The organism is Bradyrhizobium sp. F1.4.3 (assembly GCF_040548375.1).
Taxonomy (GTDB): domain Bacteria; phylum Pseudomonadota; class Alphaproteobacteria; order Rhizobiales; family Xanthobacteraceae; genus Bradyrhizobium.
Genome location: NZ_JBEPRN010000002.1, coordinates 1 through 111,089 on the forward strand (window position 1 = coordinate 1; position 111,089 = coordinate 111,089).

Below are 111,089 nucleotides of genomic sequence, written 5' to 3' on the forward strand. Positions count from 1 at the left end.
AGAGGGCGCATAGCGCCGGGTGAGGGGCTCTTGCGGCTTGCACCTCGCTTGTGGCGGGGGGGGCCCCCCCCCCCCCCCCCCCCCCCCCCCCCGGCGGGGGGGGGGGGGGGGGGGGGGGCCCCCCCCCCCCCGCTCCGGGCGCCAGCGCTTGTGGCTTACCCCCCTCCCGGATCGCCTGCGGCGATCCGACCTCCCCCGCAAGGGGGGAGGTAACGAAGAGCGCGGTGCGCGATCATGATCGGCAAGCTCAAGGGCCTGATCGATTCCTACGGCGAGGACTACGTGCTCCTCGACGTCGGCGGAGTCGGCTATCAGGTGCATTGCTCGGCGCGCACGCTGCAGCATCTGCCCTCGCCGGGCGAAGCCGCCGTGCTGTCGATCGAGACCTATGTCCGCGAGGATCAGATCAAGCTGTTCGGCTTTCGCACCGACCAGGAGCGCGAATGGTTTCGCCTGCTCCAGACCGTGCAGGGCGTCGGCGCCAAGGTCGCGCTGGCCGTGCTTGGCACGCTGGCGCCGGCCGATCTTGCGAATGCCATTGCGCTGCGTGACAAGGCCGCGGTGGCGCGCACGCCGGGTGTCGGCCCCAAGGTGGCCGAGCGCATCGTCACCGAGCTGAAGGACAAGGCGCCGGCCTTTGCCAATGTCGATCCCGCTGTCGTGCATCTCGCCGGCGCCGTCGACGACCAGCGCGCGCCGCGCCCGGTGGCGGATGCGATCTCCGCGCTCGTCAATCTCGGCTACGGCCAGCCGCAGGCGGCCGCCGCCATTGCGTCGGCATCGCGTAGCGCCGGTGAAAATGCCGAGACGGCGCAGCTCATTCGCCTCGGGCTGAAGGAGCTCGCGAAGTGAGCGACCCGAAGGCCAATCGCATGGTTTCGCCCGAACGCCGCAGCGATGACGTCGGCGACACCGCGCTGCGGCCGCAGTCGCTGTCCGACTTCGTCGGTCAGCAGCAGGCGCGCAAGAATCTCTCGATCTTCATCGAGGCGGCGCGCAAGCGCGGCGAGGCGCTGGATCACGTGCTGTTCGTCGGTCCCCCCGGCCTCGGCAAGACCACGCTGGCGCAGATCGTGGCCAAGGAGCTGGGCGTCGGTTTTCGCGCCACATCGGGCCCGGTGATCGCCAAGGCCGGCGATCTTGCTGCGCTGCTGACCAATCTCGAAGAGCGCGACGTGCTCTTCATCGACGAGATCCATCGCCTCAGCCCGGCCGTGGAAGAGGTGCTCTATCCTGCGATGGAGGATTTTCAGCTCGACCTCATCATCGGCGAGGGGCCGGCGGCGCGCTCGGTCAAGATCGAGCTGTCGAAATTCACCCTCGTCGGCGCCACCACGCGCGCCGGACTTCTCACCAATCCCTTGCGTGACCGTTTCGGCATTCCGGTCCGGCTGAACTTTTATACCATCGAAGAGCTGGAAAGCATCGTCACCCGCGGCGCCCGCGTGCTCAATGTCGGCATGAGCGCGGACGGCGCCAACGAGATTGCACGCCGCGCCCGCGGCACGCCGCGCATCGCCGGCCGTCTCCTGCGCCGCGTGCGCGATTTCGCCTCCGCCGCCGATGCCGACAAGATTGACCGCAAGATTGCCGACCACGCGCTGAGCGCGCTCGAGGTCGATGCCGCCGGCCTCGACGCCATGGACCGCCGCTACCTCACGACCATCGCAATGAACTATGGCGGCGGCCCTGTCGGCGTCGAGACGATGGCGGCGGCGCTGTCCGAGCCGCGCGATGCGATCGAGGATATCATCGAGCCTTATCTGATCCAGTGCGGCTATCTCCAGCGCACCCCGCGCGGACGTCTGCTCACCTCGCACGCCTTCCGTCATCTGGGCATCAGCGAACCCTCGCGCGATGCGGCGCAGTTCGGCCTGTTCGGGACGGACGAGAGCGACGACTGATCCCGGCTGTCATGAACTTCCGGTAATCTTGTGCAGACTATCTGCACAAGCGCACCCCAATTCCGCTCCAATCGGGCCGCATCACGAAAGCGCATCACCATTGGGCTTGCATGATCTCTCGTCGTCATCTCATCCGTTCCATCGGCGGTCTGTCCGCCCTCGGCGTCTCGACCGCGGCCTACGGCGTCGGCGTCGAGCCGGTGCTGCGGCTCCGCATCACCCGCTATCATCCGACGCCGCGGCAATGGCCGGCGGATTTTCCGCTGAAGATCGCTGTGATCGCCGACATCCACGCCTGCGATCCCTGGATGTCGCTGGACCGGATCGAGGCCATCGTCGATCGTACCAATGCGCTGAATGCCGACCTCATCGTGCTGCTCGGCGATTACGTGGCCGGTCTTCACCAGGTCACCAGGATCATTCCCGCCAACGAATGGGCCAAGGTGCTGACCGGCCTCAAGGCGCCGCTCGGCGTCCATGCCGTTATGGGCAATCACGACTATTGGGATGACAAGGTCGTGCAGCGGATCGGGCACGGGCCGACGGTCGCCCATCGCGCGCTGGAGGCGGCCGGCATTCCCGTCTACGAGAACGACGTCGTGCGTCTCACCAAGGATGGCCGCCCGTTCTGGCTCGCAGGTCTCGGCGATCAGCTCGCTTATGCTCTGGCGCCGCGCTACGGTCGCGTGCAACGCTTCGGCGCCGATGATCTCAATGCGACGCTGGCAAAGGTCTCCGACGACGCGCCGGTCATCCTGCTCGCGCATGAACCCAACATCGCGCCGCGCGTTCCCGCGCGCGTCGCGCTGCAATTGTCCGGCCACACCCATGGCGGCCAGGTCCGTCTGCTCGGCTGGTCGCCGGCCGTTTCGCCGCAGCACGGCCTCCGGCTCGCCTATGGCCACTTTCGGCTGAAATGCGACGTCATCATCTCCGGCGGCCTCGGTTGCAGCATCATCCCGGTCCGCGTTGGCGTGCCGCCCGAGATTGTCGAGGTGAAGCTGGGTCGGGGACCGGTGATCGCGTAGCCCCGCTTGCACGTTCGGCCGTTTTTGCGCAAAACGGGCCGGTAGCGAAAAGCGAAGAGGTTCGCGACGTGACAGCTCATCTCGACGGCGAGATCCGCGACGGCCGCCATCACATGCAGGTCCGCGTCTATTACGAGGACACGGATTTTTCCGGCATCGTCTATCACGCCAATTATCTGCGCTTCATGGAGCGCGGACGGACCAATCATCTGCGACTGATGGGCGCCGAGCAGCAGGCGTTGTTCGAGCAGCCTGCGACGGAAGACACCGGCTTCGCCTTCGTGGTGCGCTCGATGCGCCTCGATTTCATGAGGCCCGCGCGCATGGATGACGTGCTCGACATCGTGACCTGGCCGGTCGCGGTGAAGGGCGCATCCATCATGCTGGCCCAGGAGGTACGGCGCGGCGAGGATGTGCTGGTGAAAGCCGAGGTGCGCGTCGCCTTCATCAGCGGCGGCCGCGCCCAGCCGATCCCGAAGTCGATCCGCACGCTGATGAAGGCTGATCTGATTTCGTGATCGGGCGATAGCGGACGGTCTATCGACTCCGCGGCGTGCGACGATAGATTGCGCTCTCAGTCAACCGATGAGGCCATCATGTCGCGCCCGCCACTTCCGCCGTTCACGAGAGAGACTGCCGCGCAAAAAGCCCGCATGGCCGAGGACGCCTGGAATTCACGCGACCCGGTGCGTGTCTCGCTCGCCTATACCGAGGATAGCCGCTGGCGCAATCGCTCGGAAGTCTTCCAGGGGCGCGAAGCCATCGTCGCGTTTCTCACCCGCAAATGGGAGAAGGAGCAGGACTATCGCCTGATCAAGGACCTCTGGGCCTTCGACGGCAACCGCATCGCGGTGCGCTTCCAGTACGAATGGCATGATGCCAGCGGCCAGTGGCATCGCTCCTACGGCAACGAGCAGTGGGAGTTCGACGAGCACGGGTTGATGCGGCGGCGCGAGGCCTCGATCAACGATATCGCGATTGCGGAGAAAGATCGCCGGTTTCACTGGCCGGCGCCGGGGCCGAGGCCGCAGGATGTGACGGGGCTGGGAAGCGATCCGTTCTGAGATGCTTCCTCTCCCTCTCGCCGTTCTTACGGGGAGAGGGTTGGGGTGAGGGGCTGCTTCCACGATCACGGTCAGAGACAGACTCGCGGAGAGTCTCCCTCACCCGGATTGCATCTTCGATGCAATCCGACCTCTCCCCGCAAGCGGGGCGAGGTGAAGGCTCATCGCCGCGTCAAAAATCTTGTGATCGCCCCGCCAAGTTTCCCGCTGTCCAGCGGCTGCGCCAGCGACGCCTTCGCTGTGGCGACGACATCATCCGGCGCTTTACCGTCGCGCAGCTCGCAGCATACCTGCGCAAAATCGACGTCGAATTCCGGATGCGGCTGCACCGACAGCGTCGTGCCGTTGGCATAGAGCAGTCCGGCATGTGGCGTGAAATCGGATGAGAGGATCGTGTGCGCATCGCGCGGGGCTTCGATCACCTGGTCCTGATGTGAGGCGGCGATGGCGACCTCCTCGCCATCGACGACGCCGTTGTCCGGCTGCACGCGATAAACGTGCCGTCCGATGCCCCAGCCGTTCTCCGATTTGCGCACGGTGCCGCCCAGGGCCTGCGCGATCAGCTGATGGCCGAAGCAGACGCCGACCATCGGCGTCTTGTTCGCGTAAGCCCTGCGCACGAAATCTTCCAGCGGCGCGATCCAGTCGAGCCCGTCATAGACACCGGCGGCCGCGCCCGTGATGAGGACGGCCTCCACCTTGTCCGGATCGGGAAGCGCATCGCCGTTCGGGATGCTGACGACCTCGACCATGGCTGACGGATCCTCGGCGCGGACCATGCGTTGGAACATGTCCGGGAACGAGCCGTGGCGCTCGCGATATTTTGTGGGGACCTGTCCCGTCTCGATGATGGTGATGCGTGCCATGTGCCCTCAGGTAAAAGCTTGCGCGTGCGGGCGCAAGCTCAGTCGCTTCCTGCCTTGTGTTCGTGTGGCGTTGTGCGGTCCAGCAGCGCGCTCTCCTTGCGCACCTCGCCGAGAAAGGCTTTTGCCAGGCGCGACAGCGGTTCGGCTTCCGACCATAACATGTAGGCGACGGCGCGCGTCGTCGGCGTGAACGGCCGGACGACCAGGCCGTGGCCGCCATTCTGGCGCGGTGAGAAGGGATCGACGACCGCGGCGCCGACGCCGGCGGACGCGAGTACGCAAGCCGTGTTGCAGTAGCGCACCTCGACGGTCGGCTGGAACGGTGCGCCGGCGCGGGCAAAGCTGTCGCGCACGGCTTCGCCCAGCCGCGTGCCGCGCTCGAGCCCGATGAAGGGCAGGCCCGAGAGATCGGAGGCCGAGATCACGGGTCTGTCGGCGAGCGGGTGCTGCGGCGGCAGCACGCAAACCATCTCGCCGGAGTGCACCACCTCATGCGCGATGCCGGGATGATGCGTCAGCCCGAGTGCGAAGCCGAGCTCGGCGACATGGCTGAGCACGCCTTCGATGATGCCTTCGTAACGGCGCACGTCGAAGAACACCCGCGTCTCCGGGCGGCGGCGCAGGAAGCCGGACAGCGCTGAGGGAATGATGCTGTAGGCGAGCGGCGGTGTTGCCACGATGGCGAGATGGCCGGAGCGGTTCTCGCGCAGATCGCGCACGCGGTTCTCGAGCTTTGCATGCAACGCGAAGATCGCCTCGCTCTCCTTGTAGAGCGCCATCGCCTCCGCGGTCGGAAACAGCCGGTTGTTGACGCGCTCGAACAGCGCAAAGCCTGCCTGCGCCTCCATCGTCTTCAGCGCGTTGCTGACCGCGGGCTGCGACAGCGCCAGCTCGTCCGCCGCCGCCACCGTGGTGCGGTGGCGGATGACGGCACGCAGGATCTCGAGCTGGCGCAGGTTCATATCACTGCCAATTATACTCTGGGCCAAAAGATCATAGCACGATGAATTGCTTTTGCAGCCCGGCTTGCGCCTAATGGCCGCGGATTTGCACGCTGGATCAAAGGGTTCATCCGCCCATTGAGGCAGCATTGCGCACAGATTGGAGGCAATCTTGGTTCGTGTCCTTCGCGCCGCCGCCGCCCAGATGGGGCCGACGCAAAAAGCCGATACGCGCGCGCATACGCTGAAACGGATGCTCGACATGCTGGAGGAAGCCGCCAGCCGCGGCGCGAGCCTTGTGGTGTTTCCTGAGCTCGCCTTCACCACCTTCTTTCCGCGCTGGCTGCTCGAAGGCGAGGCGCTTGACGAACACTTTGAGCGCGGCATGCCGAACCCGGCCGTGGCCAAACTGTTCGATCGTGCCCGGGCGCTGCGTGTCGGCTTCTATGTCGGCTTTGCCGAGCTAACGCCTGATGGTCGCCGCTACAATTGCGCCATCCTGGTCGATCGCGACGGCGAAATTCTCGGCCGCTATCGCAAGGTGCATCTGCCGGGCTCGGTCGAGCCGCGCGCAGGCGCCCGCTACCAGCAGCTCGAGAAGCGCTACTTCGAATATGGCGACCTCGGCTTTCCAGCCTTCCGGGCCGGCTCGGCCTGGGCGCACGCGATCATGGGCATGATGATCTGCAACGACCGCCGCTGGCCGGAATCCTGGCGCGTGCTCGGCCTGCAAGGCGTCGAGCTCGTCTGCATCGGCTACAATTCGGCGGCCTATGATCCCAATGGCGGCGTCACGGAAGACGCGTCCTTGCGCACCTTCCATTCGACGCTGGTGACGCAGGCCAACGCCTACATGAACGCGACCTGGGCGATCTCGGTCGCCAAGGCCGGCGACGAGGACGGCTCGGGATTGATCGGCGGCTCCTGCATCGTCGATCCCAATGGCTGCATCGTCGCGCAGGCCGTAACGCTCACCGACGAGGTGATCGTTGCCGACATCGATCTCGATCTCTGCCGCCAGGGCAAGGACAAGATGTTCAACTTCGCCGCCCACCGGCGGCCCGAGCAATACCGGGTGATCACCGAGCGCGCCGGCGTCATCGAGCCGGCCGTTCTCGACGCGGACTGACCAAATGGCACGGCGCTGGCAAAGGATCGGCAAAGGAAGAAGATTGGCAAAGGAGCTGACATGACACGCCTCTCACTTTCTCTTGGTCTTGCAGCGCTGGCTGCCATTGGCTCCGCGGGAGCCGCCGAGCTTCCTGCGGAGATCAAGCAGGCGGGGACCTTGCGGCTCACAGTCAACGCGACCTACGCGCCGATGGAGTATCGCGATCCCGCCACCAGCGAGCTGGTCGGGCTCGATATCGATCTGGCCAACGAGCTCGCCAAGCGGCTCGGCGGTCTCAAGATCGTCTGGAGCGAGACGCCGTTCGCCGAGCTGATCCCCTCGCTCCAGACCAAGCGCGCCGATTTCATCATCTCCGGCATCTCCGATCGCGCCTCGCGGCGCGAGACCGCCGATTTCGTCGACTATCTGACGACCGGGCCGCAGTTCTTCGTGATGGCGGAGAGCGAGGCGAAGGCCGCGGCCGATCTCTGCGGCAAGAAGGTCGGCACCACGCGCAGCACCAGCTTCCCGGTCGAGATCGAGAAGTGGAGCAAGCCGAATTGCGAGGCGGCCGGCAAGCCGGCGATCCAGTACGTGCCGGGTGAGAACTCGATCGACGTCCGCAACCAACTCAAGCAGGGCCGTATCGATGCCGCCGTGCAGGGCAGCGAGACGCTGCCTTATGCGCAAACGCAGGAGCCCGGTAAATATCGTGTCGTTGGCGAGGCCTTCGCGAAAGGCTATCAGGGCGTCATGTTCCGCAAGGACGATACGGCGCTTCGTGAGGTCGTGACGGAAAAGCTCACCGCCATGATCGCGGACGGCTCCTACAAGGCCGTGCTCGACAAATGGGGCCTGGGTGCGAACGCGGTCGCCCAGCCCATGCTGAACGCGGCGCCGCAATGAAGCCTGCGCCGGCACTCGCGGAAGGTTTTCCCGATCTGTCGGGGATGCGGATCGCGCGCGAGCCGCACTGGTTTCGCTGGCTCAGCGCAGCTCTGATCGTTCTCGGACTGGCGGTGATCGCGCGCGCCTTTGCCGGCGGCCAGATCGAATGGTCCTATGTCAGCCGCTTCCTGATGGCAAAAGTCATTCTCGAAGGCATCGTCAACACCATGGTGATGGCGGTGCTGGCGATGGCGCTCGGCATTTTCCTCGGCGTGGTCGTCGCGATCATGCGGCTGTCGCCCAATCCGGTGTTGAAGACGGTCGCGGCCGGTTACACCTGGCTGTTCCGCGGCACCCCGCTGATCCTGCAATTGCTGCTGTGGTTCAACCTCGCGCTGGTGTTTCCGACCATCGGCATTCCCGGCCTGTGGAGCGCGCGTGCCGTGGATGTCATGACGCCGTTCCTTGCAGCCCTGCTCGGGCTCGGCATCAACCAGGGCGCCTACACCTCAGAGGTGATGCGCGCCGGCATGCTGTCGGTCGACATCGGACAATATGAGGCGGCGCAGGCGATCGGCATGGGGCGGCTGCGCGCGCTGCGCCGGATCATCCTGCCGCAGGCGATGCGGGTGGTGATCCCGCCGCTCGGCAACGAGTTCATCGGCATGGTGAAGGCAACCTCGCTCGCGAGCGTCATTCAGTATCCCGAAGTGCTGCACAACGCCGAAAACATCTACTACGCCAATTCCCGCGTGATCGAGCTGCTGATCGTCGCCGGGCTTTGGTACCTGCTCGTCGTCTCGATCCTGACGCCGCTCCAGATGCTGCTCGAACGCCGTTTTGCCCGCGGCACATTGCAGTTCGCCCGATGACAAAACCCCTCGTCGCGATCCGCACTGTCAGCAAGAATTTTGGCGAGTTCCAGGCTCTCAAAAGCGTCTCGCTCGACATCTGGCCCGGCGAGGTGATGTGTCTGATCGGAGCGTCCGGTTCGGGCAAGACTACGCTGCTCCGCTGCATCAACCAGCTCACGGCGATCGACAGTGGCGGCATCTGGCTCGACGGCGAGCTGTTGGGCGTGCGCGAGCAGGGCGGGCGGCTCTATCGCCTGAGCGAGCGCGAGATCGGGCGGCAGCGGCTGAAGACCGGCATGGTGTTCCAGCGCTTCAATTTGTTTCCGCACAAGACCGCGCTGGAGAACATCACCGAGGGTCCGCTCCAGGTGCAGGGCCGGAAATCCGACGAAGTGCGCGCCGAGGCCATCGAGTTGCTCCGTCGCGTCGGGCTCGCGGCCAAGGCGGACTCCTATCCCGCGCAGCTCTCCGGCGGGCAGCAGCAGCGCGTGGCGATTGCCCGCGCGCTCGCGATGAAGCCGATGCTGATGCTGTTCGACGAGCCGACCAGCGCGCTCGATCCAGAGCTCGTCGGCGAGGTGCTCGCGGTCATGAAGGAGCTGGCGCGGAGCGGCATGACCATGATGGTGGTGACGCATGAGCTCGGCTTCGCGCGCGAGGTCGCCGACCGCGTCGTTTACATGGATCAGGGCGCGATCGTCGAGCAGGGGCGCGCCTCCGAAGTACTGGCTGCGCCGCGCGAGGAGCGTACCAAGGCATTTCTTTCGGCAGTGATCTGAATGGGGGCGTGTTGATGAAGAGAGTTTTGGTTGCGGCGGCGTTTATTGGCGCCATGAGCGTTTCCGTTCTAAGTGTTCAGGCTTGGGCGATCGAGCTGCCGGCGGAGATCGCCAAACGCGGCAGCATCAAGGTCGCGCTGGTGCCGAACTATCCGCCGATGGAGTTCCGCGATCCCGCCACCAACACGCTGTCCGGCTTCGACATCGATCTCGGCGAGGCGATCGGCCGTAAGCTCGGCGTGAAGATCGAATGGCAGGAGACCAGCTTCGACCAATTCATGCCGTCGATCTCGACCGGCCGTGTCGATGCGATCCTCTCGGGCTTCACGGACTATGCCAGCCGGCACGAGACTGCGACCTTCGTCGACTATCTGAAGAGCGGTCCGAACTTCTTCGTGCAGCAGTCGCGCGCGGCAGAGTTCAAGGACATGGCCGCGCTCTGTGGCAAGAAGGTCGGCGCCAGCCGCCGCACCATGTTCCCGACCATGATCACGGCCTGGAGCGAGAAGAGCTGCGGCAGCAATCCGGTTGTCTTCGTCGGCACCGACGGCTCGGCCGATGCCCGCACCCAGCTCAAGCAAGGCCGCATCGATGCCGCCGTGCAGGGCAACGAGACACTGCCCTACGTCATGGACCTCGAGCCCGGCGCCTATGCGCCGGTCGGCGCGCCCATCGCGCAGCAATTCACCGGCATTGCCATTCCGGTCAAGGAAAAGGCGCTTCAGCAGGCGATGCTTGAGGCGGTCGACGCGCTGATCGCCGACGGCAGCTATCGTACCCTGCTTGCCAAATGGAAACTGACTGACAACGCACTCGAAAAGGCGACCATCAATGCTGGACAGTAAGGCACTCCAGAGCATCCCGCTTGTTCCGGCCAACACCGCGGACCCCGCGCCTGAATACCCGTGGCCGAAGCCGTATACGTCCGCAATGTTTCTCTCCTTCGACGTGGACGCGGAGAGCGCATGGACCAGCAAGGACGCGGTGCACGCGCAGCGGCTGATCACCATGAGCTATGGTGGCTACGAAGCGCGTGTCGGCACGCCAAAGCTTCTGGAGCTGCTCGACCAGCTCGATCTCAAGGCGACGTTCTTCGTCACGGGCTGGTCGGTCGACGCGCATCCGGCGATGGCCGAGTCCATCCTCAAGGCGGGTCACGAGATCGGTCATCACGGCTATCATCATCTGCTGCCCGATCCCGGCGATCCCTGGATCGAGGAGGAGCTGGAGCGCGGTTTCGAGGCGCTGAAGCGCCGACTCGGCGTCAGGCCGACCGGCTATCGCGCGCCTTACGGCGAGTTCACCGAGGAGCTACGCGTCGCGTTGGTGCGTCACGGCATCGTCTATACGTCCTCGTTCCGCGACGACGTGCGGCCCTATCGCCATCGTCTCGCCGACGGCAAGCCCGGCACGATCGAACTGCCGGTGACTGCGAGCTACGACGACTGGATGCACGGCCTCTCGGCGCGCTTCAGCCCGCGCTCGATCTTCCCCAAGGAGCACGTACTGTCGATCTGGAAGGACGAGCTCGACGAAACCCGAGACTGGGGCGCGATGGTGACGACCGTGCTGCATCCGCAATGCAGCGGCCGTCCGATGCGGCTGCGCCTGCTGCGGGAGTTCCTGACCTACGCAAAATCGTGCCCGGATGTCTGGATCACGACCGGTGAGAAGATCGCGGAGAATTTCCTGCGCCACGAGGCCGGCAACCGTTGAGCAGCACCATGACCCGTCGCCGCATCCTCGTCATCAACCCAAACTCCTCCGCGTCGGTGACGGCGGCGATCGATGACGCAGTCGCGCCGCTGCGGATCGCCGGCGGACCTGATATCGAGGTGGTCGGGCTTGCCGAGGGGCCGCCGGGCATCAGCTCGCAGCGCGATGCCGACAGCGTGATCATGCCGCTGGTCAATCGGGTCACGCGCGACGATGCGGATGCCTTCGTGCTCGCCTGTTTCAGCGATCCCGGCCTGCATGCGGTGCGCGAGGCGGCCGATGGCCGCCCGGTGCTGGGCATCGCCGAGTGCGGTATTTTTCGCGCGCTGATGCTCGGCGAGCGTTTTGGAATCATCGCGCTGTCGCCGTCGAGCATCCGCCGCCAGCAGCGCATGGCGCGGGTGATGGGCGTCGACAGCCGCTATGCCGGAAGCTGGTCGGTCGGCGCCAGCGCGGCGGAGACGGCAGGCGCAGACATCCGCGGCCGGTTGATCGAAGCCGGCCGCGCGCTGGTCACGCAATGCCGCGCCGATGTCGTGGTGATGGGTTGCGCCGGCATGGCCTCGCATCGCGCGGCGATCGCGGATGCGATCGGTGTGCCCGTGATCGAACCGGCGCAGCAGGCGGTCGCGGCTGCGATCGGCGCGGTCTTGCTCAACACGTGACACGCGAATGATGCATTCTGATCGTTTGATATCACTCTGGCCACGCACTCGCTGCACCTCTCCCGCTTGCGGGAGAGGGAGCACACCGCCGCTGCGGCTGGATCTCACTACACCTAGGAGCCCTTTGTAATGCCCGTCTCCCGCCGCTCCCTGCTGAAAGCCGCAGCCGCTGTGCCGGCGCTGTCGTTCCCGGGGATTTTGCGCGCCGAAGCGCAGACCACGTTGCGCTTCATCCCCGTCATCGATCTCGCCTTCGTCGATCCGATCTATTCGACCGCGCAGGTGTCGCGAAACCATGGCTTCATGGTCTACGACACGCTCTACGGCATGAGCTCGTCGCTCCAGGTCTCGCCGCAGATGCTGTCCGGCCACATCATCTCCGGTGACGGGCTTCAGTGGGATCTCACGCTGCGTGATGGCCTGTTCTGGCATGATGGCGAACGCGTGCTGTCGCGCGACTGCGTCGCCAGCATCCGCCGCTGGGCCGCGCGCGACGGATTTGGCGGCGAGTTGATGGAGGCGACCGACGAGCTCTCGGCGGCTGACGACCGCACCATCCGCTTTCGGCTCAAGCGTCCGTTCCCGCTGCTGCCGCAGGCGCTCGGCAAGGCCGCGATCAACGCCTGCTTCATGATGCCGGAGCGGTTGGCGAGTCAGGACCCGTTCAAGCCGCTCACCGAAGTGATTGGCAGCGGTCCTTTCCGCTATCTCGCCGACGAGCGCGTGCAGGGCGCGCGTAACGCCTATGCCAAGTTCGAACGCTACCAGCCGCGCACCGACGGCAAGCCGGATTGGACCGCGGGTCCGAAGGTCGTGCATTACGATCGCGTGGTCTGGACCACCACGCCCGATGCCGGCACCGGCGTCGCGGCGCTCCAGACCGGTGAGCAGGATTGGCAGGAAACCACGCCGCATGATCTGTTGCCGGTGATCAAGGCTGCCGGCGACATCGAGACGCGCATTCTCGACCCCAGAGGCTACGCCTGCATGCTGCGCCTCAATCACCTCCAACCGCCGTTCGACAATCCGGCCGTCCGTCGCGCGCTGTTGGGTGCGATCGACCAGTCGGCGTTCATGACGGCCGTGGCCGGCACCGACCCGGCCTTCCAGGTGTCGCCGATCGGCTACTTCGCGCCGGGTACGCCGATGGCGAGCGAGGTTGGTCTCGACGTGTTCCGCGGGCCGCGCGACTACGCCAAGGTCAAGGCCGATTTGAAGGCCGCCGGCTACAATGGCGAGAAGATCGTGGTGCTCGTCCCGACCAACTCGCTGGCGCAGAAGCCGCTCGGCGAGATCGCGGTCGACTCATTGCGCAAGGCCGGCATGAACGTCGAATATGCCGGGCTCGATTTCGCCGTGGTGTTGCAGCGCCAGCTCAAGAAAGACCCGCTTCCGCAGGGCGGCTGGAGTGCGGCGGTCGGCAACTGGCAGGGCATCGACTGGCTCAACCCGGCCGGCAACACCAACATCCGTGGCGAAGGCAAGGTCGCCGGCTGGTATACGAGCGAGAAGATGGGGGTCTTGCGCAGCCAGTGGCTGGCGGCCTCCGAGCTCGCCGAGCAGCAGCGCATCTGCCGCGAGATCCAAGCGGTCGCGTTCGAGGAAATCCCCTATATTCCGATCGGCCTGTACAAGCAGCCGACCGCCTATCGCAAAGCCATTACCGGCATTCTCGACGGCACCGCCGTCTTCTGGAACGTACGCCCCGCATGAGCACGATCGCAATTTTTGGCAGCTATGTGCTGTCACGCAAGGACGGCGCGCAGGATGTGTTGCGCGACCACTGGGTCCTGGTCGAAGGCAAGAAAATCGCGGCAATCACGCGCGACAAGCCCAGGGCGGATCTGGTCTACGACCGCCCCGGCCGCTTCGTGCTGCCGGGCCTGCTGAACCTGCACAATCACTGCTTCAGCGAGGCCGTGGCACGCAGCCACAGCGAGGACGGCAATGGCCGCCGCAACAACCAGAGCATCGTCTACACGGTGCTGTTGCCGCTGACCAAGCGCGGCGCCGATATTTTGTCGGCGGAAGAGCGCCTCGCGGTGGCGCGGCTCGGCATCCTTCAGCTCCTCAAGGGCGGGGCGACCACTGTGATGGAGCCGTTCCGCAATTCGATCCCGGAGATGTTCGACGCCGCCGAGGAGATGGGCATCCGCTTCTACGGTGCGCCCTATCTGTTCTCGACGTCGGACGCCAAGGCCGGCCCCGACGGCGTGGTGCGCTATTCCGGCGATGACGGCACTGCCGACATGGCGACATGGGACGCGCTCTACCAGCGCTGGAACAATCGCGGCGACGGCCGCATCGGCCTCGCGATGAGTCCGCACGCGACTGACACCTGCGGCCCCGATTTGCTCAAGGCCTGCGCTACGCGGGCGCGCGAGCTTGGCGTGCCCATCACCACGCATATGGCGCAGAGCCGCGCCGAGGTCGAGACCATCGGCAAGCGCTATGGCGGCCGCACGCCGGCGCAATATCTCGACTGGCTCGGCCTGCTTGCGCCTGATCTCATGGCTGCGCACTGCATGTTCAGTACCGACGATGACCTCAAGCTGATGGCGGCGCGCGGCATGACCGTGCTGAATTGCCCGCGCGTGTTCGCGCGCGCCGGCGTCACCGCAGCGTTCAGCCGCTTCGCCGAGCATGGCGTGCGCACCGTGGTCGGCACCGACGGCTACAACATGGACCTGCTCGGCGAGCTCAATGCCGCCTCGCTCATCTCCAAGATCACCTCAGCCCGCGCCGACGTCGCCAACTCGCCCGAATTGATCGAGGCGAACACGGCGATTGCCGCGGACGTCGTCAAGCGGCCTGATCTAGGCCGTATCGAGCCAGGGGCGACTGCCGATCTCACCATCGTCGATCTCACCCATCCGCATCTTCAGCCGTTGTTCGACCCGCGCCGCGCGCTGATCGCGCTCGCCAACCGCGCCAACATCGATCAGGTCATGGTCGATGGCCGCATGTTGGTCGATGCCGGCCACTATCTCGGCGCTGACGAGGCGGCGATTACGGCGGCAGGCACGGCCGCAATTGGCAAGATCTGGGATCTGCCGGAAGCGCAGGTGGCGTTCAACGGCTGAGAGCTGGCTCGTCGAATTCCGCGAGCGACTTGCGCATGGTCTCGACGAGATCCAGCGCCACCGGCGACGGGCTGCGCTGCGCGGGAAAGACGGCGGAGAATTCGAAGTCGATGCGCGGCAGGAAGCGGCGCACGACGACGCCGCGGGTGGAAAATTCCTGCGCGGTGAAGGGATCGCAGATCGCGACCCCAAGCCCTGACGACACCATGCCGCACATGATCTCCGACAGCGTGGTCTCCACCCGCAGCACGCGGCGGACATCGTGGCGATGGAAGACCTGGTCGACGAGGTGCCGGCTCGACGATGCCGCCGACAGCGAGATGAAGGTCTCGCCCTCGAAATCGCGCGGCTCCAGGACTTCCTTTGCCGCGAGGTGATGACCTGTCGGCAGCACGGCCACCCGCGCCGGTGCCGGCAGCTTCTGGCTGGGCAGGCCGGAATGCGCGATTGGCACCTCGGCAAAGCCGACGTCACACTGATTGTTCAGCACCCAATCGACCACGATCGGCGAGATCACGCCGAAGAAGGCGAGGTTGAGGTTCGGTCGCTCTTTCAGGAAATGTCCGGTGAGCCGCGGCAGATAGCCGTTCGACAGCGCTGGAAGTGCTGCGATGCGCAGCGAGCCGGTGCGGCGGCTGCGGATTTCTTCCGCGGCCGCGGTGATGCGTTCGAGGCCAACGAAGGAGCGCTCCACTTCAGTATAGAGCGCCATTGCCGCCGCGGTCGGCACCAGCCCGGTGCCGCGCCGCTCGAACAGCTCCATCTTCAACAGCGCCTGCAGGTCGCGCAGCAACCGACTCACTGCCGGCTGCGTTACCGTCATCAGCGCCGCCGCCTCGGTCACGCTGCCGGTCAGCATTGTCGCGCGGAAGGCCTCCACCTGCCGCGAATTGATTCGCGCCATTCCGAATTCCATTCATAACATTTTGCTATGCAGAGGGTGCCATTATTCATTGGACGATGGAAGCCGGGGTTTGCGATCTTTTTCATCAGAGCTGGAGACAGCCCGCTTTTTCGGCAGATTGGAGGGGTTCAAACCTTCCGGATCGCGCCAAAACCCGCCGAGCAGGGGCCGGAGCCCTGGTCGGTGAGGGATTTGCGCGGAAGGAAATGCGGAAGTCGCTTCGGCCACGAGACCCGTTCGGCACGTCACCTCATCCCGGTATTGGAGATCGGTCCATATGAAGACTCTCAGCCTTCTGACAGCGGTCAGTATCGCGACGCTCATTGCCGCTCCGTCGGCCGTCTCGGCCCAGCAGAAAACGCTCTATGTCGCCGGCTATGGCGGCTCGTTCGAGAAGACGATCCGCGACGAGGTGATCCCGGCCTTCGAAAAGGAGAACGGCGTCAAGGTCGAGTACGTCGCCGGCAACTCCACCGACACGCTGGCCAAGCTGCAGGCGCAGAAAGGCAACCAGCAGATCGACGTCGCCATCGTCGACGACGGCCCGATGTACCAGGCGATCCAGCTCGGCTTCTGCGGCAAGCTGGACAGCCTGCCGGCCGATCTCTACGTCACCGCGCGCTTCAAAGACGATCGCGCGGTCGCGATCGGCATCGTCGCCACCGGCCTGATGTACAACACCAAGGTGTTTGCGGAAAAAGGCTGGGCGCCGCCGACCTCCTGGAATGACCTGAAGGATCCGAAATACGCCAAGCAGCTCGTCATCCCGCCGATCAACAACACCTACGGCCTCGAGGCACTGGTAATGCTGTCGAAGATGAACGGTGGCGGCGAGGCAAACGTCGATTCCGGCTTCAATATCTTCAAGGAGCAGATCAATCCGAACGTGCTGGCCTACGAGCCGTCGCCGGGCAAGATGACCGAGCTGTTCCAGTCCGGCCAGGCTGTCATCGCGGTGTGGGGCACCGGCCGCGTGCAGAGCTTTGCCAATACCGGCTTCCCCGTCGACTTCGTCTATCCGAAGGAAGGCGCCGCGACGCTGCTGACGACGGCCTGCCCCATTACCAAGCCCAACGCTTCGCCGCTCGCCGGCAACTTCATCAAGATGCTGCTCGATCCAAAAATCCAGCTCGTGATGTTGAAGGACTACGGCTACGGCCCGGTGCTGAAATCGATGGTGGTGCCGCCGGAGCTCGGCAAGATGGCGCCGATCGGCGAGCGCGCGGCGAAGCTCTATAATCCGGACTGGACGGTCATCAACGACAGGCGCGAGGAGTGGACCAAGCGCTGGAACCGCGAGGTTGAGCGCTGATCTGATCGTTCGTAGCGGAGACAGCGCATGGCCTATCTCGAGCTCGATCGGGTCGCCAAGCAATTCGGCGCGCAGACCGTGGTCGACGACTTCAGTCTCGCGGTGGGCAAGGGGGAGTTCATCTCCTTCCTCGGCCCTTCCGGCTGCGGCAAGACCACGACCCTCCAGATGATCGCGGGCTTCCTCGATCCCACCCGCGGCGCGATCCGCCTGGAAGGCAAGGACCTCACGGCGATCCATCCGGCCAAGCGCGGGCTCGGCATCGTGTTCCAGAGCTACGCGCTGTTTCCGCACATGACCACGGCGGAGAATGTCGCGTTCGGCCTCGAGATGCGCAAGGTACCGCGCAGCGAGCGGGCCGAGCGCGTCCGCGCCGCGCTCGCGATGGTCGGACTCGCCGGCTATGAAGATCGCCATCCGCGCCGCATGTCCGGTGGCCAGCAGCAGCGCGTGGCGCTGGCGCGTGCGCTGGTGATCAAGCCGAGCGTGCTGCTGCTCGACGAGCCGCTGTCCAATCTCGACGCCAAGCTGCGTGAGGAGATGCAGATCGAGCTGCGCCAGATCCAGCGCACCATCGGCACCACCACGATCCTGGTCACCCATGACCAGAACGAGGCAATGTCCTTGTCCGACCGCATCGTGGTGATGAGCCAGGGCCGCATCGAGCAGATCGGCACGCCGCAGGAAACCTATGAGCGGCCGGCCTCGGCCTTCGTCTCGCAATTCCTCGGCAAGACCAACGATTTTGCCGGGACGATTGATCGGACCGCGACACCGGCGCGGCTGGTCACGGGCTCCTGGAGCGCGCCGGCACCGGCTGGGCTCAGCGGTCCCGTGACCGTCAGCATTCGCCCCGAGCGGATCGGCTTCGGCGACGCCGGCCTCAATGCAAAAATCGTCACCCGCATCTTCCAGGGTAATCACTGGCTGTTTCAGTGCGAGAGCGAGTGCGGCCCGGCGATCGTGATTCGCCAGAATGACGGCAAGGCGCAGCCAACCGAAGGCGAGGCCGTACACCTCACCTGGCGGCCAGAGGACATGAGTGTGCGCGGCGGAGTCTCCGCATGAGCGCGGTCGCCGAGGAACGAAACGCACGCGCGCCTTGGGCACTCACGGCGCCAGCTCTGATGCTGTTTGTCGGCGTGCTCCTGATTCCGCTCGCGATGACGGTGATGCTGTCGTTCCACGATTGGGGCCAGTACAAGGGCATCGAGCCGGTCTTCATCCTCAAGAACTGGCGGGAGATCGCGACCGATCCCTACTACGCAGAAATGTTCTGGCGGACCTTTCGGATCGCGATCCTGACCACGCTGCTCACCGCCGTGTTAGGTGCGCCCGAAGCCTACATCCTCAACCGCATGAGCGGCCGCTGGAAGAGCATTTTCCTGCTCGTCATCCTCGGACCGCTGCTGATCTCGGTGGTGGCGCGCACGCTCGGCTGGGCGCTCTTGTTCGGCGGCAACAACGGCCTCGTCAACAAGCTGTTGATGTCGGCCGGGCTGATCCGCTTCCCCATTCCCTTCATGTTCACCGAGACCGGCATGGTGGTCGCGCTCGCACATGTGATGATGCCGTTCATGGTGCTGTCGGTCTGGGCAGCGCTGCAGCGGCTCGATCCGCAGATCGAGAATGCTGCGCTGTCGCTCGGCGCGGGCCCCGTCACCATCATCCGCCGCATCATCATGCCGCAGATCATGCCGGGCGTGCTATCTGGCGCGATCATCGTGTTCTCGCTCTCGGCAAGCGCCTTTGCGACGCCCGCGATCATCGGGGGACGCCGGCTCAAGGTCGCGGCGACGCTTGCCTATGACGAGTTCCTCAACACGCTGAACTGGCCGCTGGGTGCGGCCGTCGCCACACTGCTTCTGGTCGCGCTGGTGCTCATCGTCGTCGGCAGCAACGCGCTGATCGAGCGGCGTTATGCGGAGGTGTTCCGATGAGACGGAACGGCCCGCTGGCGCTGATCTTCCACACCATCTTTGTCATCGTCATGGTGGCGCCGATCCTGGTGGTCTGCCTCGTCGCCTTCACGCCCGAAGGCTTTCTCTCACTGCCGACCAACGGCTTCTCGCTGCGCTGGTTCAGGGCGATCGCGAACTATCCCGAATTCATCCACGCCTTCTGGGTCAGCCTTGGGCTCGGTGCACTCTCCTCTTTTGTGGCGCTGTTGTTCGCAGTGCCGGCGGCGCTGGCAATCGCGCGCTATCGCTTCTGCGGCCGCGATGCGCTCGCGGCGCTGTTCCTGTCGCCGCTGATGATTCCGCATGTCGTGCTTGGCATCGCCTTCCTGCGCTTCTTCACCTCGGCCGGAATGGGCGGCAGTTTTGCGGCGCTGATCATCGCCCATGTCATCATCGTGTTTCCGTTCGCGCTGCGGTTGACGCTGGCGGCGGCGACCGGCATGGACCTTTCGGTCGAGATGGCGGCGGTCTCGCTCGGTGCCGGCGGCTGGACGCTGTTCCGCCGCGTCACGCTGCCGCTGATCCTGCCGGGCGTCATCAGCGGCTGGGCGCTCGCCTTCATCCAGTCCTTTGACGATCTCACCATGACCGTCTTTCTCGCCGCACCCGGCACCGAGACATTGCCGGTACGCATGTTCCTTTACATCCAGGACAACATCGATCCGCTGGTGACGTCGGTCTCGGCCTGCGTGATCGCGATCACCATGACCGCCCTCATTCTGCTCGACCGCTTCTACGGGCTCGACCGCGTGCTCGCCGGCAAGGGCGATACGGGACGATAGGAGAACTCATGTCAGGAGAATACGACGTCGCCGTTGTCGGCGGCGGATTGCTCGGCTCCGCCATCGCCTGGGGCCTGGGCCGGCTCGGCAGACGCGTCGCTGTGCTCGACGAGGGCGACATCACCAAGCGCGCTTCGCGCGCGAATTTTGCGCTGGTCTGGGTTCAGAGCAAAGGGCTCGGCATGCCGGCCTATACCGTTTGGACCGTGCAGGCATCACAAGCGTGGGGTCGGCTCGCCGCGGAGCTGAAGCAGCAGACTGGTCTCGACGTCTCTCTTCAGCAGAACGGTGGCTTCCACCTGACGCTCGGCGAGGACGAATTCGGCCAGCGCACCGAGCTGGTCAAGCGCATGCACAACCAGACCGGCGCGGCCGACTACAAGATGGAGATGCTCTCCGCACCCGAGGTGAAGAAGGCGCTGCCGCTGATCGGGCCGGAAGTCTCCGGGGGCAGTTTTTGTCCGCTTGACGGCCACGTCAATTCGCTGCGGACGTTCCGCGCGTTCCACACCGGCTTCAAGGCGTTCGGCATCGACTATCTTCCGGAGCGTCCAGTCTCGGCGATCACGAAGAGCGGCGGCGAATTCAGCCTGACCACGCCGAAGGGCGAGCTTCGCGCCGCCAAAATTGTGCTCGCCGCCGGTAATGCCAACCAGACGCTGGCGCCGATGGTCGGCCTCTACGCGCCGATGGGCCCGACCCGCGGCCAGATCGTAGTGACCGAGCGCACCATGCCGTTCCTGCCACATCCGCTGACCACGATCCGCCAGACCGACGAGGGCACGGTGATGATCGGCGACAGCAAGGAGGATGAGCTCGACGATCGCGCACTGAAGCATTCGATCAGCGCCGTCATGGCCGATCGCGCGCAGCGGATGTTCCCGCATCTGGCGCGGCTCAACGTGGTCAGGAGCTGGGCCGGCATCCGCGTCATGCCGCAGGACGGCTTTCCGATCTACGACCAATCGGAGACGCATCCCGGCGCGTTCGTCGCCTGCTGCCATTCCGGCGTGACACTCGCCTCCAACCACGCCTTCGAGATCGCGCGCATGGTTGCGCAAGGCGCGCTCGAGCCGGAGCTGGTCGGCGCGTTCTCGGCCAGCCGTTTTGGCGACGCAGGCGCGGCGAACGACAGCGGCTATTAGAGATTTTTGAGAAGGAGCCAAGAGGCATCCCATGTTTAGACGATCCGAACAGGACAAGCGGTCACCGGTGCAGATCTTTGTGGACGGCGTGGCCGTCACGGCGCGCCAGGGCGATACCGTCTCCGCCGCGCTGTTGGCCTCCAGCCGCGACGTACGCCGGTCGACCGCGGTCAGCGGCGCGCCGCGGCTGCCCTATTGCATGATGGGGGTGTGCTTTGATTGCCTCGTAACCATCGACGGCGTCGGCAACCGCCAGGGTTGCCTCGTCCCGGTCGTCGAAGGCATGCAGGTCGAGATCCAGAAGGGCAAGCGGGAGATCGGAAAATGACCATGGCTCCCAAGCGCGAAGCATACGACGTCGTGATGATCGGTGCCGGGCCCGCCGGCCTCGCCGCCGCTGCGACATCTGCCGAAGCCGGCCTGTCGACGCTGTTGCTCGACGAGAACATCGGTCCTGGCGGACAGGTCTATCGCGCCATCGCCTCGACACCGGTGACCGAGCGCAATCAGCTCGGCGCCGATTACTGGTTGGGCGCCGACCTCGTGCAGTCACTGCGCGCGAGCAAGGCTGAGATCATCCAGCGTGCGACGGTCTGGAGCCTCGATCGCAATCTCGACATCGCCGTCTCCATCGGTGGCGCTTCGGCCTTCGTCAAGGCAAGGCGCGTCATCCTCGCGACCGGTGCGCTGGAGCGGCCGTTTCCGATTCCCGGCTGGACGCTGCCCGGCGTGATGACCGCGGGCGCCGCGCAGACCATGCTGAAATCGTCGGCGCTGGTGCCGGATGGCCGCACGGTGATCGCGGGGCAGGGGCCACTGCTCTGGCTGCTCGCCGCGCAGCTCCTGCGTCTTGGCGGCCGCATCGACCGCATCCTCGACACCACCGAGCGCGGAAATTATTTCGCCGCGCTGCCGCACGCCTTCGCGTTCCTGACGTCGCCCTATTTCGCCAAGGGCCTGTCGATGATGCGCGAGGTGAAGGCAAAGGTGCAGGTCGTGTCCGGCGTCACCGAGCTTGCCGCCTCCGGCGACGGCCAGCTCGCAAGCGTGTCCTATGTTGCAGGTGGGAAGCGCGAGACCATCCCCGCTGACCTCTTGCTGCTGCATCAGGGCGTCGTGCCCAACGTCAATCTGGCGATGGCGGCCGGAATCGAGCATCGCTGGGACGAGCTGCAATTGTGCTGGTCACCAGTGTTGGACGCGAGCGGCAATTCGTCGATCGCCGGCATCGCGATCGCCGGCGATGGCGCCGGCATCGGTGGCGCAAATGCGGCGGTGGTTCGCGGCCGCATCGCGGCGCGCGCGGCTGTTGACGCGCTGGCGCCGGCTGCCGTCGCGAAGCTTCCGTCAATGGCGACGCTCCGTGCCGATCTCGCCAAGGCCGAGCGCGGCCGAATCTTCCTCGACACGCTGTTCCGTCCTGCGCAGCAGTTTCGCATTCCCTCAGGCGACACCATCGTCTGCCGCTGCGAGGAGGTCACCGCAAAGGACGTTCTCGATTCCGTTGCGATCGGCGCGACCGGGCCGAACCAGCTCAAGGCCTATCGCCGCACCGGCATGGGACCGTGCCAGGGGCGCCTCTGCGGCCTCACCGTGACCGAGCTGATGGCGCAGGCACGTAGCAAGACCCCGCAGGAGATCGGCTATTACCGGCTGCGCGCGCCGGTGAAGCCGATCACGCTGGCCGAGCTCGCGGCCGTTCCGAAGAGCGAGGACGACGTCAACGCGGTGGTGCGCGGATGACCCAAAACGTGGATGCGATCGTCGTCGGCGGCGGCATCCACGGATGCTCGACCGCGCTGCATCTCTGCCTCGCCGGCCTGAAGCCGGTGCTGATCGAGAAGGACTATGCCGGCCGCCACGCCTCGGGCGTGAATGCGGGTGGCGTGCGCCAGCTTGCGCGGCACATTCCCGAGATCCCGCTCTCGATTCGCTCGATGGGGATCTGGGAGAAGATTTCGGAACTCCTCGATGACGATTGCAGCTTTGAAAGCTACGGCCAGGTCCTGGTCGCCGAGAACGAGGACGAGCTCGCGGTCTGCCGTGCCCGCGTTGCCGAGCTGAACGCGCTCGGCTTCACCCATGAGGAGCTGATCGACGCCGCTGAGCTGCGGCGGCTCGTGCCTGCGGTGGCCGAGACCTGTCCCGGCGGCATGGTCTCGCGCCGCGACGGCGCGGCCAATCCGGCGCAGACGACGACCGCGTTCCGACGCAAGGCCGAGCAGCTCGGCGCCACCGTGCGGGAGGGCGTGGCGGCCACCAACATCCGGTACAGCAACGGCCTCTGGCACGTCGATGTCGGCACCGAGAGCTTTGCCGCGCCGGTGCTCGTCAACGCCGCCGGCGCCTGGGCCGGCAAGATCGCGGCCGCGCTCGGCGAGCCGGTGCCGGTCGAGATCGTGGCGCCGATGCTGATGATCACCTCACGCGTGCCGCACTTCATCGATCCCGTCGTGATCCTGCGCGGCCGAAAATTATCCTTCAAGCAATTCAAGAATGGCACCGTGCTAATCGGCGGCGGCCATCTCGCAACGCCTTATCAGGACCGCAACGAGACGGTGCTGGACTGGAAGAGCCTCGCGACCAGCGCGCGCACCGTGTTCGAGCTGTTCCCGGTGATGCGCGATGCGACGATCATGCGCGCCTGGGCCGGTATCGAGGCGAAGATGAAGGACGACATTCCCGTGTTCGGGCCGAGCGTGCGCCACAAGGGTCTCTATCATCAGTTCGGCTTCTCGCTACACGGTTTTCAGCTCGGCCCCGGCGCCGGTGCCGTGATGGCGGAGCTGATCGTCAATGGCGGCACCCAGACCCGGATCGGCGATCTTGGCATCGACCGTTTCCATCCTTCCACGCTCTAACAACAAGAGGACATCATGAGCATCACCCGCAGCATCCGAACGCCCATCATGCACCGCGCCGTCGAGGCCAACGGCTTCGTCTTCGTCGGCGGCACCATCGCCAACGACACCAGCGTTTCCATGGGCGATCAGACCCGCAACATCCTCGGCAAGATCGCCGGCTATCTGAAGGAAGCCGGCACCGACAAGTCGCACGTCGTCAGCGCCTCGATCTTCGTCACTGATCTTTCCAAGAAGAAGGAGATGGACGCGGCCTGGACCGAGTTCTTTGGCGACAATCTGCCGACCCGCGCCACCGTCGGCGTTGCCGATCTCGGCGGCGGTGCGCTGATCGAAGTGGTGGTCACCGCGCTGAAGGGCTGACTTGTTTGCGCTCTCCCGTCGCGCTTGCACCGATGCGGTGGGAAGGTTTCCGATCCGAACATGACGAAGATGTAATGGTCCGGACCTGCTGCGACGCTTTGACGCGCGGCGGTTTCCGTTTATCAGTAGAGGACACGGCTGGAATGCCCAATGTCTTCGCAGACCAATAACAACAAGCTGGCGATCAAATTTCGCTGCCCCAAAGAGCTGGAAGGACTGCTGCCGCAGCCGGTTCCGGCTAATCTTGGCGTTCCCGACTGGCTCAAGTCGATGCCGACGACGGCCTTCAGCGCCCTCAATCAGCAGGACAACGAGACCATCAAGCGCTGCCCGCCCTTCATCGACGCGATGACTTGCGGCTTTCTGATTCCGCTGATCTGCGATCTCCGGGTCGAGGATGGTGAGATCATCTGGGACAACGACATCCCGCCGGGGGGCGAGATCGATTTTCCGCGCTCGCCGATCAGCTTCCACGATCAGGGCCAGCTTACCGGCTCGCCGCTATTCGAAGCCGATCGCTTCGTCATCAAGTTTCACAATCTCTGGACCATCGAAGCGCCAGAAGGCTATGCCCTGTTCTTCACGCATCCGGTCAACCGCTTCGATCTACCCTTCACGACGCTGAGTGGCCTCGTCGACTGCGATCGCTATCGCGACAGCTGGATCCACTTTCCGGCACACTGGCACAACACCAGCTTTCGCGGCGTGCTGCCCAAGGGCACGCCGATCGCGCAATGCATTCCGGTCAAGCGTGAGGACTGGACCAGGCAAACCTCCGCCTTCACCGAGGACGAAGCGCAGAAGGTCCATGCTTTGCGCGCCGCGCTGAAGCGCGAGCCGGGTCTGTATCGGAGGAAATTCAGGGTGTAGCCGCCCGTTCGGATTCGCGTTCGAGAAATTTCGCCGCCGCGCTTGGACGGAAGAAGAAGCGGCCATGCGACGAGGTGGCCATCGCGAGGGCGGTGCGGCCGAGCATATGCGGCCGTCCCCGCAACACCGAACGCAGCGCGGCCTCGCCACCCTTGCGCTCGCCCATCTCCATCAGGCAGATCGCGAGATTGGCGCGGGACAGCGTGTCGTCCGGGCGAAGCCCAAGCGCGTGGCGGTAGGTGTCGGCGGCCTCCGTATAGGCCCCGTCGAGAAGCTCGGCCCAGGCAAGCTCGGTCAGGATGTCGGTGCGCCCTGGCGCGGTGGCGCGCGCAGCGGCCAGGACGCGGCGCGCTTCGCCGCGATTGTTGTTGCGCACATGCATGCGTCCGAGGTCGAGGTGCAGATCGATGCTGGCGGGCGCGAGCGCGAGGGCCTTCTCCATGATCTCGACCGCCTCGCCGACCGCGCCGGTATTCGCGATCTGGCCGGCCAGCTCTTGAAACGCCGGCAGGTAGGGTGGGCGGCGGGCAGCGGTCCGGCGCAATTGCGCGATCCCGTCACTTGTCCGCTGCGCGCCGCAGAGTGCGTGGCCGAGCAGCGTTTCGATCTCCGGATCGTCATTGCGCCGCACGGCACGTTCAAGCGGTGTGATTGCCTCATCCTTGCGCCCCTGGCCAATCAGCGCATGCGCGAGCATCATCACCGCATTCCGGTCGGTGCGGTTGGATTTGAGGGCTTCGCTGGCAAGTTGCCTTGCGACATCGAACTGCTTGGCCCGGAGCGCCAGGAAGGCTTGTTGCAGCAATTGGGCGAGGGCATTATTCAGCCTGCCGTTCACGAATTGGCCTCTTCATTGAAAAATGTCATTGAGACTTGGGCTTTATCCGCCTCTATCGCGCGCAACGCGAAGCGTCCATCAACGAGTTCGTGAGACCTGAGGGCCTCGTCGAAGACGCAGCTGGATCTTGCCGCTCGGCGGGATTATGAGCGGGCTCTCAATCAGGAATTCGCAGCCATGGATCTCACCCCGACCGCAAAGCCGACCTGCCTTGCTCACGGGGAATTCCATGCCTGCTTCAATCATCCTGTCGAACCTGTCGCTGTCCACGCCTGACGGCCGTTCCCTTCTCTCCAACATCGATCTGACATTCGGCGCCGAGCGAGCCGGCCTCGTCGGCCGCAATGGCGTTGGAAAAACAACGCTGCTCGCCTCGATCACGGGCGAGCACGTTCCTCAGTCGGGGCGCGTTACCGCCAACGGAACCGTCGGGCTGCTGCGGCAGGACGCTCAACTGCCCGCGGGCGCGACGGTGGCAGATCTGTTCGGTGCGCGCCACGCCCTGAGCCTGCTTCGTCGGGCGGAGCGCGGCGATGCCTTGGCCGAGGAAGTCGCCGACGTCGACTGGACCCTCGAAACGCGCCTCGCATCCGCCCTTGCGCGTGTTGGGTTCGATATCGCACCCGACACGGAATTGGACCGCTTGTCGGGCGGACAGATCACGCGGGTTCGTCTCGCCGCGCTGGCGTTCGCCGAGCCGGACTTCCTGCTCCTGGACGAGCCCACCAACAATCTCGATCGGGACGGGCGCAATGCCGTGATCGATCTCCTGGCGGCTTGGCGCGGCGGCGCAATCGTCGTCAGCCATGACCGGGCACTGCTCGAGACCATGGACGCCATCGTCGAGCTGACCTCGCTCGGAGCAACGCGATATGGCGGCAACTGGAGCACTTACCGGGACCAGAAAGCCATCGAGCTCGCTGCTGTCAGGCGCGACCTCGCGCACGCCGAGAAGCATCTGTTCGAGATTGACGGAAGGGTGCAGGAGGCAACCGAACGGAAAGCGCGCAAGGACAGTGGCGGGAGGAAGAAGCGCGCAAAAGGCGACATGCCGCGTATCCTGGCCGGTGTGCGCAAGGATCGCAGCGAAGACAGCGGCGGAAAGAATGCGCAGGTCGCCGAGCGGCGGCGTGCGGAGGCACTCGAGGCCGTCGACACGGCGCGCCGGCGCATCGAGATTCTCCAGCCGCTGTCCGTAAAACTGTCCTCGACGCATCTGCCGGCGGGCAGGGAAGTGCTTTCGCTCGATCGGGTCTGTGCAGGCTATCAGCCGGAGCGGCCGGTCTTGCGCGATCTATCGCTCACCATCGTCGGTCCGGAGCGCGTTGCGCTTGTCGGGCCGAACGGCTCCGGCAAGACAACCTTGCTGAAGCTCATCGCGGGCAAGATGCGTCCTCTTTCAGGCATCGTGCGCGTGAGGCCCGACTTCGCGCTGTTCGACCAGAAGGTTAGCATGCTCGATCCCTCAATTTCCATCCTGGACAATTTTGGGCGTCTCAATCCAAAGGCGGGTGCGAACGAGTGCCACGCCGCCCTGGCGCGTTTCATGTTTCGCGCCGACACGGCATTGCAGATCGTCGGAAGCCTGAGTGGCGGGCAATTGTTTCGTGCCGCTCTCGCCTGTGTGCTCGGCGGGTCGACGCCGCCGTCCCTGCTGATCCTGGACGAGCCGACCAATCATCTGGACTTCGAGTCCATCGAAGCCGTCGAAGCAGGCTTGAGGGCCTATGACGGCGCGCTGCTCGTCGTCAGTCATGATGAGGCGTTCTTGCAAGCGATCGGGGTCACGCGCCGGTTCGATCTCGCCGCCCCAGGCGGATTGTTCGGCCCCGTAGAACAATGATACCGGCCAGCGACTGATTATCTTTCGCCCCAAAAGGGGCAAATCCTCCCGTGTCAGCCGCTGGAGGCGGCGCGGAACCACGGAGAAGGCAAATGTCCAACGCAAGCAAAAACGTCGCGATCGTCACCGGTGGCTCGCGCGGGATCGGCGCTGCGATCGCCGAACGGCTCGCCGGCGATGGCTTTGCGGTCGTCATCAACTACGCGGGCAGCGCGGCCGAGGCGGAAGCGTTGGCCGGCAAGATCTCGCAATCCGGCGGCAGGGCCATCACCGCGCAGGCCGACGTCAGCGATCCAGCCGCGGTGGCGCGGATGTTCGACGCGGCGGAGGCGGCGTTCGGCGGCGTCGACGTGCTCGTCAACAATGCCGGCGTGATGCGGCTCGCAGCGATCACCGAAGCCGACGATGCCATCTTCGACAGCCAGATCGCGATCAACCTGAAGGGCACCTTCAACACGCTGCGCGAGGCGGCGCGCCGGCTGCGCAATGGCGGCCGCATCGTCAATCTGTCGTCGAGCCAGGCTGGCCTGCTGTCTCCGACCTATGGTGTCTATGCCGCCACCAAGGCGGCGGTCGAAGCCTTGACGCATGTGCTCGCCAAGGAGTTGCGCGGCCGCAACATCACCGTGAACGCTGTCGCGCCCGGACCGACCGCAACGAAGCTGTTTCTGGACGGCAAGACGCCGCAGGTGATCGACCACCTCGCCAAGCTGGCGCCGCTGGAGCGGCTCGGCGAGCCCACGGACGTCGCTGCTGCAGTCTCATTCCTCGCCGGTCCCGACGGCGGCTGGATCAACGGCCAGGTGCTGCGCGCCAATGGCGGGATCATCTGATCCCGCCCGCCAGAGCCGACGTCAGTTTCGAAATCGAAGGAGATACAACATGAGCAAGGTTGTCCTGATCACCGGCGCGTCCAGCGGGTTCGGACGCCTCATGGCCGAGGCGCTCGCGAAGGCCGGCCACAAAGTCTACGGCTCGATGCGCCAGACAAGCACGCGCAACGCAGCCGTCGCAGAGCAGATGGTGGCCTTCTCGCGCGAGAACCGCGCCGATCTGCGCGCGCTGGAGCTCGACGTGCAATCGCAGGACTCGGTCAATGCCGCGGTCGCGCAGGTGATCGCTGAAGCGGGGCGGATCGACGTCCTCATCCACAATGCCGGCCACATGGTCTTCGGCCCGGCGGAAGCCTTTACCCCAGAGCAATATGCCGAGCTCTATGACGTCAATGTGCTGAGCACGCAGCGGGTCAATCGCGCGGTGCTGCCGCATATGCGCCGCCAGAAGCAGGGGCTGCTGGTGTGGATCTCCAGCTCTAGCTCCGCCGGCGGTACGCCGCCTTATCTTGCGCCCTATTTCGCGGCCAAGGCGGCGATGGATTCGATCGCCGTGCAATATGCCCGCGAGCTATCGCGCTGGGGCATCGAGACATCGATCATCGTGCCCGGCGCCTTCACCTCCGGCACCAACCACTTTGCCCATTCGGGCCGTCCTGCTGATGCCGCGCGCGCCGCCGAGTACGAGGCCGGCCCGTATCATGGCTTCGGTGATCAGGTGCAGAAGGCGTTCGCGGCGATCGTGCCGCCGGATGCGGACGCCGGCCTTGTCGCCGAGGCGGTGGTGAACGTCGTCGATGCGCCCTTTGGGAAGCGGCCGTTCCGCGTCCATATCGATCCGACACAGGATGGTGCCGATGTCGGCTTCACCGTGCTCGATCGCGTCCGCGCCGAAATGCTGCACCGGGTGGGCCTCAGCGATCTCCTGAAGCCCAAGGTGCTGGTGTGACTAGTAGCTCTCGTGGCGATTTTTCAAAAGCCCGACGCCCTGCCCCCAGCGCGTCGGGCGGAAAGATTGAATATCAATCGGTGATCCCAACGCCTCTGTTCTGACCCGTGCCCGACCAATTTTCCACTCCGGGAAACTACCGCAATGGAACGGTCTCCACCTGCCTTCGATCGGCGCGGCCTTACGCGCTGCCGCCCGGTTCGAGCGCCTCGCCCATCTCCAGCGGATGCGCCATGGTCTCGTGCAGCGCCTCGCGGTCGAGCTCGCCCTCGGAGATGCTGATGACCACGCAGGCGACGCCGTTGCCGATCAGATTGGTCAGCGCGCGGCACTCGCTCATGAACTTGTCGATGCCGACCAGGATCGCGATCGACTGGATCGGGATATCAGGCACGATCGAGAGCGTGGCGGCGAGCGTGATGAAGCCGGCCCCGGTCACGCCCGAGGCGCCCTTCGAGGTGATCATGGCGATGCCCAGAATGCCGAGCTCCTGCCAGATCGTCAGATGCGTGTTGGTCGCCTGCGCCAGAAACAGCGTCGCCAGCGTCATGTAGATGTTGGTGCCGTCGAGGTTGAAGCTGTAGCCGGTCGGAATCACGAGGCCGACCACTGACCGGGAGGCGCCGAGATGCTCCATCTTCTGGATCATCTGCGGCAGCACCGTCTCCGACGACGAGGTGCCGAGCACGATCAAGAGCTCGTCCTTGATGTAGGCGATGAAGCGCAGGATCGAGAAGCCGGCGAGCCGCGCGATCGAACCGAGCACAATCAGCACGAACAGGATGCTGGTGAGATAGAACGTGCCGATCAACGCGGCGAGATTGAGCAGCGAGCCGAGGCCGTAGGCGCCGACAGTAAAGGCCATCGCGCCGAACGCGCCGATCGGCGCGACGCGCACGATGATGCGGATGATGCCGAAGAACATCTTTGCAGCCTTGTCGATCGCCTCCGCGATCGGCTCGCCGGCCTTGCCGAGGAAAGCTATGGCGAAGCCCGACAGGATCGAGACCAGCAGCACCTGCAGCAGGTCGCCGCGCGCGATCGCACCCACATAGCTGTCGGGAATGATCGCCATCAGATGGGCGACGATGCCTTCCTCCTTGGCCTTGGTGACGTAGGTCGCGACCGACTTCGGATCGATGGTAGCCGGATCGATGTTGAAGCCGTGTCCGGGCTGGAGAATTTCGCCGACCAGCAGACCGATGGCGAGCGCAACGGTCGAGACCGTCTCGAAATAAATCAGCGACTTCAGCCCGACCCGGCCGACGCGCTTGAGGTCGCCCATCGAGGAGATGCCGTGCACCACGGTGCAGAAGATCACCGGTGCGATCATCATCTTGATCAGCGCGATGAAGCCGTCGCCGAGCGGTTTCAGCGCCTTGCCGAGATCGGGATAGAAGTAACCAATGAGCACGCCAAGTGCGATCGCGATCAGGACCTGGATGTAGAGGATCTTGTACCAGGGTTGATGCCTGCGATGGACGGCTGGCTGGATCGCGACTTGTGCCATAATGTGTGCCCCGGAACGCATTGATTTTGCAGGATTGGGATTTTGCAGGATTTGGATCTTGCATGATTTACATCATGTGATGGCCGCCGCAGAAGCGACAATCACATTTTTGTCTGTTCGCACGAAGATCGATCGCTGCACTGCAATGGGGGGAACATGTCGACAGCAACGGGCTCCGAAGAGCAAGCGCAAGGATATTTTCCGCGTTGGAAACTCAAGACCTCGGGCGTGATCATGCCGGAGGAGCGGCTGCCATGGGGGCAGACCGTCGTCTCCGGTCTCCAGCATTGCGTCGCAATGTCGGGTTCAACGATTATCGCGCCGCTGCTGATGGGGTTCGACCCCAATGTTGCGGTCCTGTTCTCCGGCATCGGCACGCTGATCTTCTTCGTCATCGTCGCGGGGCGGGTGCCGAGCTATCTCGGTTCGAGCTTCGCGTTCATCGCCGTCGTCATCGCTGCCACCGGCTATGCCGGGCATGGGTCGAACCCGAACCTGTCGGTTGCGCTCGGCGGCATCGTCGGAGCCGGGGTGGTGTACGGCCTGATTGCGCTGATTGTCATGTGGTCGGGGATCGGCTGGGTCGAGCGCTTGATGCCGCCGGCTGTCACTGGCGCTGTGGTCGCCGCAATCGGCCTCAACCTCGCGCCCGTGGCGGTCAAGGCGGTGAGCGCCGGCGCGTTCGACACCTGGATCGGGCTCGCGACCGTTCTGATCATCGGCGTGGTAGCCGTTGCCGCTCCGGGCCTCTGGCGCCGCCTGCCAATCATCCTCGGCGCGATCGGCGGATATCTTTTGTACCTGCTGTTCGCGAACGGCCTCGGCTTCGGCAAGCCGATCGATTTCGCGCAACTCTCGGCCGCGCCGTGGCTCGGCCTGCCGAGTTTCACGGCGCCGAGCTTCCATGCCGATGCAATTGTCCTGATCGCGCCGGTTGCGGTCATTCTCGTCGCCGAGAACCTCGGTCACATCAAGGCCGTCGGCGCGATGACTGGCCGGAGCCTCGATGGCTATCTCGGCCGCGCCCTGCTCGCCGACAGCCTCGCGACGATCGTGGCCGCCTGCGGCGGCGGCACCGGCGTCACCACCTATGCCGAGAACATCGGCGTCATGGCGGCAACGAAGGTCTATTCGACATTGCTGTTTGCCTTCGCGGCGTCGGTATCGATCCTGCTCGGCTTCTCGCCGAAATTCGGCGCGCTGATCCTGTCGATCCCGGGCCCTGTCATCGGCGGCCTCTCGATCGTGCTGTTCGGATTGATCGCGGCGATGGCCGGCCGGATCTGGGTCGAGAATAAGGTCGACTTCGCAAGCCCTGCCAACCTGATCACCGTCGCCGTGGCGCTGACCGCGGGCGCTGGCGACCTCACGCTCAAATTCGGCGCGTTCACGATCGGCGGGATTGGCACCGCAACCTTTGGAGCCATCATCCTGTACCAGATCCTGACCTCGCCGCTCGCGCGCCGCGCAGAGTGAATCCCAGGGATGCGCTAAGGGATGGAACAAAACGCGCCTTCCGCCGATGATGAGGCATTCCGGAGAGAACCCATGCCGCAAACCGATCGCTCGACCCCATTCCCCTCGCGCCTCGTCGGCCAATACGCGCTGGTGACCGGCGCCTCCCAAGGCATCGGACGCGCCGTCGCCATTCGGCTCGCCCAGGAAGGTGCTACGGTCGCCATCAACTATTTCGGTCATCCCGGGAAGGCGGAAGAGACGCTCGCGCTTGCGCGCACGGCATCGGGCGACCGAGGCCACGGCAAGCTTGATCATGTCATCGTCAAGGCCGACATCGGCAATGAGCCGGAGATCGCCGCGATGTTCGATACGATCCTGGCGCGCTGGAAGCGTCTCGACTGCCTCGTCAACAATGCCGGATTTCAAAGAGAGTCGCCAAGCGAGGCGCTCGACGTCGAAACCTATCGCCGCATCATCGACGTCAATCTCAATGGCGCCGTGCTCTGCGCGCAGAAGGCGCTGGCGCATTTCGTCGGGCGCGGCGGAGGCGGCAGTATCATCAACTGCTCGAGCGTCCACCAGACCATTCCAAAGCCCGGCTACCTCGCCTACTCGATCAGCAAGGGCGGCATGGCCAATCTGACGCGCACGCTGGCGCTGGAATTCGCCGGCCGCGGCATTCGCGTCAACGCGGTCGGGCCGGGCGCCATCGACACGCCGATCAACGCGGCCTGGACCGGCGATCCCGCAAAGCGCGGCGTCGTCACCAGCCATATTCCGCTGGGTCGCGTCGGAACACCGGAAGAGATCGCCGCCGTCTTCGCCTTCCTCGCCTCGGATGATTCGAGCTACATCACCGGGCAGACCATCTATGCCTGCGGAGGGCTGACGCTGTTCCCCGAATTCCGGGACAACTGGGCGAGCTAAATCGTGGACTCAACGGGGGACTGCCAACTCAAGCTACGCCCGAGCGGATTGCTCAAAAATCTTCCGCGACCAAATTGTAAGAGCCCCTGCTGCCGCGGACATACGCCTTGGCAGCGGCGGCACATATCAGGTCGCGATGGGAATCAAACGCGTTCAGAAAGCCCAATTCGTTGGAATCACCATTCGGCTGGAGTCGCTTCAATGCGCCTTCCTCTATGAAAAATGAGGCCTCGATGGCGCTGTCGTGTCCCCAAAACCGCACGGCACGCCGTGTTCGGTCATAGGAGCGGCTGTGATTTGGAAAATCAATCATGGTTCGGGCCGATCAATTTTCAGGTGCCGCGCGCCGGCTTTTGCGCCGTTTGAACCAGGGCACGTTGGGTGGCGAAACTCGGCTTGCGTAGGTCAAGAACTCGGACGCTTCGTCGAGGCGCCGACAAGATCTGGCGTCGGAAAGCCCTTCGGCGAAGGATAGAGACGGTGGAACGAAGCGTTTGCGCTTCTTTCAGATGATGATTTGGCAACCGGGTTACAACCCGGGTCGATGCTTATCGTGACTAATAGTTTTGCCGGGCCTCGCTATTCGGCGGAAGGTCACTATATCCAGGCTATCACCGCGCGCCCCTCGGCCGTTATCGGTGACTGAGAGCAATGGCTCCCGCCGCGACCAAGAGGCGGCCTATATGTCGGATTCCCCTGGATTCAGCTTTCGCGCGTGGCTCGTCCCTCCGGTATTGCTGCCGATCTTCTTTGTGCTGTTGATCGCCGTTTCGATGCTCATTCAATGGTAGTCGGCTTCGGCGCGCCTTCGCCGTCGGATCAGGCAAGCAGCTCATTGGATTCAATTCAGCCGTCGTTGGCTTGCGAGCTAAACTCCAGGGCGATCGACGCCCTCCGTCGAGCTCGCGAGATGCCGTCGGGAGACAAGCGCACGGCGGCAATGCGCGGCGCCGCGATCCTCGGAAACGCCGCCGAAATCCTCGCATATTTCTCGGCAACGAAGGAACGCAAGCAAGATGACGATGCCGCTGAAATCCCGCTTTCGTGACGGAACGTTCTACTGAAATCAGGTCCGGCAGAAACCCCCGTGATACAGTCGCCAAAGCTCGATATCGATCTCCGCACGGGCCAGCACCCCGGCAGCGCAGAATCGCATGAGGATGCTCTGGCCGCAGAGAATGTCAGCCTGCGGCTTCTCCTCGCCCAGGCCGAGATCAACGCGAGGGGTCTGCTTGCCAGAGCGGGCATCGACGCCAAAGAGCGAGAGACGTCCGACAAGCTGCAAAAGCTGATTTTTGAAGAGCTTCACCACCGCATCAAGAACACGCTCGCGACCGTCGCCGCCATCGTCTCTCAAAGCCTGCGCAACGAGCAAGGCGTGGCGCACGCACAGCAGGCCATCGAGGGCCGGCTACTCGCGCTCGGCCGGGCGCACGATCTCCTTGTGCGGGCGAGCTGGTCGAGCGCCGACCTCGGGGCTGTCGTCCGCGGCGCCATCGAAGCTTTCGATGATCCCGATGAGTCGAAGTTCTCGATTTCGGGGCCCGATATCCGGATCAATTCGGGCGCCGTGATCGCCGTCGCGATGACGCTCAATGAACTCTGCACAAACGCCTCGAAATATGGTGCCTTTTCGGTCCCAAACGGGTGCGTCGATCTCCACTGGACGATCGACCCGCAGGCGCAACGCTTGCGCCTGACCTGGATCGAGAAGAATGGTCCGTTGATCCAGTCACCCGAAAAGCGCAGCTTCGGCACGCGATTGATCGAGACGCTTGGTCGCGAACTCCAGGGCAAGGTGCGATTGACCTATGCGCAGCGGGGCTTCGCGTACACGTTCGACGCTCCACTGGCTTCTCTGAGCGTCCCGACGCCGGCTTAGCGGGCAGGTTGAAATACGCGGAGACTTTCGACGAAAGGAGCCCGCATGTTTAAATTCCCACAGTATCGCGCAAAAGCGGCCGCGTACGGCGATCTGGCCAGGAATTCGTCCGGCAAGGATGATACCCGCAAATTTGAGAAACTGCAGGACAGCCTTGCATCGCGTGCGGATAACGAACAGGTCCTCGCGGATAATTTCGTGGATGCAGTCAACGCCGGGGAGGCGGAGCGATCGTGCGGCGCGGCCCTCGCGGCGGAGGAGGAGCATGTCTTGCGGTGTCTCGGCGCGGCCATCATCATGCAATGGAATTCCTTGCCGACGACGCTTCAACGCGAGATTTTCGACACCGCCGGATCGGTGGAAACATTGTTGGAGACAGCGGCGCTCCGCGGGCAGCTCGCTCGGTTTCTTCACAAGCACAAGCATGACGTCGGTCCCAACAAGGTCTGATGGGTGACGTGCTCGTCTTCCGCAAGACCGGGACCGCGCGGCAGAGCGAGCTTGTGAAGCTGATTGCCGGTTTCAAGCTGTCTGAGCGCAGCTGATCTGGAAAAAGCCCGCGGCGTGGACTACATCTGCGTCCATGGCAAATGCTCCGCTGGCAAACCACCCGCTTGAAGATTTCGTCGACCGGCACGAACGCCTCTTCGTGCTGACCGGCGCCGGCTGCAGCACCAATTCCGGCATTCCCGACTACCGCGACAGGCACGGCAACTGGAAGCGGACCCAGCCGGTCAACTTCCAGGCCTTCATGTCGGAAGAACATACAAGGCAACGCTACTGGGCGCGCAGCCTGATCGGCTGGCGGCGGTTCGGCCAGGCCCGTCCGAACGATGCGCATCATGCGCTCGCCCGCCTGGAGGCCAGCGGCCGGTGCGAGATGCTGCTGACCCAGAACGTCGACCGCCTGCATCAATCCGCCGGCCACCGCCAGGTGATCGACCTGCATGGCCGGCTCGACCTGGTCCGCTGCATGGGATGTGGCCAAAAGACGCCGCGCAATGAATTCCAGGACGCTCTCGGTCGCGCGAATGCGGAGTGGCTGACGCTCGATGCTGCGGATGCACCGGACGGCGACGCCGATCTGCAGCACGCGGATTTCTCATCGTTCAAGGTGCCGGCCTGCGAAGCGTGCGGCGGCATCCTCAAACCCGACGTCGTGTTCTTCGGCGAAAATGTGCCACGCGACGTGGTCGCCGCCGCACAGGATCATCTGTCACAGGCCGATGCGATGCTGATCGTCGGCTCGTCGCTGATGGTCTATTCCGGCTTCCGCTTCGTACAGGCTGCCGCGAGCCGGCAAATCCCGATCGCCGCGGTCAATCTCGGACGCACCCGCGCCGACGACCTCCTGACGCTCAAGGTCGAAGAGCGCTGCGAAGCGGCGCTTGCATTCCTGCTCTGAGCGCGCGCGGGGCGAACACGCCTTGCCTATTGCATAGGTGCCAAGCAGAATGGCCGGGCGTATCATTGCCGGTGCCGTCGATGGCATGGAAATTGCTGCGCATTCATCCCCAGTCTTGACGATCAGCACGGAGAATTTGGAATGCTTGAGGGAGCCGAAGTGCGGCTTGCCGTCGATATCGGTGGGACCTTCACCGACATCGTGCTGGACGTGGGCGAGGCGCGCAAGACGCGCAAGCTGCTGACGACGCCGACGCGCCCTGAGGAGGCGGTGCTGGACGGGATGCGTCTCATTCTCGCCGATGCGCGTGCCCATATCAGCGACATCGACGTCTTCATTCACGGCACGACGCTGGCGACCAACGCCATCATCGAGCGGCGCGGCGCCAAGACCGCGCTGATCGCGACCGATGGATTCCGTGACGTGCTCGATATCGCCACCGAGAGCCGCTACGACCAGTACGACCTCACCATCGACAAGCCGAAGCCGTTGGCGCCGCGCAACCTTCGCTTCACCGTGCCAGAGCGCATCGACGCGCATGGCGCCGTCCGCCTCCCGCTCGACGAAACAGCGGTGCGCGCACTCGCGCCAAAATTGCGTGCGCTGAACGTCGAGAGCGTCGCGATCGCGTTCCTGCACTCCTACGCCAATCCCGAGCATGAGCGGCGCACGGCTGCGATCCTTGCGGAGGAGATGCCCGGCATCTCCGTGACCGTGTCGTCTGCGGTGTGTCCGGAAATCCGGGAATATGAGCGCACCTCGACGGCGGTTGCGAACGCCTATGTGCAGCCGCTGATCGACGGTTATCTCGCGCGCATGTCTGATGCCTTGCAGGTCGAGCAATACCGCGGCGCCATCTATCTCGTCACCTCCGGCGGCGGCGTCACCTCGATCGAGACGGCGCGGCGCTTTCCCGTGCGCCTGGTCGAATCCGGGCCTGCCGGCGGCGCCATTTTCGCGGCGCAGATCGCGGCGCGTCTCGGCGAGAGCAAGGTGCTGTCCTTCGACATGGGCGGCACCACCGCAAAGATCTGCCTGATCGAGAAATATCAGCCCGAGACCTCGCGCGTGTTCGAGGTCGATCGCGCCGCGCGCTTCCTGAAAGGCTCCGGCCTGCCTGTGCGCATTCCCGTGATCGAGATGGTCGAAATCGGCGCCGGCGGCGGCTCGATCGCGCATGTCGACGCCATGAAACGCGTCACCGTCGGTCCCGAGAGTGCATCCTCCGAACCGGGGCCTGCCTGCTATGGCCGCGGCGGCCTGCGCCCGGCCGTGACGGATGCGGACGTTGCGCTCGGCATGATCGATCCCGACGCCTTTGCGGGTGGCACGATCAAGCTCGACCCGGAGCTTTCGAAACAGGCGCTGCTGCGCAGCGTCGGCGAGCCGCTGGGCCTGTCGGCAGAAACCGCGGCCTATGCCGTACATGAGGTCGTCTGCGAGAACATGGCGAGCGCGGCGCGCGTGCACGCGGTCGAGCGCGGCGCTGTGGTCGGTCAGCACACCCTGATCGCGTTCGGTGGCGCTGCGCCGTTGCATGCGGCGCGTGTCGCCGAGAAGATCGGGGTCTCTCGCGTGATCGTGCCGTCGAACGCCGGTGTCGGCTCGGCGGTCGGATTCCTCGCAGCTCCAATTGCCTATGAACTGGTGCGCAGCCGTCACGTCCGGCTCGACGATTTCGACACCGATGGGGTCTCCGATCTGCTTCAGGACATGGCGACCGAGGCGCGCGCGCTGGTCGAGCCCGGTGCGGCCGGAGCGCCGGTGCGCGAGCGTCGCGCGGCCTTCATGCGCTATGTTGGCCAGGGCCACGAGATCACTGTCGAGCTGCCCAACCGGCGGCTGACGACCGCCGATCTCGCCGGCTTGCGTGAGAGGTTCGAAGCGGATTATTCCGCGATGTTCGAGCGGCCGATTCCGGGCGCTGCGGTCGAGGTCTTGAGCTGGTCGGTGCTCGCGACCACGGAGCCGCGCAATCCGTCGGTCGTCGCGAGCGTTGCGCGCAAGCCTGCGGGCAAGGCGTCCGGCAGCCGAAAGTTCTTCGACGGCCGGGCCGGGGAGGTGATCGAGATCCCGCTCTATCGCCGCGAGGACATGGCGCCCGGCGCGACGATTGCGGGCCCCGCCGTGATCGCCGAGGACGAAACCTCGACATTCGTCTCCAACAGTTTTGACGCCCATATCGACGGTGCCGGCAGCATCGTCATGGAACGAAAGGCGGCCTGATCATGAGCAAGGCAAGTGGCGCGAGCCTGATCGACCTCCAGATCATGTGGCACCGGCTGATCGCCGTGGTCGAAGAGCAGGCGCAGGTGCTGCTGCGCACCGCCTTCAGCCCGATCGTGCGCGAATGCGGCGACCTCTCCGCCGGCGTGTTCGATCTCAAGGGGCGAATGCTGGCGCAGGCGGTGACCGGCACGCCTGGCCACGTCAACTCGATGGCGGAATCGGTCAAGCACTTCATCGCGCAATTCCCGCTTCAGACGATGAAAGAAGGCGACGCCTACATCACCAACGATCCCTGGATGGGCACCGGCCATCTCAACGACTTCGTCGTCACCACGCCCTGCTTCAAGGACGGCAAGCCGGTGGCGCTGTTCTCCTGCACCAGCCATCTGATGGACATCGGCGGCATCGGCTTCGGACCCGACGCCACCGATGTGTTCATGGAGGGGCTCTACATCCCCATGCTGAAGCTGATCGACCAGGGCGTCGTCAACGAGACGCTGATGGCGATGATCCGCACCAACACGCGGCTGCCGATCGACACCGAGGGCGACACCTATTCGCTCGCCGGCTGCAACGACGTCGGCTGCGAACGCCTGGTCGAGATGATGACCGAGTTCGAGATCGACACGCTTGACGAGCTCGGCGATTACATCTGCGACCGCTCGCGCGAGGCCGTGCTCGCCGAGATCGCGAAACTGCCGAAGGGAAGCTGGCGCAACAGCATGGTGGTCGACGGCTATGATGCGCCGGTGACGCTGGCGGCGACGCTGACGATCTCGGATGCGGGCATTCACGTCGATTTCGACGGCACTTCGGCCGCCTCGAAATTCGGCATCAACGTGCCCTTGTCCTACACCACCGCCTATACCGTGTTCGGCCTCGGCTGCGTCGTCGCCTCGCAGATCCCGAACAATGCCGGCTCGCTCTCGCCGCTGACGGTGTCGGCGCCTTCGGGCGCGATCCTCAACGCGCCGAAGCCGGCGCCGGTCGCCTCGCGCCACATCATCGGCCAGATGCTGCCGGACGTGGTGTTCGGCTGCCTGCGCCAGATCATTCCCGAGCGCGTGCCGGCGGAAGGCACTTCGTGCCTGTGGAATCTCAACGTGCGCGGACAGACCCGCTCCGGCGCCGGCGGCAATTACGGATTCTCGATGGCGGTGACCTCCAATGGCGGCACCGGCGCGCGCTTTGCGAAGGACGGGCTGTCGGCCACCGCCTATCCGAGCGGCGTGCGCGGCACGCCGGTCGAGATCGCGGAGACGCAGACACCCTTGATCTTCTGGCGCAAGGAGCTGCGCCCGGATTCCGGCGGGGCAGGGCGCACCCGCGGCGGCCTCGGCCAGATCATCGAGGTCGGCAGCGGCGTCGATGCGCCCTTCGACATTCTCGCTGCGTTCGACCGCATCGACCATCCGCCGCGCGGCCGCGACGGCGGCCGTGACGGCGAGGCCGGCTATGTCGGCCTGAAGTCCGGAAAGAAGCTGCGCGGCAAGGGCTTTCAGCAGGTGCCGCCGGATGACCGTCTGGTGGTGCTGACGCCGGGCGGCGCCGGCATCGGCGATCCCCGCGAGCGCGCGCCGACAGCCGTCAACGACGACGTCGAGAGCGGCCTCGTATCTTCAGACAATGCAGTTGCGGTTTATGGGTCCGCGCGGTGACGAGCCGGGAAGCTTGCGCGCTAGCGAACGGAGAGAAGGAATGATCACGCGACGAAGTTTTACCACGGGCGCAGCGACGCTGCTCGCCGCCAGTCAAATCCCCACCCGCGCGCGAGCGGCGACGGTGAGCTGGGACATGTCGACGGTCTGGCCCGACGGCAATTTCCACACCCAGAACGCGTTTGCCTTTGCCGAGGAGGTCAAGAAGCAGACCGAGGGCGCCGTCAGCATCACCGTCAAGGCCGGCGGACAGCTCGGCTTCAAGGGGCCGGAACATCTGCGTGCCGTGCGCGACGGTCTGGTGCCGCTCGCCGACGTCCTCAACATCCAGCAGGTCGGCGACGAGCCGTTTTTGGGCGTCGAGAGCATCCCGTTCCTGTGCAGCTCGATGGAGGAATTGAAGGTGCTGCACAAATATGTGCGGCCCGAGTATGAGAAGGTCGCCGCGCGCAACAATCAGAAGATTCTCTACATCGTGCCGTGGCCGACGCAGTATCTGCACCTCAAGGTCAAGATCGCCGACGTCGACGGTTTGAAGAACATCAAGATCCGCGTGCCCGACAAGGGCGCCGTCGACATGCTGTCCGCCATCGGCATGGCGCCGATCATGATTCCCTGGGGCGAGACGATTCCGGCCTTGGCGTCCGGCGCGGTCTCCGGCGTTTCGACCTCCGCGGTGTCGGGCGTCGACGGCAAGTTTTGGGAATTCCTGAAGTACGTCTATCCGACCAACCACGTCTGGTCGTCGCAGATGCTCACCGTGAACCTCGATTCCTGGAAGGCGCTTTCTGGCGATCAGCAGCAGCTCGTCGCCGGTATCGCGACGAAGATGGAGCCAGGCTTCTGGGCGAACTCGCTCAAGGCGGACGTTGACAGCCTCAATCGCCTCAAGGAGGGCGGCATGGAAGTCGTGCCGGTCTCGGATGCGATGATGACGGACATCCGGGCCAAGACCGCGCCTCAGCTCGAGGCCTTCCTCAAGCGCGTGCCGGCTGCGGACAAGCCGGTGCGGGCCTATCTCGCCGAAATGAAGCGCTGAGGTCGGGATCGTGGTGAGCATCTCGCCCGCAGCTCCGCACAGCCTCAACGCAGCGGCGCCAGCGCCGCTGCGCCTCCTGCTCGACGGGATCGACCGTCTCGGCCGGCTCGACGGATGGATTGGCGGAGGCTGCCTGCTGACGCTGACGCTTCTGATGTTATGCGAAGTTGCAACGCGCTTCCTTTCGAACTTTTTGCCGTTCTTTCCGCCGACGATCTCGATCGCCTGGGAATACTCCTCCTATCTGATGGCGGCATCCTTCACCTTCGGTGCCGCGATGACGCTGCGCGTCGGCGGCCACATTCGTGTCGTCCTGCTCCTGAAGAACGTGCCGGCGCCATTCCAGCGCGCGATCGAAATCCTCTCGGCGGCCGCCGGTCTCGCCTTCATGGCGTTCCTCACCTCCTCCATGGCGAAATTCGCCTTCGGCGCCTTCGTCCGCGGGCAGGTCTCGACCTCGAGCGATACGCCGCTGTGGTTTCCGCAAGCGGTCGTCACCTTCGGCATGCTGCTGCTCACGCTCCAGTTTTTGGCACGCGCGATCCAGGCGGTGCTGGGCCTGCCGCTGGAGGATCACCGCATGAAGGCCTCGCCCGTCGAATGATCGATTGCGCCGTGAACGCTCTCACGCTCGGACACCGGATCCCATGACCATCGAAGTCGTTGCTCTCTTCGTGATCCTGTTCGCGCTGCTGGCGTGCGGCGTGTGGATCGGCCTGACGCTTGCGCTCACCGCGACGCTGCTGCTGGCGATGTTCCGCTCGATCCCGCTCGACAAGCTGCTGCCGCAATACGCCTGGAACATCCTGACCACGCAGGAGCTGTTGGCGCTGCCGCTGTTCATCCTGATGGGCGAGCTCCTGTTTCGCACTCGCTTATCGCGCTCGCTATTCCAGGGGCTCGCTCCATGGGCGGGACTGCTGCCGGGCCGCCTGCTGCATGTCAACGTGATCGGCTGCACCATCTTCGCCGCGATCTCCGGCTCGTCGGCGGCAACCACGCAGGTGATCGGACGCATGTCGCTGAACGAGCTTACGCGCCGCGGCTATTCCCGCGACATCGCGATCGGCTCGCTCGCCGGCGCCGGCACGCTCGGTTTCCTGATCCCGCCGTCCAACATCATGATCATCTATGGCGTGCTCGGCGACGTTTCGATTCTGAAACTGTTCACGGCCGGCGTGCTGCCCGGCCTGTTGCTGGCCGCCACCTTCATGGGCTGGGTGATGCTGCACACGACGCTGGACCGCACGCTGGTGCCGGAGGCGGAGGCGAAGCTGTCGCAGGTGCCGTGGGGCGAGCGCTTCGCTGCGCTCAAGGACCTCGCGCCGGCGTTGTTCCTGATCGCCTGCGTGCTCGGCTCGATGTATGGCGGGCTGGCGACGCCGTCGGAGGCCGCCGCCGTCGGCGTGCTCGGCGCGGCGCTAGTCGCCTGGGCGCAGGGCTCGATGTCGCAGCAGGTGGTGCGCGACGTCCTGATCGGCTCGGTCGTGACCTGCTCGATGATCGCGATGATCGTGCTGGGCGCCTCGATCCTCGGCAATGCGGCGGCGTTCCTCGGCATCCCGCAGGCGGTCGCTGCCTTCGTGAAGGGCCTGGGGCTGTCGCCCTTCATGCTGATCGTCGTGCTGATCATCTTCTATCTCATCCTCGGCTGCTTCCTCGACGGCTTCTCGATGATCGTGATGACGCTGCCGATCGTGCTGCCGATCGTGAAGGGCGCGGGCTTCGACGAGATCTGGTTCGGAATCTTCCTCGTGCTTGCGGTCGAGATGGCGCAAATCACCCCGCCGGTCGGCTTCAACCTGTTCGTGATCCAGGGGCTGACCGACGACGGTCTCGGCTACATCGCGCGCGTGACGATGCCTTATCTCATCATCATGGTCGGCTTCGTGCTGCTGCTGACGCTCTGGCCCGGCATCGTCACGATCCTGCCGCGGGTGCTGTACGGATAATCGCTTCAGTCTGAGATCTCTGTCGAGACGAACGGTCAGCGCAGCTGACGTTTCAAATTCGCGCTGCGCGTCAAATTCGCGCCGCGCGCGCATTCCATCTTTGTGCTCTCCGTCATCCGGCGTACTCTGTGAGAGCGAGCACGGGTGCAACAGCAACCAGCCCAGAGAAGGTAGCTCCTTTTGGCGATGTCCGCCGAGAGAGATCGAGAGCTGTCGGCAGCTCATATGCGATGGAGAAGAACCGACACATAGCGAGCTGAAAACATCCCTCGCCGCGGCGTCTGTAAGACGCAAGTTCAACAATCACAAAAGCGGGAGGAACGGATGAAGAAGCGTTGGTGTAATTCTGGTCTACCTCTTGTTGCCGGCGCGACGCTGATCGTATCGTCGGCGTTGGCCCAAACCGTGGATACTGCGCGGATCGAGGCGGCCGGTCAGAACGATTGGCTGACCTATCACGGTTCATACAAATCCTATCACTACAGCCCAATGGCGCAGATCAACACAAACAACGTCGGCAATCTGGGCGTTGCGTGGATCCATATTCCTGGACGCTCGACCCGTGGCCTGCAATCAATGCCGCTCGCGGCTGATGGCGTGCTCTACTACACGGGTTCTTATAGCCGGGTTTTTGCGCTCAACGGCGCGACCGGTGAGGTGATCTGGACTCATTTTCCGGAGCTGGACGAGGCGCTGATCGCCCGCCAGACTCATTCTCCCTACAATCGCGGCGTAGCGCTCGGCGAGGGCAAGGTCTTCGTCGGCACCATGGATGGCAGGGTTCTTGGCCTGGATATGAAGTCGGGGAAGGTGCTCTGGGAAACCCGGCTGATCGACTCGCAGAAACTCACAGTCGGTTTCACCGGTGCTCCGCTTTACGCGAAGGGTACGGTGATCATCGGAGCGCAAGGCGGTGAATGGCCGGGCCGCGGCCCGATCTTCGCCCTGGATGCCACCACTGGGAAAAAGAAGTGGGAGTTCCTGACGGTTGCAGGCACCGATGAAGCCATGAAGACCTGGGGCAATGATTCCTGGCGTACGGGCGGTGGCGGCGGCTGGATGCCCGGCACTTACGATTCCGAGACCAACTCCATCCTGTGGGGCACGGCAAACCCGGCACCGCTCTATGATTGGTCGGGCGCCGACTACAAGACGCAAGGCGCGCGTCCCGGCGACAATCTCTATACGAGCTCGGTGATCGCTCTCGACATCGATACCGGCAAGCTGAAATCCTATCATCAGGAATTGCCGCACGACGCCTGGGACTTCGACAGCGCAGTCGGCGAGTTTGTGATGCTCGAACGCGACGGCCAGAAGTTCGTGGTCCATCCGAACAAGGGCGGTTTCGTCTTTGTCTACGACCGCAATCTCGCGGTGAAGAATGTGTGGCGGCTCGTTGAGAACATCAATTTCGTCAAGGATATCGATCCCAAGACCGGTGCTCTGATCGGCCGTCGCGACTTCACCGCGGGGAAAGTCACCGAACCGCCGCTGTGCCCATTCATTGGTGGCGGCATCAGCTGGAACGCTGGCTCATACAACCCCAAGACGGGCCTCTACTACAAGATCGGCCAGGAATGGTGCATGACGCTCGACGTCCAGAAGACGACGCCGATCACCACGCCCCAGGTCCAGCTCAACATCGGCGCCGATTTCAAGATGGCTCCCCCTCCGGGCGGCGAGATTTATGGACATCTCGATGCGCGCGATCCCATCACCGGGGCCAAGAAGTGGGAGGTTCGTTATCCCGAGCCGCCGCTTGGGAGTGTGCTGTCGACCGCGGGCAATCTCGTGTTCGTGCCAGACTCCCGCGGCATCATTCATGCCTATGATGCTGAAACCGGGACCGAGCTGTGGAATCACAACAACGGCACCGGCCATCAGGGCGGCATCGTCAGCTATTCCGTCAACGGCAAGCAATACATTGCCGTGGCCGCAGGCTTTGGCGGCATGCTGGCAGACGAGTACGCGCCAAACTTCGGCGGCGTCTACAAGAGCATGCCGCGTGACGACGGGGCGCTCGTCGTCTTCAGCCTGAAATAGGTCATCGCAGATTGCCGGGGAGCAGGTGCAAGCTTGCTCCCCGTGCATTGAAGTTGCGGGCGCGCTTCAGGACATGGAGCTGGTTACCTTGAAATTGCATTCGAAGAAGATCATCGCGCTGCTATCGGCGGTGCTGGGCGCCTCGTCGCTCTGTGTGGCACCGGTTCACGCGCAGTCTGCCACCCCTGCACCCGACAATGGGACGTTCGACGTCGAGCAGTTGTTCGCGGGGACTTGCGGCTTTTGTCACTCCGACGGCGGCCGAGCGGCAGGCAAGGGACCGCAGCTGATGAATTCGCAACGCGACGATGACTTTCTGCGCAGCCGAATTGCGACCGGCAAGGAAGGTGCGATGCCGGCATTCGGAGGGGCCTTCACCGGTGAGCAGATCGATCAAATCGTCAAATACATCCGGGCCTTGAAGCCGCGCCAAGGGTGAGGCCGAATGAAAAAAATCCTTCTGTTCGTGGTCGGTGCCGTTATCGGACTGTCAACTCCGGCGCAGGCGCGAACCCTGGACGCGATCCGCTCGTCCGGCGCGCTCGGGTTGTGCGCCCATCCCAACTCGCTTCCCTTCGCGAGCAAGGTCGGCGATCCTCCCGGCTTTCAGGTTGAGCTGGGCCAGGCGCTGGCACGCGAGCTCGGCGTCTCGCTGCGTCTCGACTGGATCATCACCCAGTACCAGATGCGGAGTGCCGGCTGCGACATTCTTCTGGATGTGATCGCCGACCGGGAGGCGCAAGGCGAAACCCGCTTGAGGCTCTCAAAACCGTATTATCGCACGGGCGTCGCACTCGCCGTGCCGTCATCCAGCACGCTCGCATCGTTCCAGGGCCTCAACGAGCATACCAAGGTGGGGGTGCAGGTCGGATCCGTCGCAGCCATGATCATCGGTCAACGGCACGTGCCTACCTCGACCTTCGGCTTCGAGAGCGACAGCCTCGACGCCCTGTCAAATCGTGAGATCGATGCCGCCGCGGTTACGCCCACCGCGGCGAGCTATTTCAATCTGACGCATCCGGACAAGGAGCTCCGCATTCTGGATCGCGACGAGAGCGTGGCCGATCTCAACTGGAACGTCGCCGTCGGCATGGTCCGTCCGGATGATGCGTTGCGCGAAGCCATCGATGGAGCGCTTGAACGGTTGCGAAACGACGGAACGATCGATCGGATATACGGCCGCTACGGGGTCGTACTGCAAGCGCCGAGGTAACTACGGGTGCCAGGTCGGGCGCAAACGCGATACATTCGCAAGCATCGCGGCGGGTGCCGTCCCGGCCGAGGTGGCCGGGACGATCTCTCTCACTAGTTCATTCCGAGTGTTACTACGCTGCCGCCTTCTTCCGCGCCTGCTCGACCTTGTACAACTCGAACTCCTCCGCGATCGCCTTCGCGACCGACGGCCGTTGGCGCAGGCGCTCGTAATAGGCCTTCACGTTGGGCCATTTCGCGAGCTCGATCGGCGGTGTCGCCATGGTCCAGTTGATGACCGTGACGAGATAGGCGTCTGCCACGCTGAAATGGTCGAGCAGGTAGTCGCGTCCCTTCAAATAATTGTCGAGATAGTCGAGCCGCGACAGGTTCTTCTCCAGCACATAGGCTTTCACCTCCTGCGGCGCCTTGCGGTCGAGCACGGGCACGAACAGGCCCTTGTGCAACTCGGTGCCGATGAAGCAGAGCCATTGATGTAGCCGGGTGCGATCGATGCCCGCCGGGGCGCCGAGCCCGGATTGCGGAAAACGGTCGGCGACGTATTGCAGGATCGCCGCGTTCTCGGTCAGCACCACGCCCTCGTCGGTGCGCAGCGTCGGCACGAGGCCGATCGGGTTGACGGTGCGGAAATCGGAGCCGTTATTGAGCACTTTCTTGGTCGGCGGATCGACTTCGAGATAATTCGCCTCGGCGCCCGCTTCATAGAGCGCGACGCGCGTCGCCATCGAACAGGCGAGCGGCGAGAAATAAAGATCCATCTTGGGCCTCCTTGGGCAATTCCTCGGTGTGACTTTTGGAGTGTCGCTCAACCTGGCCAGATTGATTTTTGTACTGTCTTGCATAATATAAAGCCAGTCAAGGAATAAATTGCGACATGGTACAAAAATCAGAACCGCCAGCTGCTGCCAGTCCCCCAAAGCGCCGCGGCCGTCCGCGCGCCTACGAGCCCGAGGTCGCCCTCGGCAAGGCGCTCGACCTCTTCCGCAAGCAGGGTTTTGCGGCAACGTCGCTCGACGACCTCAGCGAAGCGACCGGCATGAACCGTCCGAGCCTCTATGGCGCCTTCGGCGACAAGCGTGAGCTCTACATCAAGAGCTACCAGCGCTACCGCGAGGAAGCGCGCGCAGCGATGGTGGAGATCTTTCGCCAGGAGATGCCGGTGCGCCAGCGGCTGGAGCGCATTTACGCCTCCGCGCTGAACATCTATCTCTCCGGCGAGACCGGCCCGCGCGGCTGCTTCACGGTGGTCACCGCGGCGTCCGAAGCGGTGAGCGATCCCGAAATTCGCGCCATGGTGCTGGACGGGCTCAGCGAGCTCGACAAGGCTTTTGCTAATTGCTTCCGCAAGGCGAAGGAGAAGGGCGAGCTACCGGAGACGGCCGATGCCTCCGTGCTGGCGCAACTCGCGTCCGCCACCGTCCACACCATCGCCATCCGCTCCCGCGCGCGCGTGCCGCGCAAGGATCTGGAGGCGATCGTGAACGGCGCGATTGACGTGATGGTGGGTGCCAGGAATTAGCCTGTCGTCCCGGCGAAGGCCGGGACCCATACCGCGGAATCCATCGGCCATGATTGGTCGCAGTACCGAACTGCGATCCTCCGCCGAACTACGTCCCGGGGTTATGGGTCCCGGCCTGCGCCGGGACGACACCGAGTTTTCGACGCGCGCAAATTTCACCAGGACGCCATCTGGGATGAGGCGCGATCCCGCGTCCAACTACGCTGCGCGGATATCCGCGAGGAAACGATCCACTTCATCCCGCAGCCGCTGCGACTGTTTTGACAGCTCGATCGCCGAGCCCAGCACTTCTTCGGCCGCCGTGCCGGTCGCAGCGATGCCGTCGGTGACCCCTGCGATGTTTTGCGAGACCTCGCCGGTGCGGGCCGCCGCCTGCTGGACGTTCTGCGCGATCTCCTGCGTCGCCGTGCCCTGCTGGCCGACGGCCGCCGCGATCGCGGCCGAGATTTCGTCGACTTGCTGGATCGTGGCGCAGATCGACTGGATGCCTTCCACCGCGCCGGTCGTTTCACCCTGAACCGCCGTCACCTGTGCGCCGATTTCCTCGGTGGCCTTCGCAGTCTGGGTCGCCAGTGCCTTGACCTCGGAGGCGACCACCGCAAAGCCGCGGCCGGCCTCGCCGGCGCGGGCCGCCTCGATGGTCGCATTGAGCGCGAGCAGGTTGGTCTGCCCGGCGATGCCGTTGATGAAGGAGACGACGTCGCCGATCTTTTGCGCGGCGTCGGCCAGGCTCTGCACGCGCGCGTTCGACCTTTGTCCGTCGCTGGCGGCCTTGCCCACCACCTCGGTGGCATGTGCGAGACGGCGGCTGATCTCGGTCATCGACGATGACAACTCTTCGGCTGCGGCCGCGACCGTCTGCACGTTCTCCGAGGCGAGCGCCGAGGCCGATGACACCGTACGAGTCTGCTGCCGCGACTGCTCGACGATGGCCGACATCGAGCGCGCGGTGTGCTCCATCTCGACCGCAGCCGCGGACACCGTGGTGACGACCTCGCGGATGCTGGCCTCGAAATTGTCGGCGAGCGCGGCAAAGGCGCGCCGCTTCTCCGCCTCGGATTGCGCCTTGGTGTCGGCCTGCTCGGCCTGGAGCTTGTTGAAATTCACCGCGTTGTCGCGGAACACCGCGACCGCCTTCACCATCGCGCCGACCTCGTCATTCGCCTTGCTGACGGGGACGACGACGTCCAAATGGCCGTCGGCCAGCTCGCGCATCACGGATGTGATGGAGATGATCGGGCGCGAGATACTGCGGGCGATGAGATAGCCGACGATCGCAGCGAGCACCAGTCCGAGCGCCGCGATGCCGATCGCCAGCATCCAGGCGCGATCGGCGGAAGCGACATAACCGGCGTTGTCCATCACCAGCTCGACCGCGCCGAGCGGCTTGCCGGAAAAGTCCTTGATCGGTCCGAGTAGTGCGGCGACGGGCGCATTGTCGAGCTTGGCCTGCCGCACCGTGAAGCTGCCCTCGGTGGCGCGGCCATAATCGGCCGCCTCGAAGAAGCTCCTGCCCTTCAGTGTGCCGCCGAACAGCTTGAAGCCTGAGCCATCGGCGAGATGGAATGCGACGTCGACATGGCGGTTGAGCTTGAAGTCGTCGAGGAAGGGCTGGCCGAAGGTCAGGCCGAATTCGACGCTGCCGAGATGCTTCTCGCCTTGCGCGATGGGCACCACGCCGCGGATGCCGAGCCCGGCGACGCCGCCTTCGAGGCCGACCACGACCTTGTGCTCCTGGTTGGCGACCACGACGGTCTTGCGGAAGCCGGAGAGGTCGTCGCCGAATTTGGCCGGCTGGTGCACGCGCAGGTACGACGTCGCCGGCGGCACGTGGAACTGGAACTGGTCGACGCCGTAGTCGGACTTGATGGCGGTGAACACCGGTCCGAACAACCTTACCAGCGCCTCGCGGTCCTGCTTCGCCATCGCCTCCTGCGTCGCCGGCATCGCCGCCACCACGGCGCTCATCGCGGCGGCGCGGTGGGATTCTTCGGCGATGCGCGATTGCAGGGCGTCGTAATGGCTGCGCAACTCGCGCTGGTCGGCACGGTCGATGATCCCCGCGATGATCCACATCGCGCCCAGCACGGCAATCAGCGCGGTCGCCGCCGCCGTCACCGCCAGCGCAACCGTGATCCGCATCCTGAGGCCGAGGCTCGCCCGCATGTCCGACTCGTTCTTTGACCGTTGGTTAAGAACGACTATCAATTTCTCGCTAAGAGAGGGTGAACGGGGGGGAGGGGGCTGTCAGCTTGGCTGATTGAGACGATGGTCGCGCCTGAAATTCAGTTGTCGTCCCGGACAAGCGCAGCGAAGCGGAGCGCCGATCCGGACCCATAACCACAGGGTGAAGTTTGGCGAAGACTCGGAGTTACCACTTCGCGCCACAACTCCTCCCTGGGGTGATGGGTCCCGGCCTTCGCCGGGATGACACTGAATATGAGGCGCGCGCGTTCTCGAAATCTCGAGCGCCTAATACCCCCGCGCCCGATCCACCACATTCTCCAGCGTCCCCCCCGCCTCGAACCGGGCGATCTGCTCAGCGACATAGGCGGAGATCGCATCCGCGTCGGTGTCGGCGGCGTTGTGCGGGGTCAGCGCCACCTTGGGGTGGGTCCAGAACCGGCTGTCGGCCGGCTGCGGTTCCTGCACGAAGACGTCGAGCGAGGCGGCGCCCAGCGTGCCGTCGTCGAGGCAGGACAGAATATCGGCTTCGTTCTGGAGGCCGCCGCGGCCGGCATTGATCAGCACGGGAGCGCCGAGCGGGCTCTTCCGGTTGAGCTTTGCGAAGACGTCGCGATTGAGGATGCCATGCGTGTCCGGCGTCAGGGGGAGGAGGCAGACGAGGATGTCGGTCGTGCGCAGGAAGGCATCGATCTGGGCTGTGCCGTGGAAGCATTCCACACCCTCGATCGTGCGCGCACTGCGGCTCCAGCCCGCGACCCGAAAGCCGAGCCGCCGCAGCACGTCGGCCGCGTCAGCACCGAGCGTGCCCAATCCCATGACGCCGACCGTGATGGCGCTCGCCGGCCATTGATATTTCGGCTCCCAGCGCTTCTCGCGCTGCGACTGCCGCAGATAGAGCTCCTGGCGGTGGTGCATCAAGACGTGCAGCACGACATATTCGGTCATGCGGTTGGTGAGGTCAGGCACGGCGACGCGCACCAGCGGCACGTCGGGCAGGCTGCGATCCGCCATCAGTGCATCGACGCCCGCGCCGAGATTGAAGATCGCGCGCAGGTTGGGGAAGGAGCCGAGGTCGCCCGGCACCGGCTTCCACACCGCAGCATAGTGCACCTCCGTCGGATCGAGCCCGGCATCGGGCAGCAGCACCACGCGGCGGCCGCCGCAGACCGCGTCGAACCGGGCCTTCCAGCGCTCCGGCAGCCAGTTCTGCTGCGTGCTGTTGATCAGGACTGCCAGTGTGCCTTTGGTCATTCGAAGTGCCTCGTCGGGTTCCGCTTTTGAGGGCTCTCCTTGGCACGATCCGACGGATTTTTCTCGCAAATTTTTTCCGCAGCCCTGTCGGGGCGATGCATAGTGGATCGTCTTCAAAACAAGAGTTCAGGGAAGGTGCTGCTCATGCTTTATGCGATCCTTTGCTATCACGACGAGGACTTCGTCGGCTCCTGGAGCAAGGACCAGGACGAGGCCGTGATGAAGAAGCTCGCCGTGGTGCAGGAGAAGCTCACACAGCAGGGCCGGCTCGGCCCGGTGGCGCGGCTGTTGCCGACCACCGCGGCGGCGACGCTGCGCAAGGAAGACCCGCCGCTGGTGCTCGACGGCCCCTATGCGGAGACCAAGGAGCAATTGCTCGGTTTCTACATCGTCGATTGCAAAAACCTCGACGAGGCGCTCGACGTTGCGCGCGACCTCGGCGCGGCCAATCCCGGCGGCGCCTATGAGGTGCGCCCCGTGGGCGTGTTCAGGCCCGGAGGGAATTTGACGTGAGCGAAGCCGATACCGCCTGGATCGAGACCGCGCTGACTTCGGCGCGACCTCAGGCGGTCGGCGCGCTGCTTCGCTATTTCCGCGATCTCGATACCGCCGAGGAAGCCTTCCAGAACGCCTGCCTGCGTGCGCTGAAGACCTGGCCGCAGAACGGGCCGCCGCGCGATCCCGCAGCCTGGCTGATCATGGTCGGCCGCAACGTCGCGATCGACGAGGTGCGCCGCGCCCGCAAGCAGCAGCCGCTGCCCGAGGACGACCAGGCAATCTCGGATCTCGACGATGCCGAAGGCGCGCTCGCCGAGCGGCTCGACGGCTCGCACTATCGCGACGATATCCTGCGGCTGATGTTCATCTGCTGCCATCCGCAGCTGCCGGCGACGCAGCAGATTGCGTTGGCGCTGCGCATCGTCTCCGGACTGACCGTGAAGCAGATCGCGCGCGCCTTCCTGGTGTCGGACGCGGCGATGGAGCAGCGCATCACCCGCGCCAAGGCGAAGGTCGCGGAGGCCGGGACGCCGTTCGAGGCGCCCGGTCCGGTCGAGCGCTCCGAGCGGCTCGCCGGCGTTGCGGCGATGATCTACCTGATCTTCAACGAGGGCTATTCGGCGAGCGGCGATACCGCGGAGATCCGCAAGCCGCTGTGCGAGGAGGCGATCCGGCTGGCGCGGCTGTTGCTGCGGCTGTTCCAGAGCGAACCGGAGATCATGGGGCTCGCGGCGCTGCTGCTGTTGCAGCATGCGCGCAGCAACGCGCGCTTTGCCGGTGATGGTTCGCTGATCCTGCTGGATGACCAGGACCGTTCGCTGTGGAACCGCACCATGATCGCGGAGGGCGTGGCGCTGATCGACAAGGCGATGCGTCATCACCGCAGCGGGCCTTATCAGATCCAGGCTGCGATCGCCGCGCTGCATGCGCGCGCCGTAAAGCCGGAGGAGACCGACTGGGCCCAGATCGACCTGCTTTATGGCGCGCTCGAGGTAGTGCAGCCTTCGCCGGTGGTGACGCTCAACCGTGCCGTCGCGGTGTCGAAGGTACGTGGCGCCGAGGCTGCGCTCGAACTGATCGAACCGCTGACACCGAGGCTTGCCAACTACTTCCATTTCTACGGCGTGCGCGGCGCCTTCCTGATGCAGCTCGGCCGCAATGACGAAGCCCGCATCGCCTTCGACCGCGCCATCGCGCTCGCCAATACTTCGGCGGAAGCCGCCCACATCCGCATGCACATCGATCGCCTGATCCGGGACAACCAGCCGAAAGGCGGCAACGGCAGCACCAGACAGGGCGCCAAGGCGAAATAGGGCGCCCCTATTGCCGCGCCGTCATGCCCGGGCAGAAGCGCGAAGCGCGTCTTCGCGCTAGATGTCCCGGGCATCCACGTTCTTTCCATCCGCGCCAAGAGCGTGGATGGCCGGGACACAGGCGAGCGGAAGCGACGCAATCCTTCGGACGGCTAAGCCCGGCCATGACGTGGGGTGGGTGGGCAGCGGGCCGAAAAATTTCGTCCCGAATTGTCGGCCTCAGCCCCCTCCCTTCGTCCTAAGCCCGTATCCAGGGAGCCATTCATGCTGAAAGCCATTGCCATCATCGCCATCGTGCTTGCGGTCGGCATCGCCGCGATCCTCGCCTTCGCCCTGACCAAGCCCGACACTTTTCGTGTCGAGCGCTCGCTCGCCGTGAAGGCGCCGGCCGCTGCGATCTATCCGGAGGTCGCCGATTTCCACCGCTGGACGGGCTGGTCGCCCTATGAGGACCGCGACCCCGCCATGAAGCGCAGCTTCGGTGGAACCGTGCAGGGCAAGGGCGCAACCTATGCCTGGGACGGTAACAACAATGTCGGCGCCGGCCATATGGAGATCCTCGAGGCGAGCACGCCGTCGAAGCTGCGCATCAAGCTCGACTTCGAGCGACCCTTTGAGGGGCACAACACCGCCGAGTTCACCTTTGTGCCGCAAGGCGATGCCACACTGGTCACATGGGCGATGTACGGTCCGGCCCCGTTCATGTCCAAGCTGATGCAGATCTTCATGAACATGGACAGCATGATCGGCAAGGACTTCGAGGCCGGCCTCGCCAGCCTGAAGAAGCTCACCGAGAAGTAACACCGTTCACGCCCAAGGAAACCAAAAAGGAGAGAAACGATGCTCAACCCCTATCTGTTCTATCAGGACACCTGCGAAGCGGCGTTCAACTTCTACGCCAAGGTTCTTGGCGGCAAGATCGATGCGATGATCCGCTCCTCCGAGGCGCCGCCGGACATGCCGGCCGCGCCCGGCCGCGAGAAGACGATCATGCATGCGCGGATGTCGCTGCCCGGCGGCAGCCTGCTGATGGCCTCCGACGCCCCGCCGGAGCATGTTCAAAAACCCCAGGGCTTTTCGATCTCGCTGACGATCACCGACGTCGCGGACGCCGAGCGCAAGTTTAACGCGCTCGCGGACGGCGGCACCGTGACCATGCCCTTCGGCAAGACCTTCTGGGCCAAGGGATTTGGCATGTGCGTGGACAAGTTCGGCATTCCCTGGATGGTGAACTGCCCGACCGAAGGAATGTGAGCACGGGCGTGAAGTGTTGAGTCGCGACGCCCTCTCTCCATTGTGAGAGAGGGGTCGTGCAGAGCTGCGGTTACGTCACGCGCCGCACACTTTTCAGCGGATCGATCCAGTCGTGTCCTCGCTCGGCGGCTGCGCCACGCAGCTGCGGCAGATCACGAGCTTCGAGCCGAGCTGCCTGTCGTTCTCGGCCTCGATTTCGTCATGGACCGCCCACCATGCGTCGGAGTAGGGGCGCAAAGTGCCGAGCACTCTTTCTCGCTCCTGATTGGGATCACTCTCTACGGGTGTATGATTCACGGGTGTATGATTCGCCGCGCGACGCTTGGTGACGGCAGGCCGGTTCGGGTTCTGGCCGAGGCCGTCCCATGCGATCGGACGGCGCTCCTGTGCCGGCGCCGCCGTGCATCCCGCAAGCGCTGCGCAAAAAGTGAGCAAGATGAAGCCGTGTCGCATCATGCCGGACCCTTGGTGCGGCGACACGCAAAATCCGCGTGGGAAATTTTGCATCGCGCCGGTTAAATGGAACTTAAGGGAAACAACGTGGCCGGCATGGCCGAGTATGGAATCCTGCTTCGCATGACTTTGCGAGAGCAGTGAGGCCGCTTCGTGAAAAGATGCGGACCGCATCGCACAACAACTGGCGCAATATTAGGCTGTGAACTCCGCGCCAGAATCGCTAATTCTATTCACAATAACTACAAACTAGGGTGGGGCGTGACTTGGAAGGGAGCGACCGATGGTGGCGGCGCTACAAATCAATTTTGCTCTTTGGGGGATGCTCATCTGCGCCAGCGTGAAGCTCGCGCCGGTGATCCAGAGTCTCTTCTATTAGAAGAACAGCCAGTTCGTGACGGCCACGGCTCCCTGTGCAAGCACGTAGAGCCAGCCGACGGTCGCGACTGCGCTCGTGATCAGGAATGTCAGGGTGAAGGTCTGGTCGCTCGCCTTCCGCAAAAGTGATGACTGAGCTTGCGAACCGGCATCTCCGTCGGTTCTGATGCTGGTCATGAAGATCTCCGCGGACATCGGCGTCGCTTGGTGCAAAGTATGCCAAGCCAACTTGGCTTTAGTGTGACGCGGTGCACAAATGCGGCGCACTTTCACGAGCGCCACACGTCGTTGGTCAGCTGATGAACATGCGATCAGCATGAAGCTCATGCCCATCACGACGATCATGGGAACGATATAGTTGCGCTGTCGCGACGGCCGTGGTGGCGGCTTCGACGTCGCGGCGTTTCACTGACCTCGGACGCCGGTTCCGATGGTGCGAACCGCATTTGCCCAATCATCGGACAGCGGCCGCGTTCGTTCGGGTCACGGTACGTGCAGCGGGCCGATGGCCGCCGGTCATCGAATCGTCATCGACAGCGCGGATAGATCGCGGCGAGGTCGCGCCCTCTGAGCAAAAGCAACCGCGACGTGAGACCGCCGCGGCGGCTGATCCAGTCGCGCACCGGGCCGGGATAGGCTTGCAGCACGGCGTCGGACGCCTCGGGCTCGGCATAGAATCGCCCGCGCCGGTCGACGGAACGCGCCGCATGGAAGCCTAGCACCGCGCGCTTCGTGACGCAGATGCGCTCCCCCGGCACGATGCTCAGCACCAGCGTGCAGGCGGACAGGCAGGGACCGTCGATCACCACGCGCTCGCCGCTCTCGCGCACCTTCTCGAACAGATCGAGGAACGGTCCGACCTGTCCGCCCGGACTCTGGATGATGCGGATTTCGGCGGAGGCGGGCGCGGTGGCGAAAAGCGCAGATGCGAGCATCCAGGCCTTGACGATCGTCGTGCGATGCATGGAGCGCTCCACGAACTCGGTGTCGTAGGGTGGGTTACGCCTTCGGCTAACCCACCCACAAATCGCGTGCCTACCCGTTGCGGCGCTGGCCGCGCAGCGTCGGCAGACCGATACCCGCCGCATCGAAGCCGCCATCGACGGCCAAAATTTGGCCGGTGATGTAGCTCGCGCGCTCCGAGCACAGGAAGAAGATCGCTTCCGCGAGTTCCTCCTCGAGGCCGTAACGGTTGAGCGGGATGGCGTCATGATAGTCGGCGCGGATCTCCGGCGTATGTACCAGCTTTGCCATTGCGGTCTCGACCGGCCCCGGCGCGACCGCGTTGACGCGGATGTTGAGCGAGGCGAGCTCGACCGCGAGCTGCTTGGTCAGGTGCGCGAGCCCCGCCTTGCTGGTGCCGTAGGCCGAGCGCAGGGTCGAGGCGCGCACCGCCGAGATCGAGGTGATGTTGACGATGGCGCCGCCGCCTTGCTCGCGCATCAACGGCACCGCCGCCTTGGTGCAGAGGAACGGGCCGGTGAGGTTGACCGCCATGATCCTGTTCCAGTCGGCCTCGCTGGTCTCCAGCACTGGCGCGAACACGGCGACGCCGGCATTATTGACGAGAGCATCGAGCCGACCGAAGCGGCTCATGACCGCGGCCATCGCAGCTCCCACGGCCGCTGCGTCGGACACGTCGCAGGTGATCGCCAGCGTGTTATCGGGATTCTTCAGCGCCGCTGCCGCGCTCGCTTGCAGCTCTCCCTCGATATCGAGCAGCGCCACGCGCCACCCTTCGGCGAGAAAGCGCTTCGTCGTCGCCAGCCCAATCCCGCGCGCGGCGCCGGTGACGAGGGCGACTTTGGCGGGTGAGGAGGTCATGACGCGGTCCTTTGCTCGGGCCTGCGGCATGACAGTTTAGGTGGTCCCGTGCAAGGGATCAGAATTTGGTGCCGACGTATCTGAGGCGGCCTATGTCGGATTGTCCCTGCTCGGGGAAATCAAGCGTCGGCGTGACATGGCCGACAAGTATGCCGGGCGTCACTGCTGTCTTGATGTACTTCGACTCGCCCGCAGCCAACTGGAACGTAACCGCATTTTCGACCTCGGTTGCCGTTGTTACGGCATATTTCCCCGGGGGGCGGTCGACGAAGGAGAACCCGCCGGGCACAGATCTGCCGACAACCTCATTGTTCATCCGAATCTCGGGCTGAACAGCGGACCCTGCAAATTCGCCCGGCCTGGTGAAGTAGACGCGGCCGTAACCCGGCTTCAATGGTGGAATTTGCAAGGGCGGTTCATCGAGACCGCGTGGGCTCGCGCAACTCGCCAACAAGAATCCGACAAGCAAAAGGGACCCCGCCCCGATCTTCGATCTCATATGCCCCGTCTCAAAATATTGGAGCGCCCAGCTCCAAGTCGACGGCAAACGGCCAGCAATTGCCTCGCTGTTCCTCGCCCCCAAGACTCAATTAGGCATACACGCATTGATTGTGCAACTGCTTTGCGATCGGAAAGCACAGCAATGACTAATTGTCGATCATGCACGTCATTTGGTGGCCGCAAGCGCGCCGGTATTCGAGGCGTGCCGGAGGCGGCCGAGCGAGGCGACGCGGCGATGGAGCGTTGGCTAGGACAGCTCCGCCGACGCGCGCTGCACGTTCGCGGACATGTCCGAGGTCACGATGCTCTGCTCCTCGACGGCGGCGGTGGTGGCGATGAACTCGTTGACGCCGGCGATCGCGGCCTTGATCGCGGTGAGCGAGCTGGCGACGTCGGTGTTCCGCGCGTCGATTTCGGAGGTAATCGTATCGGTCGCCTGCTTGGCGCGACAATGCCGCTCATGGCCTGCGCCGCCGCATTCAGCCGCTGCGCCTGGCCGTCGGCGGCCTCGACCCGGGTGGTCGCGACCTTGGAGTTGTCGCGCATCGATGCGGCCGTAGTTTTATGGGCGACAATTCGAGTATTTTTCGTGTTCCGTCACGGATCGCTGCGACGAATTGTCGGCGCGATCGAGCATGCATCGTCTTCCACTGGAGCGATGTGCAAGGAAACGCGCGATGTCCGACAGCCGTGAGCACCTGATTCGAAGCCTGTTCGCAGCCTATCTCGCCAACGACCGGCAACAGGTCAGCGATGCGCTGGCCGACGACTTCCGTTTCACCAGCCCGTTCGACGACGACCTCGACAAGGCGACCTATTTCGAACGCTGCTGGCGGGATACCGGCTGGATTGCGCGCCACGATATCGAGCGCATCTTCGTCGCCGGCGACGAGGCCTTCGTCACCTATCGCTGCCTGGCGACAGATGGCAGGAGCTTTCGCAACACCGAGTTCTTCACCTTCTCCGCCAGCAAGGTGCGTCGCATCGAGGTCTATTTCGGCGCCGCCTTCCAGGACGGCCGGTTTGTTCCCCAGCCGCGCTAGCGCCGCGCAATAACCTCCAGAATAATTTTCGATCCGATGTCGGTTCTGTTAGAAGGCGTTCGTCTTAAAGGGGAGCACGGGTCGGAACGGCCCGCCCCAAGAAAATGTCACGGAGCACGTCGATGCGTTTCATGGTGATCGTCAAGGCAAACGAGGACACCGAGGCCGGCACGATGCCGAGCACGGAGAGGCTGGCCGCCATGGGCAAGTTCAACGAGGAGATGGCCAAGGCCGGCGTGATCGAGGCCGGCGAGGGCCTGCATCCGACGGTGAAGGGCGCCAGGATCAAGTATGGGACGTCCGAGGCGAGCGTTGCCCGCGGCCCGTTCAATCTCTCCTCCGATCTGATCGCTGGCTTCTGGCTGATCAAGACGGCCTCGCTCGACGAGGCGGTCGCCTGGATGAAGCGCGCGCCGTTCGATCCCGGCGCCGAGATCGAGATTCGCCAGGTGTTTTCCGCCGAGGATTTTGGCGAGGCCTTCACGCCCGAGCTGCGCGAGCAGGAAGAGCGCACCCGCGCGCACGCGGCGAAGAAGTAGACGCGAGGGCTTCCCATGCGATTCATGATGCTGATGATCCCGCTCGGTTACGAGACCGCACCGGCGGACGTTCAACTCGATCCCGAGCGCGTCGCCGCGATGATGCGCTACAACGAACAGTTGAAGGATGCCGGCGTGCTGATCACGCTGGATGGCCTGCACCCGCCGTCGACGGGTGCGCGCGTCTCGTTTGCGACCGGCGAGCCTGTTGTTACCGACGGTCCCTTCGCCGAGGCCAAGGAAGTCTTGGGCGGTTACTGGATGATCGAGGTCCACTCGCGCGCGGAGGCGATTGCCTGGGCCCGGAAATGCCCGGGATCGCCCAACGAGATCATCGAGATCCGCCAGGTGCAGGAGATGGCCGACTTTTCACCGGAGGTGCAGGAGGCTGCCGCCGGCTTTGGCGACCTGAAGAAGAAGTAACCACGGCGGCCGCGGATAAATTCGCGGCCTTCGTCAATCCGTCAGCAAAGGGAGAGAACCGATGAGCACCGACACCTATCTCGCCGTTTTCCTCGGCAGCAAGACGAGCTCGAAGATGGCCGCATGGAATGCGATGTCAGAGGCCGAGCGCAAGGCGAAGGAAATGGAAGGCATGGCGGCCTGGAAGGGCTGGGTCGAAAAACACCAGGGCGCGATCCAGGCCATGGGCGGCCCGCTCGGCAAGACCAAGAGGGTTGATGGCAAGGGCACAGCCGACATCGCCAACGAGATGGGCGCCTTCACTGTGGTCCGCGCCGCGTCCCACGAGGCCGCCGCGAAGATGTTCGAGAACCACCCGCACTTCGCGATCTTCCCCGGCGAGCGCGTCGAGATCATGCCGGTGCTGCCGATCCCGGGCGGCTAGGGCTTCAGCCGCCGCTCTGGCTTGCGGGACATACGGATTAATCAAATCCGCCCCGCGCTAGTGACCTTCACGCCCGGCTCATGTAAAGGTCGTTCACATGAGCTGGCGCAAGGAAGAGCGCCGCGCCGAGCGCGGCTATCACCACGGCAATCTGAAGGAAGCCTTGTTGCAGGCGGCCCTCGGGCTGATCGCCGAGAAGGGCGCGGCCGGCTTCACCTTTGCCGATGCCGCGCGCATGGCCGGCGTCAGTGCGGCGGCGCCTTACCGTCATTTCCGCGATCGCGACGAGCTGTTGTCCTCGATCGCGCAGCGCGGTTTCGAGCAATTCGAACAGCGTCTGACCGCAGCCTGGGACGACGGCCGGCCCGATACGGTCACGGCGTTCGAACGCGTCGGCCGAGCCTATCTCGCCTTTGCTCGCGAGGAGCCCGCTTTCTACAATGCGATGTTCGAATCGGGCCTGCCGGTCGACGCCAATCCGGCGCTCCAGGCCGCAAGCGAGCGCGCCTTCAACATCATTCGCGCGGCGGCCGAGCGGCTTGCGGCGCTGGCACCGCCGGGCGCGCCGCGTCCACCGGCGATGATGATGGCGCTACATATCTGGTCGATGGCGCATGGCGTGGCTTCGCTGTTCTCGCGTGGCGATGCCGCGCGGCGAAAACTGCCGATGTCGCCGGATGAGCTGCTCGAAGCCGAGGTGCTGATCTATCTGCGTGGGCTCGGCTTCCCGACCGACCGGCGTCCACCCGCGAAGAGCGCCGAGCCGCCGCCCGTGCCACCGGAGGCATCCTCCGGTTCCGGCGTGCCGCCCGGTGGCCCCTGGGGCAAGCCGAAATAAAATTGCGCAAATAATCCCGAGACCGTGTCTGGCGGCTGGCTTGACAAAATCGCGGGATGATTTAGCTATGTAAATGTTATTTACATTCACAACGGCGCAGACGCCGTGATGGAGATCGGAAATGGCCTACACCGCTGATGTCAATCGATGGCGCGGCCCTTCGGACCAACAACACTATGACCGCCCCCACATGCTCGACACGCCCTGGCATCCCGGCTGGATCGCCGTGACCATCCTCGGCTTCATCATCTGGTGGCCGATTGGACTTGCCCTTCTCTTTTTTACACTCGGGAGCAGAAGAATGTCGTGCTGGAGTAACTCGGATCGCTGGCAGAACAAGATGGAGCGGATGCAGTACAAGATGGACCGCATGCGCGGCCGCATGGAGCGCCGTGGCTTCGGCTTTGGCTTCGGCCCGCCGTCGTCCGGCAACCGCGCCTTCGACGAATACCGTACCGAGACGCTGCAGCGGCTCGAGGAGGAGCAGGTCGAGTTCAAGAACTTCCTCGACCGTCTGCGCCACGCCAAGGATAAGGAAGAGTTCGACCAGTTCATGGCCCAGCACAAGACGCGTCCGACCCCGCCGCCGACCGACCAGCCGCAGGGTTGATCCGGAAAGGCCGATCCTGAGGCCGACACCTCTCAAAGCCTTCAGGCGCATGCCCCCAAAATCCTGATGGCCCCGAGCCGCCCGCCTGCGCATCCCGCAGGCGGGCGGTTTGGTATTTTCACCTCGCCCCGCTTGCGGGGAGAGATCGGATTGCGAAGCAATCCGGGTGAGGGGGACTCTCCGCGAGTCCATCTGCGGCCGAATTTGCGGAAGCAGCCCCTCACCCCGGCCCTCTCCCGGTAAGAACGGCGGTAAGAACGGGGAGAGGGAGCAGACCTCCTTCAGGCGGTTTGCTTGGCTCTGAACGGCTAGAACCTATACCCAGTCACTGGACACCAAGACTCGCGCGTTTCCTCTCCGGGTCGCGCATCTCATCTCTGGACACCGCGCATTATGGACATTTACACCCGTCTGCTGCTCGGCGTGACCGCCTTCGCGGTGCTCGGCTACATCGGCCTCGTCTATGGCGGGTGTGCGCTCGATCCCGACTGCCATTTTGGCCAATGTCCCGGCGGCCGCGCGTTCTGCGGCGTGGTCCATGGGCCCGTGCCGCCGGCGTCACTGGCGCCTTGATGCGGACCGCCTATATTCCCCGTCACAAAAGCAGGCGGACCGGAGGCGACGATGGCGGAAGCTGCGATGACGGCGAGCGACAGCCTCTGGCAGGCGATCCGCAGCGAGGCGCAGCGCGCGGCGGCCACCGACCCCGTTTTCGGCAAGTCCCTTGCCGCCGCCATTCTCGCCCATGACGATTTTGCCGCGGCGCTCGCCGATCTGATCGGGCGGCGGCTTGGCGGCAGCGCGGAAGAGCGCGCCCGTTTCACGGCATTTTCCCGCGACGCCTTTCGCAGCCAGCCGGACCTGGTCGAGGCGGCCAGCCGTGACCTGCAGTCCATTGCGCGCCGCGATCCCGCCATTGCCAGCCTGTTATCGCCGCTGCTGCACTTCAAGGGTTATGTGGCGCTGCAAGCCTGGCGCGTCTCGCACTGGCTCTGGCAGCGCGAGCATCGCGATGCGGCGCTGCTGCTTCAGAACGAGTCGTCGAATGCGCTGCAGGTCAGCATCCATCCCGCCGCACACATTGGATCGTCGGTGTATCTCGACCACGCCACCGGCATCGTGATCGGTGCGAATGTCGTGATCGGCGATGAGGTCACTATTCTCCAGAATGTCAGCATCGGCCGCAGCAGTGAACTGCCGACGCGTTCGCCCCGCATTGGCCGCGGCGTCTACATCGGCGCCGGTGCGGCTATTCTCGGCGATATCAGGATCGGCGATTTCGCCAAGATCGGTGCGGGCACGGCTGTGACCAGCGACGTGCCCGCCGGCTGCACCGCGGTCGGCAATCCTGCGCGACTGACCAATTGTCCCGAACCTGCCTCTGCGGCGTGAGCCAACGATCCCATCAGCTTTCAATCTCCGGAGAGGTGCAATGAAGACGGCAATCGTGATCGGCGTCGGACCCGAGCGCGGGCTCGGGGCCCAGCTCTGCAAGCGCTTTGCAGCCGAGGGGCTCAAGGTGATCGTCGCGGGCCGGACGCTGTCTGCATTGCAGGCAGCTGTCGCCGACATCGAAAAGGCCGGCGGAGCGGCCGTGCCCTTCGTTGCCGATGCGACCAAGGAGAACGAAATCGCCGCGCTGTTCGATGCCGCGGGCCAAAACCTCGATCTCGCGATCTACAACGCCGGCAACAACACGCCGGGAAAAATCATCGAGATGGAGGCCGATTATTTCGAGACCGCCTGGCGCGTGGTCTGCTTCGGCGGATTCCTGTTCGGCCGCGAAGCGGTGCGCCGCATGGCGCCGAAGAAGGCCGGCACACTGCTCTTCACCGGTGCCAGCGCCTCGCTGCGCGGCCGCTCCGGCTATGGCGCCTTCAACTCCGCGAAAGCCGGCCTGCGCACGCTGGCGCAGGCGATGGCCAAGGAATACGCACCCGACGGCATTCACGTCGCCCATGTCGTGGTCGACGGCGCGATCGCCGGCGACAAGATATTTTCGCGCTTTCCCGATGCGGCAAGCCGCGAGGACAGCCTGATCAGCATCGAAGGCATCGTCGATGCCTTTGCCTTCCTCTACCGCCAGCCCGAACGCGCCTGGTCGTTCGAGCTCGACGTGCGGACGTCGAAGGAGAAGTGGTAGCTCCGGCGGAATTGAGGGAGCAGCGAATGGAACGCCTCCTGTTTTTCCATTCGCGATCCCAAATCGCCGATCAATACCCCGCCGCCAATCCCGAGTTGCGGCGTGGATCGTTCGCCCCGTAGTAGCGGTTATTGCCGACTTGCGTGCCGCCAAGTGACGGCGCGCCGACGATGATGACCGCCAGGTGATTGGCTGGCTGCGGCGGTCCGAACGTGTGTCCCATGCCTTCGAGGATCTTGCGCGTGTCCGGTGACAGCGCGTAGTTTTCGACGTTGGTCAGGTCCGGCAGCCATTGCTGGTGGATGCGCGGCATATCGACAGCCTCCTGCGCGTTCATGCCGTAATCGATCGCGTTGATCATGGTTTGCAAGACAGCCGTGATGATACGGCTGCCGCCGGGCGTGCCCACCACCATGACCGTCTTGCCGTCCTTGGTGACGATGGTCGGGCTCATCGAGGACAGTGGACGCTTGCCGGGAGCAATAGCGTTGGCCTCACCCTGCACCAGGCCATATAGGTTCGGTACACCGACCTTGGCGGTGAAGTCGTCCATTTCATCGTTCAGCAGCACGCCGGTCTTGGCCGCCGTCACCTTGGCGCCGAACCAGTCGTTCAGCGTGTACGTCACCGATACCGCGTTGCCGTCCTTGTCCGCGATTGAATAATGCGTGGTGTTGCTGCCTTCGTGCGGCGGTACGCCCGGCTTGATGTCCTTGGAGATTCCGGCCTTGTTCGGATCGATCACGGCGCGGATCTTGGTCGCGTAATTCTTGTCGAGCAGGCGGTCGAGCGGGTTCTTCACGAAGTCTGGATCGCCGAGGTAGCTGTTGCGGTCCACGTAAGCGTGGCGCATGGCTTCGATCTGCACGTGCACGGCCTGCGCGGAGTGGTAGCCCAGCTCCTTCAGCGGATAGCCCTCCAGGATATTCAGGATCTCGCAGATGACGACGCCGCCCGAGCTCGGCGGCGGCGCGGAGATCACGTGATAGCCGCGATAGTCGCATTCGACGGGTGCGAGCTCACGCGTCTTGTAGCCGTCGAGGTCGTCCTGCGTCAGCAGGCCCTTGCCGGCCTGGCTCGATGCCACGATGGCGCCGCCGACCCAGCCCTTGTAGAAGCCGTCGGTGCCTTTGCCGCTGATCTCGCGCAATGTCTTGGCGAGCTCCGACTGCATTAGCCTTTCACCCACCTGGAACGGCTGACCATTGTTGAGGAAGATGGCGGCCGTTGCGGGATCGTCTCGAAAATCCGCGGTGGCGGTACGCAATAGATCGATGTCGCCCTGGTCCAGCGCAAAGCCCTGCTCGGCGAGCTGGATCGCAGGCGCGAGCAGGTCGGCGCGCTTCATGGTGCCGTACTTTTCGCGCGCATATTCCATCCCCGAGACGGATCCTGGCACGCCCACGGCCAAATGCCCCTTGGTCGAGAGGCCCTTGATGACGTTGCCGTCCTTGTCGAGATACATGTTCGCAGTCGCGCCCTTGGGGGCCGTCTCGCGGAAATCGAGGAAGGTCTTGCGGCCGTCGGCGAGCTGGATCGTCATGAAGCCGCCACCACCGAGATTGCCGGCTGCCGGATAGACGACGGCCAGGGCATAACCGACGGCCACGGCGGCATCGACGGCATTGCCGCCGCGCTTCAGCACATCGACGCCCACCTGGGTCGCCAGATGCTGCGCGGACACCACCATGCCGTTTTCTGCGGCGACCGGCGCGACCGACGCCGCGCGCGCGGGGCTGAACGTTACAAGGCTGACCGATACGATCGCGGCGACGATCCATCGCACATTTGTTTGTGGTTTCGGCATAGGACGCTCCTCGGGCTGGCTGGTGATGCCGGCACATTTATTGTCGTTGTCCGCGAGCGGAGCCTATCAGCTCGTGCCCGCTGTCAAATGCGAGATGGAGCATAGCGACATGGTGCAGCTGTGGCGCACACTGCGCTCCTCCCCTTGCGGGGGCCTCGTTGGCCCTCCACAAGGGGGGACGGAACCGATCCCGTTCGGGGCAAGTGGCTCCGATGCGTCGGCCCGCGGCGTCGTGTCCGGTGCCCAACCGCCTGCGCCGCCTCCCTTTCCGGCCGCCAAATTCGTCTGCGGTAACCCCGCATTAACCATCGTCGGGGTCTGGTAAAAGCCGGTAAATCGCGCCCAAAGGCTTAGTCGAGGCCCTTAGTTTTGACATTTTGGCAGGGAAAGCAGACGGCCGGCCCCGGATGGGCCGCTGCAATCCAAAAAGACAAGGCTTTGCGCAGGCTTGCCTGCAGTGCCGACTCCGCGCGGCCTTGGGGAACCGGCAGCCGTTTTGCTCCCGGAGGATATGGAACGATCGCCTTGAGAGGATACTGCTTATGAATCCGGCCGACGTGGCTCAGTCAGCCCTTCCGGTTGCCGCTTCCGCGGACGTGTCGCTGATCGCGCTGTTCTGGCAGGCTCACTGGATCGTGAAAGCCGTGATGCTGGGACTTCTGTCCTGCTCGGTCTGGGTCTGGGCGATCGCTATCGACAAGATCTTCCTCTATGCGCGCACCCGTCGCTCGATGGACCGCTTCGAGCAGGCGTTCTGGTCCGGCGAGTCGATCGAGGAACTTTATCGCACCCTGTCGGCCAAGCCGACCCATTCCATGGCGGCCTGTTTCGTCGCGGCGATGCGCGAGTGGAAGCGCTCGTTCGAAAGCCATGCGCGCTCGGTCGCGGGCCTCCAGATGCGCATCGACAAGGTCATGAACGTCTCGATCTCGCGCGAGGTCGAGCGGCTGGAACGCCGGCTGCTGGTGCTCGCGACGGTCGGCTCCGCCGGGCCCTTCGTCGGCCTGTTCGGCACGGTCTGGGGCATCATGTCGAGCTTCCAGTCGATCGCGGCGTCGAAAAATACCTCTCTCGCGGTCGTGGCGCCCGGTATCGCGGAAGCGCTGTTTGCGACCGCGGTCGGCCTTATCGCCGCCATTCCTGCCACTATTTTCTACAATAAGTTCACGTCCGAGGTGAACCGGCAGGCCCAGCGGCTCGAGGGCTTCGCCGATGAATTTTCAGCCATCCTGTCCCGTCAGATCGACGAGCGGGGCTGACGGACGGCATGTATAGTGTGACGGCTAGATTGGGCAGCAGACCATGGGCATGAACGTAGCCAGCTCGTCCGGAGGCGGCGGCCGTCGCAGCCGGCGCAAGCCGGTCATGGCCGAGATCAACGTCACGCCGATGGTCGACGTGATGCTGGTGCTGCTCATCATCTTCATGGTGTCGGCGCCGCTGCTCACGGTGGGCGTGCCGCTCGACCTGCCGCAGACCCAGGCCAAGAGCCTCGACCAGAACGACCAGAAGCCGCTCCAGATGTCGGTCGACATCAAGGGCAAGGTCTTCATCAACGACACCGAGGTGGCGCTGACCGATCTGATCCCGAAGCTGAAGGCGATCACGGACGCGCGCGCCGGGCTCGACGAACGCATCTATCTGCGTGCCGACAAGAAGGCGGATTACGGCACGGTGGCCAGGGTGATGGGCCTCCTGTCGGGTGCAGGATTCAAGAAGCTGGCGCTCGTCACGGAAGCGGATCAGGGGTCCTAAGCCGGTGAAGGTGAACGTCGACAAGACACTCGTTGCGTCGATCGCCCTCCACGTCCTCGTGATCGGATGGGGACTGGTCACCTTTAGCAGCAGGGCTTTTGTCGCGCCGGAAGAGTCGCTTCCGATCGACATCATCACCACCGATCAGCTGGCGCAGATGACCGCCGGGCAGAAGACCGGCAAAAAGGAAGAGCCGAAGCCCAAGGTCGAGAAGATCGCCGAGGCCAAGCCCGAGGAAGACGCCGTCGGCAAGGTCACCGAAAAGAAAGAGCTGATCAAGACGACATCGACGCCCGAGCCGCCGCCGAAGCCCGTCGAGAAGCCGGTCGAGAAGAAGCCCGAGCCGCCCAAGCCGGTCGCCGAGGCCAAGCCCAAGGAAGAACCGAAGCAAGAACCGAAGCCGCAGGAAAAGAAGCCTGACCCGGCCAAGGAAGATCCGATCGCCGAGCTCCAGAAGAAGCTGGAGACCAAGAAGCCGCCGCCGAAGCCGCCGGAGCAAAAGGTCGCCGCAGTGCAGCCGCAGCAGCAGCCGAAGCCCAAGGAGCGCTCGTTCGATCCAGCGCAGATCCAGCGCGACCTGGACAAGCGCGCTGCGACCCGGCACGAGTTGACCGGGACAGCGCTAAACGCGTCCGCTTCACTGGGATCGACGACCGGCACTGCCGCCAACAACGTCGCGACCTGGCGTGGTGCATTCCAGGGTGCAGTCAAGCGCTGCTTCACGCCCACCTATAACGGGCAGGACGCTGATCAGTACGAAGCTGACATCGACATTCCCATGAAGATCGATGGATCGCTGGCGTCCGAACCGATCGTCGTTGCGGTGAGAGGGCCGTCGCGGTCGATCGCGGTGGCGGTGGCGGAGAGCGCCAAGCGTGCCATCGTGCAGTGCCAGGTCTATTCGTTCATGCCAAAGCAGCAGTACGAGAGCTGGAAGACCATTCCGATGACTTTCGGTCTGAAAGATATGTTGTGACATCCGAACAAAAGAATTTTCCGATGAATGACGTCCGATCGATCAACCGCCGCCGCTTCGTGACTCTGACCGGGTCGGGGCTCGCGATGCTCGCGGGTGGACGCGCCTTCGCCCAGCAAGCCCAACCGCGGCTCCGCATCGACCCCACGGAATTTCAGCCTGTTCCGATCGCGATCACCAACTTCCTGCCGGGCTCGCCGGCCGACGCCGACGTCGGCAACGGTGTGACGCAGGTCATCACCAACAACCTGAAACGCTCGGGCCTGTTTGCCCCGATCGACCAGGCCGCCTTCATCGAGCGCATCAACAATATCGACGTCGCGCCGCAATTCCAGAACTGGAAAACCATCAACGCGCAGGCGCTGGTCACCGGCCGGATGACGCGGCAGCCGGACGGTCGGCTCAAGGCCGAATTCCGCTTGTGGGACGTGGTCTCCGGCCAGCAGCTCACCGGCCAGCAATATTTCACCTCGCCGGAATATTGGCGCCGCATCGCGCACATCATCTCCGACCAGATCTATGAGCGGATGACCGGCGAAAAGGGCTATTTCGACAGCCGCGTGGTGTTCGTGGACGAGACCGGACCGAAGGAGCGCCGCGTCAAGCGGCTCGCGATGATGGACCAGGACGGCGCCAATGTGCGCTACCTGACCCGCGGCTCCGACCTCGTGCTGACGCCGCGCTTCTCGCCGAACTCGCAAGAGATCACCTACATGGAGTTCGGGCAGGGTGATCCGAAGGTCTATCTCTTCAACATCGAGACCGGCCAGCGCGAGATCGTCGGCAACTTCCCCGGCATGACGTTTGCGCCGCGCTTCTCGCCGGACGGCCAGCGCGTCATCATGAGCTTGCAGCAGGGCGGCAATTCCAACCTGTTCGCGATGGACCTGCGCTCGCGCTCGACCACGCGTCTCACCGATACGCCGGCGATCGACACCTCTCCGTCCTACTCACCGGACGGCACCCGCATCTGCTTCGAGTCCGATCGCGGCGGCAGGTCGCAGATCTATGTGATGGCGGCGGGCGGCGGACAGGCGCAGCGCATCTCCTTCTCCAAGGACGATAACAACGCCACCTATTCGACGCCCGTGTGGTCGCCGCGCGGCGATTACATCGCCTTCACCAGGCAAGGCGGCGGGCAGTTCTCGATCGGCGTCATGAAGCCGGACGGCTCCGGCGAGCGGCTCCTCACCTCTGGTTATCACAACGAGGGCCCGACCTTCTCGCCGAACGGGCGCGTGCTGATGTTCTTCCGCGATCCCGGCGGCAACGGCGGACCGTCGCTGTTCTCCGTCGACATCTCCGGTCGCAACGAGCTGAAGGTGCCGACGCCGGGCTTCGCCTCCGACCCGGCATGGTCGCCGCTCCTGTCCTCGACAGCGGGCCAATAGCGGTCGGCTCCTGGCGCGCGATCGTTTGAACGCGTGCCTTTTTCGAAAAACTTTGCGAGAAGTTTTCCAGCGGCAACCATTCCTTTAGGTTGTGCTCGGCAAACTTTTCCCAGTCTTTTGTTTCTATTGATGTATTTCAATCGCTTGCGCTACAAAACAACTCGACTTTAACGATGTTCCCTCAGAAAGACTTCATCTGAGCTGGGTAAAACTGCGCTCCGGACAGGAAGCGCGTACGACCCAGATGCAGTTCGAAAACCAGAGCGGAGAGCCGGAACAGCGGCCGCCGAAAACTTCGGCGGCGCAAATCGATTCGCTCTTCGAAGCGCCTGGCCCGCTGCTGGCAGGTCTCATCTTCGTGTCGATCGGTGCGGCCCTGACCGCACTGAGAACGGGCGAGCCTCTCATCTGGGCATGCGTGACGCTTCTTGTCCTGGCCGGGACCGCGCGGGCAATCGACTTGCGCCGCTATCAGGCGCGCCAGGCGATCATCACGGTCGAGGCGGCCGAACGCTGGCAGAAGCGCTATCAGATCGGGGCAAGGATCCAGGCGGCAGCGATCGGCATCTGGTGCGCCACCACGCTGCTGGCCACGGACGATGCCGTGGCCCACATGATCGCCCTGTCGGTCACCACCGGCATCGCGGCGGGGGGCGCGGGCAGGGCGTACGGCCGGCCGTCGATCTTCCACCTTCAGGCCATGCTGATATTCGGCCCGGCCGTGCTTGCGTTGGCGCTGCGTGGAACGCTCTACTACATCGCGATGGCGGTGGTGAGCGCTGCGTTCCTGATGGCGATCATGCAGCTCTCGGTGAATCTGCACAGAATCTTCATGGGTGCAGTCGTGGCGCGCGAGCGCGAAGCCGCGCTTGCGGGCCAGTTCGATACAGCGCTGAACAACATGCCGCATGGGCTCTGCATGTTCCGCCTCGACGGCCAACTCGCGGTCATGAACTACCGCTTCGGTGCGATGATGAACCTGCCTGGCGATCTCGCGCAGAGCGGCACCAATGCGCGTGACATTGTCGCGGCGTGCGTCCGCGCCGGATCCATCTCGGCTGCCAGCGGCGAACTGATCGTCGCGGACATCGAGAGCTCGCAGGCCAAAGAGATCATTACCGCCGATCCCGACACTCAGCGAAACCGGTCACTGTCCTGGACCGTCCAGCCGATGGCCGGCGGTGGCGCGGTGGTGCTGCTCGAGGACGTTACCGAACGGCGCAACGCCGAGGCCAAGATCACGCATCTGGCGCGCTATGACGATCTCACCGCGCTACCCAACCGCGTCAATTTCCGCGACGAGATCGAGCATCTGCTGGCGAGCACGCACCATGCCGAGCGCCTCTCAGCACTGCTCTTCGTCGATCTCGACCAGTTCAAGCAGGTCAACGATACGCTCGGCCATCCCTGCGGCGACCAGCTCCTGTGCGCGGTCGCCAACCGTCTGCGCGAGATGCTGCGTCCTGAGGATTTCGTCGCCCGCTTCGGCGGCGACGAGTTCGTCGTGTTCCAGCAGAACATCAGTGCGCCCGAAGACGCCGCGAGCCTCGCCCGCCGCATCGTCGAGCGGCTCAGCGAGCGCTACCGCATCGACAATCATCTGGTCGAGATCGGCGCCAGCGTCGGCATCGCGCTGACCTCGCCGGAAGGCGTCAGCGCCGACACGCTGCTCAAGAATGCCGACATGGCGCTCTACCGCGCCAAGGCCGACGGCCGCGGCACCTTCTGCTTCTTCCGCGACGAGATGGCGGCGACCGTCGAGGCTCGCCGCATCCTCGAGCTCGACCTGCGCAAGGCGCTCGCCAACGAGGAGTTCGAGCTGTTCTACCAGCCGCTGGTCAATCTGAAGTCCGGTAAGATCACCACCTGCGAGGCGCTGCTGCGCTGGAATCATCCGGTGCGCGGCACGGTCTCGCCGGTCGACATCATCCCGGTCGCCGAGGATATGGGCCTGATCGTCGATCTCGGCCGCTGGATCCTGCGCCGCGCCTGCATGGAATGCATGAAGTGGCCCGACGGCGTCAGCGTCGCCGTCAACTTCTCGCCGCAGCAGTTTCACCAGCGCGACGTGCTGAGCGAAATCCGCTATGCGCTCGAAGTGTCGGGCCTGCCAGCGCATCGCCTCGAGATCGAGATCACCGAATCTTCGCTGTTGCGCAACACCCAGCTCACCCACGACATCCTGTCGCAGCTGCACGCGCTCGGCGTGCGCATCTCGCTGGATGATTTTGGCACTGGCTATTCGAGCCTCAGCTATTTGCATAATTTCCCGATGCAGAAAGTGAAGATCGACCGCTCCTTCCTCGAGGGCATCGACGCCGACCGACCGCTGACGCTCTTGCGCGGCGTGGCGCGGCTGTCCGCCGACCTCGGCATGGCGGTCGTGGTCGAGGGCATCGAGACCAACGAGCAGCTCGAGTTGATCAGCGCCGACGGCACTGTAACCGAAGGGCAGGGTTACCTGTTCAGCCGGCCCGTTCCGGCGGTGCGGGTCCGTCAATTGCTCAACGCCTCGCATGGCCGTCGCGCGGCTGATGACCAGATCACCCTGGTTTCGTCGCGATCCATCGCCTGACTTTCCTCGATCGCCCGCCACTACGTACAGCGCTCGCTCTCCGTACTTTTGCGGGCCGCAAAGGTTAACCCTAACACTTCTAATTCTTTGCAATTCCATTAAGGAACCATTAATCTTTCCCTACTCGCGGAAGTTGCTTTGAGTTTAGGGGTACCAGATGAAGTCCGGAGCCGAACCGCAAACGGCGCTCCTTCCGCGGGGAGCCGCCTTGTTTGATCGCATCGACTACCGGCTGATCGAAATTCCAGAGGAAAAAGACAACCTCTATTCGATGCGGTACCGGGCCTACCTGCATGCCGGGCTGATCGAACCGTCGGAGTCGGGACGCGTCACCGATCGCTTCGACGAAACGCCCAACACCTGGAATTTCGGAGTCTATGTTGACGGGGAGCTTTGCAGCTCCGTCCGCATCCACGTCCTGACTTCGGATTGGCGGATGTCCTACACGACCGAGGTGTTCGGCGATGTCCTGCATCCGCGTCTCGACCGCGGCGAGGTTTTTGTCGATCCGTGTCGGTTTGTTGCTGATCCCGAAAAGCACCAGCGATTTCCGGAACTGCCCTATCTGACAGTGCGGCTGGCGTTTGTCGCGTGCGACCATTTCAATGCCGATACCGGACTTGCGATGATTCGTACCGACCACCAACCATTCTATCGCCGCGTCTTTCTCCACGAGACGATCTCACCCGAACCGCGCGGATTTCCAGGCTGGCCGACAAAAAAGGCGGTCCTGATGGCGTCGGATGTCCGCAACCAGCGAGAAAAGGTCCTGGCGCGTTTTCCCATCATGCGCTCCAGTGCCTTCGAGCGTCGCATGTTGTTTGAGCGCAGCAGCCCGCGCGTGGCTGTTCAGCGGCCGGTGCTGTTGTCCACATCGCGAAACCCGGACGTGCTCGCGTCCGCAGTCGGGACCGCTCGCTAGACGCGCGATCCTGCGGTTCCCCGTCCGGCCGGAGGCCAAAATTCCAGCAAAACCGGCGCGATTGCCGGTTAACGTGGCTTGCCTTCACCCTCGCGCCACATTTACAACCCATTAACCATGGCGGGTGCTTTTCGCCGGTGGGGGGCATTTGACCGGCTCTCGCAACGTCCCATCAAGGTTGACGGAACGTTCGCTTAACCAACCCCCTGTAGACCGGAAAGCAGTGGACGAAACGTGAGCGTGGAGGCTCCGGAATGAAACATCCTATGCGTATCCTCCAGGGATTGAAGCTGGCCGCGGTGCTTGCCGTCGCGCTGTCGATGGGCGCCTGCGCCAACAAGAACCTGGGTGCCGATGCGATGGCCAGCGCTGCGACGCCCGGCAGCCAGCAGGACTTCGTGGTGAACGTGGGCGACCGCGTGTTCTTCGAGAGCGACCAGACCGATCTGACCCCGCAGGCGATCGTGACGCTGGAGAAGCAGGCGCAGTGGCTCCAGACCTATCCGCGCTACTCCTTCACCATCGAAGGTCACGCCGACGAGCGCGGCACCCGCGAGTACAACATCGCGCTCGGCGCCCGCAGAGCCCAGTCGGTGCGTTCGTTCCTCGCCTCGCGCGGCATCGACGCGAACCGCATGCGCACGATCTCCTACGGCAAGGAACGGCCGGTCGCCGTCTGTAACGACATCTCCTGCTGGTCGCAGAACCGGCGTGCCGTCACCGTGCTGAACGCGAGCTCCTGAAGCGCGCGCCGTCAGCCAAGTCTAAGTCAGCCAGGTCTAAGTCAGTCAAGTGTAAGTAAATTCATCTGCCGGCGCCCTCTCGGGCGCCGGTTTCGTTTCAGCGATCTGTGACAGAAACCCCGTGGTGCCAGTCACATTTTTGGCGTACTCCCCTTCAATGTGTGGCGCGTCGAAGTTCCGTCGCAGGCCATTTCGCTTTCGTCGTCAGGGCAAGATGTCATCCAGATTTAAGGCCATTACCGGCATCGCGGCGATCGCTGCGCTGCTCTCTCTTTGCTCGCCCGTCCTCGCGCAGTCGGACGACGACCCGGAGATGCGGATCGAACGGCTGGAAAACCAGCTGCGCCAGCTCACCGGCCAGAACGAAGAGCTGCAATATCGCAACCGCCAGCTCGAAGACCGCATCCGGCAGCTCGAGGGCGGCGCGCAAGGCGCGGCGCCCGGACAGGCGCCCGCACAGCCCAACGTCGCCGCCGTGCCGCCCGCCCAGATCGCGCCGGCCTATCGCCAGCAGCCGCCCGCCCAGCCGAATTACGAGCAGCCGCAGATCGCTTCTCCCGCGCCGATCGTTCAGGAGCAGCCGGCGCCCGGTGCGCCCGGCACGCGCCGCCGTGGCGATGCCTTTGACCCGAGCCAGAATCCGAGCGCGCCCGGTGCGCCGCGCGCGCTGGGTGGCGGGCAGCAGCCGATGGCGGCGGGAGTCCCTAGCGGCGCGCCCGGTGGTCGCGCTGCGGGCGAGCCGCTCGATCTCGGCAACACCGGCGGCCGCTATCCGCAAGCTGCGGCGCCCAGCCCACAGCCGGGCTATCCGCCAGCCCAGCCCGGCTATCCGCAGCCGGCCGCCGGGGGTGGGTTAGCGACCCTGCCGCCCTCGGCCACGCCGCGCGACGAGTTCGACCTCGGCATCGGCTACATGCAGCGCAAGGACTATGCGCTCGCCGAACAGACCATGAAGAATTTTGCGCAGAAATATCCGAGCGACCCGCTGCTCGGCGACGCGCAATACTGGCTCGGCGAAAGCTACTTCCAGCGCCAGCAATATCGCGACTCCGCGGAAGCCTTCCTCGCCGTGACCACCAAATACGACAAATCGGCCAAGGCGCCGGATGCCCTGCTGCGGCTCGGCCAGTCGCTGGCCGCGCTGAAGGAGAAGGAGGCCGCCTGCGCCGCCTTCGGCGAGGTCGGCCGCAAATATCCGCGGGCGTCGGCCGGCGTCAAAGCCGCCGTCGATCGCGAGCAGAAGCGGGTGAAGTGCTGATCCGCGGCGTTCGATCCTGACAAGACGGACTGAGCTGCGCTAAACAGTCGGTCCATCCGCGGACGATTGCAGCGTCATGTCAGACGACAACTCACCGATCTCGGCGCGCGAGGCCAGGCGGCTCTTTGCCGATCTCAAAAGCGCGCCCGCGCTGGTGCTCGCGGTCTCCGGCGGGCCCGACTCGGTTGCTTTGATGTGGCTTGCGGCGCGCTGGCAGCGCAGCCTCGCCCGTGGCCCACAGCTCGTCGTCGTCACCGTCGATCATGGTCTGCGGCCGGAGGCAGCGCGCGAGGCGCGCGAGGTCAAGCGGCTGGCGACTGCGCTGGCGCTGTCGCACCGGACTTTGCGCTGGCGTGGCGCGAAGCCGAAGACGGGACTGCCCGCCGCAGCACGCGAGGCTCGATATCGCCTGCTTGCGCGGGCCGCGCGCGCGGCCGGCGCGACTCATGTGCTGACAGCCCACACCCGCGACGACCAGGCCGAGACCCTGTTGATGCGGCTGTTGCGTGGCAGCGGCATTGCCGGTCTGTCGGCGATGGCGCGCGTGACCGAGCGCGATGGCATCGTGCTGGCGCGCCCGCTGCTCGATGTCCCGAAATCGCAGCTGATCGCGACCCTCAAGCGGGCGAAGCTCGGCTTTGCCGATGATCCGACCAACCGTGACACCGCCTTCACCCGACCGCGGTTGCGCGCGCTGTTGCCCCAGCTTGCAGCGGAAGGCGGCGATATCAGAAATCTGACGCGGCTCGCAGTGCGGCTCTCCAGGGCCAATGCGGCGGTCGAGGTGCTGACCGACGGCGCCGAGCGCTTCCTTCGCCTGCGGGATCGCGGCGATGCGCCGCATCGGCCGGGCATGCGAAGTTTTGAGGCGGCAGCCTTCGCCACCCTGCCGGAGGAGGTCCGCCTGCGGCTGCTGCTGCGGGCCGTCAATGCCCTCGGGCACGAGGGGCCGGCGGAACTCGGCAAGGTCGAATCCCTGATGGCTGCGCTTGAGAAGGCCATGTCCGCAGGTCCCCGTGCATCCACGACGGGCCGGCCGGCCCTGAAGCAGACGCTGGCGGGAGCCTTGATCAGCCTTGCCGGGGGGCGTATCCACGTCGCCCCGGCGCCGGCCCGGCGGCGCAAGGGGACTGGCAAGGGCGCCGACAAGGGCGGATCATGACACCGGCCGTTTCGGCCGCGCACCGTCAGGGCACCTTAACCAGGCGGGAAAAACCCCGCTTCCGGCGCCATTATTTCAGCGGGAATCGGGCTAAGATGGGATAAATAGTCCCATCTCGTTCCCTTGGCAGCGACCGGGGCGGCACCTAAATTGTATGCGTCTAACAGAGAGGATTCCTTGGGGATTTCCTCGCACTGCCCGAATAACTACTCAAGTAACTGCCCAAGGATCAGGCCGCGATCCGCGCGACCACGAAGGAAGATCGATGAACGCCAATCTGCGCAATTTCGCCCTCTGGGTCATCATTGTCTTGCTGCTGTTGGCGTTGTTCACGCTCTTCCAGAATCCGGGTCAGCGCGCCTCCTCGCAGGACATCGCCTTCTCCCAGCTCCTGAGCGAGGTTGACCGCGGCAATGTGCGCGACGTCGTGATCCAGGGGCCGGACATCCACGGCACCTTCACCAACGGCTCGAGCTTCCAGACCTATGCGCCGAGCGACCCGACGCTGGTGAAGCGCCTCTATGACAGCAAGGTCCAGATCACCGCGAAGCCGCCCGGCGACAACGTGCCGTGGTTCGTCTCGCTGCTGGTCTCCTGGCTGCCCTTCATCGCGCTGATCGGCGTCTGGATCTTCCTGTCGCGGCAGATGCAGGGCGGCGCCGGCAAGGCGATGGGCTTTGGCAAGTCGCGCGCGAAGATGCTCACGGAAGCGCATGGCCGCGTCACCTTCGAGGACGTCGCCGGCGTCGACGAGGCCAAGCAGGATCTCCAGGAGATCGTCGAATTCCTGCGCGATCCCGGCAAATTCCAGCGCCTCGGCGGCCGCATTCCGCGCGGCGTGCTGCTGGTCGGCCCTCCCGGCACCGGCAAGACCCTGATCGCGCGTGCGGTCGCGGGTGAAGCCAACGTGCCGTTCTTCACCATCTCGGGTTCTGACTTCGTCGAAATGTTCGTCGGCGTCGGTGCTTCCCGCGTCCGTGACATGTTCGAGCAGGCCAAGAAGAACGCGCCCTGCATCATCTTCATCGACGAAATCGACGCGGTCGGTCGTCACCGTGGCGCCGGCCTCGGCGGCGGCAATGACGAGCGCGAGCAGACGCTGAACCAGTTGCTGGTCGAGATGGACGGCTTCGAGGCGAACGAGGGCGTGATCCTGATCGCCGCGACCAACCGTCCCGACGTGCTCGATCCCGCGCTGCTGCGTCCCGGCCGTTTCGACCGCCAGGTCGTGGTGCCCAATCCGGACGTCGTCGGCCGCGAGCAGATCCTCAAGGTTCACGTCCGCAAGGTGCCCTTGGCGCCGGATATCAACCTCAAGACCATCGCGCGCGGCACGCCGGGCTTCTCCGGCGCCGACCTGATGAACCTCGTCAACGAAGCCGCGCTGACCGCCGCCCGCCGCAACAAGCGGATGGTCACCCAGGCCGAGTTCGAGGAAGCCAAGGACAAGGTGATGATGGGCGCCGAGCGCAAGTCGCTCGTCATGACCGAGGAAGAGAAGCTGTTGACGGCCTATCACGAGGGCGGCCACGCCATCGTCGGCCTCAACGTCGTCGCGACCGACCCGATCCACAAGGCGACCATCATTCCGCGCGGCCGTGCGCTCGGCATGGTGATGCAGCTGCCGGAGCGCGACAAGCTGTCGATGTCGCTCGAGCAGATGACCTCGCGCCTCGCCATCATGATGGGCGGCCGTGTCGCCGAAGAGCTGATCTTCGGCCGCGAGAAGGTCACCTCGGGTGCGTCGTCCGACATCGAGCAGGCCACGCGCCTTGCCCGCATGATGGTGACGCGCTGGGGCCTGTCCGAAGCGCTTGGCACCGTGTCCTATGGCGAAAACCAGGACGAGGTCTTTCTCGGCATGTCGGTGTCGCGCACCCAGAACGCCTCGGAAGCGACGGTGCAGAAGATCGACACCGAGATCCGGCGTTTCGTGGAAGAGGGCTACAACGAAGCGACGCGCATTCTCACCGAGAAGCGCGCCGATCTTGAAGCGCTCGCCAAGGGCCTGCTCGAGTTCGAGACGCTCTCCGGCGACGAGATCATCGACCTGCTCAAGGGCAAGAAGCCGAACCGCGAGTCCGTGCTCGAGCCGACCACGCCGCGCGCCTCCGCCGTGCCGCCGGCCGGCAAGCCGCGCCCGCGGCCGGATCCGGATCCCGGCCTGGAGCCGCAACCGCAGGCGTAACGCCTCTCGCGCCAGAGCAAATTGAAAAACGCGGCGGCAGCGCCGCGTTTTTTTGTTGGCCGGATCTCGTGCCCCGGACGCAGCGCAGCGCCTCTTCGGCGGTGCGCTGCGTCCGGGGCCCATGTCTCCGCATCCTCCTGCGTGGCCTTCTGGGTCCCGGCTCTGCGCAGCAACGCCAAGAGTGTTGCAGCGCGTCCGGGACACGAGACCTTGCGCTGTGCCCACCATCTCTCGGCGATCGCGACAGAAGTGGTGGGCCCGCTTGCGCTTTGCCCACCCTGCGATCCCCTCAAATCCTGCCTCTATAATGATTGGCGTCGCTCTGGGCGCCATGGCATGCTCTTCTCCAATACAGGCGCGGCGCGACCGCACCAACACAGGGGAGGGCAAGCCGATGCGTTTTGCGCCGACACTGGGCGCGCTCTGCGCCGTTTCGTTCCTGTCATGCGCCAGCCCATCCCTTGCCGCCGAGATGCGCGGCGTCACCGCAACCGAGATCAAGATCGGTCAGACCATGCCCTATAGCGGGCCCGTGTCGGCCTTCGGCGCGCTCGGCAAGGGCGAGGTCGGCTACTTCAAGATGCTGAACGACAAAGGCGGCATCAACGGCCGCAAGGTCAATCTGATCTCGCTTGACGATAGTTACGCGCCGCCGAAATCGGTCGAGCAGACCCGCCGGCTGGTGGAGAGCGACGAGGTCGCGCTGATCTTCTCCTCGATCGGCACCGCCCACAACACGGCGATCGCAAAATATCTCCAATCCAAGAACGTGCCGCAGCTCTTCATCGGCTCCGGCGCCTCGAAATTCGCCGACATCGCGCAATATCCGCAGGCGACGATGGGCGTGCAGGCGCCGTTCCGCTACGAGGCGCGGCTCTATGCGCGCTATGCGCTGGCCAAGAACCCGAACGCGAAATTCGCCGTGATCTCGCAGAACGACGACTATGGCCGCGACTATCTCGCCGGCCTCAAGGACGTGCTCGGCGAGAAATACGACGCCCTCGTCACCAACGCGACCTACGAGATCCAGGACCCGACCATCGATTCCCAGATCGTGAAGCTGAAGGCCTCAGGCGCGGACGTGTTCGTGATCGCGGCGACGCCGAAATTCGCCGCGCAGGCGATCCGAAAATCGTTCGAGATCGGCTGGCGGCCGATGATTTTCCTGTCCAACGTCGCGGTGTGGATCTCGACGGTGATGCAGCCCGCCGGATTGGAGGCGGGCACCGGCATTCTGTCGACGGCCTACGTGAAGGACCCTGATGATCCCGCCTGGAAGGACGATCCGGGCGTCAAGGACTGGCGCGCGTTCATGACGAAATATGTGCCGGAGGCCGATCAGCACGACACCAACTACGTCAATTCCTACAACAGCGCGATGGCGCTGGAGGCGGTTTTGAAAGCGTGCGGCGATGATCTCTCCGCCGGGAACATCCTGAAGCAGGCGTTCGCAATCCACGATCTCGAACTGCCGATGCTGTTGCCCGGCATCAAGATCAACACCGGCACGACCGACCACGTCCCGGTCGATCAGATGCAGTTCATGCGCTTCAACGGCAAGACCTGGGAGCGCTTTGGCGAGTTGCAGACCGGGAATTGATAGCTAACGCCGGATCAGTTTTGGTTGAATCGGCTCCCGTCCAGAACTCGGATCACCTCTCCCCATTGGTGGAAAGCGAATCCTGGGCAGCCGACCCAAACTTGGTCCGACGGGCGTGCACTCATAAACCCGATGAGCCCGCGAACTCATGCCATGTCCGCTGCGCCCTCGGGAGCGGAAAAGGTCAACTCGCCCCGGCGTCTCGGCTAAGGGCCAATTGCTGACTCATGCACCGCAGCAACAGGGGGTTCTATTGATCACCTCGTCGTCGCGCGCGAGCACAGTTCATTCGGGCAACCCCGCTTTGCGGAGACCCTCAATAAACATCTTTGAGCTTTTGGGGACCCGGGCGATATGCCCCGATATTGTAAAGGCTGGATCGATCTCAAGCACACGCGACGCTGCGGCGTGCGCCTCAGCGTCGCGTCCGAGATGGGCGAAGGCAGACGCCAGTCCGCGGCAAGCTGGCATAAAGGAAGGATTCTGACGAAGGGCTTTCTTCAATACAATGATCGCCTCGTCAAACCGGCGAAGGCCCACAAGAGCATGCCCAATGCCCAGAAACGTCATATGCAGCAGCGGGTCTAATGGGCTCATGCGAATGGCACGTTCAAAGCTTCGAATAGCCTCTTCGGGCAGCCCCGCCATTGTATAGACCCAGCCTCTATTGTTCCAAGTGCGCCATGAATTCGGGTTGAGCGCGACCGCCCGGTCAGCCATTTCGATTTCGGCTTCACTATCGCCGACCACACACGCCGAGATTACGGCAACCCTTGACAACGTGTCCGGATCACCATCATCGAGGCTCAATGCCAAACGAGCAAGCCGAATTGCTTCCTTGGCGTCGAACTCGGGATTGTTGGCATAGCCTAAAGCGACGTTGCTCGCGTGACAGTCACCTGCCAGAGCCGCTGCAGAGCTGAACCTCGGGTCTAGCTCCAAAGCGCGATGAGCCAGCTTAATCGCCTCGGCCAAACTTTCGCGGGTCGTCAGGTAATACTGTTGCATGGATCGGAGAAAAAAATCATAGGCAGTGAGGTTCTCTGGTCGCCGCCGCGCAGCCGTTGCAATCTCTGTTTGAAGCATCTTTGGCTGAACGGCCGAGACAACGGCGAGCGCAACGTCGTCTTGGAGAGCGAAAATGTCCGTCAGATCACGCTCGAATCTGTCCGCCCAGATGTGCGCCCCTGTAATCGCGTCGATCAACTGTCCGGCGATGCGAACTTTCCCGGCAGCCTTGCGCACAGACCCCTCAAGGATATAGCGCACGCCCAGCTCATGCCCGACCTGCTTCACGTTCACCGCCTTGCCCTTGTAGGTAAAGCTGGAATTGCGGGCGATCACGAACAACCATTTGAACCGCGAAAGCGCGGTGGTGATCTCCTCAACCATTCCGTCCGCGAAGTATTCCTGTTCGGGATCGCCGCTCATGTTCTCGAACGGCAGCACGGCGATGGACGGCTTGGCTGGAAGTGGCGGGGCCGCGCTTAGTCTCTCGGTCAGCGCGCTAGACGCTCCAGCACGGACAGCGTAAGCGCGGACCGGCTTGGCGATGTTCTTGAGCTGCTGCTCGCCGCGATCCTCGAAGCCAACGTCCAGCTTGCCTTCGACTTCGCTATAGACCTTTTCGGACATCAGGATGCCGCCCGGATCGGCGATCCCCTCCAGCCGGACAGCGATGTTGATCCCGTCGCCATAGAGGTCGCCGTCCTGCCCAACGATCACGTCACCAAGGTTGAGCCCGATGCGTAGCTTGAATGGACCGCTCCCCTCGGCGAGATGATCCTGCATCTCAGTCGCGCATCTCACGGCGGCTAAGGGACTCGCGAATTCGGCGAGCGCGCCATCACCCGTTGTCTTGATCAGTCGCCCGTCGTGGCGGGAGAGGCTAGGCTCGATCAATTCTCGCTTGAGCCGCTCGAACTCGGCGTAGGTGGCCTCCTCAGCGCGTTGCATCAACGCAGAGTAGCCAACCACGTCGGCGGCCAAGATCGCCGCTAGTCGCCTCTGAACCCGCTGCTCGGTCACAGCCCCTCCGAACGACCAGACTAACCCCGCCGCTGGGACAAGGCGGAGCGTAGCACTTTGTTGCGGACATGTGAGCGGTAATCGCCGGAGAGACCCTATCTTGCCCAAAATTCGGGGCCGCCGTGGCACGGGCTGCACTCGCTTTTCCATTGCCGGGTGCAAGGCAAAGCGCCCCGGCCAATTCAATGCACTATGTCTCGGGTCAAACGCCGAATTGGCCGGAGTGCCTGCTCAAGTCAGCTTCATACTTGGAAGCGGACGTCTAACATGAGTGAGTACACGCCCAAGGTCTGCGTCCTCACTTCGACATCGTAGCGGCCGCGCCTTCCGCTTCGTCCCGCACATGGATCACCGCGATGCCGTCGCCGTAGATCCGCTTCCAGCCCTTGATGTGATCCAGCACTTGGGCAGCCGGCGCATCCGCAACCATCAGCGTGGCGTCGATCTTGTACTCCTCGAGCAGTCGCATCAAATTGTCGAGCTTCTTGACCTCGACCGCCTTGAAGAAGTCCATCACGAATTTCTCGCCATAGAGCTCGGCGCGGCCGTCGACGAAGACCGGGATGTCGCGCGAGATCAGATAGCCGCCGAACTGGTAGGCATTGAAGATGCGCTGCGCCTTGCGGCTCTGGAGCAGGTCGACGGCAGCAACCGGCGTCTGGCCCATCGTGAAGGTGAAGCGATGATGCGACATGTAGATCGAGGTCGAGGTCCAGGCCGCGGCCGCGATCATCAACGCGCCTGTGATGGTGACGTAGCGGGCCGGCCAGCTCTCGGTCGCTTGCGCGTCGCGTTGCGGCAGCGGGGACTTTTCGCCGAGCGGCTTGGCCAGCACCAACGGCACCAGGAAGGCAAAGGCCTCGATGCTCCTGACATGGGTGAGCCCCATCCAGGTGAAGAGCAGGATCAGGAGAATGCGCGGCGGCGACAGCGTCAGGCCGCGAAACAGGCCGATCGCGATCAGGCCGAGGATCGCGGCTTCGAATGCGGAAAACGAGGCGAAATTCGCCGGCATCCATTCCGAGATGACCGACAGCAGCTCACCGAGATTGAGGATGTTGGTGGCACCCAACAGCGTGCGCCAGCCATAGGGCGTGACGCAGGCAGCAAGCATGGCTGCGACGCCGAACAGGAACCAGCGTCCGAGCAACCGGACCTGCTTGCCGGAGTCGAGAGTCCAGATCGCCTCGATCGCCATCGGGCCGATTAGCGCGAGGCCAAGCACGAAGCCGCCATGCAGGTTCGCCCACAGCGACATCAGCGGCAGCCAATACCAGGACGGCACGCCCTTGCGATCGGCCGCCGCCATCAGCATGCCGACCCATGCGATCATCACCGGCAGCGCCAGGATGTGCGGCCGCGCCAGAATGTGATGCAGCGACAGCACGACCGCCAGCATCGCGAACAGCACGGAGCGCGGAATTTCGAGATGCGCATCGAGCAAATAGACCAAGATCGCGGCGGACGCTGCAATCGCAAGCGCGGTGAGGATCACCGGCCCGGCCCAGTCCCATTGCGTATACGAGAAGGCGAACAGAACCTGCGACAGCCATGACGTCGAGATCCAGGGCGCGCCAGGCCGCGTGAAGGAATAGAAGTCGGTGTAAGGGAGCGCGTGGTGATCGAGGATCCACTGCCCGATCTTGATCTGCCAGAACGAGTCGGAGTCCTGGAGCAGCGTGTCGCCGATATAGAGGAAGAAGAGGTAGGCGCCCGCGCCGACGCAGAGAGGCACCAGCGCTCGCGCGCGGCTCTGCACCGCGATGCTGTTGGTGAAGGAAAGGGACATGCCGCCTCGTCGTCCTGCTTGTTCTTGGTCCTGTTGTCGAACGGGCGGCATTGGACCATGACGGTCATAACTTCGGGTAAATCGGCGCAACCGGCTCCCGTTTATGTCCCGGCAATTTAACCGGCTGTTTTAGATTTCGGTTTACCATCGTCGAATACACGCAAACCGTTCTGGGTTTACGCAGTCGAGTTAACTGCGGCGCAATTCTTTGCCCTTACGTTCGGTTCCATGGTCGGGCGGCGCTGGGAAGCCGGAAAGACCAGACCAGTTGTAGCCTCGTGTACTTTTTGGGAGCACTCTATGAAGAACCTCGTTTCGCGTTTCGTGAAGGATGAATCCGGCGCGACCGCCATTGAATACGGCCTGATCGCCGCCGGCATCGCGCTGGCGATCATCACCGTCGTCAACAACCTCGGCAGCACGCTGAGCGGCAAGTTCGGCTCGATCTCGTCCAGCCTCAAGTAAGCTAGACGATCAACGGAATAGCGAAGAGCCCCGTCATCGACGGGGCTCTTTTGCTTTGTCCGAACGATCGGCGCGCGGCATCCGACAGTCAGGCTTAAGCCTCCTTCAAGTCATTCGGATGTATGGCTTGATTGCATCTGCGTTACCGCATTGCGTCAAAGGAAGCCGCATGGCTGAAGCCTCCTCCGCCCCGCCTGCTGTTGGCCGCGGCGCAGTCCCCGCAACGCTCGTCAACATCTCCTTCGTGCTGGCGATCGTCACGCTGGCATATTTTCCGACGGCCTATCTCACTCACGTGTGGATCTTCGGCGCGGACGGACGCGGAATCCCGACGGACTTCGTCAACGTCTGGGCGGCCGGAAAATTGGCGCTCGAGGGCCATCCCGCGCAGGCCTGGGATTGGGACATCCAGAAGCAGGTCGAGCTCGCGCTTCTCAAGCAGGATTTTGTCGGCCATTTCGCCTGGCATTATCCGCCGCCCTTCCTGTTCGTCGCCTCACTCCTTGCGCAGTTTCCTTATGCCGCGGCTTTCATCGGCTGGGCCGCGTTCAGCATGCTGCCTTATCTTGCCGTGATGCGCGCGATCGTCGGGCGCAACGCGGGCCTGGTGCTTGCGATCGGCTTTCCCGCCGCCTTCATCAACATCCTGGTCGGGCAGAACGGTTTCCTCACGGCCTCGCTGATCGGCGGCATGCTCTATCTGATGCCAACACGGCCGGTGCTGGCTGGAATCTGTCTCGGCCTTCTGAGCTACAAGCCCCAATACGGACTGCTGTTTCCGCTGGTCCTGCTTGCCGCCGCCGAATGGACGGTGCTCGTCACCGCCGCGATCGTCGTCGCCGCGATCGCTACGGTGTCCTGGTTCGCCTTCGGCACCGAAAGCTGGCAAGCGTTCTTTCACTGGATTCCGATGTTTTCGCAGGCCTTCCTCACCGAAGGCCGGGCGCCCTGGTTCAAGATGCAAAGCATCTTCTCGTTCGTGCGCTATGTCGGCGGTACTGAGCAGCTCGCGTGGATATTCCAGTGGGTGTTGACGGCCGCGGTGGCCGTCGTGCTGGTCGTGATGTGGCGCAGCAGGCTGCCCTACGCGCTGAAAGCCGCGATGCTTGCGGCGGCAACGCTCCTGACGACGCCCTATCTCTTCATGTATGATTTGGTGGTGCTGGCTGTCGCGATTGCCTTTCTCATCCGCGCCGGACTCGACGAAGGTTTCGCGCGCCACGAGGTGATGGCCCTGGTCCTCGTCTTCGCGCTGCTTGCGACCTTCCTGTTTCTCGGTCAGCCGGTGGGATTTCCGGCGATCCTCATCGTCGTCGGGTTGATTTTTGGACGCTGCGCAGCCTGGCGGTCGGTCGAGGCTGCATCGATGCAGCTCGCGGCAACACGAACGAACTGAGAAGGTCGAGCAAGCTCCGATCGGGCTCTACCGTGAGACGCTAACGCGAGGCCCGCTCGATGAGCGGGCAGCTTTCGAGGATGGTGCCGGGGCGGGCGCCCTCGATGGCGACGCAGGGCCTGGAGCGATCGATGGCAAGCGCGTAGCGATCCAGGAGCGCGGTGCGGTCCGGCTCGCCGCGCATGTGCAATTCGCGGACACCGCCGGGCAGGGGAGCCGTCAGCCCGTCGCGGATGCGCTGATCAAAGATCCCGCCGGGGACGATGGGCACGCCGATATCGGCGAGCAGGTAGAAGCGCGACTGCGGCGGAAGCTGCGGCGCGATATAAGCGAGTGGCTTGCCGAGGATGAAGTAGGTCGCGGGTTGATGGAGCTCGTCTGCGATCTTTGGCTGGTACGTCTCGGACCAGGGGCGGTGCCACCAGTCCGCCGGCTGCGACCACAACGCGATGCCAATAGCAACCGTCATCATCGTCGCGTTCAGCGGAACGGAGGACGTTGCCGGCGACGCCGGCCTCATGCTTGCACCGAGGCGGACGAGCAATAGAACGATCAACGGGCCGCACAGCAGTTCCAGAACCACCGCATAGCGCTGGATCGAGAACAGGCCGAGCCACGCCAGATAGGAGACCGCAAAGAGCACCACGAACTGTACGTCACGTCGTGTGAAGATCGCGCTGCCTCGCGTCATGCGCGCAAACAAGCCGAGCACGAGCAGCACCGTCGCGACCGCGAAACGCGCGTCCCTGAAAGGATGTTCGGCGCCTCTGTGGTCGCCCACCAGCCAATAGAAGGGATAAGCCAGCGCGTCGGACACGCTGTGGGGCATGAACTGCGCATCCATCAGATTGATGGACGCCACTTCCCTGGACTGGAACACCGCATTGAAAAGCGGGAAAATCGGGTTGCCGGTGTCACGCCACGTGATCAGGCACCATTCGCCGCCCGTGAGGGCCGCGCCGGCAATCCCGCCCAGCCCAAGAAGGACACTCGCCTGGAGCGGACGCGTGGCGGCGAACAGTGCCGCGGCTGCGCCCATCGCGTAGACGACATTGGTCAGCTTCAGCCCGACCGCGGCGCCGATCAGGAACCCGGCCAGCAGATAGCGGACTGCGGGCCGGCGATCCGCAACCAGGATCAGAAGGAAACCGCCGATCACGGGCAGCGCCAGCAGCACGTCGGAAAAACTCGTGCCCACCTCCGAGAGCGTCATCGGACCGAAGGCTGCGATCACGACCGCCGCCGCGATCGCCGCGAGGTTTGCGACCTGGCGCAGGACCACGCGTACGAACAGGCAAATGAGCGCGAGGTTGAGGCCGTGAATCGCGCCGATGATCATCAGCCCATAGGGCGACGGCAGGAAGTGGCGGAGATAATAGACCGGAAAATAGACGATCGGATTGAAGTAGGTCTGAAAACCCGGCGGAACCGCATCCAGGCGATAGTGGCCGTTGAGCACGGCCCAGACATTGTATTCGTGGTAGTTCTGCCAATCCCAGTTGACGTCTTCGCCCATCGCCAAGGTGTAGAGCGCGCCTGCCAGCATCGAGCAGACGACAATGGCGACGGGTGCAAGCGCTTTTCCGTGCAGGGCTGCCGTCCATTGTCGCCGGAGTCCTCCGGCCGCGGGCGTCGAAATGGCTTCGGGCAAGTCAGCGGCGGTTGTCGCGCGTTGCAGCATCAAGGCGCCATGTGTGCAGGTAACATCGCGGGCAGAGTCGAGTTGCTGATGTTGCTGTGCGCGTCGAACTGATGCCCGTAGCCTTTCTCGAAAACGGGGCGTGACGCAGAAAGTACGCTCGTGGGGCGCATTGCCGAATTCCGATTGACACCGTAGGACTATGGCCAGCCAGTTAAGGTTGCATGAATCTGTGCGGGAACTTTGCTGCTTTGCGCGTAAAGGTGGCGCACGGTCGAGCAGTCGCACTACCATCCGGCAGACGCAGCAGGTGCCGCCGCCGTCGCCCGAATTTGTCGGGATTCGGGTGCGCCGAAGCGGGCTGTCCTCGAAGCCAAAGCGGGTGAAACAACGCGAAGCGCGAAAACCGGCATCACGCATTTGCTTCTTGTCATCCATCCTGAATAGTTGTTCAGTCCTTGCGGGGCGATTTGCATCTATTGCAGTGACGAAGCGTTCGGCCGCGGCGTGCGGTTGGCGTGTGGGACAGGAAGCGCGCCATGGTTTATCGGCGAACGCATCAAGTGGTGAAGCGCCTTGCAGCTCGGCGCAGCGCCATTCTGGCGGCGGCGAGGGAGGCCGCAGCCGAAGGCGGCATGGCGGCGGTGCAGATCGCGCCGGTCGCGGTCCGGGCCAATGTGGCGGCGGGCACGGTCTACCGCTACTTCCCTTCCAAGGCCGAGCTGATCTCCGAACTGATTTCCGAGGTCTCCCGCGACGAGCTCGCGGCGATCCGCCGCGCGGCCGACGCCGCGCCCGGCCCGTCCTCGGCGCTGGCGGCCGCCGTGACCACCGTGGCCGTCCATACGCTGTCGCAGCGCCGGCTGGCCTGGGGCATTCTGGCCGAGCCGGTCGACGTTGATGTCAGTGCCTCCAGGCTTGCCAGCCGCCGCGAGATCGCCGGCGAGATGGCGGCCCGGATCGACGCCGCCGTGCGCGCCGGCCATCTGCCGGCGCAGGACACCGCGCTCGCCGCGACCGCGCTGCTCGGCGCATTGCATGAGTCGCTGGTCGGGCCGCTCGCGCCCGACAATCTCGAAGATCCCGTCAAGATGCGCGATGCGGTGCAGACCGTGACGCTGCTCGCGCTGCGCGCCGTCGGCGTCATGGATGCCCGCGCCCGTGGCCTGGTGGTGCAGCAGACGCTGCTGCCAACCACGAAAGCGCTGGTCGGAGCCTGAGCTCAAGGCCTGACGCGCGACGCGCGCGGATCGGCCCGAATTGTCAATGGTTTCGCCCAATCCACAAGGCATCGCGCCGGCACTTGACGGCTACTGTGCATGGGGTTGTTTTCGATATTTTTGTCGGAAGTCATTCGGGGACGCGCGTCAGCGCGCTCCGGCATGACGCGACATCAGATATCCGACTCGCCCTCGGGGCCGACGGAGGCGATGCGCACCATGTTGGTGGTGCCGGGGATGCCGAGCGGCACGCCGGCGACGATGATCACGCGCTGGCCGGCGCGGACGAAGCCGTCGCGGAACGCGATCTGGCCGGCGCGGCTCACCATGTCGTCCTGGTCGCGCGCATCTTCTGCCACCACGCAATGCACGCCCCACACCACCGCGAGCCGGCGTCCGGCCGCGATGTTCGGCGTGATCGCCACGATCGGCGGCTTCGGCCGCTCGCGCGCCACGCGCACGGCGGTCGAGCCCGAGCTGGTCCAGCAGATCAGCGCGGGCAGGTCGAGCGTCTCGGCGATCTGACGCGCGGCATCCGCGATGGCGTCGCCGGCGGTCGTTTCCGGCGCCGGGCGCTGTGCCGTGATCACCGAACGATAAGTCGGGTCGCGCTCGACCTCCTCGCCGATGCGGTTCATGGTCGAGACCGCCTCGACCGGGAATTTGCCGGCGGCCGATTCCGCCGACAGCATGATGGCGTCGGCGCCTTCATAGACGGCGGTGGCGACGTCGGAGACCTCGGCGCGGGTCGGCACCGGCGACTGGATCATCGATTCCAGCATTTGGGTTGCGATCACCACCGGCTTGCCGGCGCGGCGCGCCATGCGCGTCATCTGCTTCTGAAGGCTCGGCACGCGCTCCAGCGGCAGCTCGACGCCGAGGTCGCCGCGCGCGACCATCAGCGCGTCGGAGGCCTCGATGATCTCGGCGAGGCGGTCGATCGCCTGCGGCTTCTCGATCTTGGCCATCACGGCGGCGCGGCCGCGGATCATCTTCTTGGCCTCGACCACGTCGTCGGCGCGCTGCACGAAGGACAGTGCGATCCAGTCGACACCGGTGACCAGCGCGGCCTCCAGGTCGGCGCGGTCCTTCGGCGTCATCGCCGAGACCGGCAGATCGGTGTCGGGCAGGCTGACGCCCTTGCGGTCGGACATCCTGCCGCCGACCACGACGCGGGTCACCGCGTGCTCCTTCGAGGTCTCTTCGGCGATCAGTCGCACCTTGCCGTCGTCGAGCAGCAGCGCGTGGCCGGGCCGCAGCGCGGCGAGAATCTCCGGATGGGGTAAGTTGACGCGGGTGGCGTCGCCCGGCGTCTTGTCGGAATCCAGCGTGAAGGTCTGGCCGTTCTGGAGCTGGACCGCACCTTCCGCGAAGGCGCCGAGCCGGAGCTTCGGTCCCTGGAGGTCGACCAGGATGCCGATCGGGCGGCCGTAGCTGCTCTCGACGTTGCGTATCGTCGCCACCAGCTCCCGCATCTTGTCATGCGGCGTGTGGCTCATGTTGATGCGGAACAGGTCGGCGCCGGCCTCGAACAGGCGGCGGATCATCGCGAGGTCTGAAGAGGCGGGTCCCAGGGTCGCGAGAATCTTGATACGGCGAAGACGCCTCATGGCTTATTTCCAGGCGGGGGCGGGGCGGCGGCCGGTGGGAGGCCGGGCGAGCCCGGGGGCGTAGCACCGGGCGGCCCATTGGGCAAACCCGGAACGCCGCCACCGGGGCCAACCGGGCCGGGCATGCCAGGTACGCGGGGCGGTGCCGGCTGCTCGTTGGCGTCAGTGAGCTGCACCGTCCAGGCCCGCTGCTCGCCGGTATCGACCTCGAAATAGCCGGTCCGGTCGTAGCCGCGTGTCAGGCAGTCCTCGGTGCCGCGGATGGTGAATTCCTTGTCGCGCGAGCACATGAAGGCCTGACCGGACCATTCACCGCCGCGGTCGTAGTCGATCGCATAGATGTAGTAGTAGCGGGCGACCAGCGTGCCCCTGAGCAGCGTCTCGCAGGAGCGGGACGAGATGTTCCACCAGCCCTCGGTGGTCCAGCCTTCGGCGTCCTTGTAGCCGAGCGCAATGCCGACCCGGCTCGCGGTGTTGTTGCAAAGCCGGAAATCGGCGGAGGCCGGGCTGTTCCAGAGGCAGAACAGGGCAAACGCCAGCACCGGGGCGAACCGGGCGAGCAGGCGGAGGGCGAGGCGGGGAGATTCGGCGGTCATTGTCGCGGAAGCTATATCAGATCATTGACGATTTGGCGTAGAGGGCACCGGAACCGGCCCGGGGCGGCGTCGCGTCCGTTTGCGCTGCGATATGGCAAAATCTGTGACAGGACCCCACCTGATCCCGTAAGGGTGACCACCAGAGCCAAGGGATCCAGCTATGGCAATCGACGACAAAACCAGGACTGAGCTCGAGGCAGCCGCCTTCCGGCGCCTGGTCGATCATCTGCGGACGCGCACGGACGTCCAGAACGTCGATCTGATGAATCTGGCGGGCTTCTGCCGCAACTGTCTGTCCAACTGGCTCAAGGACGCCGCCGACGCGCAGGGCGTGGCCTTGAGCAAGGACGAGAGCCGGGAGGCCGTCTACGGCATGCCCTACGAGATCTGGAAATCGAAGCATCAGGGCACGGCCACGGCCGAGCAACTCGACGCGATGAAGAAGGCCCATCCCGGGCACTGAACGGCTTGCGCCCTGAGTCGCGCCACACAACAGGTTTCTTTGCTCCGACGCAGGAAGGTGTGGGCGCGCTGTGGACGAGCGCGATGCTGTCTTGAACGCAGAGGCCGCCAACCCTAAGGGTCAACAGCACGCGCGGTGAGGATGCCGGCGTCACCTCGTTTTGCCAGTTCCATTGGGAGTACCAAGATGGCCACCTCCGCCGCCGTTCGCGACGACGAGCCCGCGACGAAATTTGCCAAGGACCAGCTCAAATCCATCATCGAGCGCATCGAGCGGCTGGAGGAGGAGAAGAAGGCGATTTCCGACGACATCCGCGATGTCTTCGCCGAAGCCAAGGGTAACGGCTACGACGTCAAGGCGCTGCGCACCATCGTGCGCCTGCGCAAGCAGGATCCCAACGAGCGCGCCGAAGCCGAGACGATCCTCGAGACCTACATGCAGGCGCTGGGAATGATCTGAGGCCAGTGCTGTCGTCCCGGCGAAGACCCATAGCCACAGGACGTGATTATCGCGAAGGCGGGCAGTTGCATTATCGTCGTGCGGGATTGGTACCGCGCTTCATCGATAGATTCCGCGGTATGGGTCCTGGCTTTCGCCAGGACGACAACCTGTGTTGTGGACGCCATCGAAGGAGACTGGTGTGACTGCCCCGCCGCTGCCACGTGAGGTGAGCCGTGCCTTCGACGCCTTTCCGGCGCCGATTGGCAAACGGCTGCTTCAGGTGCGTGCGCTGATCTTCGCGACGGCCGCAGCTCATGACGAGGTCGGCCGGCTCAGCGAAACCCTGAAATGGGGCGAGCCTGCCTATCTGACCGATGAGAGCGGCAGCGGCTCTACGATCCGGCTCGGGCGCGTGAAGGACTCCGAGCACCCTGCCATTCTGTTCAACTGCAAGACGACGCTGATCGACACGTTCCGCGACCGTTTTCCCGATCAGTTCGAATATCGGCAGACCAGGGCGCTGTTGCTGAATGTCAAGGGCGCGCTGCCGAAGCAGCCGCTATTGGTCTGCCTGTCGCTGGCGCTGACGTATCACCTGGATCGGCGCCTCCGGAGGCCTTGAACAAAGACGTCAGCGCAGCGCGGCGGTGCGCACGACGAACGACGTCGTCTCGAGCTTGGCGGTGGCGCTGCCCGAGAAGCTGTCGCAGGACAGGCCCTGCATGGGATCGTCGACAAAGCCCATCGCGACCACGGACTGCGGCTTGACGAAATAGGCACGCATCGCGACCATATCGAGCTCGCCCATAAGCGTGACCGACATCGCCCGACTCGCGCTCGGCGACAACATCACGATCTTCAGCCAGATGCTCTCACCCTTGGCCGCGGAGAGCCGGGTTGCGGTCGCCACCATGCCGTCGGTGCTCTTGGCGACCACGGTGTTGATTTCGGTGGCCGGTGCGAGGTTGCGGGCTGCGGGACGGGCCATGCGCGGGATCGGCGCTGAGGCGGCGACCACGTTGGCGCGGTCGCCCGGGGAGGCGGCCGGCGCGTAGGCCAGCGCCTGATAGGCCGCGTTGGAGACGCTCGCGGTCGGCTGCGGATCGGTGGCGGCGGCAAGCGCCTGGCGCGCCTTCAGGGCTGCGACCTGGGCCGGCGTCGCCTGCTGCGGCGTGGCCGGGGTATCCCAGAAACCGCGGGCATTGATGATGTCTGCCGGCGTCTCAAGCTTTGCGTCAGCAGATTTAGCGGCAGCTGGCTTGTCAGCCACAGGCGCGGGCTTCGGCTTGGGCGCCGCAACGATCTGCGCGTCAGCGGAGGCGAGCTGGAACGTTGCGGCAATTTGCGGCTTGGCGCGCGGCGTCGGCACCGGATCGGCTGGCTTTGCTGCGGCGGTGACCACGGCAGGCGCCGCCGGCTTCTCGCTTGCGGCGGGCGCGCCCTCGTCATCCTCGTCGCTGCTGGCGGGGGCCGACTTGCCCTTGAAGAAGGCGGCGAAGAAGCTCGGCTTGCCGATGGTCGCGGCGTCGTCGCCGCGCCGCTCGATGTCGGCCTTGGCGAGCTCATAACCCCTCAGCGGTGTGCCGTCGGTCGGGACATGGACGGTGCGGCCGTCCGGGAACACGCGGACGAGCTGGTCATGCGTCATGCGCGGCCAGTGCCGGATGCTGCCGGTGTCGAGATGCACGAAGGGCGAGCCGGAGGTCGGGTAGAAGCCGACGCCACCGCGCTGGAGGCGCAGGCCGGCAAAGCGGATCTGCTCCAGCGGCACGCCGGGAATGTAGAAGTCCATCGCATGTCCCAGCATGTGCTGGCTGAAGCGCGCGACGCCCGAGGAGCGGCGGCGGAGCATGGCATTGGTGGCGGGAGAACGGTAGGAGGAGATGATCTGGATCGGCTGCTTGCCGTCGACGTCGCGATAGACTTCCCAGAGGATGTCGAAGAGGTGACGGTCCATCACCGTCTCGTCCTGGGTGCGCCAGTCGCGCAGGAAGTGGTTGAGCTGCTTCAGTGCCGCTTCGTCGTAGCGCCCGTCGCGCTTGAAGGTGATGGTGAGGTCTTCGCCGGAATGGGTGTGGTGGAACGAGAGCGTCTTGGTTTCGTTCAGCGCTGCAGCGTTATGAACCGAACCCGCGGCAGCAAGCAGCGCCAGCGAGGCGAGGCCGATCCGAGATCCGACCTTCACTCCCGCATGGGACAGCGACAACGCAGCGAATTGGCGTGCGAAACCAGCCAGCACGAATGAGCCCACCCAGTCGACGAGCGTTCAAAATGGACTCTCCCGCCAACCCCGTTAGCGCGCGAAAGAGGGTGAACGCTTTCTTAAAGCGAGAAGGTTAATTGGAGGTTTACCTTCCCGCGCCCAAACCAAGTCAGAATACAAACCTAAACGGTTCAGTGTGGCAAAAAAACGCCCGCTGGCTGAGCGCGGGTGGATAATGGCTAACGTTAAGCGATCCCGCCCACCGGGCGGAATCGCTGTTTTTATTGAAGAATTTCAGGAGACGATAGGCTGAGGCGCCTCAGCGCGTGAAAACCCGCTGAGGCCGGCGGCCGACCGGAGCCGGCGGCGGGGTCGGTGCCCCGAACAGCCGCTCGAAGAAGTTCGGCCCAGACGAGCCGAAGCCGCCGCCATTGTTGGCCACCGCCACGCCGCTCGGCAGCGTCGTCGCCGGCCGCGAATAGCTCGGCTGCGAGTGGGCAACGACGTTCTCGAGATCCTTGCCGCGGCCGTTCTTCAGGATGCTGATCATGGTCGCGTCGCGGCCATAGACGTCCTTGCGGAATTGCAGTTTGCCGCCGTCGTCCACGAACGCGGTCTGGTAGGTGATGTTGACCGGGATCGGCGTCGGGAATTTGAGGTCGATCTCGCTCGAGCCGTACATGCCGCGGATGCGCTCCGGCGTGTACTTCTCATTCGGCAGCGCGATGTTGAGTAGCACGGAGGCGTACTGATCCGGATTCTGCACGCGCATGCAGCCATGGCTGAAGGCGCGCTCGTCCTTGGCGAACAGGTACTTGTCTGGCGTGTCGTGCTGATAGACCAGGAACTTGTTCGGGAAGTTGAAGCGGATGCGGCCGAGCGCGTTGGCTTCACCGGGCGGCTGCGAGATGTGCACCGAGCCGTCGCGATTCTGCTCGAGGCGCAAGCCCATGCGCTGAAGCACGGTCGGGTCCTGCTGCAGCGCCGGCAGATATTCATTGTAGACGATCGACGGCGGCACGTTCCAGGTCGGGTTGACCGTGATGTACTTCATCGTCTCGGTGAGCAGCGGTGTGGCGTGCTGGCCCGGCTTGCCGGTGACGACGCGGGTGGTCCAGACCTGCTGGCCGCGCTGCATCACCTTCAGCGTGTAGTCGGGAATGTTGAGGATGACGTAGGCATCGCCGAGCGAGGGCACGCCGAGGTCGCGCGGCAGCCAGCGCCAGCGCTCCATGTTCACGAGCACCGTGTCGATCTGCTTGTCGCGCTTCGGGCTGTTCAGCGCCCTGACCGTCGATGCGTCGAGCACGCCGGTCGCCTTGATCTCGGCGCCGTCCTGGAACTTTCGCACGGCTTCCGCGACCGTCGCGTCATAGCGGGTATCGCTCGCGTTCTCGGTGATGCCGAGCTTGGCGCGGAGCTGCGGCACGCGCGGATCTTCCACCACAATTTCAGCCTGCTTCTTGCCGCGGGCGGGGGTGTATTTCAGCGCCGGACCGTCGGTGATCTCGATCACCGGGCCGTCGCCCTGGCCGCGCAGCTGCGCGAGCTTGGCCTTCAGCTCCTTGTAGAGCTTCTGCGGCGGGTTGTAGCTGTCGAGCGCCGACGAGGCGTCGGCCGCGGTGGTGACGTTGGTGAGCACCTCGGTCGGATCGACCGGATGTTCGGGAAAGAGGATGTCGGCGCTGACCTGCGACCAGTGCATGCGACCGCTCTGCGCCTGGCGCGCATAGTCGAACATGCTGGCGGTGAGCTTCAGCTCGGCCTCGGCGAGCGCATCGGGCGTCGTGGCGGCGGCGAAATCCGGCACCGGATAGTCGGCGGGATTGAGACCGTCGGAGGCGGCATCCTTTAGCCGTGCGATCACGCCCTTGGCCGCAGCGGTCGGGCTGCCGCCCTGCGTCCAGACTGGCGCGTACTCACGCGCACCGTAAAACTTCTCGACGGCGGCACGCTCGTTCTTGCGGTCGAGATAGCGCGAGGTCTTGGCGCCAATCATGTCCCTGAGCTTGTCGGCGACCGGCTGGTCGGCGGCCGGAACGTTGCTCGCGGCCTTTACCGGCTCGGCAGCCGGCTCCTTGGCGACGTCCTTCGGCGGCTCCGCCGGGATGGCTGCGGCGGCCGCAGGTGCGTCGGGAGCGACCGGCGTCGCAGTCGCGGCGTCAGCCTTGGCCGGTTCAGATTTGGCCGGTTCAGATTTGACAGGCTCAGTCTTCGCGGGCTCCGTCTTGGCCATCTCGCTCTTCGGTGCGTCGGCGGCGGGCGTGGTGGCGACGTCGGAGGGCTTGGTCTCAACCTTCTCGGTCGCCGGGGCAGCCTCGGCCTTCACGGGTTCCTTCGCCGGCTCCTGCACCGTGGCGGTGGTGTCGAGCTTGATGTCGGCAGCGGTCGGGGGCGGGACGTTTGCGGGCTCGGGGCGCGGGATCGCGGCTTCGATCGCGAGCTCGGCGGCGCTGCTGTGCGCCTGATCCTGCGCCAGGGCTGAGCCGGCCGATACCGTGAGGAAGGTCGCCGCGACCGTCATCAAAACGCGGTCAAAGCCTGCACGGTGGTTCAAACAGTCACGCATTGTGTCACACCCCTTGGGTGAACTGTCCCTCGTGGAACAGCTTTGTTATCGTCTATCAGCTTCGGCTAATCGCGCCGGCCTTTTGAAAGTTGCACGCCTGCACGCAACGATTCTTACGCAGACGATATACAGGCCCCGATTTTGCAGCCAGCACTCCCCGGGACAACTCACGACAAACTGACTTCAAGGAAGCCGCTTTGCAACGGATTGTGCGCTTCTGCCACGCGCTTTTCCCCTGTCTGTCACTTCCAAGTCACGGTTCCTGAACGGGTCGGATTCCTACGTCATCCGAACGGCTTACGGGCACATCCCATCGTCAGGCAAACCACCATTCACTGTGCGGTTCAGTGCGTCTCCTCGCCGCTTTTCCCGCCATGGCCCTGCACGCCGGCCTCGTCGAGTTTGCGGTAGAGGGTGGACCTGCCGATTTTGAGGCGGCGGGCGACTTCGGACATCTGTCCGCGGTAATGCGAGATCGCGAAGCGGATGATCTCATTCTCCATGTCCTCCAGCGGACGGACATCGCCGGTCGCGGTGAGCATCGCGAGGGTTCCCGACGAGGGGAGCGGCACGATCGGTATTTCGTTACCTGAAATCATGGCGGGCGCCGCGATCGGCTCGATCATCAGTGGCGCGGTCGGAATGTCTGTTGCGGAATGCGGATGCGAGGCGAGCAGCGGGAAATCGTCGAGCCCGAGCTGGTCGCCTTCGCTCATCACCACAGCGCGGTAGACCGCGTTTTCAAGCTGGCGGATGTTGCCGGGCCAATCGAGCTGGGCGAGATGCGCCACGGCCTCCCCACTGATGCCGCTGATCGGGCGGTTTTCCTCGGCGGCAAAGCGCGCCAGGAAATGCCGCAGCAGATGCGGGATGTCCTCGCGCCGGGCCCTGAGCGAAGGGATCGTCAGCGGCAGCACGTGCAGACGATAGAACAGATCCTCGCGGAAATGGCCCTGCTTCACCCGCTCCAGAAGCTTGCGGTTGGTCGCGGAGATGATGCGGACATCGACCTTCACGGGCTTGCGGCCGCCGACAGCCTCCACCGCGCCTTCCTGGAGCGCGCGCAGCAGCTTGACCTGCGCGGTCAGCGGCAGCTCGCTGACCTCGTCCAGGAACAGCGTGCCGCCATGGGCCTCGACGAACTTGCCCGTGTGCCGCTCGGTCGCGCCGGTGAAGGCGCCCTTCTCATGGCCGAACAGGATCGACTCGACGAGGTTATCGGGGATCGCGCCGCAATTGACCGCGACGAATGGCTTTGCCTTGCGCTCGCCGCTGCCATGGATGGCGCGTGCGAACATCTCCTTGCCGACGCCGGACTCGCCTTCGATCAGCACGGGAATTGACGAGTTCGCCGCCTTCTGCGCCGCGCGCATCACGCCCGCCATCGCCTCGGCGCGCGTGATGATGTCGGAGAAAGTCAGCCGGCCCTCGCGGCTGTGACGGATGCGCTGCAATTCGCCCTTCAGCGCGGAGGCGTTGAGCGCGTTGCGTAAGGAGACCTGGAGCCGCTCCACGCCGACCGGCTTGACCACGAAGTCGGCAGCACCAGCGCGCATCGCCGAGATCACGTTGTCGATGCCACCATGGGCGGTCTGCACAATGACAGGCACTGTGAGGCCGGCTTCGCGGATTTTTGCCAACACGCCCATGCCGTCGAGGCCGGGCATCACGAGATCGAGGATCACGGCGTCGATCGCCGGTGCGTCGGGGGCGGTGAGGACGGCTATCGCGGCGTCGCCGGACTCGACGACGACCGTCTCATAGCCGCATTTCTGCACCATGTTCTCGACCAGACGGCGGGCTACGGCGTCGTCGTCGGCGATCAAAATACTGGCAGCCATGGTGTTCCCCGCACGCTACTACTATCTGTCTCGAATCGGGGCACTCTGGCCGAAGCCGCTTAACGCACTCTTAAACCTTGCCGACCCCAGCCATTGCGATCCCCGCCATTGCGATCGTTGAACACAGGTTTCCAACACGATGACTTCGCGCTCCTCCGCTCTCCGCAAGCCGAACCCCAAAAAAGCAGCCACCAAGGCAAAACCCTCCGCAAAGCCTGCGAGCAGGACCGGCAAGCTTCCGGAGTGGAACCTCGCCGATCTCTATTCCGGGATCGATGCGCCGGAAGTGGCGCGCGATCTCGAAACCATGGACGCCGATTGCGTCGCGTTCGAGACGGACTACAAGGGCAAGCTCGCAACAGGCACAGCAAACGAAGATGGCGGAAAATGGCTCGCGGAAGCCGTGCGACGCTATGAGGCGATCGACGATCTCGCCGGCCGTCTCGGCTCCTATGCCGGCCTCATCCATGCCGGCGACAGCGTTGATCCCAAGATTTCAAAGTTTTACGGCGATGTGTCCGAGCGGCTGACGGCTGCGTCCACGCATCTGCTGTTCTTTGCGCTCGAACTCAACCGTATCGATGACGATATTTTGACCCGCGCCATGCAGGCTCCCGAGCTCGCGCACTACCGTCCCTGGATCGAGGACCTGCGCAAGGAGAAGCCGTACCAGCTCGACGACAAGCTCGAGCAGCTTTTCCTGGAGAAGGCGCAGACCGGCTATTCCGCCTTCAACCGGCTGTTCGACCAGACTATCTCGGGTCTTCGCTTCAAGGTCGGATCCAAGGAGCTTGCGATCGAGCCGACGCTCAACTTCCTGCAGGACCGCGACGGTGCCAAGCGCAAGGCTGCGGCGGACGCGCTGGCGAAAACCTTCAAGGCCAATGAGCGCACCTTCGCGCTGATCACCAATACGCTCGCCAAGGACAAGGATATTTCGGACCGCTGGCGCGGCTTCAAGGATGTCGCGGATTCCCGCCATCTGAACAATCGCGTCGAGCGCGAGGTCGTGGATGCGCTGGTCGCCTCCGTGCGCGCGGCCTATCCGAAGCTGTCGCACCGCTATTACGGGCTGAAGGCAAAGTGGTTCAACAAGAAGCGGCTCGTCTATTGGGACCGCAATGCGCCGCTGCCGTTTGCCGCGACCGACACCATCGCCTGGCCCGAGGCGCGCAACATGGTCCTGTCAGCCTATCGCGGCTTCTCGCCGAAGATGGCCGAGATCGCCGAGCGCTTCTTCACCGATCGCTGGATCGATGCGCCGGTGCGTCCGGGCAAGGCGCCGGGCGCGTTCTCGCATCCGACCACGCCATCGGCACACCCCTATGTGCTGATGAACTACCAGGGCAAGCCGCGCGATGTGATGACGCTCGCCCACGAGCTCGGCCACGGCGTGCACCAGGTGCTGGCCGCGAAGAACGGCGCGCTGATGGCGCCGACGCCGCTGACGTTGGCCGAGACCGCGAGCGTGTTCGGCGAGATGCTGACCTTCAAGCGGCTGCTCGCGCAGACCAGAAGCGCAAAGCAGCGCCAGGCGCTGCTCGCCGGCAAGGTCGAGGACATGATCAACACCGTGGTGCGGCAGATCGCGTTCTATTCCTTCGAGCGCGCCGTCCACACCGAGCGCAAGAACGGCGAGCTCACCGCGGCGCGGCTCGGCGAGATCTGGCTCTCGGTGCAGGGCGAGAGCTTAGGTCCCGCGATCGAGATCAGGGCCGGCTACGAGAACTACTGGATGTACATCCCGCACTTCATCCATTCGCCGTTCTACGTCTACGCCTATGCCTTCGGAGATTGTCTCGTGAACTCGCTCTATGCGGTCTACGAGAATGCGACCGAGGGCTTTGCCGAGCGCTACCTCGACATGCTCGCCGCCGGCGGCACCAAGCATTATTCCGAGTTGCTGCGGCCGTTCGGGCTCGACGCCAAGGATCCGAAATTCTGGGACGGCGGCTTGAGCGTCATTGCCGGCATGATCGATGAGCTGGAGGCGATGGGCTGAGGCGGCGCCAACGTCGCCTCGCCGGTCTGGAGACCCTGCTACGCTGGATTGAACGTTCACGCGAGTGGCAAGACTAATCGTGTAAGGTATCTCATTTTAAGAATGCAATTTTTGATTGTTGATTGTCTGGGTACCCTGGCAGGGAGGCGGACATGGTCAATATTGGACCCCACGTCCAGCAGCCGGATCCGAAACAGCTGGAGACGAAACGGGCCGTCGAACAGCAAAGATCCTGGGGCCAGCAGCACGGAGACATGGTCCGGCAGGAGCTTGAGGCGATCAACACCCGTCGTCGCGCCGAAGGCCTTTCAAGCGTCGATTATGTCGGTGACGAGAAGCCGATCGAGACCGTTGGGCTTGCGCTCTCGGGCGGCGGCATCCGGTCATCAGCCATTTGTCTCGGCGTATTGCAGGCGCTCAATCATCACGATCTGATCAAGCGGATCGACTATCTGTCGACGGTTTCGGGCGGCGGTTATATCGGCTGTTCGCTCACCGCGACGATGACCAGGGCGCGTGAGTTCGTCTTTGGCGGTGCCTCCAAGGGAAGGCCTGCCAATGAGATCAGCGACACCCCCGCGGTCGGCCACATCCGCAACTATTCGAACTATCTGATCCCTGCGGGTGCGCGCGATCTCCTCACCGGAGTTGCGATCGTCGTGCGCGGCCTGGTCGCAAATCTCAGCCTGACGCTTCCGGTCGTGCTGATCGTCGCGGCGATAACGATCCTTTCCAACGCCGCGCGATCCTCGCTTTACGTGCCGAATCTATTCGGGCTGAGAGTCGATGACGGGCAGGCGCTCGGGTTCTTCGCCAAGCTTGGAGCGGAACTTGCTTTCATCCTCGTCGGCGTGGCCATCGCTGCTGCCGCCCTGCTCATTGGCTTCTTTTACCACCGGATCTTCAAGGTCGAACGTCGTGATTTCTTTTCCTATGCGGCAGGGCTTGCACTGGCGATGGGGTTCGTGTGCACGATCGCACGCCATTTGAAGGTCGATCATTTTGCGCTCACGCTCGCGGCGGCGCTGTTCGGCTTGTTGATCTTTTTTGCCTGGGCGTTGCTGCGATCGGCGATGCCGAGCACCAGAGGTGAATTCCGCGGCTATCCACCGACGGCCGGCGCCACATACCTCGTGCTGCTCGTCGTGATCTGCTTCTTTGAATTCCAGCCCTTCATGATCGCTCAAATGTTCGATGTCGCCGAGGCAAGCGCGGCGCAGTCGGGCGGCATCGTCACGGGAGTGGCGGTCAAGTGGATACAGTCGCTTGCCGCCATCGCGGCGCCTGTTGCAGCGGCGGTCACGCTGTTCAGGCAGCAATTCGCCGAACTTTTGAAGGGAGCCGGAGCATCAGACCTTTCATCGCGAATACTTGCCTATGTTGCAAGAGCGGCCGTGTGGATCGCCGGCCTGGCGTTGCCGCTGTTGATCTGGGTCGGGTATCTCTATCTCTGCTATTGGGGCATAGCCAACGACAAGGTGCTGACAGACACCGACCGTCAATACTCGATGACGGAGGAATGGGGTGACAAGGCCGTGCTGCCGACGGCGGCGAAGGCTGCGGCAGGCGTAACGGGCAACGTTCAATTCAACAGCGAGGCTCGAACGCTTTCGGCGGAAATCAACAGCCAGGAAGAAGCGAAACCCGGCATCGTCAAACCCGTCAATGTGGTCTCGCACGTTCCCCAATGGTTGTATGCGATCGGCTGCTGGTGCAAGCCCGGCGAGTACAAATGGTCGAAGTACGAATTCGGCAACAACGTCAATTGGGCGATGGCGCCTCTCTACCTCGTCACGGCCATCATTCTGTTTGCATTGTCCTGGATCCTCGGACCGAACGCCAACTCACTGCACCGCCTCTACCGCGACCGCCTGAGCAAGGCCTTCCTGTTCAACCCGAGATTCTACGCGGATGGCGAACCGGCGCGCAACGAACCCAGCCTCGATCAGGGACGGGACTTCCTGCCGCTCGACGAGGAGAAGCTGAGCGAACTGCTTTACCCGACCGTCTATCCCACCGATACCGCGCCTGCCGGGCAAGCGGTCGCGGGCGTGAAATCGCCTGACCGCCTTTTGGCCTCGCCCTATCACATCGTGAATGCGGCACTGAATATTCAAGGATCGGATTTCGCCAATCGGCGCGGCCGAAACGCCGACTTCTTCATGTTCTCGCCCTTGCACGTGGGCAGCGAGGCGACCGGCTACGCGGCGACCGAGGCTTTCCCGAGCCTGGACCTGGCGACGGTCATGGCGATCTCCGGCGCAGCCGCTTCCTCGAACATGGGATCGGGTTCGATCAAACCTCTGACGCCGACCCTGGCCTTGCTCAATGTGCGCCTCGGCTACTGGCTGAAGAATCCGCGCTACGTCTCGTCAAAGGGAAAGCCGCAGCACCACTCGACGCCGCTGTTCCTGTGGTCGGAAATCTCGGGCCGCCTCTACGAAAATGCCGACGCGGTCTATCTCACCGATGGCGGTCACATCGAGAATCTGGGCGTCTACGAATTGCTGCGCCGGCGGTGCAGGGTGATCATCGCGGTCGACGCGGAGGCCGACGCGCCGATGAATTTTTCCGCGCTGGTGACGCTCCAGCGCTACGCGCGCATCGACCTCGGGATCATCATCGACCTGCCGTGGACGCCGATCCGCAACGCGACGCGGGAATGGATGAAGTGCAACGCCGGCAAGCCTTCGGATCCGCCGCCGCGCTCGTCCGCCGGACCGCATGTCGCGGTCGGCAGAATCGACTATGGCGGGGGCGAGACCGGGTATCTCATCTACATCAAGTCGTCGCTGAGCGGTGACGAGAACGACTACATCCGCGACTATGCCCGTCGCAACGACAGCTTCCCGCACGAGACCACGGGCGACCAGTTCTTCTCGGAGGAGCAGTTCGAGGTCTACCGCGCGCTCGGCTTCCATATGACGCATGGCTTTCTCACCGAGGATGCCGGCGCCGACGCGGTCGTCGTCAACGTCCCGGGCGAGCGCTGCGCGAAGCGAGGCTTCTGCGACAGCAAGGTGGACTCGATCCGGGCGATTCGTCGCGCGCTCGGCCTGTCGGTCGAGGAGCCGCCACCGTCCACGATTACAGCGGCGGTCCTGGATATGGGGTAGGGGCCGTTTGTGGGGTTCAAAAGGGCGTAAAACATCTGTTGAACGCCCTTCTCAATCTGTTATACAACTGTATAACGCCGGTTTTGCGAGAAATGCCATGAAGATCGAAATCAAGAAGATCGGCAATTCGGATGGTCTGCTGCTGCCCCGCGAGTTGATGCAGCGGCTCGATCTCAAGCGTGGGCAGCAATTGCACATCGTGGAATTACCGGGCGGTGGTTTCCAGGCGCTGCCCTACGATCCTGACTTCGAACGGACGATGGAAATCGCCGACGAGGTGATGGAGAAGTATCGCGACACGCTCGCCGCGCTCGCAAAATAGTTGGCTGCCCGCGTGAGCGATCCCCAGGAGCCGCTTTGGATCACCTACGAGCAGGCAGTCGCCATTCACAGCCGACAACTTCGCCGTTTCGGCGGTGCGCCGGGACTGCGCGACGAAGGCATGTTGCGCTCGGCGCTGGAGAGGCCGGTCAACAAATGGCGCTATGAGCAGGCGCCGCTCGATGAACTCGCCGCAGCCTATGCATTCGGGCTCGCGAAGAATCACGCCTTTGTCGACGGAAACAAGCGCATCGCTTTCATGGCGATGATGGTCTTTCTGCACAAGAACGGCGTGGCGTTCAGTCCCGATCCGGCAGAAGCGACAACCATCATCCTCTCGCTCGCCGCCGGCGAAGTCAGCGAGCAGAGCCTCGTCCGCTGGATCCGCGACAATCTGGATTCCAAATGAGCCGATTTGCGGGAAAACCGCGCCTCCGTGCCGTTGCCCTGCCCGAAGGTTTGCGGTATCCCAACCGTGAAATTCGACTTTCGACTGGGGACAATCCATGGCTGACCATAGCGAAGTGGCCTACACCACGGCCGACGGCAACGACTACGTCGCTCACGAGCAGACCTATGAGGGCTTCATCAAGCTCGTGAAGTACGGCACGGCCTCGGTCGCGCTCATCGTGATCCTGATGGCGATCTTCCTCACCTGATCTATCGCCCGTTGCATCGCCAGCGTCGTCGGTGCCCATAAAATTTGCATCCAAGCCGGTTCCAAAACCGGTATCCAACGTTGCGGGAGTAACGCTAAGTTCGCGTGCGCGTTCTTTGCCGCGTCGCCGGAGGGCCTATGAAGATCGCCGTTGCCAAGGAAATTGACCCGTCGGAGCCGCGGGTCGCCGCTTCGCCTGATACGGTGAAGAAGTTCAAGGCGCTCGGCGCCGAGATCGCCATTGAGCCGGGTGCCGGCCTCAAGTCGGGCCTGCCGGATTCCGAATTCACGGCGGTCGGCGCCACCGTCAGCGCGGACGCGCTGAAGGACGCCGACATCATCATCAAGGTGAAGCGCCCCGAGGCGTCCGAGCTCGCGCAGTACAAGCGCGGCGCGCTCGTCATCGCCATCATGGATCCCTACGGCAACGAAGCTGCGCTGAAGACGATCGCCGATGCCGGCGTCTCCGCTTTCGCGATGGAATTGATGCCGCGCATCACGCGCGCGCAGGTGATGGACGTGCTGTCGTCGCAGGCGAACCTCGCCGGCTACCGCGCCGTGATCGAGGGCGCCGAAGCTTTTGGTCGCGCCTTCCCGATGATGATGACCGCGGCCGGCACCATTCCGGCCGCAAAGGTGTTCGTGATGGGCGTCGGCGTGGCCGGCCTCCAGGCGATCGCGACGGCGCGCCGTCTCGGTGCCGTCGTCACCGCGACTGACGTGCGGCCCGCCACCAAGGAGCAGGTGGAGAGCCTGGGTGCAAAATTCCTCGCCGTCGAGGACGAGGAGTTCAAGAACGCGCAGACCGCCGGCGGCTACGCCAAGGAAATGTCCAGGGAGTACCAGGCCAAGCAGGCCGCGCTCACCGCCGAGCACATCAAGAAGCAGGACATCGTGATCACGACCGCGCTGATTCCGGGCCGTCCCGCGCCGAAGCTCGTCTCGGGCGAAATGGTCAGATCAATGAAGCCGGGTTCGGTGCTGGTCGACCTTGCGGTCGAGCGCGGCGGCAATGTCGAGGGCGCGAAGCCGGGCGAGGTCGTCGACCTCGATGGCATCAAGATCGTCGGCTACACCAATGTCGCCGGCCGCGTCGCGGCGTCCGCTTCCAGCCTCTACGCGCGCAACCTGTTCAATTTTATTGAGACCATGGTGGACAAGGGCAGCAAGGCCCTTGCCGTGAACTGGGACGACGAACTGGTCAAGGCCACCGCGCTGACCAGGGACGGCGCCGTCATCCACCCGAATTTCCAGCCCAAATCATCTTAATCGGGTTTAAGGAGAGCCGCCATGGAGCATGTTGCACAGGTCGTCGACCCCTTCGTCTTCCGGCTGTCGATTTTCGTTCTCGCCGTCTTCGTCGGCTATTTCGTGGTGTGGTCGGTGACCCCGGCGCTGCATACGCCGCTGATGAGCGTGACCAACGCGATCTCCTCGGTGATCGTGGTCGGCGCGCTGCTCGCGGTCGGAGTCGGCATGATTTCGAGCGGCTCGGGCTGGGCGCGCGGCTTCGGCTTCATCGCGCTCATCTTCGCCTGCGTGAATATCTTTGGCGGCTTCCTTGTCACCCAGCGCATGCTGGCGATGTACAAGAAGAAGGTGAAGTGAGCGGCGTGCACCTCGGGGTGACGAAGACAAAGGGGACCTGAGATGAACGCCAATCTGGCTGCATTCTTGTATCTCGTGGCGGGGGTGCTGTTCATCCTGTCGCTGCGTGGGCTGTCGAGCCCGGCGTCGTCGCGCCAGGGCAATTTGTTCGGCATGATCGGCATGGCGATCGCGGTCGCCACCACGCTCGCCAGCCATCCGCCGGCGGACGGCCTGGCCTGGGTGCTGGTGATTCTCGGCATCGCCATCGGCGGCTCGATTGGTGCGGTGATCGCACGCCGCGTGCCCATGACCTCGATGCCGGAACTGGTTGCCGCCTTCCACTCGCTGGTCGGCATGGCCGCGGTGCTGGTCGCCGCCGGCGCGTTCTACGCGCCCGAGGCGTTCGACATCGGCACGCCCGGCAACATCCATCCGCAAAGCCTGGTCGAGATGTCGCTCGGCGTCGCCATCGGCGCGCTGACCTTCACCGGCTCGGTGATTGCGTTCCTGAAGCTCTCGGCCCGGATGAGCGGCGCGCCGATCATCCTGCCTTTCCGCCACATCATCAACATCGCACTCGCCGTGGCGCTGGTCTTCTTCATCGTCGGGCTCGTGCTGTCCGGCAGCGCGCTCGACTTCTGGCTGATCGTCATCCTCGCGCTGGCGCTCGGCGTGCTCATGATCATCCCGATCGGCGGTGCCGACATGCCGGTCGTGATCTCGATGCTCAACTCCTATTCGGGGTGGGCCGCGGCCGGCATCGGCTTCACGCTCGGCAATTCCGCGCTGATCATCACCGGCGCGCTGGTCGGTTCTTCCGGCGCGATCCTGTCCTACATCATGTGCCACGCGATGAACCGGTCCTTCATCTCGGTCATCCTCGGGGGCTTCGGCGGCGAAACCGCCGCGGCCGGCGGTGGCGGTGGTGAGCAGAAGCCCGCGAAGCTCGGCTCGGCCGACGACGCCGCCTTCATCATGAAGAACGCGCAGAAGGTCATCATCGTGCCCGGCTACGGCATGGCGGTGGCACAGGCGCAGCATGCGCTGCGCGAAATGGGCGACATCCTGAAGAAGGAAGGCGTCGAGGTGAAGTACGCCATTCATCCGGTCGCGGGCCGCATGCCCGGTCACATGAACGTGCTCCTCGCCGAAGCCAACGTTCCCTACGACGAGGTGTTCGAGCTCGAGGACATCAACTCCGAATTCGCGCAGGCCGACATCGCCTTCGTGATCGGCGCCAATGACGTCACCAACCCCGCGGCCGAGGAGGACAAGACCTCGCCGATCTACGGCATGCCGGTGCTCCAGGTCTGGAAGGCCGGCACCGTGATGTTCATCAAGCGCTCGCTCGCCTCGGGTTATGCCGGTATCGACAATCCGCTGTTCTACCGCGACAACACCATGATGCTGCTCGGCGATGCCAAGAAGGTCACCGAGAACATTGTGAAGGCGATGTAGCGCGAGGGCCGCGGACCGTGGCCCTTAACGAGGAGTGGCACCGGTCTCATCGCACTCTGGCCAAGGCGACACGCGAGCAGCGGGGCGCATGGAATTGGGCGCGATGACATTCCTGAAATGGATCGCGATCATCCTTGCGGCCGGCTATCTCGCCGGCCTCGTCCTGCTGTTCGTGAAACAGCGCACCATGCTGTTTCCGGTCCCGACCGCCGAACGCACGGCGCCTGCCGCCGCGGGATTTCCGGAGGCCGAGGAGCATTTCCTGACCACGTCGGACGGTGAGAAGGTCATCGTCTGGCACGTTCCGGCGAAACCTGGCCGTCCCGTGGTCCTCTACTTCCACGGCAACGGCGATTTTCTCGCAGGCCTTGTAGGCCGCTTCAAGGCCATCACGGCTGACGGCACCGGTCTCGTCGCGCTCTCCTATCGCGGCTATGCGGGGTCCAGCGGCGCGCCGAGCGAAGACGGCCTGCTGCGCGATGCCGTGGCCGCGTATTCATTCGCCACGGCCCGTTATGATGCCCAACGCATCGTCGCCTGGGGTTTCTCGCTCGGGACCGGCGTCGCGGTCGCGATCACATCCGGGCATCCGGTCGGGAAGCTGATCCTCGAGGCGCCCTACACGTCGCTCGCCGACGTCGCCGCCTTGCATTTCCGGTTCGTTCCGGTCCGCCTCCTGATACGCGACCCGTTTCACTCGGACGAGCGCATCGCGCGCGTCACTGCGCCGCTCCTGATCGTGCATGGCGCGCAGGATCCGACCATTCCGATCATATTCGGTGAAAGACTGTTTGCGTTGGCTCACGAGCCGAAGCAGTTTGTTCGCATCCCCGGCGGCGGGCATAACGATCTCGGCAGCTTTGGCGTCATCGAGATCGCACGAAACTTCATCAATGCGCCCAAGGGCTGACGGGCGCGATCTTCTCGCGCATAATCGGTCTCCCTATTGAAGGAATCGCCTGCATGAGCGCACACGGACCGATGCCGCGGTCGTCATGGATCTTCCCCGCCTTGGCGGTGCTGCTGTTCCTGATCGTGACCGCGACCGGCTACGGCTTTACCCTGTCGGTTGGCGGGGGCGCCTTTGCGATCGTCCTTCTGGTGATCCTGTTCGGCACCGTGTTCGCGGCCGTTCATCATTCCGAGGTGATCGCGGAGCGGATCGGCGAGCCCTTCGGCACGCTGTTGCTTACGCTCGCGGTCACCATCATCGAGGTCGCGCTGATCACCACGATCATGCTCGGCGACAAGCCGGCGCCGGAGCTCGCGCGCGACACCGTCTTCGCGGTCGTGATGATCGTCTGCAACGGTCTCGTCGGCCTCTGCGTCTTCATCGGCGGCCTGCGCTACCGCGAACAGGGTTTTCAGGTCTCGGGCGCCAACGTCTATCTCAGTGGGCTCATTGCACTGGCGACCATCACACTGATCATGCCCAATTACACGCTGACGACGCCCGGTCCGGTCTATTCGGCGCTTCAGCTCGGCTTTGTCGATGTCGTCACGATCGTGCTGTATGGCGTGTTTCTCTATACCCAGACCGTCCTGCACAAGGATTACTTCGTCCACGAGAGGGTGGACGGCGAGGTCGGGGAGGCTCGCCTGTCGGGCAGGATGCTGGCGCTCAGCATCGCGCTGCTGCTGATCTCGCTCCTGGCCGTCGTTCTTCTTGCCAAGAAGTTTTCGCTGGTCGTCGACGCCGTCGCCGACAGGATCGGCGCTCCGCCGGCGTTTGCGGGCCTTTTGGTCGCGCTTCTGATCCTGATGCCGGAAGGCGTCTCCGCGATCGCCGCGGCCCGCAAGAACGATCTCCAGAAGAGCATCAATCTGGCGCTCGGCTCCTCGCTCGCAACCATCGGCCTGACGATCCCGGCGGTCGGGATCGCCACCTACGCGCTCGACCAGCAACTCGTACTGGGCTTGAACCCGGCGAACACGGCGCTGCTATTCCTGACATTCCTGCTGAGCATGCTGACCTTCGGCACCGGTAGGACAAACGTCCTGTTCGGACTGGTCCATATGGTGGTATTTGCCGTCTACGTGTTCATGGTTTTCGTGCCCTAAAGCGCGATCGCGCTTTAGGTTATTGTTTGTGAGGAGAGTTCCGATGCTTGCCGCCAAGTCCGAGGTCCAGATCGACAACGAAGAGGTTCGGGTAACCGAGTGGCGGCTCGCCCCGGGTAGCGCGACTGGGCATCACACCCACGGTATGGACTACGTGATCGTTCCCGTCGTTGCCGGCGAAATGACTATCGTGGCGCCGGGCGGCGAGCGTTCCAGGGCGCAGCTTGCGGCCGGAAAGTCCTATTTTCGCAAGGCTGGTGTCCAACATGACGTACTTAACGAAACCTCAACCGAGATCGTGTTCCTTGAGATCGAGCTGAAGCCGTAAGGCGAGCGTTACCGTTTGCCATCGATCCGTCGCAGTTGATCCCTTACAATGCCCCAAAGTTCCCGCATCAGATCGCGCGGGGGGTGGCCGAGAAATGCTGAAATACCTCGCTAAAATTTCGATGGATATTTTCCCCTCGGTGCTCGCGACGATCATCGGGGCTTACATCGTCAATCACTACATCAACGCCAGGCCGGCGGCGGATACGCCGGCCGCCCTGGTGGCGCCCGCCCAAGCCGGCAAGAATGGCAAACCCGCCGATGTGGCCAATCTCCCGACGCCCGGCGTCAAGGCGAAGGGCATTTCCGAGAAAAGCGTGACGGACAAGCCGGCGGCCGAGAAGTCTGCCGACAAGCCTGTCGACCAGCCGGCTGCTGAGACCAAGGCCTCTGACATCAAGGCTGCGGATGTGGCTCCCGCCGAGGCTGCTCCCGCCAGCCCACGCAGCCGACCCTCGGCCCGCGAGAAGGCCGTCGCCAAATCCACCCCGGCCGTTACCGCTGGCGTTCCCGTGGTGGAGGCCAATTCGGCTCCGTCCGCTGCCCCGACCACCGCGACCCCCGATGCCAACGATCTCGCGCGCGCCGCGATCGAGCGCCTGCGCAAGTTCCCCGAGAGCAAATCTGCCGAGAAGTCGCCTGAGGCTGCGCCGCAGGAGGCGGCGCGTGCCCCCGAAGCGCCCCGTGCTCAGGAGGCCCCGCGGATCGTGACTGCGGCCCCCTCGGCCGTGCGTCCGCTGCCGCCACCGATCACGGTGTCGACCCCATCCGCCGAGACGCCCGCCAACCCGCCCTACACCGCCTCAGTCGGCAATGACGACCCGAACCGGCTGACGCCGCCGGCGG

At 64.2% G+C, this 111,089-nt stretch carries 107 protein-coding genes and 3 pseudogenes (1 of these 110 running past the window's edge); 86 read left to right on the forward strand and 24 right to left on the reverse strand.

Annotation, left to right across the window (positions count from 1 at the left end; all coding sequences use genetic code 11):
- Positions 1-234 precede the first annotated feature (234 nt).
- The 5 genes from ruvA (at position 235) to ABIB73_RS07445 (ending at position 3,996) form a co-directional block, all read left to right on the forward strand.
- Positions 235-852 carry a Holliday junction branch migration protein RuvA gene (gene ruvA / locus ABIB73_RS07425; RefSeq protein WP_200514985.1) on the forward strand — a complete coding sequence of 206 codons (618 nt, stop codon included), beginning with the start codon at positions 235-237 and terminating at the stop codon, positions 850-852.
- 20 nt (positions 853-872) lie between these two features.
- On the forward strand, positions 873-1,904 hold the full coding sequence (ruvB, locus tag ABIB73_RS07430; protein WP_354224225.1) for a Holliday junction branch migration DNA helicase RuvB: 1,032 nt from the start codon (positions 873-875) through the stop codon (positions 1,902-1,904).
- A 110-nt stretch (positions 1,905-2,014) separates the two neighbouring features.
- Positions 2,015-2,932 carry a metallophosphoesterase gene (locus ABIB73_RS07435; RefSeq protein WP_354222620.1) on the forward strand — a complete coding sequence of 306 codons (918 nt, stop codon included), beginning with the start codon at positions 2,015-2,017 and terminating at the stop codon, positions 2,930-2,932.
- A 113-nt stretch (positions 2,933-3,045) separates the two neighbouring features.
- Positions 3,046-3,450, forward strand: a complete 405-nt coding sequence (ybgC, locus tag ABIB73_RS07440; protein ID WP_354224227.1) for a tol-pal system-associated acyl-CoA thioesterase — start codon at positions 3,046-3,048, stop codon at positions 3,448-3,450.
- Positions 3,451-3,528: 78 nt separating this feature from the next.
- On the forward strand, positions 3,529-3,996 hold the full coding sequence (locus ABIB73_RS07445; protein WP_354222622.1) for a nuclear transport factor 2 family protein: 468 nt from the start codon (positions 3,529-3,531) through the stop codon (positions 3,994-3,996).
- Positions 3,997-4,157: 161 nt separating this feature from the next.
- On the opposite strand, the gene ABIB73_RS07450 is transcribed toward ABIB73_RS07445, so the two are convergent.
- Both ABIB73_RS07450 and ABIB73_RS07455 read right to left on the reverse strand, forming a co-directional pair.
- A complete protein-coding gene (locus tag ABIB73_RS07450; protein ID WP_354222624.1) occupies positions 4,158-4,862 on the reverse strand; it encodes a type 1 glutamine amidotransferase in 705 nt (234 codons plus the stop codon).
- Positions 4,863-4,900: 38 nt separating this feature from the next.
- Entirely contained in the window at positions 4,901-5,824 is a 924-nt protein-coding gene (locus ABIB73_RS07455) for a LysR family transcriptional regulator (protein ID WP_354222626.1), read from the reverse strand.
- 151 nt (positions 5,825-5,975) lie between these two features.
- On the opposite strand from ABIB73_RS07455, the gene ABIB73_RS07460 reads away from it, so the two are divergent.
- From ABIB73_RS07460 to ABIB73_RS07500, 9 genes are all read left to right on the forward strand, one after another.
- Positions 5,976-6,932 carry an N-carbamoyl-D-amino-acid hydrolase gene (locus ABIB73_RS07460; protein ID WP_354222628.1) on the forward strand — a complete coding sequence of 319 codons (957 nt, stop codon included), beginning with the start codon at positions 5,976-5,978 and terminating at the stop codon, positions 6,930-6,932.
- Between the two features lie 60 nt (positions 6,933-6,992).
- Positions 6,993-7,820: an ABC transporter substrate-binding protein gene (locus tag ABIB73_RS07465; protein WP_354222630.1), complete on the forward strand. Its 828-nt coding sequence runs from the start codon at positions 6,993-6,995 to the stop codon at positions 7,818-7,820.
- Complete coding sequence (locus ABIB73_RS07470; RefSeq protein WP_354222633.1) at positions 7,817-8,674, forward strand: amino acid ABC transporter permease; 858 nt, start codon at positions 7,817-7,819, stop codon at positions 8,672-8,674. The genes ABIB73_RS07465 and ABIB73_RS07470 overlap by 4 nt, the downstream gene beginning before the upstream one ends.
- Positions 8,671-9,435, forward strand: coding sequence for an amino acid ABC transporter ATP-binding protein (locus ABIB73_RS07475; RefSeq protein WP_354222635.1), 765 nt, complete (start codon positions 8,671-8,673; stop codon positions 9,433-9,435). Before ABIB73_RS07470 ends, ABIB73_RS07475 begins: the two co-directional genes overlap by 4 nt.
- Before the next feature lie 14 nt (positions 9,436-9,449).
- Positions 9,450-10,280, forward strand: a complete 831-nt coding sequence (locus ABIB73_RS07480) for an ABC transporter substrate-binding protein (protein WP_354222637.1) — start codon at positions 9,450-9,452, stop codon at positions 10,278-10,280.
- Positions 10,267-11,151, forward strand: coding sequence for a polysaccharide deacetylase family protein (locus tag ABIB73_RS07485; protein ID WP_354222639.1), 885 nt, complete (start codon positions 10,267-10,269; stop codon positions 11,149-11,151). The genes ABIB73_RS07480 and ABIB73_RS07485 overlap by 14 nt, the downstream gene beginning before the upstream one ends.
- Positions 11,152-11,159: 8 nt before the next feature.
- Positions 11,160-11,816, forward strand: coding sequence for an aspartate/glutamate racemase family protein (locus tag ABIB73_RS07490; protein ID WP_354222641.1), 657 nt, complete (start codon positions 11,160-11,162; stop codon positions 11,814-11,816).
- Positions 11,817-11,945: 129 nt separating this feature from the next.
- Positions 11,946-13,529: an ABC transporter substrate-binding protein gene (locus ABIB73_RS07495; RefSeq protein WP_354222643.1), complete on the forward strand. Its 1,584-nt coding sequence runs from the start codon at positions 11,946-11,948 to the stop codon at positions 13,527-13,529.
- Positions 13,526-14,899 (forward strand): amidohydrolase family protein, encoded by a 1,374-nt coding sequence (locus tag ABIB73_RS07500; protein WP_354222645.1) that lies wholly within the window; start codon positions 13,526-13,528, stop codon positions 14,897-14,899. Before ABIB73_RS07495 ends, ABIB73_RS07500 begins: the two co-directional genes overlap by 4 nt.
- Here ABIB73_RS07500 and ABIB73_RS07505 read toward each other — a convergent pair.
- Entirely contained in the window at positions 14,889-15,803 is a 915-nt protein-coding gene (locus tag ABIB73_RS07505) for a LysR substrate-binding domain-containing protein (protein WP_354222647.1), read from the reverse strand. The genes ABIB73_RS07500 and ABIB73_RS07505 overlap by 11 nt on opposite strands.
- A 277-nt stretch (positions 15,804-16,080) precedes the next feature.
- Here ABIB73_RS07505 and ABIB73_RS07510 point away from each other — a divergent pair, with 277 nt between their 5' ends.
- The 10 genes from ABIB73_RS07510 (at position 16,081) to ABIB73_RS07555 (ending at position 25,097) form a co-directional block, all read left to right on the forward strand.
- The gene (locus ABIB73_RS07510; RefSeq protein WP_354222649.1) at positions 16,081-17,115 is read left to right on the forward strand and encodes an ABC transporter substrate-binding protein; all 1,035 of its coding nucleotides are present in this window, start codon (positions 16,081-16,083) and stop codon (positions 17,113-17,115) included.
- 27 nt (positions 17,116-17,142) lie between these two features.
- On the forward strand, positions 17,143-18,183 hold the full coding sequence (locus tag ABIB73_RS07515) for an ABC transporter ATP-binding protein (protein ID WP_354222651.1): 1,041 nt from the start codon (positions 17,143-17,145) through the stop codon (positions 18,181-18,183).
- Positions 18,180-19,055 (forward strand): ABC transporter permease, encoded by an 876-nt coding sequence (locus ABIB73_RS07520; RefSeq protein WP_354222653.1) that lies wholly within the window; start codon positions 18,180-18,182, stop codon positions 19,053-19,055. The genes ABIB73_RS07515 and ABIB73_RS07520 overlap by 4 nt, the downstream gene beginning before the upstream one ends.
- Positions 19,052-19,858: an ABC transporter permease gene (locus ABIB73_RS07525; protein WP_354222655.1), complete on the forward strand. Its 807-nt coding sequence runs from the start codon at positions 19,052-19,054 to the stop codon at positions 19,856-19,858. The genes ABIB73_RS07520 and ABIB73_RS07525 overlap by 4 nt, the downstream gene beginning before the upstream one ends.
- Before the next feature lie 8 nt (positions 19,859-19,866).
- Complete coding sequence (locus tag ABIB73_RS07530; protein WP_354222657.1) at positions 19,867-21,003, forward strand: NAD(P)/FAD-dependent oxidoreductase; 1,137 nt, start codon at positions 19,867-19,869, stop codon at positions 21,001-21,003.
- Between the two features lie 31 nt (positions 21,004-21,034).
- Positions 21,035-21,331 (forward strand): (2Fe-2S)-binding protein, encoded by a 297-nt coding sequence (locus tag ABIB73_RS07535; protein ID WP_354222659.1) that lies wholly within the window; start codon positions 21,035-21,037, stop codon positions 21,329-21,331.
- Positions 21,328-22,746, forward strand: a complete 1,419-nt coding sequence (locus ABIB73_RS07540) for an FAD-dependent oxidoreductase (RefSeq protein ID WP_354222661.1) — start codon at positions 21,328-21,330, stop codon at positions 22,744-22,746. The genes ABIB73_RS07535 and ABIB73_RS07540 overlap by 4 nt, the downstream gene beginning before the upstream one ends.
- A complete protein-coding gene (locus tag ABIB73_RS07545; RefSeq protein ID WP_354222663.1) occupies positions 22,743-23,864 on the forward strand; it encodes an NAD(P)/FAD-dependent oxidoreductase in 1,122 nt (373 codons plus the stop codon). The genes ABIB73_RS07540 and ABIB73_RS07545 overlap by 4 nt, the downstream gene beginning before the upstream one ends.
- 15 nt (positions 23,865-23,879) lie before the next feature.
- Positions 23,880-24,227, forward strand: a complete 348-nt coding sequence (locus ABIB73_RS07550) for a RidA family protein (RefSeq protein WP_354222665.1) — start codon at positions 23,880-23,882, stop codon at positions 24,225-24,227.
- A 150-nt stretch (positions 24,228-24,377) separates the two neighbouring features.
- Entirely contained in the window at positions 24,378-25,097 is a 720-nt protein-coding gene (locus ABIB73_RS07555) for a hypothetical protein (RefSeq protein WP_354222667.1), read from the forward strand.
- Here the strand turns inward: ABIB73_RS07555 and ABIB73_RS07560 are convergent.
- A complete protein-coding gene (locus ABIB73_RS07560; protein WP_354224229.1) occupies positions 25,087-25,884 on the reverse strand; it encodes a tetratricopeptide repeat protein in 798 nt (265 codons plus the stop codon). The genes ABIB73_RS07555 and ABIB73_RS07560 overlap by 11 nt on opposite strands.
- Here ABIB73_RS07560 and ABIB73_RS07565 point away from each other — a divergent pair.
- From ABIB73_RS07565 to ABIB73_RS07580, 5 genes and pseudogenes are all read left to right on the forward strand, one after another.
- Positions 25,783-26,028, forward strand: coding sequence for a hypothetical protein (locus ABIB73_RS07565; protein WP_354224289.1), 246 nt, complete (start codon positions 25,783-25,785; stop codon positions 26,026-26,028). The two genes, ABIB73_RS07560 and ABIB73_RS07565, sit on opposite strands and share 102 nt — an antisense overlap.
- Before the next feature lie 136 nt (positions 26,029-26,164).
- A pseudogene (locus ABIB73_RS37565) lies at positions 26,165-26,653 on the forward strand (ATP-binding cassette domain-containing protein); the annotation flags it as partial.
- Between the two features lie 600 nt (positions 26,654-27,253).
- A pseudogene (locus tag ABIB73_RS37570) lies at positions 27,254-27,778 on the forward strand (ATP-binding cassette domain-containing protein); the annotation flags it as partial.
- Positions 27,779-27,870: 92 nt separating this feature from the next.
- Positions 27,871-28,611, forward strand: coding sequence for an SDR family oxidoreductase (locus tag ABIB73_RS07575; RefSeq protein ID WP_354222671.1), 741 nt, complete (start codon positions 27,871-27,873; stop codon positions 28,609-28,611).
- 49 nt (positions 28,612-28,660) lie between these two features.
- Positions 28,661-29,560 carry an SDR family oxidoreductase gene (locus tag ABIB73_RS07580; RefSeq protein WP_354222673.1) on the forward strand — a complete coding sequence of 300 codons (900 nt, stop codon included), beginning with the start codon at positions 28,661-28,663 and terminating at the stop codon, positions 29,558-29,560.
- A 181-nt stretch (positions 29,561-29,741) separates the two neighbouring features.
- Here the strand turns inward: ABIB73_RS07580 and ABIB73_RS07585 are convergent, their stop codons facing one another.
- A complete protein-coding gene (locus ABIB73_RS07585; RefSeq protein WP_354222675.1) occupies positions 29,742-31,070 on the reverse strand; it encodes a dicarboxylate/amino acid:cation symporter in 1,329 nt (442 codons plus the stop codon).
- Between the two features lie 156 nt (positions 31,071-31,226).
- Here ABIB73_RS07585 and ABIB73_RS07590 point away from each other — a divergent pair, with 156 nt between their 5' ends.
- Both ABIB73_RS07590 and ABIB73_RS07595 read left to right on the forward strand, forming a co-directional pair.
- Entirely contained in the window at positions 31,227-32,546 is a 1,320-nt protein-coding gene (locus ABIB73_RS07590; RefSeq protein ID WP_354222677.1) for a solute carrier family 23 protein, read from the forward strand.
- 72 nt (positions 32,547-32,618) lie between these two features.
- Positions 32,619-33,455: an SDR family oxidoreductase gene (locus ABIB73_RS07595; protein ID WP_354222679.1), complete on the forward strand. Its 837-nt coding sequence runs from the start codon at positions 32,619-32,621 to the stop codon at positions 33,453-33,455.
- A gap of 52 nt (positions 33,456-33,507) precedes the next feature.
- On the opposite strand, the gene ABIB73_RS07600 is transcribed toward ABIB73_RS07595, so the two are convergent.
- Positions 33,508-33,768 (reverse strand): DUF1488 family protein, encoded by a 261-nt coding sequence (locus ABIB73_RS07600; RefSeq protein WP_354222681.1) that lies wholly within the window; start codon positions 33,766-33,768, stop codon positions 33,508-33,510.
- A 402-nt stretch (positions 33,769-34,170) separates the two neighbouring features.
- On the opposite strand from ABIB73_RS07600, the gene ABIB73_RS07605 reads away from it, so the two are divergent.
- The 12 genes from ABIB73_RS07605 (at position 34,171) to ABIB73_RS07660 (ending at position 46,876) form a co-directional block, all read left to right on the forward strand.
- Positions 34,171-34,503 carry a hypothetical protein gene (locus ABIB73_RS07605; protein ID WP_354222683.1) on the forward strand — a complete coding sequence of 111 codons (333 nt, stop codon included), beginning with the start codon at positions 34,171-34,173 and terminating at the stop codon, positions 34,501-34,503.
- 39 nt (positions 34,504-34,542) lie between these two features.
- Positions 34,543-35,337, forward strand: coding sequence for a sensor histidine kinase (locus ABIB73_RS07610; RefSeq protein ID WP_354222685.1), 795 nt, complete (start codon positions 34,543-34,545; stop codon positions 35,335-35,337).
- A gap of 45 nt (positions 35,338-35,382) precedes the next feature.
- On the forward strand, positions 35,383-35,787 hold the full coding sequence (locus ABIB73_RS07615; protein ID WP_354222687.1) for a hypothetical protein: 405 nt from the start codon (positions 35,383-35,385) through the stop codon (positions 35,785-35,787).
- A 133-nt stretch (positions 35,788-35,920) separates the two neighbouring features.
- Positions 35,921-36,742, forward strand: coding sequence for an NAD-dependent protein deacetylase (locus tag ABIB73_RS07620; protein WP_354222689.1), 822 nt, complete (start codon positions 35,921-35,923; stop codon positions 36,740-36,742).
- Between the two features lie 141 nt (positions 36,743-36,883).
- A complete protein-coding gene (locus tag ABIB73_RS07625; protein ID WP_354222691.1) occupies positions 36,884-38,968 on the forward strand; it encodes a hydantoinase/oxoprolinase family protein in 2,085 nt (694 codons plus the stop codon).
- Positions 38,969-38,970: 2 nt separating this feature from the next.
- Positions 38,971-40,629, forward strand: coding sequence for a hydantoinase B/oxoprolinase family protein (locus ABIB73_RS07630; protein WP_354222693.1), 1,659 nt, complete (start codon positions 38,971-38,973; stop codon positions 40,627-40,629).
- A gap of 40 nt (positions 40,630-40,669) precedes the next feature.
- The gene (locus ABIB73_RS07635; RefSeq protein ID WP_354222695.1) at positions 40,670-41,668 is read left to right on the forward strand and encodes a TRAP transporter substrate-binding protein; all 999 of its coding nucleotides are present in this window, start codon (positions 40,670-40,672) and stop codon (positions 41,666-41,668) included.
- 10 nt (positions 41,669-41,678) lie between these two features.
- Positions 41,679-42,272 (forward strand): TRAP transporter small permease subunit, encoded by a 594-nt coding sequence (locus ABIB73_RS07640; RefSeq protein WP_354222697.1) that lies wholly within the window; start codon positions 41,679-41,681, stop codon positions 42,270-42,272.
- A gap of 43 nt (positions 42,273-42,315) precedes the next feature.
- Positions 42,316-43,620, forward strand: a complete 1,305-nt coding sequence (locus ABIB73_RS07645; protein ID WP_354222699.1) for a TRAP transporter large permease — start codon at positions 42,316-42,318, stop codon at positions 43,618-43,620.
- Positions 43,621-43,944: 324 nt separating this feature from the next.
- Positions 43,945-45,663 carry a pyrroloquinoline quinone-dependent dehydrogenase gene (locus ABIB73_RS07650; protein WP_354222701.1) on the forward strand — a complete coding sequence of 573 codons (1,719 nt, stop codon included), beginning with the start codon at positions 43,945-43,947 and terminating at the stop codon, positions 45,661-45,663.
- 73 nt (positions 45,664-45,736) lie between these two features.
- Positions 45,737-46,102, forward strand: coding sequence for a c-type cytochrome (locus ABIB73_RS07655; protein WP_354222703.1), 366 nt, complete (start codon positions 45,737-45,739; stop codon positions 46,100-46,102).
- Positions 46,103-46,108: 6 nt separating this feature from the next.
- Positions 46,109-46,876 (forward strand): substrate-binding periplasmic protein, encoded by a 768-nt coding sequence (locus tag ABIB73_RS07660; protein WP_354222705.1) that lies wholly within the window; start codon positions 46,109-46,111, stop codon positions 46,874-46,876.
- Between the two features lie 112 nt (positions 46,877-46,988).
- Here the strand turns inward: ABIB73_RS07660 and ABIB73_RS07665 are convergent, their stop codons facing one another.
- Positions 46,989-47,633, reverse strand: coding sequence for a glutathione binding-like protein (locus ABIB73_RS07665; RefSeq protein WP_354222707.1), 645 nt, complete (start codon positions 47,631-47,633; stop codon positions 46,989-46,991).
- A gap of 116 nt (positions 47,634-47,749) precedes the next feature.
- Between ABIB73_RS07665 and ABIB73_RS07670 the strand changes: the two genes are divergently transcribed.
- Complete coding sequence (locus tag ABIB73_RS07670; RefSeq protein WP_354222708.1) at positions 47,750-48,394, forward strand: TetR/AcrR family transcriptional regulator; 645 nt, start codon at positions 47,750-47,752, stop codon at positions 48,392-48,394.
- Between the two features lie 198 nt (positions 48,395-48,592).
- Here ABIB73_RS07670 and ABIB73_RS07675 read toward each other — a convergent pair whose 3' ends face one another.
- Together ABIB73_RS07675 and ABIB73_RS07680 are read right to left on the reverse strand one after the other, a co-directional pair.
- Entirely contained in the window at positions 48,593-50,560 is a 1,968-nt protein-coding gene (locus ABIB73_RS07675; RefSeq protein WP_354222709.1) for a methyl-accepting chemotaxis protein, read from the reverse strand.
- A gap of 306 nt (positions 50,561-50,866) precedes the next feature.
- Positions 50,867-51,832, reverse strand: a complete 966-nt coding sequence (locus ABIB73_RS07680) for a 2-hydroxyacid dehydrogenase (RefSeq protein WP_354222710.1) — start codon at positions 51,830-51,832, stop codon at positions 50,867-50,869.
- A 144-nt stretch (positions 51,833-51,976) separates the two neighbouring features.
- On the opposite strand from ABIB73_RS07680, the gene ABIB73_RS07685 reads away from it, so the two are divergent.
- From ABIB73_RS07685 to ABIB73_RS07700, 4 genes are all read left to right on the forward strand, one after another.
- On the forward strand, positions 51,977-52,345 hold the full coding sequence (locus ABIB73_RS07685) for a YciI family protein (protein WP_045002697.1): 369 nt from the start codon (positions 51,977-51,979) through the stop codon (positions 52,343-52,345).
- Positions 52,342-53,643: an RNA polymerase sigma factor gene (locus ABIB73_RS07690; protein WP_354222711.1), complete on the forward strand. Its 1,302-nt coding sequence runs from the start codon at positions 52,342-52,344 to the stop codon at positions 53,641-53,643. The genes ABIB73_RS07685 and ABIB73_RS07690 overlap by 4 nt, the downstream gene beginning before the upstream one ends.
- A gap of 264 nt (positions 53,644-53,907) precedes the next feature.
- Positions 53,908-54,444 (forward strand): SRPBCC family protein, encoded by a 537-nt coding sequence (locus ABIB73_RS07695; protein ID WP_354222713.1) that lies wholly within the window; start codon positions 53,908-53,910, stop codon positions 54,442-54,444.
- A 39-nt stretch (positions 54,445-54,483) separates the two neighbouring features.
- Entirely contained in the window at positions 54,484-54,897 is a 414-nt protein-coding gene (locus ABIB73_RS07700; protein WP_354222715.1) for a VOC family protein, read from the forward strand.
- 93 nt (positions 54,898-54,990) lie between these two features.
- Here the strand turns inward: ABIB73_RS07700 and ABIB73_RS07705 are convergent, their stop codons facing one another.
- From ABIB73_RS07705 to ABIB73_RS07730, 6 genes and pseudogenes are all read right to left on the reverse strand, one after another.
- A complete protein-coding gene (locus tag ABIB73_RS07705) occupies positions 54,991-55,353 on the reverse strand; it encodes a hypothetical protein (RefSeq protein ID WP_354224231.1) in 363 nt (120 codons plus the stop codon).
- Between the two features lie 372 nt (positions 55,354-55,725).
- Positions 55,726-55,905, reverse strand: a complete 180-nt coding sequence (locus ABIB73_RS07710) for a hypothetical protein (RefSeq protein ID WP_354222717.1) — start codon at positions 55,903-55,905, stop codon at positions 55,726-55,728.
- A 350-nt stretch (positions 55,906-56,255) separates the two neighbouring features.
- The gene (locus ABIB73_RS07715) at positions 56,256-56,693 is read right to left on the reverse strand and encodes a hypothetical protein (protein ID WP_354222719.1); all 438 of its coding nucleotides are present in this window, start codon (positions 56,691-56,693) and stop codon (positions 56,256-56,258) included.
- 70 nt (positions 56,694-56,763) lie between these two features.
- A complete protein-coding gene (locus ABIB73_RS07720; protein ID WP_354222721.1) occupies positions 56,764-57,552 on the reverse strand; it encodes an SDR family NAD(P)-dependent oxidoreductase in 789 nt (262 codons plus the stop codon).
- A 58-nt stretch (positions 57,553-57,610) separates the two neighbouring features.
- Positions 57,611-58,051: a DUF2846 domain-containing protein gene (locus ABIB73_RS07725; protein WP_354222723.1), complete on the reverse strand. Its 441-nt coding sequence runs from the start codon at positions 58,049-58,051 to the stop codon at positions 57,611-57,613.
- A gap of 249 nt (positions 58,052-58,300) precedes the next feature.
- Positions 58,301-58,611 (reverse strand): annotated as a pseudogene (locus ABIB73_RS07730) (histidine kinase); the annotation flags it as partial.
- 119 nt (positions 58,612-58,730) lie between these two features.
- Between ABIB73_RS07730 and ABIB73_RS07735 the strand changes: the two are divergent.
- The 9 genes from ABIB73_RS07735 (at position 58,731) to ABIB73_RS07775 (ending at position 64,073) form a co-directional block, all read left to right on the forward strand.
- Positions 58,731-59,096 (forward strand): nuclear transport factor 2 family protein, encoded by a 366-nt coding sequence (locus tag ABIB73_RS07735; RefSeq protein ID WP_354222725.1) that lies wholly within the window; start codon positions 58,731-58,733, stop codon positions 59,094-59,096.
- A gap of 122 nt (positions 59,097-59,218) precedes the next feature.
- The gene (locus ABIB73_RS07740) at positions 59,219-59,635 is read left to right on the forward strand and encodes a YciI family protein (RefSeq protein WP_354222727.1); all 417 of its coding nucleotides are present in this window, start codon (positions 59,219-59,221) and stop codon (positions 59,633-59,635) included.
- Positions 59,636-59,650: 15 nt separating this feature from the next.
- On the forward strand, positions 59,651-60,058 hold the full coding sequence (locus tag ABIB73_RS07745; RefSeq protein ID WP_354222729.1) for a YciI family protein: 408 nt from the start codon (positions 59,651-59,653) through the stop codon (positions 60,056-60,058).
- Between the two features lie 61 nt (positions 60,059-60,119).
- On the forward strand, positions 60,120-60,482 hold the full coding sequence (locus tag ABIB73_RS07750; protein ID WP_354222731.1) for a hypothetical protein: 363 nt from the start codon (positions 60,120-60,122) through the stop codon (positions 60,480-60,482).
- 97 nt (positions 60,483-60,579) lie between these two features.
- Positions 60,580-61,320, forward strand: a complete 741-nt coding sequence (locus ABIB73_RS07755; RefSeq protein ID WP_354222733.1) for a TetR/AcrR family transcriptional regulator — start codon at positions 60,580-60,582, stop codon at positions 61,318-61,320.
- Positions 61,321-61,441: 121 nt separating this feature from the next.
- On the forward strand, positions 61,442-61,930 hold the full coding sequence (locus ABIB73_RS07760; RefSeq protein WP_354222735.1) for a DUF2852 domain-containing protein: 489 nt from the start codon (positions 61,442-61,444) through the stop codon (positions 61,928-61,930).
- A gap of 393 nt (positions 61,931-62,323) precedes the next feature.
- Positions 62,324-62,503 (forward strand): hypothetical protein, encoded by a 180-nt coding sequence (locus tag ABIB73_RS07765; RefSeq protein ID WP_354222737.1) that lies wholly within the window; start codon positions 62,324-62,326, stop codon positions 62,501-62,503.
- A 51-nt stretch (positions 62,504-62,554) separates the two neighbouring features.
- Positions 62,555-63,322 carry a serine acetyltransferase domain-containing protein gene (locus tag ABIB73_RS07770; protein ID WP_354222739.1) on the forward strand — a complete coding sequence of 256 codons (768 nt, stop codon included), beginning with the start codon at positions 62,555-62,557 and terminating at the stop codon, positions 63,320-63,322.
- A 40-nt stretch (positions 63,323-63,362) separates the two neighbouring features.
- Entirely contained in the window at positions 63,363-64,073 is a 711-nt protein-coding gene (locus ABIB73_RS07775; RefSeq protein WP_354222741.1) for an SDR family NAD(P)-dependent oxidoreductase, read from the forward strand.
- A 70-nt stretch (positions 64,074-64,143) separates the two neighbouring features.
- Here ABIB73_RS07775 and ggt read toward each other — a convergent pair whose 3' ends face one another.
- Entirely contained in the window at positions 64,144-65,880 is a 1,737-nt protein-coding gene (gene ggt / locus ABIB73_RS07780; protein ID WP_354222743.1) for a gamma-glutamyltransferase, read from the reverse strand.
- Between the two features lie 542 nt (positions 65,881-66,422).
- Between ggt and tolQ the strand changes: the two genes are divergently transcribed.
- From tolQ to ABIB73_RS07835, 11 genes are all read left to right on the forward strand, one after another.
- Positions 66,423-67,139, forward strand: a complete 717-nt coding sequence (tolQ, locus tag ABIB73_RS07785; RefSeq protein WP_354222745.1) for a protein TolQ — start codon at positions 66,423-66,425, stop codon at positions 67,137-67,139.
- A 43-nt stretch (positions 67,140-67,182) separates the two neighbouring features.
- The gene (gene tolR, locus ABIB73_RS07790; protein WP_354222747.1) at positions 67,183-67,635 is read left to right on the forward strand and encodes a protein TolR; all 453 of its coding nucleotides are present in this window, start codon (positions 67,183-67,185) and stop codon (positions 67,633-67,635) included.
- A 4-nt stretch (positions 67,636-67,639) separates the two neighbouring features.
- Positions 67,640-68,611: a cell envelope integrity protein TolA gene (gene tolA, locus ABIB73_RS07795; RefSeq protein ID WP_354222749.1), complete on the forward strand. Its 972-nt coding sequence runs from the start codon at positions 67,640-67,642 to the stop codon at positions 68,609-68,611.
- Between the two features lie 23 nt (positions 68,612-68,634).
- The gene (gene tolB / locus ABIB73_RS07800) at positions 68,635-70,002 is read left to right on the forward strand and encodes a Tol-Pal system beta propeller repeat protein TolB (protein WP_354222751.1); all 1,368 of its coding nucleotides are present in this window, start codon (positions 68,635-68,637) and stop codon (positions 70,000-70,002) included.
- A 244-nt stretch (positions 70,003-70,246) separates the two neighbouring features.
- A complete protein-coding gene (locus ABIB73_RS07805; protein WP_354222752.1) occupies positions 70,247-72,577 on the forward strand; it encodes a putative bifunctional diguanylate cyclase/phosphodiesterase in 2,331 nt (776 codons plus the stop codon).
- 157 nt (positions 72,578-72,734) lie between these two features.
- Complete coding sequence (locus tag ABIB73_RS07810; protein ID WP_354222753.1) at positions 72,735-73,499, forward strand: N-acyl amino acid synthase FeeM domain-containing protein; 765 nt, start codon at positions 72,735-72,737, stop codon at positions 73,497-73,499.
- A gap of 254 nt (positions 73,500-73,753) precedes the next feature.
- On the forward strand, positions 73,754-74,242 hold the full coding sequence (gene pal / locus ABIB73_RS07815; protein WP_354222755.1) for a peptidoglycan-associated lipoprotein Pal: 489 nt from the start codon (positions 73,754-73,756) through the stop codon (positions 74,240-74,242).
- A 214-nt stretch (positions 74,243-74,456) separates the two neighbouring features.
- Positions 74,457-75,500 (forward strand): tol-pal system protein YbgF, encoded by a 1,044-nt coding sequence (gene ybgF / locus ABIB73_RS07820; protein ID WP_354222757.1) that lies wholly within the window; start codon positions 74,457-74,459, stop codon positions 75,498-75,500.
- A 76-nt stretch (positions 75,501-75,576) separates the two neighbouring features.
- A complete protein-coding gene (gene tilS, locus ABIB73_RS07825) occupies positions 75,577-76,662 on the forward strand; it encodes a tRNA lysidine(34) synthetase TilS (protein ID WP_354222759.1) in 1,086 nt (361 codons plus the stop codon).
- Positions 76,663-76,927: 265 nt separating this feature from the next.
- On the forward strand, positions 76,928-78,850 hold the full coding sequence (gene ftsH, locus ABIB73_RS07830; RefSeq protein ID WP_354222761.1) for an ATP-dependent zinc metalloprotease FtsH: 1,923 nt from the start codon (positions 76,928-76,930) through the stop codon (positions 78,848-78,850).
- Positions 78,851-79,244: 394 nt separating this feature from the next.
- Positions 79,245-80,450, forward strand: coding sequence for an ABC transporter substrate-binding protein (locus tag ABIB73_RS07835; RefSeq protein ID WP_354222763.1), 1,206 nt, complete (start codon positions 79,245-79,247; stop codon positions 80,448-80,450).
- A gap of 285 nt (positions 80,451-80,735) precedes the next feature.
- Here the strand turns inward: ABIB73_RS07835 and ABIB73_RS07840 are convergent, their stop codons facing one another.
- Together ABIB73_RS07840 and ABIB73_RS07845 are read right to left on the reverse strand one after the other, a co-directional pair.
- Positions 80,736-82,478: an adenylate/guanylate cyclase domain-containing protein gene (locus ABIB73_RS07840; protein ID WP_354222765.1), complete on the reverse strand. Its 1,743-nt coding sequence runs from the start codon at positions 82,476-82,478 to the stop codon at positions 80,736-80,738.
- A 298-nt stretch (positions 82,479-82,776) separates the two neighbouring features.
- Positions 82,777-84,267: a hypothetical protein gene (locus tag ABIB73_RS07845; RefSeq protein WP_354222767.1), complete on the reverse strand. Its 1,491-nt coding sequence runs from the start codon at positions 84,265-84,267 to the stop codon at positions 82,777-82,779.
- Between the two features lie 300 nt (positions 84,268-84,567).
- On the opposite strand from ABIB73_RS07845, the gene ABIB73_RS07850 reads away from it, so the two are divergent.
- Together ABIB73_RS07850 and ABIB73_RS07855 are read left to right on the forward strand one after the other, a co-directional pair.
- On the forward strand, positions 84,568-84,732 hold the full coding sequence (locus ABIB73_RS07850) for a Flp family type IVb pilin (protein WP_354222768.1): 165 nt from the start codon (positions 84,568-84,570) through the stop codon (positions 84,730-84,732).
- 169 nt (positions 84,733-84,901) lie between these two features.
- Positions 84,902-86,128 (forward strand): glycosyltransferase family 87 protein, encoded by a 1,227-nt coding sequence (locus tag ABIB73_RS07855; protein ID WP_354222770.1) that lies wholly within the window; start codon positions 84,902-84,904, stop codon positions 86,126-86,128.
- A gap of 40 nt (positions 86,129-86,168) precedes the next feature.
- On the opposite strand, the gene ABIB73_RS07860 is transcribed toward ABIB73_RS07855, so the two are convergent.
- On the reverse strand, positions 86,169-88,205 hold the full coding sequence (locus ABIB73_RS07860) for a hypothetical protein (protein ID WP_354222772.1): 2,037 nt from the start codon (positions 88,203-88,205) through the stop codon (positions 86,169-86,171).
- 101 nt (positions 88,206-88,306) lie between these two features.
- Between ABIB73_RS07860 and ABIB73_RS07865 the strand changes: the two genes are divergently transcribed.
- Positions 88,307-88,987, forward strand: a complete 681-nt coding sequence (locus ABIB73_RS07865) for a TetR family transcriptional regulator (protein WP_354222774.1) — start codon at positions 88,307-88,309, stop codon at positions 88,985-88,987.
- Positions 88,988-89,160: 173 nt separating this feature from the next.
- Here the strand turns inward: ABIB73_RS07865 and pyk are convergent, their stop codons facing one another.
- Positions 89,161-90,597: a pyruvate kinase gene (gene pyk / locus ABIB73_RS07870; RefSeq protein ID WP_354222776.1), complete on the reverse strand. Its 1,437-nt coding sequence runs from the start codon at positions 90,595-90,597 to the stop codon at positions 89,161-89,163.
- Positions 90,594-91,193 (reverse strand): DUF1036 domain-containing protein, encoded by a 600-nt coding sequence (locus ABIB73_RS07875; RefSeq protein ID WP_354222778.1) that lies wholly within the window; start codon positions 91,191-91,193, stop codon positions 90,594-90,596. The genes pyk and ABIB73_RS07875 overlap by 4 nt, the downstream gene beginning before the upstream one ends.
- A gap of 160 nt (positions 91,194-91,353) precedes the next feature.
- Between ABIB73_RS07875 and ABIB73_RS07880 the strand changes: the two genes are divergently transcribed.
- The 3 genes from ABIB73_RS07880 (at position 91,354) to ABIB73_RS07890 (ending at position 92,719) form a co-directional block, all read left to right on the forward strand.
- Positions 91,354-91,656: a DUF1244 domain-containing protein gene (locus tag ABIB73_RS07880; RefSeq protein WP_354222780.1), complete on the forward strand. Its 303-nt coding sequence runs from the start codon at positions 91,354-91,356 to the stop codon at positions 91,654-91,656.
- A 186-nt stretch (positions 91,657-91,842) separates the two neighbouring features.
- Entirely contained in the window at positions 91,843-92,115 is a 273-nt protein-coding gene (locus ABIB73_RS07885) for a DUF2312 domain-containing protein (protein ID WP_354222782.1), read from the forward strand.
- Between the two features lie 181 nt (positions 92,116-92,296).
- The gene (locus ABIB73_RS07890; RefSeq protein ID WP_354222784.1) at positions 92,297-92,719 is read left to right on the forward strand and encodes a DUF1801 domain-containing protein; all 423 of its coding nucleotides are present in this window, start codon (positions 92,297-92,299) and stop codon (positions 92,717-92,719) included.
- 9 nt (positions 92,720-92,728) lie between these two features.
- Here the strand turns inward: ABIB73_RS07890 and ABIB73_RS07895 are convergent, their stop codons facing one another.
- The 3 genes from ABIB73_RS07895 to ABIB73_RS07905 form a co-directional block, all read right to left on the reverse strand.
- On the reverse strand, positions 92,729-94,336 hold the full coding sequence (locus tag ABIB73_RS07895) for a peptidoglycan L,D-endopeptidase MepK (protein ID WP_354222786.1): 1,608 nt from the start codon (positions 94,334-94,336) through the stop codon (positions 92,729-92,731).
- 283 nt (positions 94,337-94,619) lie between these two features.
- Positions 94,620-96,869: a L,D-transpeptidase scaffold domain-containing protein gene (locus ABIB73_RS07900; protein WP_354222787.1), complete on the reverse strand. Its 2,250-nt coding sequence runs from the start codon at positions 96,867-96,869 to the stop codon at positions 94,620-94,622.
- A gap of 344 nt (positions 96,870-97,213) precedes the next feature.
- Complete coding sequence (locus ABIB73_RS07905; protein ID WP_354222789.1) at positions 97,214-98,710, reverse strand: sigma-54-dependent transcriptional regulator; 1,497 nt, start codon at positions 98,708-98,710, stop codon at positions 97,214-97,216.
- A 139-nt stretch (positions 98,711-98,849) separates the two neighbouring features.
- Here ABIB73_RS07905 and ABIB73_RS07910 point away from each other — a divergent pair, with 139 nt between their 5' ends.
- From ABIB73_RS07910 to ABIB73_RS07965, 12 genes are all read left to right on the forward strand, one after another.
- Entirely contained in the window at positions 98,850-100,712 is a 1,863-nt protein-coding gene (locus ABIB73_RS07910) for a M3 family oligoendopeptidase (protein ID WP_354222791.1), read from the forward strand.
- Between the two features lie 152 nt (positions 100,713-100,864).
- Positions 100,865-103,828, forward strand: coding sequence for a patatin-like phospholipase family protein (locus ABIB73_RS07915; protein WP_354222793.1), 2,964 nt, complete (start codon positions 100,865-100,867; stop codon positions 103,826-103,828).
- 97 nt (positions 103,829-103,925) lie between these two features.
- Positions 103,926-104,150 carry an AbrB/MazE/SpoVT family DNA-binding domain-containing protein gene (locus ABIB73_RS07920; RefSeq protein ID WP_354222795.1) on the forward strand — a complete coding sequence of 75 codons (225 nt, stop codon included), beginning with the start codon at positions 103,926-103,928 and terminating at the stop codon, positions 104,148-104,150.
- Between the two features lie 12 nt (positions 104,151-104,162).
- Positions 104,163-104,558, forward strand: coding sequence for a type II toxin-antitoxin system death-on-curing family toxin (locus tag ABIB73_RS07925; RefSeq protein WP_354222797.1), 396 nt, complete (start codon positions 104,163-104,165; stop codon positions 104,556-104,558).
- Positions 104,559-104,655: 97 nt separating this feature from the next.
- Positions 104,656-104,808 (forward strand): aa3-type cytochrome c oxidase subunit IV, encoded by a 153-nt coding sequence (locus tag ABIB73_RS07930; protein WP_008136857.1) that lies wholly within the window; start codon positions 104,656-104,658, stop codon positions 104,806-104,808.
- Between the two features lie 137 nt (positions 104,809-104,945).
- Positions 104,946-106,076, forward strand: coding sequence for a Re/Si-specific NAD(P)(+) transhydrogenase subunit alpha (locus tag ABIB73_RS07935; protein WP_354222799.1), 1,131 nt, complete (start codon positions 104,946-104,948; stop codon positions 106,074-106,076).
- A gap of 21 nt (positions 106,077-106,097) precedes the next feature.
- Positions 106,098-106,415, forward strand: coding sequence for a proton-translocating transhydrogenase family protein (locus ABIB73_RS07940; protein WP_018453812.1), 318 nt, complete (start codon positions 106,098-106,100; stop codon positions 106,413-106,415).
- A 42-nt stretch (positions 106,416-106,457) separates the two neighbouring features.
- Entirely contained in the window at positions 106,458-107,855 is a 1,398-nt protein-coding gene (locus tag ABIB73_RS07945; protein ID WP_354222801.1) for an NAD(P)(+) transhydrogenase (Re/Si-specific) subunit beta, read from the forward strand.
- A 103-nt stretch (positions 107,856-107,958) separates the two neighbouring features.
- Positions 107,959-108,765, forward strand: a complete 807-nt coding sequence (locus ABIB73_RS07950) for an alpha/beta hydrolase (protein WP_354222803.1) — start codon at positions 107,959-107,961, stop codon at positions 108,763-108,765.
- A 53-nt stretch (positions 108,766-108,818) separates the two neighbouring features.
- Complete coding sequence (locus ABIB73_RS07955; RefSeq protein WP_354222805.1) at positions 108,819-109,916, forward strand: calcium:cation antiporter; 1,098 nt, start codon at positions 108,819-108,821, stop codon at positions 109,914-109,916.
- Between the two features lie 43 nt (positions 109,917-109,959).
- The gene (locus ABIB73_RS07960; protein ID WP_354222807.1) at positions 109,960-110,244 is read left to right on the forward strand and encodes a cupin domain-containing protein; all 285 of its coding nucleotides are present in this window, start codon (positions 109,960-109,962) and stop codon (positions 110,242-110,244) included.
- Positions 110,245-110,338: 94 nt separating this feature from the next.
- Positions 110,339-111,089 carry the 5' portion of a hypothetical protein gene (locus tag ABIB73_RS07965; RefSeq protein WP_354222809.1) on the forward strand. It continues 155 nt past the right edge of the window, so 751 of the gene's 906 nt are visible here — the first part of the coding sequence; it begins with the start codon at positions 110,339-110,341; the stop codon falls past the right edge of the window.

Excerpts from the sequence above, each read along its gene's own strand:
- ruvA (WP_200514985.1), top strand. The coding sequence starts at position 235 with ATGATCGGCAAGCTCAAGGGCCTGATCGATTCCTACGGCGAGGACTAC.
- ruvB (WP_354224225.1), top strand. The coding sequence starts at position 873 with ATGGTTTCGCCCGAACGCCGCAGCGATGACGTCGGCGACACCGCGCTG.
- ABIB73_RS07435 (WP_354222620.1), top strand. The coding sequence starts at position 2,015 with ATGATCTCTCGTCGTCATCTCATCCGTTCCATCGGCGGTCTGTCCGCC.
- ybgC (WP_354224227.1), top strand. The coding sequence starts at position 3,046 with ATGCAGGTCCGCGTCTATTACGAGGACACGGATTTTTCCGGCATCGTC.
- ABIB73_RS07445 (WP_354222622.1), top strand. The coding sequence starts at position 3,529 with ATGTCGCGCCCGCCACTTCCGCCGTTCACGAGAGAGACTGCCGCGCAA.
- ABIB73_RS07450 (WP_354222624.1), bottom strand. The coding sequence starts at position 4,862 with ATGGCACGCATCACCATCATCGAGACGGGACAGGTCCCCACAAAATAT.
- ABIB73_RS07455 (WP_354222626.1), bottom strand. The coding sequence starts at position 5,824 with ATGAACCTGCGCCAGCTCGAGATCCTGCGTGCCGTCATCCGCCACCGC.
- ABIB73_RS07465 (WP_354222630.1), top strand. The coding sequence starts at position 6,993 with ATGACACGCCTCTCACTTTCTCTTGGTCTTGCAGCGCTGGCTGCCATT.
- ABIB73_RS07470 (WP_354222633.1), top strand. The coding sequence starts at position 7,817 with ATGAAGCCTGCGCCGGCACTCGCGGAAGGTTTTCCCGATCTGTCGGGG.
- ABIB73_RS07475 (WP_354222635.1), top strand. The coding sequence starts at position 8,671 with ATGACAAAACCCCTCGTCGCGATCCGCACTGTCAGCAAGAATTTTGGC.
- ABIB73_RS07480 (WP_354222637.1), top strand. The coding sequence starts at position 9,450 with ATGAAGAGAGTTTTGGTTGCGGCGGCGTTTATTGGCGCCATGAGCGTT.
- ABIB73_RS07485 (WP_354222639.1), top strand. The coding sequence starts at position 10,267 with ATGCTGGACAGTAAGGCACTCCAGAGCATCCCGCTTGTTCCGGCCAAC.
- ABIB73_RS07490 (WP_354222641.1), top strand. The coding sequence starts at position 11,160 with ATGACCCGTCGCCGCATCCTCGTCATCAACCCAAACTCCTCCGCGTCG.
- ABIB73_RS07495 (WP_354222643.1), top strand. The coding sequence starts at position 11,946 with ATGCCCGTCTCCCGCCGCTCCCTGCTGAAAGCCGCAGCCGCTGTGCCG.
- ABIB73_RS07500 (WP_354222645.1), top strand. The coding sequence starts at position 13,526 with ATGAGCACGATCGCAATTTTTGGCAGCTATGTGCTGTCACGCAAGGAC.
- ABIB73_RS07505 (WP_354222647.1), bottom strand. The coding sequence starts at position 15,803 with ATGGCGCGAATCAATTCGCGGCAGGTGGAGGCCTTCCGCGCGACAATG.
- ABIB73_RS07510 (WP_354222649.1), top strand. The coding sequence starts at position 16,081 with ATGAAGACTCTCAGCCTTCTGACAGCGGTCAGTATCGCGACGCTCATT.
- ABIB73_RS07515 (WP_354222651.1), top strand. The coding sequence starts at position 17,143 with ATGGCCTATCTCGAGCTCGATCGGGTCGCCAAGCAATTCGGCGCGCAG.
- ABIB73_RS07520 (WP_354222653.1), top strand. The coding sequence starts at position 18,180 with ATGAGCGCGGTCGCCGAGGAACGAAACGCACGCGCGCCTTGGGCACTC.
- ABIB73_RS07525 (WP_354222655.1), top strand. The coding sequence starts at position 19,052 with ATGAGACGGAACGGCCCGCTGGCGCTGATCTTCCACACCATCTTTGTC.
- ABIB73_RS07530 (WP_354222657.1), top strand. The coding sequence starts at position 19,867 with ATGTCAGGAGAATACGACGTCGCCGTTGTCGGCGGCGGATTGCTCGGC.
- ABIB73_RS07535 (WP_354222659.1), top strand. The coding sequence starts at position 21,035 with ATGTTTAGACGATCCGAACAGGACAAGCGGTCACCGGTGCAGATCTTT.
- ABIB73_RS07540 (WP_354222661.1), top strand. The coding sequence starts at position 21,328 with ATGACCATGGCTCCCAAGCGCGAAGCATACGACGTCGTGATGATCGGT.
- ABIB73_RS07545 (WP_354222663.1), top strand. The coding sequence starts at position 22,743 with ATGACCCAAAACGTGGATGCGATCGTCGTCGGCGGCGGCATCCACGGA.
- ABIB73_RS07550 (WP_354222665.1), top strand. The coding sequence starts at position 23,880 with ATGAGCATCACCCGCAGCATCCGAACGCCCATCATGCACCGCGCCGTC.
- ABIB73_RS07555 (WP_354222667.1), top strand. The coding sequence starts at position 24,378 with ATGTCTTCGCAGACCAATAACAACAAGCTGGCGATCAAATTTCGCTGC.
- ABIB73_RS07565 (WP_354224289.1), top strand. The coding sequence starts at position 25,783 with ATGCGCGAGCATCATCACCGCATTCCGGTCGGTGCGGTTGGATTTGAG.
- ABIB73_RS07575 (WP_354222671.1), top strand. The coding sequence starts at position 27,871 with ATGTCCAACGCAAGCAAAAACGTCGCGATCGTCACCGGTGGCTCGCGC.
- ABIB73_RS07580 (WP_354222673.1), top strand. The coding sequence starts at position 28,661 with ATGAGCAAGGTTGTCCTGATCACCGGCGCGTCCAGCGGGTTCGGACGC.
- ABIB73_RS07585 (WP_354222675.1), bottom strand. The coding sequence starts at position 31,070 with ATGGCACAAGTCGCGATCCAGCCAGCCGTCCATCGCAGGCATCAACCC.
- ABIB73_RS07590 (WP_354222677.1), top strand. The coding sequence starts at position 31,227 with ATGTCGACAGCAACGGGCTCCGAAGAGCAAGCGCAAGGATATTTTCCG.
- ABIB73_RS07595 (WP_354222679.1), top strand. The coding sequence starts at position 32,619 with ATGCCGCAAACCGATCGCTCGACCCCATTCCCCTCGCGCCTCGTCGGC.
- ABIB73_RS07600 (WP_354222681.1), bottom strand. The coding sequence starts at position 33,768 with ATGATTGATTTTCCAAATCACAGCCGCTCCTATGACCGAACACGGCGT.
- ABIB73_RS07615 (WP_354222687.1), top strand. The coding sequence starts at position 35,383 with ATGTTTAAATTCCCACAGTATCGCGCAAAAGCGGCCGCGTACGGCGAT.
- ABIB73_RS07620 (WP_354222689.1), top strand. The coding sequence starts at position 35,921 with ATGGCAAATGCTCCGCTGGCAAACCACCCGCTTGAAGATTTCGTCGAC.
- ABIB73_RS07625 (WP_354222691.1), top strand. The coding sequence starts at position 36,884 with ATGCTTGAGGGAGCCGAAGTGCGGCTTGCCGTCGATATCGGTGGGACC.
- ABIB73_RS07630 (WP_354222693.1), top strand. The coding sequence starts at position 38,971 with ATGAGCAAGGCAAGTGGCGCGAGCCTGATCGACCTCCAGATCATGTGG.
- ABIB73_RS07635 (WP_354222695.1), top strand. The coding sequence starts at position 40,670 with ATGATCACGCGACGAAGTTTTACCACGGGCGCAGCGACGCTGCTCGCC.
- ABIB73_RS07645 (WP_354222699.1), top strand. The coding sequence starts at position 42,316 with ATGACCATCGAAGTCGTTGCTCTCTTCGTGATCCTGTTCGCGCTGCTG.
- ABIB73_RS07650 (WP_354222701.1), top strand. The coding sequence starts at position 43,945 with ATGAAGAAGCGTTGGTGTAATTCTGGTCTACCTCTTGTTGCCGGCGCG.
- ABIB73_RS07655 (WP_354222703.1), top strand. The coding sequence starts at position 45,737 with ATGGAGCTGGTTACCTTGAAATTGCATTCGAAGAAGATCATCGCGCTG.
- ABIB73_RS07660 (WP_354222705.1), top strand. The coding sequence starts at position 46,109 with ATGAAAAAAATCCTTCTGTTCGTGGTCGGTGCCGTTATCGGACTGTCA.
- ABIB73_RS07665 (WP_354222707.1), bottom strand. The coding sequence starts at position 47,633 with ATGGATCTTTATTTCTCGCCGCTCGCCTGTTCGATGGCGACGCGCGTC.
- ABIB73_RS07670 (WP_354222708.1), top strand. The coding sequence starts at position 47,750 with ATGGTACAAAAATCAGAACCGCCAGCTGCTGCCAGTCCCCCAAAGCGC.
- ABIB73_RS07675 (WP_354222709.1), bottom strand. The coding sequence starts at position 50,560 with ATGCGGGCGAGCCTCGGCCTCAGGATGCGGATCACGGTTGCGCTGGCG.
- ABIB73_RS07680 (WP_354222710.1), bottom strand. The coding sequence starts at position 51,832 with ATGACCAAAGGCACACTGGCAGTCCTGATCAACAGCACGCAGCAGAAC.
- ABIB73_RS07685 (WP_045002697.1), top strand. The coding sequence starts at position 51,977 with ATGCTTTATGCGATCCTTTGCTATCACGACGAGGACTTCGTCGGCTCC.
- ABIB73_RS07695 (WP_354222713.1), top strand. The coding sequence starts at position 53,908 with ATGCTGAAAGCCATTGCCATCATCGCCATCGTGCTTGCGGTCGGCATC.
- ABIB73_RS07700 (WP_354222715.1), top strand. The coding sequence starts at position 54,484 with ATGCTCAACCCCTATCTGTTCTATCAGGACACCTGCGAAGCGGCGTTC.
- ABIB73_RS07705 (WP_354224231.1), bottom strand. The coding sequence starts at position 55,353 with ATGATGCGACACGGCTTCATCTTGCTCACTTTTTGCGCAGCGCTTGCG.
- ABIB73_RS07710 (WP_354222717.1), bottom strand. The coding sequence starts at position 55,905 with ATGACCAGCATCAGAACCGACGGAGATGCCGGTTCGCAAGCTCAGTCA.
- ABIB73_RS07715 (WP_354222719.1), bottom strand. The coding sequence starts at position 56,693 with ATGCATCGCACGACGATCGTCAAGGCCTGGATGCTCGCATCTGCGCTT.
- ABIB73_RS07720 (WP_354222721.1), bottom strand. The coding sequence starts at position 57,552 with ATGACCTCCTCACCCGCCAAAGTCGCCCTCGTCACCGGCGCCGCGCGC.
- ABIB73_RS07725 (WP_354222723.1), bottom strand. The coding sequence starts at position 58,051 with ATGAGATCGAAGATCGGGGCGGGGTCCCTTTTGCTTGTCGGATTCTTG.
- ABIB73_RS07735 (WP_354222725.1), top strand. The coding sequence starts at position 58,731 with ATGTCCGACAGCCGTGAGCACCTGATTCGAAGCCTGTTCGCAGCCTAT.
- ABIB73_RS07740 (WP_354222727.1), top strand. The coding sequence starts at position 59,219 with ATGCGTTTCATGGTGATCGTCAAGGCAAACGAGGACACCGAGGCCGGC.
- ABIB73_RS07745 (WP_354222729.1), top strand. The coding sequence starts at position 59,651 with ATGCGATTCATGATGCTGATGATCCCGCTCGGTTACGAGACCGCACCG.
- ABIB73_RS07750 (WP_354222731.1), top strand. The coding sequence starts at position 60,120 with ATGAGCACCGACACCTATCTCGCCGTTTTCCTCGGCAGCAAGACGAGC.
- ABIB73_RS07755 (WP_354222733.1), top strand. The coding sequence starts at position 60,580 with ATGAGCTGGCGCAAGGAAGAGCGCCGCGCCGAGCGCGGCTATCACCAC.
- ABIB73_RS07760 (WP_354222735.1), top strand. The coding sequence starts at position 61,442 with ATGGCCTACACCGCTGATGTCAATCGATGGCGCGGCCCTTCGGACCAA.
- ABIB73_RS07765 (WP_354222737.1), top strand. The coding sequence starts at position 62,324 with ATGGACATTTACACCCGTCTGCTGCTCGGCGTGACCGCCTTCGCGGTG.
- ABIB73_RS07770 (WP_354222739.1), top strand. The coding sequence starts at position 62,555 with ATGGCGGAAGCTGCGATGACGGCGAGCGACAGCCTCTGGCAGGCGATC.
- ABIB73_RS07775 (WP_354222741.1), top strand. The coding sequence starts at position 63,363 with ATGAAGACGGCAATCGTGATCGGCGTCGGACCCGAGCGCGGGCTCGGG.
- ggt (WP_354222743.1), bottom strand. The coding sequence starts at position 65,880 with ATGCCGAAACCACAAACAAATGTGCGATGGATCGTCGCCGCGATCGTA.
- tolQ (WP_354222745.1), top strand. The coding sequence starts at position 66,423 with ATGAATCCGGCCGACGTGGCTCAGTCAGCCCTTCCGGTTGCCGCTTCC.
- tolR (WP_354222747.1), top strand. The coding sequence starts at position 67,183 with ATGGGCATGAACGTAGCCAGCTCGTCCGGAGGCGGCGGCCGTCGCAGC.
- tolB (WP_354222751.1), top strand. The coding sequence starts at position 68,635 with ATGAATGACGTCCGATCGATCAACCGCCGCCGCTTCGTGACTCTGACC.
- ABIB73_RS07805 (WP_354222752.1), top strand. The coding sequence starts at position 70,247 with ATGCAGTTCGAAAACCAGAGCGGAGAGCCGGAACAGCGGCCGCCGAAA.
- ABIB73_RS07810 (WP_354222753.1), top strand. The coding sequence starts at position 72,735 with ATGAAGTCCGGAGCCGAACCGCAAACGGCGCTCCTTCCGCGGGGAGCC.
- pal (WP_354222755.1), top strand. The coding sequence starts at position 73,754 with ATGAAACATCCTATGCGTATCCTCCAGGGATTGAAGCTGGCCGCGGTG.
- ybgF (WP_354222757.1), top strand. The coding sequence starts at position 74,457 with ATGTCATCCAGATTTAAGGCCATTACCGGCATCGCGGCGATCGCTGCG.
- tilS (WP_354222759.1), top strand. The coding sequence starts at position 75,577 with ATGTCAGACGACAACTCACCGATCTCGGCGCGCGAGGCCAGGCGGCTC.
- ftsH (WP_354222761.1), top strand. The coding sequence starts at position 76,928 with ATGAACGCCAATCTGCGCAATTTCGCCCTCTGGGTCATCATTGTCTTG.
- ABIB73_RS07835 (WP_354222763.1), top strand. The coding sequence starts at position 79,245 with ATGCGTTTTGCGCCGACACTGGGCGCGCTCTGCGCCGTTTCGTTCCTG.
- ABIB73_RS07845 (WP_354222767.1), bottom strand. The coding sequence starts at position 84,267 with ATGTCCCTTTCCTTCACCAACAGCATCGCGGTGCAGAGCCGCGCGCGA.
- ABIB73_RS07850 (WP_354222768.1), top strand. The coding sequence starts at position 84,568 with ATGAAGAACCTCGTTTCGCGTTTCGTGAAGGATGAATCCGGCGCGACC.
- ABIB73_RS07855 (WP_354222770.1), top strand. The coding sequence starts at position 84,902 with ATGGCTGAAGCCTCCTCCGCCCCGCCTGCTGTTGGCCGCGGCGCAGTC.
- ABIB73_RS07860 (WP_354222772.1), bottom strand. The coding sequence starts at position 88,205 with ATGGATGACAAGAAGCAAATGCGTGATGCCGGTTTTCGCGCTTCGCGT.
- ABIB73_RS07865 (WP_354222774.1), top strand. The coding sequence starts at position 88,307 with ATGGTTTATCGGCGAACGCATCAAGTGGTGAAGCGCCTTGCAGCTCGG.
- pyk (WP_354222776.1), bottom strand. The coding sequence starts at position 90,597 with ATGAGGCGTCTTCGCCGTATCAAGATTCTCGCGACCCTGGGACCCGCC.
- ABIB73_RS07875 (WP_354222778.1), bottom strand. The coding sequence starts at position 91,193 with ATGACCGCCGAATCTCCCCGCCTCGCCCTCCGCCTGCTCGCCCGGTTC.
- ABIB73_RS07880 (WP_354222780.1), top strand. The coding sequence starts at position 91,354 with ATGGCAATCGACGACAAAACCAGGACTGAGCTCGAGGCAGCCGCCTTC.
- ABIB73_RS07885 (WP_354222782.1), top strand. The coding sequence starts at position 91,843 with ATGGCCACCTCCGCCGCCGTTCGCGACGACGAGCCCGCGACGAAATTT.
- ABIB73_RS07900 (WP_354222787.1), bottom strand. The coding sequence starts at position 96,869 with ATGCGTGACTGTTTGAACCACCGTGCAGGCTTTGACCGCGTTTTGATG.
- ABIB73_RS07905 (WP_354222789.1), bottom strand. The coding sequence starts at position 98,710 with ATGGCTGCCAGTATTTTGATCGCCGACGACGACGCCGTAGCCCGCCGT.
- ABIB73_RS07910 (WP_354222791.1), top strand. The coding sequence starts at position 98,850 with ATGACTTCGCGCTCCTCCGCTCTCCGCAAGCCGAACCCCAAAAAAGCA.
- ABIB73_RS07915 (WP_354222793.1), top strand. The coding sequence starts at position 100,865 with ATGGTCAATATTGGACCCCACGTCCAGCAGCCGGATCCGAAACAGCTG.
- ABIB73_RS07920 (WP_354222795.1), top strand. The coding sequence starts at position 103,926 with ATGAAGATCGAAATCAAGAAGATCGGCAATTCGGATGGTCTGCTGCTG.
- ABIB73_RS07930 (WP_008136857.1), top strand. The coding sequence starts at position 104,656 with ATGGCTGACCATAGCGAAGTGGCCTACACCACGGCCGACGGCAACGAC.
- ABIB73_RS07935 (WP_354222799.1), top strand. The coding sequence starts at position 104,946 with ATGAAGATCGCCGTTGCCAAGGAAATTGACCCGTCGGAGCCGCGGGTC.
- ABIB73_RS07940 (WP_018453812.1), top strand. The coding sequence starts at position 106,098 with ATGGAGCATGTTGCACAGGTCGTCGACCCCTTCGTCTTCCGGCTGTCG.
- ABIB73_RS07945 (WP_354222801.1), top strand. The coding sequence starts at position 106,458 with ATGAACGCCAATCTGGCTGCATTCTTGTATCTCGTGGCGGGGGTGCTG.
- ABIB73_RS07950 (WP_354222803.1), top strand. The coding sequence starts at position 107,959 with ATGACATTCCTGAAATGGATCGCGATCATCCTTGCGGCCGGCTATCTC.
- ABIB73_RS07955 (WP_354222805.1), top strand. The coding sequence starts at position 108,819 with ATGAGCGCACACGGACCGATGCCGCGGTCGTCATGGATCTTCCCCGCC.
- ABIB73_RS07960 (WP_354222807.1), top strand. The coding sequence starts at position 109,960 with ATGCTTGCCGCCAAGTCCGAGGTCCAGATCGACAACGAAGAGGTTCGG.